This window comes from Bacteroides gallinarum DSM 18171 = JCM 13658 (genome assembly GCF_000374365.1).
Classification (GTDB): domain Bacteria; phylum Bacteroidota; class Bacteroidia; order Bacteroidales; family Bacteroidaceae; genus Bacteroides; species Bacteroides gallinarum.
In genome coordinates this window covers 1-114,930 of record NZ_KB894127.1, presented here as the reverse complement: position 1 = coordinate 114,930, position 114,930 = coordinate 1, and the positions used below count along the sequence as shown (strand labels likewise).

97 protein-coding genes, 5 tRNA genes and 4 pseudogenes are annotated in these 114,930 nt (G+C 46.8%); 71 read left to right on the top strand and 35 right to left on the bottom strand.

Going from position 1 to position 114,930, the window contains the following annotated elements:
* Positions 1-276 precede the first annotated feature (276 nt).
* A pseudogene (locus C233_RS22545) lies at positions 277-798 on the top strand (Crp/Fnr family transcriptional regulator); the annotation flags it as partial.
* Position 799: 1 nt separating this feature from the next.
* Here C233_RS22545 and C233_RS0109350 read toward each other — a convergent pair.
* The 5 genes from C233_RS0109350 to nrfH all read right to left on the bottom strand — a co-directional run bounded on the left by C233_RS0109350 (position 800) and on the right by nrfH (position 6,284).
* Positions 800-2,074 (bottom strand): alginate export family protein, encoded by a 1,275-nt coding sequence (locus C233_RS0109350; protein ID WP_018667340.1) that lies wholly within the window; start codon positions 2,072-2,074, stop codon positions 800-802.
* A gap of 6 nt (positions 2,075-2,080) precedes the next feature.
* Positions 2,081-2,872, bottom strand: coding sequence for a cytochrome c biogenesis protein (locus tag C233_RS0109345; RefSeq protein WP_018667339.1), 792 nt, complete (start codon positions 2,870-2,872; stop codon positions 2,081-2,083).
* Complete coding sequence (locus C233_RS0109340; RefSeq protein WP_018667338.1) at positions 2,869-4,128, bottom strand: cytochrome c biogenesis ResB family protein; 1,260 nt, start codon at positions 4,126-4,128, stop codon at positions 2,869-2,871. The genes C233_RS0109345 and C233_RS0109340 overlap by 4 nt, the downstream gene beginning before the upstream one ends.
* Positions 4,129-4,190: 62 nt before the next feature.
* The gene (nrfA, locus tag C233_RS0109335; protein WP_018667337.1) at positions 4,191-5,672 is read right to left on the bottom strand and encodes an ammonia-forming cytochrome c nitrite reductase; all 1,482 of its coding nucleotides are present in this window, start codon (positions 5,670-5,672) and stop codon (positions 4,191-4,193) included.
* A 21-nt stretch (positions 5,673-5,693) separates the two neighbouring features.
* Positions 5,694-6,284, bottom strand: coding sequence for a cytochrome c nitrite reductase small subunit (gene nrfH, locus C233_RS0109330; RefSeq protein ID WP_018667336.1), 591 nt, complete (start codon positions 6,282-6,284; stop codon positions 5,694-5,696).
* Positions 6,285-6,503: 219 nt separating this feature from the next.
* On the opposite strand from nrfH, the gene C233_RS0109325 reads away from it, so the two are divergent.
* Entirely contained in the window at positions 6,504-6,845 is a 342-nt protein-coding gene (locus tag C233_RS0109325) for a DUF6686 family protein (protein WP_018667335.1), read from the top strand.
* Between the two features lie 14 nt (positions 6,846-6,859).
* Complete coding sequence (gene eno / locus C233_RS0109320) at positions 6,860-8,167, top strand: phosphopyruvate hydratase (RefSeq protein ID WP_018667334.1); 1,308 nt, start codon at positions 6,860-6,862, stop codon at positions 8,165-8,167.
* 89 nt (positions 8,168-8,256) lie between these two features.
* Here the strand turns inward: eno and queF are convergent, their stop codons facing one another.
* The 3 genes from queF to C233_RS0109305 all read right to left on the bottom strand — a co-directional run bounded on the left by queF (position 8,257) and on the right by C233_RS0109305 (position 10,725).
* On the bottom strand, positions 8,257-8,712 hold the full coding sequence (gene queF, locus C233_RS0109315; RefSeq protein WP_018667333.1) for a preQ(1) synthase: 456 nt from the start codon (positions 8,710-8,712) through the stop codon (positions 8,257-8,259).
* A gap of 581 nt (positions 8,713-9,293) precedes the next feature.
* A complete protein-coding gene (queC, locus tag C233_RS0109310) occupies positions 9,294-9,977 on the bottom strand; it encodes a 7-cyano-7-deazaguanine synthase QueC (protein WP_018667332.1) in 684 nt (227 codons plus the stop codon).
* 67 nt (positions 9,978-10,044) lie between these two features.
* The gene (locus C233_RS0109305; protein WP_018667331.1) at positions 10,045-10,725 is read right to left on the bottom strand and encodes a queuosine precursor transporter; all 681 of its coding nucleotides are present in this window, start codon (positions 10,723-10,725) and stop codon (positions 10,045-10,047) included.
* A gap of 180 nt (positions 10,726-10,905) precedes the next feature.
* Between C233_RS0109305 and C233_RS0109300 the strand changes: the two genes are divergently transcribed.
* The gene (locus C233_RS0109300) at positions 10,906-12,189 is read left to right on the top strand and encodes a DcaP family trimeric outer membrane transporter (protein WP_026314806.1); all 1,284 of its coding nucleotides are present in this window, start codon (positions 10,906-10,908) and stop codon (positions 12,187-12,189) included.
* A gap of 89 nt (positions 12,190-12,278) precedes the next feature.
* Here C233_RS0109300 and C233_RS0109295 read toward each other — a convergent pair whose 3' ends face one another.
* Positions 12,279-13,613, bottom strand: a complete 1,335-nt coding sequence (locus C233_RS0109295) for an OmpP1/FadL family transporter (protein ID WP_025068823.1) — start codon at positions 13,611-13,613, stop codon at positions 12,279-12,281.
* A gap of 107 nt (positions 13,614-13,720) precedes the next feature.
* The gene (locus tag C233_RS24080) at positions 13,721-13,885 is read right to left on the bottom strand and encodes a hypothetical protein (RefSeq protein ID WP_154656065.1); all 165 of its coding nucleotides are present in this window, start codon (positions 13,883-13,885) and stop codon (positions 13,721-13,723) included.
* A gap of 181 nt (positions 13,886-14,066) precedes the next feature.
* Between C233_RS24080 and C233_RS0109290 the strand changes: the two genes are divergently transcribed.
* From C233_RS0109290 to C233_RS0109220, 15 genes are all read left to right on the top strand, one after another.
* Complete coding sequence (locus C233_RS0109290; protein ID WP_018667328.1) at positions 14,067-15,068, top strand: 2-hydroxyacid dehydrogenase; 1,002 nt, start codon at positions 14,067-14,069, stop codon at positions 15,066-15,068.
* 96 nt (positions 15,069-15,164) lie between these two features.
* The gene (locus C233_RS0109285) at positions 15,165-15,869 is read left to right on the top strand and encodes a pirin family protein (RefSeq protein ID WP_018667327.1); all 705 of its coding nucleotides are present in this window, start codon (positions 15,165-15,167) and stop codon (positions 15,867-15,869) included.
* 80 nt (positions 15,870-15,949) lie between these two features.
* Positions 15,950-16,681 carry an MBL fold metallo-hydrolase gene (locus tag C233_RS0109280; protein ID WP_018667326.1) on the top strand — a complete coding sequence of 244 codons (732 nt, stop codon included), beginning with the start codon at positions 15,950-15,952 and terminating at the stop codon, positions 16,679-16,681.
* 11 nt (positions 16,682-16,692) lie between these two features.
* Complete coding sequence (locus tag C233_RS0109275) at positions 16,693-17,793, top strand: DUF4468 domain-containing protein (protein WP_018667325.1); 1,101 nt, start codon at positions 16,693-16,695, stop codon at positions 17,791-17,793.
* A gap of 212 nt (positions 17,794-18,005) precedes the next feature.
* Complete coding sequence (locus C233_RS0109270) at positions 18,006-18,383, top strand: VOC family protein (protein WP_018667324.1); 378 nt, start codon at positions 18,006-18,008, stop codon at positions 18,381-18,383.
* Between the two features lie 81 nt (positions 18,384-18,464).
* Positions 18,465-18,653 (top strand): hypothetical protein, encoded by a 189-nt coding sequence (locus C233_RS0109265; protein ID WP_025068822.1) that lies wholly within the window; start codon positions 18,465-18,467, stop codon positions 18,651-18,653.
* Between the two features lie 241 nt (positions 18,654-18,894).
* The gene (locus tag C233_RS0109260) at positions 18,895-20,232 is read left to right on the top strand and encodes a DUF3575 domain-containing protein (RefSeq protein WP_026314805.1); all 1,338 of its coding nucleotides are present in this window, start codon (positions 18,895-18,897) and stop codon (positions 20,230-20,232) included.
* The gene (locus C233_RS0109255) at positions 20,229-21,341 is read left to right on the top strand and encodes a hypothetical protein (protein ID WP_026314804.1); all 1,113 of its coding nucleotides are present in this window, start codon (positions 20,229-20,231) and stop codon (positions 21,339-21,341) included. The genes C233_RS0109260 and C233_RS0109255 overlap by 4 nt, the downstream gene beginning before the upstream one ends.
* A 1-nt stretch (position 21,342) precedes the next feature.
* Positions 21,343-22,668, top strand: a complete 1,326-nt coding sequence (locus C233_RS0109250; protein WP_025068820.1) for a fimbrillin family protein — start codon at positions 21,343-21,345, stop codon at positions 22,666-22,668.
* Positions 22,669-22,719: 51 nt separating this feature from the next.
* Positions 22,720-24,108, top strand: coding sequence for a fimbrillin family protein (locus C233_RS0109245; RefSeq protein ID WP_018667319.1), 1,389 nt, complete (start codon positions 22,720-22,722; stop codon positions 24,106-24,108).
* Between the two features lie 243 nt (positions 24,109-24,351).
* Complete coding sequence (locus C233_RS0109240; protein WP_018667318.1) at positions 24,352-25,602, top strand: fimbrillin family protein; 1,251 nt, start codon at positions 24,352-24,354, stop codon at positions 25,600-25,602.
* Between the two features lie 28 nt (positions 25,603-25,630).
* The gene (locus C233_RS0109235) at positions 25,631-26,656 is read left to right on the top strand and encodes a fimbrillin family protein (RefSeq protein ID WP_026314802.1); all 1,026 of its coding nucleotides are present in this window, start codon (positions 25,631-25,633) and stop codon (positions 26,654-26,656) included.
* A 21-nt stretch (positions 26,657-26,677) separates the two neighbouring features.
* Entirely contained in the window at positions 26,678-27,253 is a 576-nt protein-coding gene (locus tag C233_RS0109230) for a DUF3575 domain-containing protein (RefSeq protein ID WP_018667316.1), read from the top strand.
* Positions 27,254-27,265: 12 nt separating this feature from the next.
* The gene (locus C233_RS0109225) at positions 27,266-29,548 is read left to right on the top strand and encodes a hypothetical protein (RefSeq protein WP_018667315.1); all 2,283 of its coding nucleotides are present in this window, start codon (positions 27,266-27,268) and stop codon (positions 29,546-29,548) included.
* 15 nt (positions 29,549-29,563) lie between these two features.
* Positions 29,564-31,414, top strand: a complete 1,851-nt coding sequence (locus C233_RS0109220) for a hypothetical protein (protein ID WP_018667314.1) — start codon at positions 29,564-29,566, stop codon at positions 31,412-31,414.
* A gap of 8 nt (positions 31,415-31,422) precedes the next feature.
* On the opposite strand, the gene C233_RS0109215 is transcribed toward C233_RS0109220, so the two are convergent.
* From C233_RS0109215 to rho, 6 genes are all read right to left on the bottom strand, one after another.
* The gene (locus C233_RS0109215) at positions 31,423-31,956 is read right to left on the bottom strand and encodes a TlpA family protein disulfide reductase (protein ID WP_018667313.1); all 534 of its coding nucleotides are present in this window, start codon (positions 31,954-31,956) and stop codon (positions 31,423-31,425) included.
* A gap of 241 nt (positions 31,957-32,197) precedes the next feature.
* Positions 32,198-32,274 (bottom strand) — tRNA-His (locus tag C233_RS0109210).
* A 90-nt stretch (positions 32,275-32,364) separates the two neighbouring features.
* Complete coding sequence (locus C233_RS0109205; protein WP_018667312.1) at positions 32,365-33,507, bottom strand: CapA family protein; 1,143 nt, start codon at positions 33,505-33,507, stop codon at positions 32,365-32,367.
* Between the two features lie 9 nt (positions 33,508-33,516).
* Positions 33,517-34,398, bottom strand: a complete 882-nt coding sequence (folD, locus tag C233_RS0109200; protein ID WP_018667311.1) for a bifunctional methylenetetrahydrofolate dehydrogenase/methenyltetrahydrofolate cyclohydrolase FolD — start codon at positions 34,396-34,398, stop codon at positions 33,517-33,519.
* 142 nt (positions 34,399-34,540) lie between these two features.
* A complete protein-coding gene (gene ffh, locus C233_RS0109195) occupies positions 34,541-35,863 on the bottom strand; it encodes a signal recognition particle protein (RefSeq protein ID WP_018667310.1) in 1,323 nt (440 codons plus the stop codon).
* 99 nt (positions 35,864-35,962) lie between these two features.
* Complete coding sequence (rho, locus tag C233_RS0109190) at positions 35,963-37,915, bottom strand: transcription termination factor Rho (RefSeq protein ID WP_018667309.1); 1,953 nt, start codon at positions 37,913-37,915, stop codon at positions 35,963-35,965.
* Positions 37,916-38,152: 237 nt separating this feature from the next.
* On the opposite strand from rho, the gene C233_RS0109185 reads away from it, so the two are divergent.
* Positions 38,153-38,986 (top strand): 4Fe-4S binding protein, encoded by an 834-nt coding sequence (locus tag C233_RS0109185; RefSeq protein ID WP_018667308.1) that lies wholly within the window; start codon positions 38,153-38,155, stop codon positions 38,984-38,986.
* Between the two features lie 148 nt (positions 38,987-39,134).
* On the opposite strand, the gene tilS is transcribed toward C233_RS0109185, so the two are convergent.
* Positions 39,135-40,406: a tRNA lysidine(34) synthetase TilS gene (gene tilS, locus C233_RS0109180; RefSeq protein WP_018667307.1), complete on the bottom strand. Its 1,272-nt coding sequence runs from the start codon at positions 40,404-40,406 to the stop codon at positions 39,135-39,137.
* A gap of 303 nt (positions 40,407-40,709) precedes the next feature.
* On the opposite strand from tilS, the gene C233_RS0109175 reads away from it, so the two are divergent.
* Together C233_RS0109175 and C233_RS23610 are read left to right on the top strand one after the other, a co-directional pair.
* Complete coding sequence (locus tag C233_RS0109175) at positions 40,710-43,031, top strand: TonB-dependent receptor domain-containing protein (RefSeq protein WP_025068819.1); 2,322 nt, start codon at positions 40,710-40,712, stop codon at positions 43,029-43,031.
* A 24-nt stretch (positions 43,032-43,055) separates the two neighbouring features.
* Complete coding sequence (locus C233_RS23610; RefSeq protein WP_081626110.1) at positions 43,056-43,406, top strand: hypothetical protein; 351 nt, start codon at positions 43,056-43,058, stop codon at positions 43,404-43,406.
* On the opposite strand, the gene C233_RS0109170 is transcribed toward C233_RS23610, so the two are convergent.
* On the bottom strand, positions 43,347-44,108 hold the full coding sequence (locus tag C233_RS0109170) for a response regulator transcription factor (RefSeq protein WP_018667305.1): 762 nt from the start codon (positions 44,106-44,108) through the stop codon (positions 43,347-43,349). The genes C233_RS23610 and C233_RS0109170 overlap by 60 nt on opposite strands.
* Positions 44,109-44,556: 448 nt before the next feature.
* On the opposite strand from C233_RS0109170, the gene feoB reads away from it, so the two are divergent.
* The 3 genes from feoB to C233_RS0109155 all read left to right on the top strand — a co-directional run bounded on the left by feoB (position 44,557) and on the right by C233_RS0109155 (position 47,363).
* Positions 44,557-47,028, top strand: a complete 2,472-nt coding sequence (gene feoB, locus C233_RS0109165) for a ferrous iron transport protein B (protein ID WP_018667304.1) — start codon at positions 44,557-44,559, stop codon at positions 47,026-47,028.
* Entirely contained in the window at positions 47,025-47,240 is a 216-nt protein-coding gene (locus C233_RS24810) for a hypothetical protein (protein ID WP_025068818.1), read from the top strand. Before feoB ends, C233_RS24810 begins: the two co-directional genes overlap by 4 nt.
* Positions 47,241-47,291: 51 nt before the next feature.
* Positions 47,292-47,363 (top strand) — tRNA-Cys (locus C233_RS0109155).
* A 131-nt stretch (positions 47,364-47,494) separates the two neighbouring features.
* Here C233_RS0109155 and C233_RS0109150 read toward each other — a convergent pair.
* Positions 47,495-47,719 carry a transposase gene (locus C233_RS0109150; protein WP_018667303.1) on the bottom strand — a complete coding sequence of 75 codons (225 nt, stop codon included), beginning with the start codon at positions 47,717-47,719 and terminating at the stop codon, positions 47,495-47,497.
* A 244-nt stretch (positions 47,720-47,963) separates the two neighbouring features.
* On the opposite strand from C233_RS0109150, the gene C233_RS0109145 reads away from it, so the two are divergent.
* Positions 47,964-49,010, top strand: coding sequence for a DUF2776 family protein (locus tag C233_RS0109145; protein ID WP_025068817.1), 1,047 nt, complete (start codon positions 47,964-47,966; stop codon positions 49,008-49,010).
* Between the two features lie 4 nt (positions 49,011-49,014).
* Here C233_RS0109145 and pgl read toward each other — a convergent pair whose 3' ends face one another.
* From pgl to gnd, 3 genes are read right to left on the bottom strand one after another with little or no spacing between them, the layout of a single operon-like run.
* On the bottom strand, positions 49,015-49,719 hold the full coding sequence (pgl, locus tag C233_RS0109140; RefSeq protein ID WP_018667301.1) for a 6-phosphogluconolactonase: 705 nt from the start codon (positions 49,717-49,719) through the stop codon (positions 49,015-49,017).
* Positions 49,716-51,212, bottom strand: coding sequence for a glucose-6-phosphate dehydrogenase (zwf, locus tag C233_RS0109135; protein ID WP_018667300.1), 1,497 nt, complete (start codon positions 51,210-51,212; stop codon positions 49,716-49,718). Before zwf ends, pgl begins: the two co-directional genes overlap by 4 nt.
* A 45-nt stretch (positions 51,213-51,257) precedes the next feature.
* Positions 51,258-52,733 carry a decarboxylating NADP(+)-dependent phosphogluconate dehydrogenase gene (gnd, locus tag C233_RS0109130; RefSeq protein WP_018667299.1) on the bottom strand — a complete coding sequence of 492 codons (1,476 nt, stop codon included), beginning with the start codon at positions 52,731-52,733 and terminating at the stop codon, positions 51,258-51,260.
* Positions 52,734-52,972: 239 nt separating this feature from the next.
* On the opposite strand from gnd, the gene gmd (C233_RS0109125) reads away from it, so the two are divergent.
* The 6 genes and pseudogenes from gmd (C233_RS0109125) (at position 52,973) to C233_RS0109100 (ending at position 62,594) form a co-directional block, all read left to right on the top strand.
* The gene (gene gmd / locus C233_RS0109125) at positions 52,973-54,049 is read left to right on the top strand and encodes a GDP-mannose 4,6-dehydratase (protein ID WP_018667298.1); all 1,077 of its coding nucleotides are present in this window, start codon (positions 52,973-52,975) and stop codon (positions 54,047-54,049) included.
* A gap of 263 nt (positions 54,050-54,312) precedes the next feature.
* Positions 54,313-55,395: a GDP-L-fucose synthase family protein gene (locus C233_RS0109120; RefSeq protein WP_018667297.1), complete on the top strand. Its 1,083-nt coding sequence runs from the start codon at positions 54,313-54,315 to the stop codon at positions 55,393-55,395.
* 2 nt (positions 55,396-55,397) lie between these two features.
* A pseudogene (locus tag C233_RS22540) lies at positions 55,398-57,813 on the top strand (TonB-dependent receptor).
* A gap of 94 nt (positions 57,814-57,907) precedes the next feature.
* A complete protein-coding gene (locus tag C233_RS0109110; protein ID WP_018667296.1) occupies positions 57,908-59,566 on the top strand; it encodes a long-chain fatty acid--CoA ligase in 1,659 nt (552 codons plus the stop codon).
* A 218-nt stretch (positions 59,567-59,784) separates the two neighbouring features.
* Positions 59,785-61,338: a sulfatase gene (locus C233_RS0109105; RefSeq protein ID WP_025068816.1), complete on the top strand. Its 1,554-nt coding sequence runs from the start codon at positions 59,785-59,787 to the stop codon at positions 61,336-61,338.
* A 32-nt stretch (positions 61,339-61,370) separates the two neighbouring features.
* A complete protein-coding gene (locus tag C233_RS0109100; RefSeq protein ID WP_018667294.1) occupies positions 61,371-62,594 on the top strand; it encodes an LA_2272 family surface repeat-containing protein in 1,224 nt (407 codons plus the stop codon).
* A 263-nt stretch (positions 62,595-62,857) separates the two neighbouring features.
* On the opposite strand, the gene C233_RS0109095 is transcribed toward C233_RS0109100, so the two are convergent.
* From C233_RS0109095 to C233_RS24970, 4 genes are all read right to left on the bottom strand, one after another.
* A complete protein-coding gene (locus tag C233_RS0109095; protein WP_018667293.1) occupies positions 62,858-64,852 on the bottom strand; it encodes a fructose-bisphosphatase class III in 1,995 nt (664 codons plus the stop codon).
* 87 nt (positions 64,853-64,939) lie between these two features.
* A complete protein-coding gene (locus C233_RS24485; RefSeq protein WP_018667292.1) occupies positions 64,940-65,134 on the bottom strand; it encodes a hypothetical protein in 195 nt (64 codons plus the stop codon).
* Between the two features lie 73 nt (positions 65,135-65,207).
* Positions 65,208-66,872: a putative transporter gene (locus tag C233_RS0109085; protein ID WP_025068814.1), complete on the bottom strand. Its 1,665-nt coding sequence runs from the start codon at positions 66,870-66,872 to the stop codon at positions 65,208-65,210.
* 168 nt (positions 66,873-67,040) lie between these two features.
* Positions 67,041-67,166, bottom strand: coding sequence for a hypothetical protein (locus C233_RS24970; RefSeq protein WP_262482827.1), 126 nt, complete (start codon positions 67,164-67,166; stop codon positions 67,041-67,043).
* Between the two features lie 41 nt (positions 67,167-67,207).
* Here C233_RS24970 and C233_RS0109080 point away from each other — a divergent pair, with 41 nt between their 5' ends.
* On the top strand, positions 67,208-67,912 hold the full coding sequence (locus tag C233_RS0109080; RefSeq protein ID WP_018667290.1) for a hypothetical protein: 705 nt from the start codon (positions 67,208-67,210) through the stop codon (positions 67,910-67,912).
* A 270-nt stretch (positions 67,913-68,182) separates the two neighbouring features.
* Here C233_RS0109080 and C233_RS0109075 read toward each other — a convergent pair.
* The 3 genes from C233_RS0109075 to C233_RS0109065 form a co-directional block, all read right to left on the bottom strand.
* A tRNA-Lys gene (locus C233_RS0109075) sits at positions 68,183-68,255 on the bottom strand.
* 14 nt (positions 68,256-68,269) lie between these two features.
* Positions 68,270-68,341 (bottom strand) — tRNA-Glu (locus C233_RS0109070).
* Positions 68,342-68,396: 55 nt separating this feature from the next.
* Positions 68,397-68,483, bottom strand: a tRNA-Ser gene (locus C233_RS0109065).
* 692 nt (positions 68,484-69,175) lie between these two features.
* Here C233_RS0109065 and C233_RS0109060 point away from each other — a divergent pair.
* The 3 genes from C233_RS0109060 to C233_RS0109050 are packed head-to-tail and all read left to right on the top strand — an operon-like array spanning position 69,176 to position 71,876.
* Complete coding sequence (locus tag C233_RS0109060) at positions 69,176-70,072, top strand: DUF6268 family outer membrane beta-barrel protein (RefSeq protein WP_018667289.1); 897 nt, start codon at positions 69,176-69,178, stop codon at positions 70,070-70,072.
* Between the two features lie 45 nt (positions 70,073-70,117).
* Positions 70,118-70,873, top strand: a complete 756-nt coding sequence (locus C233_RS0109055) for a LytR/AlgR family response regulator transcription factor (protein WP_018667288.1) — start codon at positions 70,118-70,120, stop codon at positions 70,871-70,873.
* Positions 70,842-71,876, top strand: coding sequence for a sensor histidine kinase (locus C233_RS0109050; RefSeq protein ID WP_244149063.1), 1,035 nt, complete (start codon positions 70,842-70,844; stop codon positions 71,874-71,876). The genes C233_RS0109055 and C233_RS0109050 overlap by 32 nt, the downstream gene beginning before the upstream one ends.
* Positions 71,877-71,903: 27 nt before the next feature.
* On the opposite strand, the pseudogene C233_RS23600 reads toward C233_RS0109050, so the two are convergent.
* Positions 71,904-72,179, bottom strand: a pseudogene (locus C233_RS23600) (primase-helicase family protein); the annotation flags it as partial.
* A gap of 222 nt (positions 72,180-72,401) precedes the next feature.
* Between C233_RS23600 and C233_RS0109045 the strand changes: the two are divergent.
* From C233_RS0109045 to C233_RS0109015, 7 genes and pseudogenes are all read left to right on the top strand, one after another.
* Complete coding sequence (locus tag C233_RS0109045) at positions 72,402-72,854, top strand: GNAT family N-acetyltransferase (RefSeq protein ID WP_025068812.1); 453 nt, start codon at positions 72,402-72,404, stop codon at positions 72,852-72,854.
* Positions 72,855-72,943: 89 nt separating this feature from the next.
* Positions 72,944-73,528 (top strand): Crp/Fnr family transcriptional regulator, encoded by a 585-nt coding sequence (locus C233_RS0109040; RefSeq protein WP_018667285.1) that lies wholly within the window; start codon positions 72,944-72,946, stop codon positions 73,526-73,528.
* A 144-nt stretch (positions 73,529-73,672) separates the two neighbouring features.
* Positions 73,673-74,608 carry a tyrosine-type recombinase/integrase gene (locus C233_RS0109035; protein ID WP_018667284.1) on the top strand — a complete coding sequence of 312 codons (936 nt, stop codon included), beginning with the start codon at positions 73,673-73,675 and terminating at the stop codon, positions 74,606-74,608.
* 529 nt (positions 74,609-75,137) lie between these two features.
* Positions 75,138-76,541, top strand: a complete 1,404-nt coding sequence (locus C233_RS0109030; protein ID WP_018667283.1) for an undecaprenyl-phosphate glucose phosphotransferase — start codon at positions 75,138-75,140, stop codon at positions 76,539-76,541.
* A gap of 122 nt (positions 76,542-76,663) precedes the next feature.
* Positions 76,664-77,473, top strand: a complete 810-nt coding sequence (locus tag C233_RS0109025; RefSeq protein ID WP_018667282.1) for a polysaccharide biosynthesis/export family protein — start codon at positions 76,664-76,666, stop codon at positions 77,471-77,473.
* A 60-nt stretch (positions 77,474-77,533) separates the two neighbouring features.
* Positions 77,534-79,951, top strand: a complete 2,418-nt coding sequence (locus tag C233_RS0109020; protein WP_018667281.1) for a GumC family protein — start codon at positions 77,534-77,536, stop codon at positions 79,949-79,951.
* Between the two features lie 143 nt (positions 79,952-80,094).
* Positions 80,095-80,637 (top strand): annotated as a pseudogene (locus tag C233_RS0109015) (UpxY family transcription antiterminator); the annotation flags it as partial.
* A 153-nt stretch (positions 80,638-80,790) separates the two neighbouring features.
* Here the strand turns inward: C233_RS0109015 and C233_RS0109010 are convergent.
* The 3 genes from C233_RS0109010 to C233_RS0109000 form a co-directional block, all read right to left on the bottom strand.
* Positions 80,791-81,234 (bottom strand): N-acetylmuramoyl-L-alanine amidase, encoded by a 444-nt coding sequence (locus C233_RS0109010; protein WP_018667279.1) that lies wholly within the window; start codon positions 81,232-81,234, stop codon positions 80,791-80,793.
* A 10-nt stretch (positions 81,235-81,244) separates the two neighbouring features.
* A complete protein-coding gene (locus C233_RS24075) occupies positions 81,245-81,346 on the bottom strand; it encodes a smalltalk protein (RefSeq protein WP_018667278.1) in 102 nt (33 codons plus the stop codon).
* 211 nt (positions 81,347-81,557) lie between these two features.
* The gene (locus C233_RS0109000; protein WP_018667277.1) at positions 81,558-82,052 is read right to left on the bottom strand and encodes an HU family DNA-binding protein; all 495 of its coding nucleotides are present in this window, start codon (positions 82,050-82,052) and stop codon (positions 81,558-81,560) included.
* 314 nt (positions 82,053-82,366) lie between these two features.
* Between C233_RS0109000 and C233_RS0108995 the strand changes: the two genes are divergently transcribed.
* Positions 82,367-82,591, top strand: a complete 225-nt coding sequence (locus tag C233_RS0108995; RefSeq protein WP_018667276.1) for a DUF4248 domain-containing protein — start codon at positions 82,367-82,369, stop codon at positions 82,589-82,591.
* Between the two features lie 205 nt (positions 82,592-82,796).
* Here the strand turns inward: C233_RS0108995 and C233_RS0108990 are convergent, their stop codons facing one another.
* The gene (locus tag C233_RS0108990) at positions 82,797-84,806 is read right to left on the bottom strand and encodes a DnaB-like helicase C-terminal domain-containing protein (RefSeq protein ID WP_018667275.1); all 2,010 of its coding nucleotides are present in this window, start codon (positions 84,804-84,806) and stop codon (positions 82,797-82,799) included.
* Between the two features lie 251 nt (positions 84,807-85,057).
* Positions 85,058-86,014: a hypothetical protein gene (locus C233_RS0108985; protein ID WP_018667274.1), complete on the bottom strand. Its 957-nt coding sequence runs from the start codon at positions 86,012-86,014 to the stop codon at positions 85,058-85,060.
* Positions 86,015-86,141: 127 nt separating this feature from the next.
* Here C233_RS0108985 and C233_RS23595 point away from each other — a divergent pair, with 127 nt between their 5' ends.
* The 27 genes from C233_RS23595 to C233_RS0108845 all read left to right on the top strand — a co-directional run bounded on the left by C233_RS23595 (position 86,142) and on the right by C233_RS0108845 (position 114,638).
* Positions 86,142-86,303, top strand: coding sequence for a hypothetical protein (locus C233_RS23595; RefSeq protein ID WP_025069135.1), 162 nt, complete (start codon positions 86,142-86,144; stop codon positions 86,301-86,303).
* 619 nt (positions 86,304-86,922) lie between these two features.
* Positions 86,923-87,960, top strand: a complete 1,038-nt coding sequence (locus C233_RS0108975; RefSeq protein ID WP_018667272.1) for a polysaccharide pyruvyl transferase family protein — start codon at positions 86,923-86,925, stop codon at positions 87,958-87,960.
* A gap of 1 nt (position 87,961) precedes the next feature.
* The gene (locus C233_RS0108970) at positions 87,962-88,891 is read left to right on the top strand and encodes a glycosyltransferase family 8 protein (RefSeq protein ID WP_025069134.1); all 930 of its coding nucleotides are present in this window, start codon (positions 87,962-87,964) and stop codon (positions 88,889-88,891) included.
* Positions 88,892-89,311: 420 nt separating this feature from the next.
* The gene (locus tag C233_RS23240; RefSeq protein WP_018667270.1) at positions 89,312-90,337 is read left to right on the top strand and encodes a DUF6625 family protein; all 1,026 of its coding nucleotides are present in this window, start codon (positions 89,312-89,314) and stop codon (positions 90,335-90,337) included.
* Between the two features lie 11 nt (positions 90,338-90,348).
* The gene (locus C233_RS22530; RefSeq protein WP_018667269.1) at positions 90,349-91,890 is read left to right on the top strand and encodes a lipopolysaccharide biosynthesis protein; all 1,542 of its coding nucleotides are present in this window, start codon (positions 90,349-90,351) and stop codon (positions 91,888-91,890) included.
* Between the two features lie 801 nt (positions 91,891-92,691).
* The gene (locus C233_RS0108950) at positions 92,692-93,609 is read left to right on the top strand and encodes a glycosyltransferase family 2 protein (RefSeq protein WP_025069132.1); all 918 of its coding nucleotides are present in this window, start codon (positions 92,692-92,694) and stop codon (positions 93,607-93,609) included.
* Between the two features lie 24 nt (positions 93,610-93,633).
* Positions 93,634-94,416 (top strand): glycosyltransferase family 32 protein, encoded by a 783-nt coding sequence (locus C233_RS0108945; RefSeq protein ID WP_018667266.1) that lies wholly within the window; start codon positions 93,634-93,636, stop codon positions 94,414-94,416.
* Positions 94,417-94,637: 221 nt separating this feature from the next.
* Complete coding sequence (locus tag C233_RS0108940; protein ID WP_128081974.1) at positions 94,638-95,675, top strand: hypothetical protein; 1,038 nt, start codon at positions 94,638-94,640, stop codon at positions 95,673-95,675.
* The gene (locus C233_RS22520) at positions 95,672-96,655 is read left to right on the top strand and encodes a DUF6625 family protein (RefSeq protein WP_025069131.1); all 984 of its coding nucleotides are present in this window, start codon (positions 95,672-95,674) and stop codon (positions 96,653-96,655) included. Before C233_RS0108940 ends, C233_RS22520 begins: the two co-directional genes overlap by 4 nt.
* The gene (locus C233_RS0108930) at positions 96,655-97,689 is read left to right on the top strand and encodes a glycosyltransferase (RefSeq protein ID WP_018667263.1); all 1,035 of its coding nucleotides are present in this window, start codon (positions 96,655-96,657) and stop codon (positions 97,687-97,689) included. Before C233_RS22520 ends, C233_RS0108930 begins: the two co-directional genes overlap by 1 nt.
* Before the next feature lie 75 nt (positions 97,690-97,764).
* On the top strand, positions 97,765-98,559 hold the full coding sequence (locus C233_RS0108925; protein WP_018667262.1) for a hypothetical protein: 795 nt from the start codon (positions 97,765-97,767) through the stop codon (positions 98,557-98,559).
* Positions 98,560-98,920: 361 nt separating this feature from the next.
* A complete protein-coding gene (locus C233_RS0108920; RefSeq protein ID WP_018667260.1) occupies positions 98,921-99,889 on the top strand; it encodes a hypothetical protein in 969 nt (322 codons plus the stop codon).
* 4 nt (positions 99,890-99,893) lie between these two features.
* Positions 99,894-100,931 (top strand): glycosyltransferase family 4 protein, encoded by a 1,038-nt coding sequence (locus tag C233_RS0108915; protein ID WP_018667259.1) that lies wholly within the window; start codon positions 99,894-99,896, stop codon positions 100,929-100,931.
* 27 nt (positions 100,932-100,958) lie between these two features.
* Positions 100,959-101,924: a glycosyltransferase gene (locus C233_RS23235; RefSeq protein ID WP_018667258.1), complete on the top strand. Its 966-nt coding sequence runs from the start codon at positions 100,959-100,961 to the stop codon at positions 101,922-101,924.
* 140 nt (positions 101,925-102,064) lie between these two features.
* Complete coding sequence (locus C233_RS0108905) at positions 102,065-103,063, top strand: acyltransferase family protein (protein WP_018667257.1); 999 nt, start codon at positions 102,065-102,067, stop codon at positions 103,061-103,063.
* A gap of 5 nt (positions 103,064-103,068) precedes the next feature.
* Positions 103,069-104,298: a glycosyltransferase family 4 protein gene (locus C233_RS0108900; RefSeq protein WP_018667256.1), complete on the top strand. Its 1,230-nt coding sequence runs from the start codon at positions 103,069-103,071 to the stop codon at positions 104,296-104,298.
* Positions 104,285-104,635, top strand: a complete 351-nt coding sequence (locus C233_RS0108895) for a cupin domain-containing protein (RefSeq protein WP_018667255.1) — start codon at positions 104,285-104,287, stop codon at positions 104,633-104,635. The genes C233_RS0108900 and C233_RS0108895 overlap by 14 nt, the downstream gene beginning before the upstream one ends.
* A gap of 74 nt (positions 104,636-104,709) precedes the next feature.
* Positions 104,710-105,810, top strand: a complete 1,101-nt coding sequence (locus C233_RS0108890; protein ID WP_018667254.1) for a GDP-L-fucose synthase family protein — start codon at positions 104,710-104,712, stop codon at positions 105,808-105,810.
* A 178-nt stretch (positions 105,811-105,988) separates the two neighbouring features.
* Positions 105,989-106,708: a WecB/TagA/CpsF family glycosyltransferase gene (locus C233_RS0108885; protein WP_018667253.1), complete on the top strand. Its 720-nt coding sequence runs from the start codon at positions 105,989-105,991 to the stop codon at positions 106,706-106,708.
* A 13-nt stretch (positions 106,709-106,721) separates the two neighbouring features.
* Positions 106,722-107,804 (top strand): GDP-mannose 4,6-dehydratase, encoded by a 1,083-nt coding sequence (gmd, locus tag C233_RS0108880; RefSeq protein ID WP_018667252.1) that lies wholly within the window; start codon positions 106,722-106,724, stop codon positions 107,802-107,804.
* Positions 107,805-107,943: 139 nt separating this feature from the next.
* Positions 107,944-108,645, top strand: coding sequence for a YjbH domain-containing protein (locus C233_RS0108875; RefSeq protein WP_025069129.1), 702 nt, complete (start codon positions 107,944-107,946; stop codon positions 108,643-108,645).
* A 17-nt stretch (positions 108,646-108,662) separates the two neighbouring features.
* Complete coding sequence (locus C233_RS0108870) at positions 108,663-109,889, top strand: YjbH domain-containing protein (protein ID WP_018667250.1); 1,227 nt, start codon at positions 108,663-108,665, stop codon at positions 109,887-109,889.
* Between the two features lie 36 nt (positions 109,890-109,925).
* A complete protein-coding gene (locus tag C233_RS0108865) occupies positions 109,926-111,221 on the top strand; it encodes a carboxypeptidase-like regulatory domain-containing protein (RefSeq protein WP_026314800.1) in 1,296 nt (431 codons plus the stop codon).
* A gap of 53 nt (positions 111,222-111,274) precedes the next feature.
* Positions 111,275-111,730: a type IX secretion system motor protein PorL/GldL gene (porL, locus tag C233_RS0108860; protein WP_018667248.1), complete on the top strand. Its 456-nt coding sequence runs from the start codon at positions 111,275-111,277 to the stop codon at positions 111,728-111,730.
* 10 nt (positions 111,731-111,740) lie between these two features.
* Positions 111,741-113,105 (top strand): type IX secretion system motor protein PorM/GldM, encoded by a 1,365-nt coding sequence (gene porM / locus C233_RS0108855; RefSeq protein ID WP_025069128.1) that lies wholly within the window; start codon positions 111,741-111,743, stop codon positions 113,103-113,105.
* An 11-nt stretch (positions 113,106-113,116) separates the two neighbouring features.
* Positions 113,117-114,196, top strand: a complete 1,080-nt coding sequence (locus tag C233_RS0108850; RefSeq protein ID WP_018667246.1) for an OmpA family protein — start codon at positions 113,117-113,119, stop codon at positions 114,194-114,196.
* Positions 114,197-114,215: 19 nt separating this feature from the next.
* A complete protein-coding gene (locus tag C233_RS0108845) occupies positions 114,216-114,638 on the top strand; it encodes a BT0820 family HAD-type phosphatase (RefSeq protein WP_018667245.1) in 423 nt (140 codons plus the stop codon).
* Positions 114,639-114,930: the final 292 nt, after the last annotated feature.

Here is a 114,930-nt window from a genome sequence, read left to right as displayed (position 1 = left end):
CAAACGGGAACACTGAGTGAAGCCTGCCAAGCTCACTCTCATTAAAACTTTTGCGGTATTTTTCCAGAACATCAAATTCTGTGAAGCCCAAAGTTGGGTGAATTTCGGAAATATTTTGTATCTTAGCCATATCTTAGTCGGGGAATTTCCCCCGTTTTGGCCTTCAAACCTTATTTGCGGGGGAATACCTAAAGATACAAAAAAGCCAGCTAATTCGCAATATTTTGTGTATGAATTAGTTGGCTGATTTTATATTATTTACTGAATGTCCCTAAAAAACTATATGTCCTTTTAAAGGGAAAGCTGCGGGTAGACATCATCGACGGGCTGGGCAATAGCGTAATGATAGAGTATATCATCGCCCCGCGCGCATTTGCCACGCCGCACCTTTTCGGCTCCAACAACACGCTGCCCGCCACCTTTACCGCCATAGAGGACAGTACGCTGTTCACAGCCACCAAGGAATCCACGTTCAAACTCATCAGCCAAGACCCGCAGATACTGCACAACTTCCTCTGCGTAAGCGGCAACTGCACAGCCTGTACGGTTTCGCGCCTAAAGACCCTCTCGCGGAAAACGGTGCGCGAGCGCTTCGTGGTCTATCTGCAAGAAAACAGAACTGCCAACTCGAACTGCGTCACCATTGCCCATACGCAGTCCGAACTGGCAGAATACCTGAATGTTACCCGCCCCGCCCTTTCCAAAGAAATCAACAAGATGACCAAGGAAGGTATTATCCTGATGACGGGAAAGAAAATCGAGATACTGAACGAGCCGGCTTTAAACGAATATATCTAAATCACCACTTCGCAAAGAAGATTTTTGGGTTGATATTCAGCGACAGCCAGCCCCAGTCCTGCCAGCGCTTGTGGTCGCCGCCCTTCACCACGTCCATGGACTTCGTGCCCAGCATAACGGAATAACCAGCGGACAACTTTACATCCTTCATCACGTTCCAATCTATCTGATAATCGAGTTCCGAGCCCAACCCCTTCTTCACATCCTGCAACTTGGCGGCAGTGGCAAAGTAATGGTAATTCAACTGCATGCCCACCTTCGGAGAAGCCTTATAGCTCACTCCCAACTGTGCATCCTGCAAGCCGGGCGCCAGGCTGTTGGCAAACAGCGAAGCGTAGAAATAATCCATTGCGCCGTAGAACTTATGGTGCGTGCCATACAGAGGGTCGAAGGCCTTGAACTTCGAGCCCTTGCCTTTATCCCCGCTCAGATAGTCATAACCCAGGCTCACACTCCATTGCCTGCCGGCAGCATAGGCAGCCTTTACGCTCGCCATATACGCCGATACGCTCTCCGATGCCTTATTCTTTCCCGTCTGGTAATAGAAAGCCGCCTGCATATCCCACGACCGGGGCTTATAAGTAATGTATGTCCCCATAGTCTGCATACAGCGGGTATCGGATATCTGCGTACCCGGGTCTCCCGTCTCCCACCCCAGGTTCATAAAGAGCAAAGAGGCATCCAGGGGCAATGCAGCGGCGGTGTAGTGATACCACAAAGTCTGCATGTTCTTGTAAGGCTGCCCGCCATTGCCATAATACGTGCCGCCTATCGTTTTTTCATCATTCTGGTTGAACGCCAGGATAAGATGCAGCTTGTGCGCCTTGTTTTCGTACCCCAGCTTCAACGCATCATGGTAGCGCCCGGCCACATTCCAGTCCAGACCGCCCAATATACGTTCGTCGTCGTAAGACAACGTCTGGCGTCCCAACTGCGCAAAAAAGCCTGCGCCGAAGCCCAGCTTCGCCCATGCCTCGTTCATGATGAAGCGGCCGTTCTTGTCAATCTGGGCATCCTGCCCCCATACGCCGACATGCTGTGCGGAGATTTTCATGCTCAGGTTGGTACGGTTGTACTCCATGGACAGGCGGGCGCGGTTGTTGATAAAGGCGGCCGCCTCGTCGCCTTCCGCACGCGGATAAAGGGCGCCGTTGCGGTACTCCGCACGAGGCCTGATTTGCATGGACATGGAAAATTCGTTCTCTTTCTCCTGCTTCTGCGCCCACGACATGCCGGGCAGCAGTAATAATCCTAATGCCAAATAAACAGCTTTCATAGCATTCTAATTTAAATTATACGTATGTACACTCACTCCTTGTGCCGAAGGCAGGTAATTGATACCGTACCAGCACATCTGTAATAATAAGAAAGATATAAGCAGCCCCGCCAATGCCCTGCGGCAGGCGCGCGGCCGCCCCAAACGGTAATGGATATATCCCAGGTAAGAGAACCATGTAGCCGCCGCCCAGGTTTCCTTCGGGTCCCATGCCCAGTAATGCCCCCATGCAGCCTTTGCCCAGACAGCGCCGGACAACATGCCCAGGGTCATAAAGGCAAGCCCCACATAAGTCAGGTTATCGCACAAATCCATTTCCTTGCGTTCTATCTCCTTTTTCTTGAACCACATCAGGTAGACCGCCATTACCGCAGCCGCCCCGAGCATGGCATAGGCAAACATATAGACTATGACATGCGGCGTAAACCAGGGACTCTGCAACGCAGGCATCAAAGTCTTATTATGGATTTCCGGCTTAAAGAGATTGATACATACGAATACCAGGGAGAGCACGAAGCTGAACCCCAGTATCCACTTGTACTTCCAGCGACTGTATGTGATAAGCCCCGCCAGCGGAAGGAAGAAGGAGTACCACAAACGCGTCTCCCCCATTGTGCGCATCGGCGGACGTTCCAAAGAAATCCACATAGCCACGATAAAGCCGAAGAAAACAGCCAGCCCCGCCAGCGTAAATGTATATACCGCCACCGGACGTTTCCCGCGCCATGCGGCGGATGCACCCGCACCCCACAAAAGCAAGGCGACGGCAGCAAAATATGCAAAGTAATCCCAACTCATGTCCTATCCTCCCCGTTTTCTTCGCCGGACAACCCGTCCCTCCTTTTCTGCGCATTGACAAACAGGCAGACGGCTCCCGACATCATCATAAAAATACCGATATAAACATACGGAAGCCAGGGGTCGCGCACCAGCTCGAACACACTGACGTCGCTCCAGCGTCCTTTCGTTTCGTCATAACTTAATTGGTAGATATTCCACCCCGCCACTTTCAGCGGATGATTTACCTCAATGGTATCGTTCCTTACCTCTCCCTGCTGCGTGTACACCGTAACTGCCGATACGAACCGCTGCGGCTCCCTCTCGGGCATGATAAGGCTTACTTCACCGTTCAGGCGCAACGCTTTGTAAGGGAACATAAAACTGCCGCAACTCACCCAGCCTTCCCTGGACTGCCCGTTTCCGGTATCCGTTGCTTTCAGGTAGACGGCATAGGTAGCACCCATCGAATGGAATTCCGTAAACTTCAAGGTATCTTCCGTGGTTACGGAAGCCGCCATAGGAATAGAGTTGAGCACCTCGATGTCCCAACCCGGCAACCGTCCCTCCGTTACCCCGTCTTCCAGAAGCAGATGCTCCGGCGTACCGGCAGGGAGCGCCCTCCCCGTTTCATTGTCAATCAGCATCAGTTTCGGAGGATATTCGTCGATAGTGAAGCCTTGCAGCTCGATAGCCAGCGGAAGTTCCGACAGCCTGCCGTTTTCGTCCGTGGCACGCCACTCGGTCTTGCCTATACGGGTAATCATCTTCAAACGCTGCAAATCGGCATTGCCCAATGTGGCAGTCAGCAGAGCGATGAACAGCCCCGCATGGTTCAGCAGGAAAGGTATCTTCCGCAGCCGGAAGGGGAAACCGGCGCGGAGAATAGTCAGTCCGAGCACCGTAACCAGCCAGACATAAAGCAATACGAACGGCCAAAACGAAAGCATCTTAGAAAGCCCTATCCAATCGGCAGACGGCTGTGTGGCGGGTACTTGACGCACCAATCCCATTACCACCGTAATAACCGCCACACAGACAAGGGAAGAAACCGCTGCGGTATAATGCGTGAGCCATTCGAAACAATAAACCCTCTTGCGCAATCCGTACAGCACCGCCAGCAAGAGCAGATATGCTACCAGTACGATTATGTTGACCGGCCAGGCAAACAAGCCCCACCGGACATCCCCCACAGTTCCCTGCAACAGCAGCCCTGTGGCAAACAGTCCGGCTCCGCATGCCAAGCCTTCCTTATATCCCCACGTTTTTTTCCACATCTTACGAACAATCATTCGGCTACAGCCCTTACCGCTGCCGCCATTCTTCCGTTACACCTCTTTTACTTCTGTGCCAGGCGGCCGTTAGCCTTCGCCTTTTCCAGCCAAGCCGGTACGGTAGTCTTTAAGAACTTCTCCTTCGCTGCCCTGTCGGCATCCATATCCAAACCGATGTACTGCTGCGCTTTCTCTTTTGTAGAAATATCCGGCATAGGCACATCGCCCGTGAAGCCGTTCTTAGCCAATACCTTGGAGATAGCCAAACGCGCCTGCAATGCCTTGTCCAGCCCATGCGACAGTACCCTCTGTATTTCCTGCGGGGCATGGAAAGCGCCTCCATGAGATGCGACACCATAGTCCCAGCGCCACTGTGCCTGGCGAATCAATGCCAGTACATCCTTCATCTGGGCGTCCGTAGCTCCCTTGTCCCATGCAAATTTCGCTTCGATATGCGCCTTAGCCAGTTCGGCTTCGAGGCGGTTGCGTATTTCGTTCGCCTTGTGCTGGCGCTCGTACACATTGTTGCGCAAAGTCTCCTCGCTCTCGCGGTGGCAGGTCTGGCAGGTACGGTCTATCATTGCCAACGGGCTCTGCACATGGTGGTCGCTGAACTTCACACCGCCCTCGCTCTTGTACGGCATATGGCAGTCCGCACACGACACGCCGCGTTGCCCGTGGATACCCATTTGCGCAATCTCGAAGTCGGGATGCTGCGCCTTCAGTATCGGGGTACGGCTCAACTTGTGAATATAATCGTAAAAGCCCGCCTCATCGTAGTAAGCCTCCATATCTTCCACCGTGAAACCCTTATCCCACGGAAAAGTAAGGTACTTGCCGTCGCCCTTGAAGTAATACTCCACATGGCACTGCGCACACACCAGTGAACGCATCTCCTGCGGAGTAGCCTGGGTAATATCCTTTCCCCGGCGCTGGAAAGCCTCTACCAATGCCGGACGGCTGATATGCAGGTTCATATTCTCCGGCTCATGGCAGTCGGCGCAACCGATAGGATTTACGATTTCGGAGCCCATAGCGCCCCACTTATTATTATAGAACGCATCTACCCCGACAGCCTGCATCATACGCGGCACATCCGGGCTCTTGCAAGTCCAGCAGGTAGAAGGTTGCGGGCCGTCGGTATCCGTAGCGGGAGCACCGGTACGCAGGCTCGCCGTTATATCCTCGATAGCATGCATATGCCCGCGGGGTGTAGAATAATCTTTCGAGAAAGCATATCCTGCCCACAGCACCACCATTTCCGGGCGCTGCTCCAGCACATCCACCGCTATATTTCCGTTGAACTCACTCTTGAAGTCGGTCTTGGCGGTTTCCGTCCAGGTTTGGTATTCGCGGGGGAAATCGCTCTTGAAAACCTCATTCCGCGCCTCTATACCTTCAATCACCGTCTTGCGGTTATTGAACACGCTTGCCAGTTCCGCCCTGCGTTCCATTAAAGCGGACACGCATAAGCCCAGGACAAACACAACGACCATCGAACCGCCGAACAACAGCCACCCTTGCCATGATTTCAATCTCTTTTCCATATCTATGAAGATTTATTGTTATTATTTCTTTATCAGTTCCCGAAGCCACTCCGGTACGGGAGAATCCGGATAAGGCACGAGCGCCCCCGGTGTGGCCGAAAGGCTGTTCTTTCCGCCGTGCGGCACATCCCGGTGGCAGTCCCAGCACGCCTTGCCGTTGCCCGTAAGAGTCATCATATAATCTATCTTGCCGGCATCCGCAAACTCACTCGTCAGTTGCGTATGGCAGCGGATACAGTTATTCATAATGACCTGCGAGCTGGCATTTTCAGCCCGGATTACCTGCGGCTCGCTTTTGGTGAGAAAAGCCCCCACATGCTTCATTCCGTCCATTCCCTTGAACGTCCACTTCTTAACCGCATTCTCGTGGGGAACATGGCAGTCATTACAGGTAGCATCCCTGCTATGGGAGCTATGGAACCAGGTAGCATAATACGGCGCCATGATATGACAGTTTACACAGGCGGCAGGGTCGTCGCCCAGGTAAGTGTGCGCCCGGAGAAGATACAGAAACAAACCTCCTCCGCCCACGAGGACACCGCATACCACGAGTGCCGCCACTTTCCGTTTGTAGGAAGGGAACAGTTTTCTTATGATAGATAACTTCGCCATAGGAACAAGTATTTTTCACAAAAATAAAGGGTTGGTACGAAAGAAAGTGTAATCTATATTACACTTAGGCATTTATCTTTAAAGAAATTCACATTATACATAGAAAAAGTAACGGCGGCCTACCCAATAATGATGTCCGCACCCGGTAAATACCACCATTTGTAGGTATTGATAAAAAGCCCGTTTTGCACGACATTTGCAGCAACCAAAAATAAAGCTATGGACAGTCTATTGAAACAAACGACAAACGGTTTTATTTCGTTCTGCACGGAGTGCAATACCTATCACCTGGAATTCGGAAATTTGTTCTTCAGGTTCACCGAGGACGAGTTCCGGCATTTCTGCCGGTACATCAACTCTATCGACGGACCCTATTACCAGGCACAAAACCGGCATATAAGGAACAGCCGGAAGATATTCCTCCGCATGCCCGTGCAGGGCTTTTACTGTGCGCTCCACCCGGAAGAGCTGACAGAACTGAAACGGCTGGTAGATTTCTCACTCATAGACGAAAATGAAATAAACAGACTGGAACATTTGGAAAAATTCTCTTTAAACTAAATGATTGATTAAGTATGAAAATTGAAAAAATCGTAGCCCGTGAAATCCTCGATTCACGCGGCAACCCCACAGTAGAAGTGGACGTAATTCTGGAAAGTGGTGTAATGGGACGTGCAGCAGTGCCCTCGGGCGCTTCCACCGGCGAAAACGAAGCCCTGGAACTGCGCGACGGCGACAAGAGCCGTTATTGCGGCAAAGGTACGCTGAAAGCCGTAGATAACGTGAACAAAATCATTGCGCCGGCACTCGTAGGCTGGCCGGCACTCGGACAACGCGCCATAGACCACAAAATGCTGGAACTGGACGGCACTCCGACCAAATCGAAGTTGGGAGCCAATGCCATTCTGGGCGTTTCGCTGGCTGTTGCCAAAGCAGCCGCCAACTACCTCGACATCCCCCTTTACAGATATATAGGCGGTGTGAACACCTATGCAATGCCCGTGCCGATGATGAACATCATCAACGGTGGTGCGCACAGCGATGCCCCTATCGCATTCCAGGAGTTCATGATACGCCCCGTAGGTGCGCCCTCCTACCGTGAAGGCCTGCGCATGGGTGCGGAAGTGTTCCATGCCCTGCAAAAAGTACTGAAAGCCCGCGGGCTGAGCACCGCTGTGGGCGACGAAGGCGGCTTCGCTCCCAAGCTGAACGGCGTAGAAGATGCGCTGGACTGCATCATCGAAGCCATTAAGAACGCAGGCTACAAGCCGGGCGACGACGTACGCATCGCTATGGACTGCGCCGCCTCCGAGTTCTGCGTAAAGGAAAACGGCAAGTTCTACTACGACTATACGCACCTTAAGAACGGCATGCCGAAAGACCCCAACGGCAAGAAACTGTCCGACGACGAGCAGATAGCCTACCTGGAAAGCCTCATCGACAAATATCCTATCGACTCCATTGAGGACGGCATGAGCGAGGACGACTGGGACGGCTGGAAGAAACTGACCGACCGCATCGGCAACCGCTGCCAACTGGTGGGCGACGACCTGTTCGTAACCAACGTGGAATTCCTGCAAAAAGGTATTGCACAAGGGTGCGCCAACTCTATCCTTATCAAAGTCAATCAAATCGGTTCGCTCAGCGAGACGCTGGATGCCATTGAAATGGCGCACCGCCACGGCTATACCACCGTTACCTCGCACCGTTCAGGCGAAACGGAAGATGCCACCATTGCGGACATTGCCGTTGCTACCAACAGCGGGCAAATCAAGACCGGTTCGTTGAGCCGCTCCGACCGCATGGCGAAGTACAACCAGTTGCTGCGCATCGAAGAAGAGCTGGGCGACCTTGCAGTGTACGGCTACAAAAAAATAAAATAAATCTTTGTAGTGAATAAGTCATAAAAAGAAAGGAATAGCGTCTTTGTGAAAAGGCGCTATTTTTTTTATCGTCCCCGTACCGGCACAGCCTATTCGCGGTTCATCAGCCGGTGTTCCGCCATACGCTCGTATTTCGTTCCGGGACGACCGTAGTTTGCATAAGGATAGATAGAGATACCGCCGCGCGGAGCAAAAATCCCCGTTACCTCGATATACTTGGGATTCATCAGGCTGATAAGGTCTTTCATTATGATGTTTACGCAGTCCTCATGAAACGCGCCGTGGTTACGGAAGCTGAAAAGATAAAGCTTCAAACTCTTGCTCTCCACCATTTTCACATCGGGAATGTAACAGATGCGGATTTCGGCAAAATCCGGTTGCCCCGTGATAGGGCAAAGACTAGTAAACTCCGGACAATTGAAGCGCACCCAGTAATCATTACCGGGATGCTTGTTGTCGAACGCCTCCAGTACTTCGGGAGCATAATCCTGCTTATACTCCGTCTTTCTTCCTAATAAGGAAAGTTGGTCTTTTAATTCAGTCATATCGGTATTGGTTTATATATTATTTGTTTTCACCATAGAGGATACGGAGTTTTTTCTTTCAACACAGAGGACACAGAGTTTTTTTCTTTTTTCTCAGAAACTCAAATCCTCTCCTATTCACAACCTCTGCAAAATCACCAAAGAAAAGAATCTCCGTAGAACTTCCGTAATGAACCCGTTTTTGTCTCCTAAAGAAAAAAAGCTCTGTGTCCTCTGTGTTGAACCAGTTTTTATCCTCCTAAAGAGAAAAACTCTGTGTTCTCCGTGTTGAACCAGTTTTTATCCTCCCAAAGAAAAAAAACTCTGTGTTCTCTGTGTTGAACCCGCCTTTCTCCTCCTAAAGAGAAAAACTCTGTGTCCTCTGTGTTGAACCTGCCTTTATCCCCCAAAGAGAAAAACTCTGTATCCTCCGTGTTAAACCCGCTTTTATCCTCCCAAAGAGAAAAACTCTGTGTTCTCCGTGTTGAACCCGCCTTTATCCTCCCAAAGAGAAAAACTCCGTGTCCTCCGTGTTGAACCCGCCTTTCTCCCCCAAAGAAAAAAAACTCTGTGTTCTCCGTGTTGAACCCGCTTTTATCCTCCTAAAGAGAAAACTCTGTGTTGAACCCGCCTTTCTCCCCCAAATACCTCTCCAGCCCCTCCCTGCGCAGCTTGCATGCCGGGCAATGCCCGCATCCGTCGCCGGGAATACCGTTATAACAAGTAAGCGTTTCGTTACGGATTAGGTCGAGCACCCCCAACTCATCCGCCAACGCCCAGGTTTCCGCCTTATCTATCCACATCAGCGGGGTGTGGAGCACGAACTGCTCGTCCATAGCGAGGTTCAGGGTTACGTTCAGCGATTTGATAAAAGCATCCCGACAGTCGGGGTAGCCGCTGAAATCCGTCTGCGACACGCCCGTTACGATGTGGCTGATACCCTTCTCGCGGGCATAGACGGCGGCGATACTGAGGAAGAACAAGTTACGCCCCGGCACAAAAGTATTTGGAAAACTATCCGCCGGCTTATCGCTATCCATTACGATACCGTCGTCCGTCAGCGCGTTACGCCCCAGCTTGCCGATGAAAGAAACATCCATTGCCTCGAACTCCACCTCCGCCTTACGCGCTATCTCCCGCGCCAGGTCTACCTCCTTCCGGTGCTTCTGCCCGTACAGAAAACTCAATGCATATACTTTCTCGAACTCACGCTTTGCCCAAAACAGGCAAGTTGTCGAATCCTGCCCACCGCTGAATACGACTAAGGCTGATTTTTTATTTGACATCAGTTATGATTTTAGAATTATGATTTCAGATGTGTATATATATAATGTATAGGGAGAGACGGAAACATTAAAGGTCGGTAATCTTCCATACCTTATAAGAGATACCCTCGTCGTAAACATCGCTGCCGTCTATCCGCTTGATAGCCTTCACTACACGGATTGTCACCGGGAGGATTATCACCTCGTACAAAGATTTCAGCACAATCTGGATACACATCATCGCCAGCAGCTCCCGCCATGCGATAACACCCCCGAAGGCAACCGGGAAAAATATCAGCGAATCGGCGGTTTCGCCCACCACCGTAGACCATATGGCACGCACGGAGAAATGACGCCCGCCACTCGCCACCTTCATGCGGCTCATGACATAAGCATTCAGGAACGAACCCACCAGAAAGGCAGACAAGCTTGCAACGACGATACGCGGCGCCATGCCGAAAACGAAATTGAAATGAGGCGCCCCCTCCCAGAAAGGAGCGGCAGGCAACGCCACGGCAACCAGCCCCAGCATCACAACGAAGAAATTCATGGCAAAGCCGCTCCATATAATCAGGCGCGCCTTGCGAAAGCCCCACACCTCGGCGATGCAGTCGTTGATAATATAAGATACGGGAAACACTAACAGCCCGGCAGTGACGGTTATGCCGAAAACCTGGATAACTTTCGTTTCGAGAAGATTGGCTGCTATCAGGCAGACATTGAACAAAATGCCCAGCAGCATAAAAGGTACGGATACTTTCTGCTTCATACTCCTGTTTTTTACGTGGTGTTCTAGAATACACGGCCGCTATTCACGGCATCATACATATTTTTAAGTTAACGGTTTCACCATAGTTAAACCGGGCGCAAAGATACGCTTTCTTTCGCTGAGAACAAAACCATTTCGGATTTTAGTTGTTGAAAGCACATTCACCAAAACCTAACTTAAATGAAAACAATCTTAAAAGCAATGATTCTGCTGTGCGGTGCAGGGCTGTCCACGCTTACAGCCCACGCGCAGAAAAAAGTGATTATCCAAGACGAGTCCTCCCAAAGCGTCGTGCTGGTTACCATAGACAAGGCGGGCGACGAGATTATCCGCATCATGAACGAGTCGCAACTGCCGCATATCCACGAGCCGCAGGCGCCCCGCTTCCTGCTGCTGGATAGGAAAGGCAAGTTCGCCCTGGGCATCGGCGGCTATGTACGCGCCACGGCGGAGTATGACTTCGGCGGCATCGTAGACAACATCGACTTTATCCCCGCCTACATCCCCAACGGAGGAAAAATCAAGAACCAATTCCAAATGGATGCCAGCACATCCACCATTTTCCTGAAACTGGTAGGCCGCACCAAGCTCCTGGGCGACTTCGTCGTTTACACCGCCGGCAACTTCCGCAACGGCTCCAACAAAGGTTTCCAGTTGCGCAACGCCTACATCGCCTTCCGCAACGTAACGGTGGGCTACACTTACGGCGGTTTCATGGACCTGGGCGCACTGCCTTCCACTATCGACTTCCAGGGACCCAACGGAGCCACCTTCTACCGTGCCACCCAACTGGCATACACCTATAAAGGGCTGAAGAATTTCCGCTTCAACGCCTCCGTAGAAATGCCCTCCGTAGACGGCACTACCAATGGCGGGCTCAGCATCGCACAGCAACGCATGCCGGACTTCACCGCCTACGCCCAGTACGGCTGGAACGATAAAAGCCATGTACGCGTGGGCGGACTCATCCGCAGCATGACGTACACAAGCACGCAGAGCGATAAGGCACATGCCGTTACCGGCTTCGGCGTACAGGCATCCACCACCTTCAACCTGGGCAAGCAATGGCAGGTATTCGGGCAGGCCACCTACGGAAAGGGCATAGGGCAATACCTGAACGACATCAGCAACCTGAACGTAGACATCGTTCCCAACCCCGAGAAAGACGGCAAGATGCAAGCGCTGCCCATGCTGGGCTGGTATGCCGGACTGCAATACAACGTCAGCCCGAAGGTGTTCCTGTCGAGCACTTACAGCATGTCGCGCCTTTACTCCGACAACGGCTACCCCGCCGGCGAACCGGACACCTACCGCTACGGGCAGTACTTCGTAGCCAACCTGTTCTGGAACGTCACCCCCAACATGCAGGTAGGTGCGGAATACCTGCGTGGCTGGCGCACGAACTTCGACAACTCCACCAACCATGCCAACCGCATGAACCTGCTGGTACAATACTCTTTCTAAAACCTGTATAAAAATGAGGAAGGCAGATTATAATCCGTCACGGATTACAACCTGCCTTCCTCTCTATATAAAGGTCGGATTATGAAATATCAGAAACGATAGTCTATGCTAAGACCGAAAACCTTGTTGGTACGGCTGTACACGTTCGTGCCCGGCAGCCCGGTTCCGTTGTAGTCCTGTGTCGTCTTGGTATAGTCGTCGTAGTTAGTCCACATATACCCCACATTCAGCGCCGCCCTTTCCGAGAGCTTCAACTTAGCGCCTATGCCCAGCGAGTAAGAGTCGCAGGAGAAGCTGGTATCACTCTGGTAATTGTCGGACAGGCCGTAATCCGTAAACTGCACGCCGCCGCTCAACGTCAGCCTGCTAAGCACATCCCACTCTATGCCGGCAAGGTACTCGTTCGTACCTTTCGTAAGGAACTTCTGCTTGTCGTCCGCCATACCTGCATGCTTGTCGTCGTAGAAGTGATACTCTACCGAGGCACGCAGCACCGGAAGGAACTCGTAGGCAGCCGCCACCGACAGCATGGAAGGAATGTCGTTCGGAGTATTCACGCCGTGCTTGTAAGCCTCCAACTCGCTTTCCGGAGCACCCAACATGCGGAAAGAGTTCAACTTGGTATTATTCTCAATGTTCAAGCTGGTCTTGAACTCATACTTCGCACCAATCGTCAGTTTACCGAACTTGGCATCCAAGCCGATAACCGGAGTAAATCCCCAACCGGTCTGGCTGCAATCCAGGTCGATGCCGATAAGTTCGGTTCCTACGGGCGCTGTTCCCCCCGTAGGCAAAGGCAAATTGACGGCGGCACTGGCATTCAGCGCACCCTTATAACCGCCGGTAAAGTAGTTCATGCGCCCGCCTGCAAAAGCAGAAAGCCAGTCCGTGATTTTGTAGCTCAGCCCCAACTGCACGGAATAGATGTACTGCTTGCCGTCCATATAACTGTTCAGCGAATAGGCATTGCCCGGAATACCCTGGCTGCCCAACCCGCCTATCACCATAGCGTCGAACATGGAAAGACCGTCATTAAACGAGGCTTTTCCACCGCCGCCGGTAATCGCGAAGAAGCCGGAAATAGTCCAGTCACCTTTCTTATAAGCGGCAAACACACTGGGAATAACCGGTGCGGCAGCCTTTCCCTCATAATATTTGTCCAGCCCCAAAGCATCGCACGAAGCGTCGATATTTCTTGTTTGGAAAGCGCTCTGAATGCTCAAGGACGTATAAAATCCGTCTTTCGGCAGGAAAGCCAACCCCGCAGGATTGGATAAAGCCGCATCCACCTCGGTAGTAACCGCGCCGCGGGACAGCATACGAAGAAAAGCAGGGTGTTGGTTGGTATTTGTCAGGAGGCCTCCTGCAAAAGTTGGAATTGAAACGATTAACATCGCAATGCTAATCAAGGAATTTTTTCTCATCTAAATCTTTTTTAATTGTTTTCGGGCGCAAAGGTACAATAATATTGCACATAGAAAACTATCTTATGCATTTTATTTAGGGCAAACAGCCCTATTAGTTGAAAAATTCAACCGTTTCTATTGAAACATTTGCGGCATGCGCCGCGGGTACGGGCGGTGTATCCCGCCTTACCGACCGCCACCCTATCCCGATATACGCCCCCTGCTTCCGGCAAGCAGAAAGACGGCATGCGCCAACCCGTTCCGTCACGGGAAAAGTTTTGTTCCGTCACGGTGGAACGAAACTTTCTCCGTGGCGGAACAAAATCTCCCCCACGGTGGAACGGATTAGCCTATGCAGCCGCAGGTTTTTACTGCTGTCCCCAAAGAGAATCGGGATAACCTGCCGGATATATCCCGAACCTTCCTATCTTTGCAAGTGTTATTTCCTTGAAACAAAAAACTTAAAATCTCATGGCATATACAATTGCATTTTTCGGCAGCAAGCCCTACGACGAGGCTTCATTCAATGAAAAGAACGGCGAATACGGCTTCGAGCTCCGCTATTACAAAGGTCACCTCAACAAGCACAACGTGATACTGACGCAAGGCGTAGACGCGGTGTGCATCTTCGTGAACGATACGGCCGATGCGGAAATCATCCGCGAGCTGGCGGCAAACGGCGTGAAGCTTATCGCCCTGCGCTGTGCCGGCTACAACAACGTAGACCTGAAAGCCGCAGCAGCAAACGGCATCACCGTGGTGCGCGTTCCCGCCTACTCACCCTACGCGGTGGCGGAATACACGGTAGCGCTCATGCTCTCGCTCAACCGGAAAATACCCCGCGCCACATGGCGCACGCGCGACGGCAACTTCTCCCTGCACGGGCTCCTGGGCTTCGACATGCACGGCAAAACGGCAGGCATCATCGGAACGGGCAAGATTGCCAAGAAGCTAATCGCTATCCTGCGGGGCTTCGGCATGAACATCCTTGCCTACGACCTCTACCCCGACCACAATTTCGCCCGCGAGCACCAGGTGGTGTACACCACGCTGGACGAGCTGTACCGCAGTTCGGACATCATCTCCCTGCACTGCCCCCTAACGGAGCAAACCAAATACCTCATTAACGACTACTCTATCTCCAAGATGAAGGACGGCGTAATGATTATCAACACCGGGCGGGGGCAGCTTATCCACACCGACGCCCTGATAGAAGGGCTGAAAAACAAGAAAATCGGCTCTGCCGGGCTGGATGTGTACGAAGAAGAGAGCGAATATTTCTACGAAGACCGGTCGGACAAGATTATCGACGACGACACGCTGGCGCGCCTGTTGTCTTTCAACAATGTCATCGTAACCTCCCACCAGGCATTCTTCACCCGCGAGGCGCTTGCCAACATTGCTGCCACCACGTTGCAGAACATAAAGGAATTCATGGAGTGCAAGCAACTGGAGAACGAGGTTAGGTTGTAAAATGCTATTTACGGAACATTAATCCCGCGCGGCTCAAACTTTACGGCACGTCTGCTTGTTACATAAAGACTAATCATTAAAAAAGAAAGAAAGATTATGAAAAAAGTAATAGACAAAGCCGGGAGCCGCGGACGTTCCCTATACGACTGGCTGGACAGCCGCCACACCTTCAGTTTCGACAGGTATTACAACCCGCACCGCATGAACTTCGGTGCCCTGCGCGTGCTGAACGACGACCGGGTAGCCCCGGGAGAGGGTTTCGGGATGCACCCGCACAAGAATATGGAGATAATCTCCATTCCCCTGAAAGGTAGTCTGAAACACGGCGACAGCGAGCAGAACAGCCGTACTATCGCCCCCGGCGACATCCAGACCATGAGCGCGGGCACGGGCATCTACCACAGCGAAATGAACGGAAGCGACACCGAGCCGGTGGAGTTTCTCCAAATCTGGATAATGCCCGAAAAGCTGAATACGCCACCCACCTACCGGGATTACGACATCCGCCCCTACCTGCACAAGAACGAGCTTGCGCTCATCGTGTCTCCGGACGGCAATGCCCCTGCCAGGATGCAGCAGCAGGCGTGGTTCTCCATAGGAGAGGTATCCGCCGGGAGGAAGCTGGGCTATCATCTGCACCAGTCGCACGCGGGGGTGTACGTATTCCTGATAGAAGGCGGAATTAGCATAGACGGCACGGTGCTGTCGCGGCGCGACGGCATGGGGATATACGAAACGGAGCATTTCGAATTGGAGACGCTGACGGACTCGCACATCCTCCTGATTGAAGTGCCGATGTAGGGCTTTTGCATAAAATAACAGCCAAACCGGAAGTTTGTGTAGTGTTTTTTGTAATATTGCGCTATATTTGAATCCGTACAATGAAACTTGATTATATCTACCACAGCGGCTTCGCGATTGAAGCGGACGGAGTGACGGTCGTCATCGATTACTACAAGGATTCCTCGCAAGAGGAGCCCGGACGCGGAATCGTACACGACTGCCTGTTAAAGAAACCGGGGAGGCTCTACGTGCTCTCCTCGCATTTTCACCCCGACCACTTCAACCGCGAAGTCCTTTTGTGGAAGGACGAACGCCCCGGTATCCGGTATATCTTCTCCAAGGACATACTGAAACACCGGCGCGCAGCGGCGGAGGATGCCACCTATATCGCTAAGGGCGATGTCTACGACGACGGGCACATCCGCATCGAGGCTTTCGGCTCTACCGACGTCGGCATCTCCTTCCTGATAGATTTGCAGGGTGTCCGCCTGTTCCATGCCGGCGACCTGAACAACTGGCATTGGAGCGAGGAATCTACTCCCCAGGAGATACGCAAGGCGGAGGGGGACTTTCTTGCAGAGATAAAAATCTTACAGCAAAAGGCTCCCCGGGTGGATGTAGCCATGTTTCCGGTAGACAGCCGTCTGGGAAAAGATTATATGCGCGGTGCGGAACAGTTCGTAGAACGGATAAAAACCGCTATATTTGCACCTATGCACTTCAGCGAGGACTACCGGGGCGGCAATGAATTCCGCGCCTTTGCCGAAAGCAAGGGCTGCCGTTTCCTGGCAATCTCCCGCCGGGGCGAGAGTTTCGACATTACTAAATAAAACATAGCATTATGAAAAATTTGACACAATTTCTTTTCGTGCTGTCCTGCCTGTGCATGCCTGCCTTGCTGCATGCCCAGAGGGATGACAGCAAATACCTGGCGGGAGCCGTACCCGAGGTGGACGGCAAGGTGGTTTTCACCAAGGAATTCAGTATTCCCGGCATGTCGCAAGATACTATCTACTCCCGCCTGGTGAGGTGGATGGAGGCACGGCTGGCGAAGAACGAGAACAACAGCCGCGTGGTTTACACCAACCGGGAGAAAGGGCAGATTGTAGGCATGGGTGACGAGTGGATTGTATTCAGCTCCACCGCCCTGTCGTTAGACCGGACGAAGATACTCTACCAGCTCGCCGTTACCTGCCAACCGGAGAAATGTACTTTCGAGGTGGAGAAAATCCGCTTCAACTACCGGGACGGGCAGGAGAAATATACCGCCGAGGAATGGATTACCGACAAATATGCGCTGAACAAGTCGCAGACCAAGCTGGTACGCGGCCTTGCCAAATGGCGCCGGAAAACGGTGGATTTCGTAGACGACCTCTGCCTCGGCGTAGCGGATGCCCTGAGCGCCACCGCAACCAAAGCTCCGGCAGCGGAGAAGAAAGAGGAAGTGAAGAAGGAAGAAAAAGCCCTTGTCAACTCCGGCACGACGGTCATTACTCCCAAGACGCCGGTTACGGTAGGAACTCCGAAGGCTGCTACGGAAACAGCCGTTGCCGCCACCCCGCAAGACGGTGCACAGGCTTCAGCGGGCGCTTATAGGGAGGTGGCTCCGGACGCCATTCCCGCCGACGTTATCCAGAGCGGAAACGGCAAGTTGGTGATTGTAATCGGCGAGGAGCCTTTCAACATGACTATGATGACTGCCAACGCCGGAGGTTCGCTGGGTAAGATAGCCGGGGACAAACCTGTAATATTCACGATTCTGTCGCCGGAACAGCCTTACGGACAAATGGAGGCTGCCCAGAATTATACCGTACGCTTCTACCCCAACGGGCAGAAGGAGCCTACCGTAATCCTGGAGTGCAGGAAGATTCCGTCGCAAGCTCCGGTAGAGGGTATGCCGCGTACGTACACGGGCGAAATCCTGAAAGCGAAAATCAAATGAGGCGATAAGAAGGGAACGGTTAGTCATCGGGAAAAAGCAATAGTTGATTATTGAAAAAGAGTAATGACTGATTATTGAAAAAAAGCAATAGTTGATTATTGAAAAAGAGCAATGGCTAATCATCAAGAAAAAGAGTAATATCTAAATTATCGGGAGAAAGAATAATACCCGATTATCGGAAAAAAAGAGTAATACTTAATTCATCGAGAACAATGGAAATAAAAAGTAAATTCGACCATTTCAATATAAACGTTACCGACCTGGAGCGCAGCATCGCCTTTTACGAAAAGGCGTTGGGCTTGAAAGAGCATCACCGGAAAGAGGCGTCGGACGGCTCTTTCACGCTGGTTTACCTCAGCGACGGCAGCACGGGGTTCCTGCTGGAGCTGACCTGCCTGAAGGAGCATCCACAGGCTTATGAGCTGGGCGAGAATGAGAGTCACCTCTGCTTCCGCGTAGCCGGAGACTACGATGCCGTGCGCCGGTATCATAAGGAGAACGGCTGGGTATGTTTCGAGAATACTGCTATGGGGCTGTATTTCATCAACGACCCCGACGATTACTGGATTGAGATACTGCCCGCCAGGTAAGCCGGGCGCTGCGGATATATACTGTATATCCGCAGCACAGCGATTAACAGCCACATAGTTTAATATTTAATATCCTACAACGTGAGTATAGAAGAAGCAATGATGGGCGGTATTGTTTTCAAAGGCAAGAAAGAGAAGCCTAAAGAAGAAAACAAAATCAAGACCAAAGCCAAAAAGAAAACCTATATCACCGGCCTGCATGGTTCCGGTGCAGCGAAGATGAAAGCCGAAATCCGTAAGAAACGCGCGAACAGGCATAAAGGAAAGTAAAAATTAATTTTAAGCAAGAAGGTGTAAGTTCTCTCAAATAGAATTTACACCTTTTTTGTTTCGTACCCTACCCGAGGCATCACGGAAAACCGTTACAGAGCCACCCGCCCGGTTTGTCTTTCTTAATATTATATCCAAAAAGCCGCCGATATTCAAAAAAAATTAATAAAAAACTTTGTTTTTACATCCGTAGTATATATTTTTGACGGCGCGAACAAACAAATAAATATTTATAAAGGACGTGATTTTATCACAAGAGCATAAAAAAAAGCACTACTTTTTTTTACTGAGGACAGTCGTAGTGTGTTTTCTTATGTCAGCATCCGTGAATAAAGCATATGCCCAGATACAACACAGCAGGAAAGAGAATGCGGAAGCAGAAAAAATTCCTTTCAAAGGCCGTTGGGGTATCAAGACAAATGCTGTGGATTGGTTGTTGACGGTTCCTAATATTGGCGTGGAGTTCGACCTGGGCAATACGATTCGAAACAAGCGCACAATCGGCGCCAATATAAAGTGGAACTGGAACACTTCGCAAAAGTACACTCCGTCTCTTATCTTCAATGTATTCGATGCACGGGTAGAGTGGCGCCAGTACTTCCGTACCAGGCGCCGGTACACCAGCACGACCTTGAAAGAGGGCGTATTCAAGTATCTCAACGACAATATTTTCACCACCAAGAGGAAAAACCCGCGCGACTGGCGCGCCTACTACTGGGGCATTTATGCAAACGCCTCCAGCTACAACCTGAAACTGGGCAAGCAAGGCATACAGGGCAATTCTTACGGCGCAGGCATATCGTTAGGATATACCGCCCCGCTCTACGGCTATCGCAAAAACCATATCGACCTGGAACTCGGAGGTTCTATCGGCCTGGCATATGCCGATTACGACGTTTTCGAGCATGATGCCGAAAGCGGGTGCTATCCCCGCATCGCCGACAAATGCAAAGGCGGGCATTTAGTGCCTTTCCCCCTGATTACCGACCTGCGGGTGGCGTTCGTATACCGCTTCATCTCCGTAAAGGACAAGTACAAGCAGTCCGTTACCCGCCGTGTAGACATACGCGAGGAGAAACGCAACCGCCTGAATGCCGCAATCAATAAGATGCGTGCTCGCATCGACTCCCTTAACAGCGTTTACAGCAAGCAAGGTGCTACCCTACCCGACAGCCTACTCAACAAGGAGGAGCAAAAAGAGTGGAAGAAGATGCAGAAGGAGGCGCAGTTGAAGGCACAGGAGGAGGCCGACAAGAAGCTGCAACAGCAGATAGCGGACTCATTGGGTATTCAGCTCAGCGATACTGTGCCCCTTACAAAAGACCAGCAAAAGGCTCTCCGCAAAGCGGAAAAGGCGATAAAGAAAGCCAATGAAGCCGCACGGAAAGATAAAATAAAGAAGGCGGAAGATAAGAAGAAAAAGGAGGGCGAGAAAGCGGAAAGCGCCTCCGTAAAGGAGAAGAAAAAGAAAGGCAGGAAGAACCGCAAGCAAGAGGCTGCGGAGACGGAAGCCGTAAAGCCCGAGGACACCGCCGCCCCTGCCGCAGAAGCGGATAAGAGGAAGGAGGACAGCCGATGAAAATGTGCAGGCCTACATATTTGCCTTTTATCCTTCTATTATTGTGCGGCATGACGTGCTGTACGCAGGTAGACCTTTGCCCGGAAACGGAGCATCCGCATGTAGCCACCATTCTCACGGAGTTCGACTGGGGAGACTGGAACGGAGCCGAGGAGGACAAGCCTACGCATATGAATATCGTGGCAAGCCGCATCCTGAATACATGGCGGGCGCACGGCATAGCCGATACCCGAACGGGTGTCGTGGAGAACGGGATGTCGGTTCCCTTGCAGGCCGAGGAAGCCGGCACATTCAAGCTGAAAGGCGGCGAATACAATATCTTCGCTATCAATACCCGCGAGGGGGTGGTTATCGACAGTTTGAACTGCTACCTCACCCACCCGGAGGCAAAGGTGGATACGATGTATCTCCACCTGAAAGAGATGCCGCGCGAGGCTCTGCCCGAGCTGCAAGGTATCAACCTGCCGGATTTCAACCCCGGATACAAGTATATACAAGATGCCGGGTGTATCTTCTATTCGGTACAGAAAGGCGTGAACATACAGACGGGGCAGTCCAAGACCCTGCGGTTCGATATGAGCCCCGTAAGCCAACAGGTGCAGGTGAAGTTCAAGGTACAGACGATAGGCGATGTGAAGGTAGACTATATCATAGCCGAGATGTCCGGACTGTGCGGACGTATCAATATTTCGGAGGCTTACCTGGATACGGCGAAGCTTTACCGCACCATTTTCATGTTCGATGCGGAAAATGGCGTGGAGCAGGTAGACAACGATGTCACTACTTACTCTGCAAGCTTCTATACAATGGGTATCGTGCCCAGCCCGAAGGAGAGTTACCTCACGGGAGCCGGCATACTCCAACTGGCTATTTTTACCTCGTCCGGCAACAAGCAGCATGTGTTTTATGCGGGCGCCAATCCGCGCCAAACGATTATCGACGCCCAGATGATGAAAAAGGAGAACGGAAGGACTTACCTCAACTACACCGATGAGGTGGTGGTAATCGAGTTGGAGAGTCCGCTGGTAATAGATTCCGGTAAGATAATCAATCAAGAAGAAGATAATACCTGGTTCAATCCTCAAGGAGATATTAATGTAGACATTTAAGATGAAAATGATAGTTCTGAGAGAAATATATAAACCGATATCCCTATTGCTGGTAGTGCTTACGGCACTATGCGGCTGCGGAAACCTGTACACGGGGGATGAAACGCCCGTAAATGCGGGAACGGACGACTCCGACGATAATCCATTTATATACGAGGAGGAATTGCCTATAATGGTTGCCTTCTCCGACCCAAGCTATACCGTGCTCACCCGCGGACAGGGGGCGCTCGACCCGAACGATACGGAGAACTATCCCACCAAGAAAGCTAATGCCACATTCCATATCTATGCATTCCGTTCGGACAACCCGAGCGGCATGACTTACGAAACGACACGCGCCCAAGATACCGACCGGGTTATCTGCCTGGTAGACGGCAGCACGGGCAAGCAGGGCAATGATGCCGAATGGAGCAAGCATGGCAGGCAGGCGTGTTACAATCCGGCATCGGGTTCTTTCATCAGTTGGAAAGACGAGGACGACCCGCTGTATTACAGCACGCTATCGCAAATCAGCCCTTTTAACTTCTTCGCTTATTACGTAGACGACTTGTGCGAAGGGCAAAACAACTACATCGGCGAAAAGGGTATATCCAACTTCGTCCGCGGTGTGGACGATATCCGTTTCAAGGTTTCGGTAGACGGCTCGCAAGACCTGATGTGTGCCGTAGCAAGCCTCACCCAAGACCAGAAGGATAACTACATCGCACGCCTCAGCGCGGAAGAACAGGAGAAGGTTTACAAATATTATTATAGTACTTATACGGCGCACCGCAACATCCACCCGGTGCTCCAACTGAAGCACCAACTGGCAAACGTGAAGTTTGCCATACTTCCTACCAAGCTTAAAAATGACATTACCATAGAGTCTATCTCGATAAAGACCGTAAACAAAGGTACTTTCATCGTTGCCGCACGGGATATAACGCAGGTAGGCACTCATTTCTCGGAAGACGACGAGCAGAAGGAACTGCCCTTGCGCGAAGCCGATAACACCGCATTCGTACCGCGCCTGGTAGTGGCGGGCGGCGAGAAGGTGGAACTGGATAACTCCTTGCTTGTACCGCCCACAAACAATGCATCGCTGATTATCAAAGCGTCGGTTGACAAGAACGGGCAGAAGTATTACTACACCACCGTGTATCCGCTCAAAGATATCGTTAAGAACACCAAAGACGGAGAAACGCTGGAACCCGGCTTCCTCGCCGGCTGGCGATATACAATCAGCATATCCGTTTACGGACCGGAGGAAATTCAGGTGCAGGTAGAAATCGACGGTTGGGAAGACGGCGGTAACATAGAACTGGACCCCGATGATTTTTTTGAATGATAACGAATATAGGAATATATAGATTTATTTATTAATTAAAATTTAGTGATTATGAAAAAGCAATTTATCTACGCAGCGTTATGCATTGCATTAATGAGTAGCTGTTCGAAAGACAATGACCCGGGAAGTATTTCGGAACCGACAACAAACACCCCGGATGTTATCGACGAAGGTAGTCCGGTAGCTATTGAATTGGGAGTAGGTGCTCCGCAAGTAAGTGTTTCTACAAGAGGTACAGGTGCTGCAGGTGTCAATGACGACGAGGTAGCATTATGGGACGAACAAGAGCTGAAAATATTAATGACTAAAAAGAACAGTCTTGTTTCAGCAAAAGAAGACCCGAACGATCCGGACTCCCCTTACATTTTCGATGGTTTAACATTTAATGCTCCGGCAAGCACTATAAATGACCCAGCCAATATGAAAATCACCAATACTACCGGAGCCGTTAAATACTATCCACTTCAGGGTGCTTATGATTTTTATGGTTTCAGCTTTGACGATGCTGTGGTAGAAGGCGGTTTTGAATATCCAGAAAAGAGTGAAGACGACAAGACCATAGAGTATAATTTGACCATTAACGGAACTCAAGATATTATGATAGCCAAAGCCGAACTGACGGATGCTCAAAAGGGAGCTGCATCTGGGGACGGTAAGTTAGCAGAAGAAGATTATGCTAAAGCATTTAGCTCATGGGCAGCCCGTAGAGGTGTACAACCTACTATGAACTTCAAACATTTATTATCCCGTCTAGATTTTGTTGCCAAAGTGGGTGCAAATGTCGATGGTGGAACTGAGATTACCATAAACGATAATGAATATTCCACAAAATGGCCTGCAACCCAAGGTTATCCTCAACCAGATGAAAGTAATAAAATTAAAAACGGTGTCTATATTAAAAGTATCAAAGTACTTGATCCCAAAAGTAAAATTACAGTAACAATAGCAAATTTGAACACCCCCGGACAAACAGGTATAACAGCTTCGACAGAAGATGAAGGTATCTCCTCCTTCACACTGATGAGAAAACCAACTTCAGACGAAATAGAAGAAAATCAGTCTAAAAATTTAGTGGAACTCACCCCGGTTACTCCAGGTAGTGCATTAGATGAAGAACTTCCGATTGGTAACGGTATCATGATTGTTCCTGGAGAAAACAGTTTCCAAATGGAGATTGAATTAATGCAATATGTTATGGAACATGACGGTTCAGCAGCTCCAGACTATCCCCAATCATATACATGGAAAGAATCAACACTGCAAACAACAGTAAAACTTAATGCACAGGAACCAAGCAAAGTATTCGAAGCCGGTAACTACTATACAATTACCACAACAATCTTCGGATTCCAAGATATTGAAGTTACTGCAACATTGTCTAAATGGGAGGACGGCGGAGATATTTCAACCAATCCTGAAGATGACGCATTCAATCAATAATTAAACTATAAAATAAAATCAATCTTTCATTCCCTTCACTTAACCGGTGGTTTACCCTGATTACAAGTACCACGGAAGTGAAGGGAGTGAATTTGAAGATTATTTTTAGCAGTTATCCTTATTTAGGATATAAAAGAAACTTTATCCTATAAACTCGTGTCAGCAAAACCTTTTTAAGAGGATGAGGTTTCGGTTTTATATCGAAACTGATAAATAATGTTTTACGAAACACTCATTATTATTATGAAAAAGAATATATGGTTATGGGCATTAGCCGGTCTATTTATGGTATCGTGTTCTTCCAACGACGATGAACCTAACATTGAAAGGCCGGTCACAGAAGATGATTGGGAAGGTCCTAACGGACAAGTAGTCATACAGTTGGGTGGTGGTGAATCCACTGCAACAGCTAACACAACGGTAACGCGTACACCTATCACTGAAAAGACCTTCATAGGTACCGAGGTCGGAGTTTTTGCTCTTGCAACTACTCCGAATAACGATACACCAGCTACCGACTGGAGCACAACAGAAGGTGCATTATTAAGTAATGTTCAAGGAATTATTTCAACACAAACCAATACAGAAGGTTCTGAAACCGGAGCAGAAAAAATCTCATTATACAGAAACGGAACATCCGGTGCTGTCTATTATTATCCAATGGATAACAAATACGACTATACATTTTACGGCTATGCCCCATTTCAAGAAGATGCAACAGTTACAGCCAGTCAGGCAACTGTACAATTCAACGACTTCAACGGTTCACAAGATATTATGTGGAACAAAGCAGCAGCACCTCAAATACCGGAAGGAAGCATTTATATCGATGAAGATACAAATGAAAAGAACTCTACTGTCATCACGGGATACAAAGCCAAATATATAAGGCAGTTGAAGTATAACCATGACATTATAACCAAGCAGAGTAAAGACGACGGAAAAGATTACACGTGGGTTCCTAATATCAAATTCAACCACCTGCTAACCCAGTTTACCTTCCAAGTTGTAGCTGCAAAAAAACAGTCGGAAGCAGATAAAAAGAAGGTGAAAGATATGAAAGTGAAAGATATAAAGATTAAGAATCATGGTCGTATAGCTACATTGGACATCATATCCGGGACTTTAACATGGACTGGAAGTGAAGATATTGCAATGTTAGAAAATGATATCGATGAAGCTGCTAATAAAAGTTTTACACCAAGTAATGAAACAAACGGCGGTGATAAAGTAGGTTATCTAATGGCAAAACCAACCGACGGCACTACTCCTTTAGAGTTAGAAGTAACAATCGAAGCCCCCACTGCAACAAGTGGTACTGCCATACCAACCGAGCAAACCGTTCCTGTATTCATAAATACGACAGGAGGATTTAAGCCAGGTGTTATCTATAACGTGCAAATCGGAATTTATGCTATGCAAGAAGTTCAAGCAGATGCAACTTTAACTGAATGGCAACAATTCGACGATAACATTGAAGCACCTGTTGAATAATTCTAAATCTGGGTTCTAAACACAAATAATGAGGAAACGAATAAACATATTATTCTATTCTGGTATCATACTCCTATTGCTGACAGGATGTAATAACGAATCCGCCATAGCTCCTCCCCTCGGGGAGGAGGCTGTGGAGGTTCGCCTAAGCGCTTCCGTCAGTTCTATCGAAGCCACTGTAACCCGAAGTATCATTACCGGAACAGAATTAGCAGAAAGCTCGGAAGTAGGAGTATTCGGTTTGACAGAAAAAGAAGGAAGTCTCAGTAACCCCTATATCTCCAATCAAAAATATCTTTGTGCCGGAACGAGTGGACAATTACTCATACAGCCGAACGACACCGTTATCAATTATCCGCCCGGCCAGGACAAGCTGTACCTATTCGGGTATTATCCGTATACAACCCACAGCACTACTGATGAGTATGGAAACGCTTTCATTCCCGTAACCGGCACAAAAGACGGTAAAGATGTAACGGACTATCTTTATACCGGATGCGTAACCGGCAGCAAGTCCCTTGCAGCAGCAGGCAACTACCAAGTATCTTTACCCTTAAAACATGCATTAGCCATACTGCGCCTCAAAATATACACGGACACTGAGGAATATACGGACGACTCCCACCCTACATTGAACAGCATCAGCTTTATCCCCCGTGAAGCACAAGAGGGAAGAATGGATTTACGAACCGGTATCATCACATCGGATAACAGCGATAACCGAACGGCCGTAACGCTCAATTACACTACGGAAAAGCCGGGTATAATTGCCGGAAACGCCCCGGTTCAGAAAGATTACTTATTGCTCCCTTATGAAAACGAGGAGAACAGTGCTATCCGCAAGCTGGTACTGAACGTATCTATGCCGGACGAAGCACAGCCCAAAGATATTGTAGTATTCGATGAAGCGGACAGTGATGCAGACCGCAACGATGTCATCGTCAAGCTGAAAGCAGGTTATATCACAACTATCAACATCAAATATACGCAAAGTATGGCCGCCAAAGCCAGCGTGAACGAATGGCAGAATGGCGAAGAACATACATTCGAATAAAAAGATATAAAACATAAGCATATGCCGAAACAACCCTGTACTCTCCTACTGCGTATCGCGTTTCTGCTGCTGTTAGTCGGCGGCAGCCATACCTTGCATGCCCAGCAGATAGCCGTAAAGACCAACGGATTAATGCTTGCCGCCATGACGCCTAATCTCGGTTGCGAGTTCGTAGTAGGCGAACGGAGCAGTATAGACCTTTCTGCTTTCGGCTCCGTCAACATATACGGAAACAAAGCAAAAATGATAGGCATTCAGCCGGAATACCGCTATTGGTTCAACGGCCGCCCCATGACCCGCGAGTTTGTAGGCATAGCAGCCCTCGGCGTATCCTACGACATTACCTGGGGACGCCACATCTATCAAGGCGATGCCGCCGGGGCAGGCATCACGTTCGGGTACTCCCTCAACCTCGGCAAACGCTTCAACATAGAATTTTACGGCGGTTTCGGAGCTGTCTACTTCCAGCAGAAGCAATACTACGTCAACGATAACTACGAAGACTACGAAACCAACGGTGCGGCACACGTCAATGCCACCGGTTACAAATTGTTACCCACCAAGCTGGGTGTATCCATATCATATATCCTCAAATAAAAGCATATCGCCATGAGAACCTTTATCAAGATAATAGCAGCCTGCATAGCTATACTTTATATCGGAGCCACTCCCATTATGGCGCAACAAATCAAGGTAGTATTCGGAAAAGTCCTCAATAAACCCGAAGGGAAAAACAAGGCGGAGCCTTTCCCCTCGAGTGAAAAGGTATATATATTCGCCTTCAACACGGTAGCTGCTGCAAGAGACGCCAAGAAACAACTGGAAAGCGGCAACGCCACCATAATGTCCGATGCCGATGTCGTGGCAGGTCCGGACGGCTATTATGAAATCCGCGTAGCGGAAAACGGGGCGCTGATTTTCCGCGTAGCCATGAAAACGGAACTGCGCGAGGTAAACTACAACTCAGAAATCAACCTGGCTATCGACGGCGGAATCATGCTGAACCAGATTACCGTTACGGCAGACCGCCCCACTCCCAAGCCCGATGCCGAAGCCGGTACAATCGAAGGGAATAATTTCTATGTGGAGAATTCAATCCCCGTACCCAAACAGTTCGGGCAACCCAACCGGCGCCTTATCCTGCAACCTTACGTCATTGACTGTACCACCGAAGATACGGTGGCGTACATGAGGCCGACTGTTATGGACGGAGTAGAATTTCATCTGACACAGGACAGGCGTATGGCTTTCAACATTGCCAACGACACATTATCCAGGTATATCGACAGGAAACGTCCGTTAAGTGAAAACCCGTTCAATATCCCCATTAAAGATACCGTGCATGTAGAAGACCCGAGAAGAATGTACAGTGCGCGGTGCAAAATGGTGTTTGCCGACTATACTCATATTACATTCAAGGAGGATTACCAACTGACAACCTGCAAGATACGCCGTCCGCTGCAATTCCTTGAATTCACCTTCCCCGAATTTTCGCTGGACCCCAACAAATACAAAGAAACGCCGCGACGGGAAAAAAGGAATACGGCAGGCAACATATCGCTTACATTCCTGGTAGGCAAAGCGCAGCTCGACCCGGACGTCCCCGCCAACGAGGAGCAGATGAACAAGCTAAAGAACGACTTGCTGGAAATCATCAACGGCGAAGGTACTACCCTGAAGGAGTTCAAGATTACGGGTGTGTCCTCACCGGACGGCCGCTACGCCAGCAACCTCGCCTTAGCCAAGCTGCGTACGAACTTTGCCTTGGGGCAGATAACGTCGGTAATCCCCGCTGCTCAATGGGCGCGTGTATACAAGCACCCTACCGAAACACGTGTAGCCACCTGGGAGGAGGTAGCCGAGTTATTGGAGCAAGACTCTCTTTTCACCGAAGCGGAGGATGTGAGGAAAATCATTGCCAAATTCCCCAAGAGCCAGGATGCGCAGTATGCTTCCGTTATGCGCCTGCCCTACTATTCCACAGTCATTAAAGAACGGCTGCCGCGCCTGCGCACCGTGCAATATGAATACAAGCATGAAATCTTCCGCGAGCTGAACCCGGACGAAATCCTGGACAGGTATAAAAACGACCCGGAATACCGGAGCGGCAAGAAACAGTTTACCCGGTACGAGTACTGGCATCTTTTCCAAATGGTGAAAGACCCCGTAGAGGCGGAAAAGATATACCTCCGCGCTTACAAGGAGACAATGGGCTACGACCCCGACCCGTCGAAACGGAAGCCCTGGATACTGGCTGCCAATAACCTCGCCGTATCTTACCTGAGACGCGACACATTCGACGTCAATATCCTGAAACCTTTGATAGACATCACCAGGAAAGCCAACCAGATAGACCGCTTCGACGACGGTATCAGCGTAACGGAAACAGAGGTCAACCCGGAAACAATCGTAGCCAACCAACTGGCTATGTACATCCGCGCCTACAATTTCAGCGAAGCGAGCATCCTTGCCAGAATTCTCCCCGATGACAAGAAGTTCGAAATGATAAAGGCTTTCGCCCGTTGCCTCGGCGGTTATTACAAAGGGGGAACCACAGTCCAGGAGGTGGAGGAAAGGAAAAAGATTTTCCAGCTTGTAAAGAATTCATCTCCCTTAAACAATGTTATCATGTGCATGGCGCTAAATACGGAGATGTACAACAAAGAAGCCAAACAAGCGCTCGAGGAGCTGCCGCAAAGCGCCTTAACGCTATACCTGAAAGCAATCCTGGCAAGCCGCATGGGAGGAGATGCGGGAGATATGGAAGCTTGTATGATACTTAACCAAGTATTTACCATGGATAGCAAATTTATCAAAATAGCGATTAATGACGGAGACATCAAGAAAGAGTTGCTCGAATTCTATGAAGATATGTTCGGCAAATTGGAATAAAGAAAGTTCGTTTATATGAAACATACACTCAAACAATATACCGTTTCTGTATTACTTGTATTGGCAGGTGCGGCAACCCACGTCCGCGGACAGCAGAAAGACAGCACGCAAACCTACTTCGACGCCACGAGGGAGGCGCTTTCCAAGCGTTACCGGCATCCGGACGCCGTACCCTTCGACAGTGCATGGAAAAAGAATATCTACATATCTTTATTCGGGGGAATGGATAAGATTCTTCCCCGGGGAAACGCCGACTTCAGCACCGGTCCTGTCGGCGGTATCGCAGCGGGTATCCTGTTATCTCCTTCCCACTCGCTGCGTATGTCCCTGCTGGGCGGAACCTTTTCGAGAAGAATAGACAATGAAAGGCTGGTTCGTTTCGGAGTACAAGCCGATTACCTGCTGAACATCACTTCCTATACCAGCGGATACAATCCGGGGCGTCTTTTCGAAGTTTCTACCGTTGCGGGTATCGGTTACCAATATTCCTCGCTGCTCGGCAAAGCGGAGCATGCGGGGGAGCTGCACTTAGGCCTGCAACTGAAACTCCACCCTACCCCTCACGTAGATTTCTACCTGGAACCCCGCGCCTCTATCCTGACCGACGGCATAGACCATTCATACCAAAAGAACTGGCACAAATACGATGTCACTTACGGGGCGACGCTCGGTATCAACTACCGTTTCAAAGCATGGGCTCCCTTCGGAAAAGTACGCATCCTCGAAGGAGACAGTTTCTGGGACAATACCTTTATCAGCTTCGCTGCCGGAGGACAGCTCCAGGCTTCCAGACTAACCGATGAAATAGGCGCGACAAATTCTATCGGTCCGCATTTCAGCCTGTCGGCAGGCAAATGGCTGCTGCCTGCATTCGGCCTGCGCCTATCCGCCTTTACCTCGGGCGACACGTGGCACAAAAAAGTAATTGCCGCCACGGAAACCGCTCCGCAAGAAGAATTCTATGAAATGTCCAGCTATGTGGGCGGACGCCTGGAGGGGATGCTGAATATGATGTATTTCTTTAACGGGCATAACCTCGATGCCCCTTTCAGCATCAACCTGCTTGCCGGTGGCGAGCTCGGGTATATCAGGAAAGAAAACGGATATTACCCTGCCAAAGGCGGTTATACCGGATTTACGGGCGGCGTGCAATTTAAATATGCCGTATCCGACAACATCGCATTCTTCATCGAGCCGCGTACCACTATGGCCTCGTACTCCATGAAAACCAGCGAAAAGTACGAAGACCGGTATGTAGCTAGAAAATATACCGACAATCTTTTCAACTTGAATATAGGTATTGAAGTGAGCCGTGCCAATCTCGAAAAACGGCTGGAACGTTCCTTGAACCGGGAATTATTCAAACCTTCCTTCTTCGTAAGCGGAGCGGTAGGCTTTGCCACACCTATCCAGGTAAAACGCTATGCCTTGAAACGTTACTTCGACTACCAGGCGATGATAGCGGTAGGACGTGTTTTCACCCCGTTGTCATCCCTTCGTTTAGGGGCTGACTTCGGACCTTTCTCCGCAGACCTGAAAGAAGGGGCGCAAAAATACGACATGGCAAGCGGAAGCCTCGACTACATGCTCAATCTTACCAATCTAATGGCGGGTTATGACCCGGAGCGCAAATACGACATACAGTTATTTGCCGGGGTAGTGGCATCCATGAGGCTGAAACAAGAGAACCGCTTCTTTATCGGCGGAGAAGCGGGGTTGCAGGCAGCCTACCGAGTGAGCAGCCGCTTCAACGTGTTCCTCGAACCTAAAATCCGCGTTTACGGCAAGGAATTGCTGATGCAGGATAATGTGCAGGGAAAAGACGTGATGATGTCGTTACATGCCGGAACGAGTTTTTCTTTCTGATAAGGAAATCACTCCAGAAGCCCGTCGATTTTCTTAACCAGCGAAGCAAATTCCTCCGGATTGTAAAGGCGGGTAAGCATCACGATGCGGCCTTCTTTATCAATCAGGACATTACGGGTAATACCCGCCTGGCGCAATGCATATTTGGCAAAAATATCGGCTCCCGGGTCTAACCCCAAAGGATAGGTGATATCGGTAGCCTTACCGAATGCAATAACCTTATCCAAAGGCTCGTCGCGGTCGATGCCTATCAGCACGAAATCCGGATTGGACTTATGCCTCTGCCAGATATCCTTTTCTATAAAAGGCATTTCTTTCCGGCACACACCACACCAGCTTGCGGTAAATTGCAGCATCACTACCTTACCGCGGAAATCGGAAAGTTTAACGGTTTTGCCGTCTGTCAGCGTCACGGTAAAATCGGGCGCTACCTGTCCTTCCTTTACAATATAACCGGTACTGTCCGCCACTGCTTCCTGTGCCATACCCGCTGTACTGCACAAAGCCAGCAGCCCGAGTATCCATAATCCGAATCGTTTCATCTTCTTCGCTTTTTCAATTATTTATAAATACGCTTCCCACCGCCAAAGAAACCGGCTTAAATCTCCCAAAAGCCCCAAACTAAACCTTTAACAACTCTATGAAAGAAACGGAAACTGTGCATTTCACTTTCGTGAAGCAAAAATAAGCATTTTAACTAAATATCCCAAGTTTTCAAACTGACCCCTAATCCACCTTTATGCAACAAAAAAGAGGAAAATCATTACTGATATTCCTCTTTCTTGGGGTGACTGAAGGGACTCGAACCCTCGACATTCAGAACCACAATCTGACGCTCTAACCAACTGAACTACAGTCACCATGTTATTGCATTTCTCAAATGCGGTGCAAAGATAGGGATAATCTTTGATATTGCAAATATTTCGATAATTATTTTCACGAAAAAACAGCTATTTATCACTCTCGAAAATTCCCTTATTATGCTGTTGCAGGAGTTTCCGCGAGTTTTCCATAAAGATATTCAAGCGTTTACGGGCAGGCTGCGGCAAACTGTCAACAGGTGAGTAAGAAGGATATAAAATATAATTTTTCTTTCCGGTAAGAGCAGGGCGGGCAGTCCACACTAAGGTATATCCGCACCGGACGACACGTGAGAACGGAAAAGAAAGAGTAAAAGGCTCGAGAGACGGCGAATAACTCAGATTACCCCGCAACGGGTGAACCGGTTGGGGAAGAGGATATTTCTCGAGCTCCAGGGTAAAGATAAGACCGCCGTCCGTATTTGTAGCGCTCATATTGGAAATGAAATTTCCTAAGGAATAAACGACGATATGCTGCCGGTTGCCGGCCTCACGCAACTCCATAGGCTGAATTACATGCGGATGCGCCCCGATGATATGGGTTACCCCCTGCTCCAACAACCAGTCGGCCAGCTCGCGCTGTCCGCGGTCGGGAAGCGAGTGATACTCCTCTCCCCAATGCATGCAGGCTATAATGGCATCCGGCTGTGCGGCACGGGCACTACGGATATCTTCGAGGATAGTTTCCTTGTCGATGTAATTGACGATATTGGGCGAAGCCGCCTTAAGTCCGTTAGTACCATAAGTATAGTTGAGTATGGCGATACAAAAGCCTTTTTTCCTGATAAAGAGAGGATAACGCTGCCTTCGCTCCTCCATGTTCCGGTAAGTGCCCGCATGGGGTATGGAAAGCGAATCCATTCGGGCGATAGTCCGTTCCAGCCCTTTCTTACCACGGTCCAGACAATGATTGTTCGCTGTGAGCAGCACATCGAATCCGGCATCCTTGATAGCTTGCAGATATTCGTCGGGAGCGCTGAAAGCGGGATACCCCCGATAAGGCTCTCCTCCGAGGGTCACCTCAAGATTGCCAACGGCAATATCGGCGCGGGATATTTGCTCTTTCACAAGAGAGAAACAAGGAGAATAATCGTAGTTTCCGTCAGGAGTACGGGCGGCATTTATCTGCGCCTGATGCTGCATCAGGTCTCCTGCAAATAATAGCGTAATCCTTTCCTGTGCGGAAAGGGTTACGCCATACAATAAAAGGATAAAGGCAACGAGCGCTTTCATCGCCCCTATTTACCGGTAAATAGCTTTCTTGCCTGCCAACAGCGTATTCTTCATTAAAGAAACGATTGTCATCGGACCTACACCGCCGGGTACAGGCGTGATGAACGAACACTTCGGGGCAACCTCGTCGAACTTGACATCGCCGGTCAACTTGAAACCGGATTTCTTGGTGGCATCCGGTACACGCGTAGTACCCACATCTATAACGACAGCCCCTTCCTTCACCATGTCCGCCTTAACGAAGTTGGGTTGTCCCAAAGCCGCGATGATGATGTCCGCTTCCCGGCACTCCTTTACCAAATCCTTACTGCGGCTGTGGCAAACGGTTACCGTGGCATCGCCGGGGTAAGCCTTCTGCATCATAAGGGCTGCCATAGGCTTGCCTACGATGTTGCTGCGTCCCAATACCACGCACTTCTTTCCGGAAGTCTCTATTCGGTATCTCTTCAACAGCTCGAGAATGCCGTTGGGAGTCGCGGAAACATAACAAGGCAACCCTATCGACATACGTCCCACATTAATCGGATGGAAACCGTCCACATCCTTCCGATAGTCGATTGTCTCGATAACCTTCTGTTCCGAGATATGCTTCGGCAGAGGCAACTGGACGATAAAACCGTTCACATCCGCATCTTCATTCAGTTCGCGTACCTTTGCCAAAAGTTCTTCTTCCGTAACATCGGACTCATAACGGATAAGTGAAGACTTGAAACCGCATACTTCACAAGCCTTTACCTTAGCCGCCACATAAGTCTCGCTGCCGCCGTCGTGTCCTACGAGGATAGCTGCCAGGTGCGGGCGTTTTCCGCCGCGTGCCGCTATCTCAGCTACTTCTGCCGCAATTTCCTGTTTTACCTGTTCGGAAATCGCTTTTCCGTCAATCAATGTCATATTCAAATTATATCGTATTAGTTATTATCCGTACAGCATTATCTGCAAAAGTAGAGTAAATAACCGAATAAAGCAAAAATCCCGCCGACTTCATTCATTATATGGAGTCAGCGGGATTTTCATGCAGGAAATTTCCTTTTCCTTATCTCTTCAGCTTCGGCATCATCTTGCCCATTTTGCTGCCTGTTACCATTTTCATCATTTTACGGGTCTGGTCGAACTGTTTCAGCAAGCGGTTCACCTCCTGGATGTTCGTACCGCTACCCTTGGCAATACGCTGGCGGCGCGAACCGTTCAGGATAGCCGGATTGCTGCGTTCCTCCGGAGTCATGGAGTAGATAATCGCCTCGATGCTCTTGAAAGCATTGTCGTCGATGTCGATATCCTTAATCGCCTTACCTACCCCCGGTATCATGGAGGCAAGTTCTTTCAGGTTACCCATTTTCTTGATTTGTGCAATCTGGCTCAGGAAGTCGTTGAAGTCGAACTGGTTCTTCGCAATCTTCTTTTGCAGGCGCTTGGCCTCCTCCTCGTCGTACTGCTCCTGCGCACGCTCCACCAACGACACGATATCGCCCATACCGAGAATACGGTCTGCCATACGGGCAGGGTGGAACTGGTCGATAGCATCCAGCTTTTCGCCCGTACCCACGAACTTGATAGGTTTGTTGACCACGGAACGGATAGAAAGCGCAGCACCGCCGCGGGTATCGCCGTCCAGCTTCGTCAATACTACACCGTCGAAGTCCAGGCGCTCATTGAATTCTTTCGCCGTATTCACCGCATCCTGTCCGGTCATGGAATCCACCACGAACAATATTTCATTCGGGTCGATAGCAGACTTGATTGCGGCAATCTCGTTCATCATCTCCTCGTCTACCGCCAGGCGGCCGGCAGTATCCACTATGACGAGGTCGTATCCTTTTGCCTTCGCCTCTTGTATGGCATTCTGCGCAATAGCCACCGGGTCTTTGCTGTCCGGTTCCGAGTACATGGGCACTTCAATCTGCTCCGCCAGTACGCGCAACTGCTCGATAGCGGCAGGACGGTACACATCGCATGCCACCAGCAAAGGTTTCCGGTTCTTCTTGGTTTTCAGCATACGTGCCAGCTTGCCGGAGAAAGTCGTCTTACCGGACCCCTGCAAACCGGACATCAAAATAACAGCCGGCTTGGAATCGATATTGATTTCCGCCGTTTTGCCGCCCATGAGCCGGGTCAGTTCATCGTGTACGATTTTTACCATTAACTGGCTGGGCTTCACCGCTGTCAGCACATTCTGTCCCAGCGCCTTTTCCTTAACGGTATCGGTAAAATTCTTGGCAACCTTATAGTTTACGTCGGCATCCAGAAGCGCTTTACGCACATCTTTCAGCGTTTCCGCCACATTAATCTCGGTGATTTTGCCCTCACCTTTCAGTATTTTAAACGACCTCTCGAGTCTTTCGCTTAAATTATCGAACATACTATCTTACAATCTTACAATTACTAAATTACAATTTGCTCTTATCGGGGGTACAGGCGCACCTCCCCACCATACGCTATCCGTAACTGCCGAACCGTTTTAGCTGTTCATGCTCATCAGGAACTCGTCGTTGTCCTTGGTTTTCTCCAGACGGTCCTTTACAAAATCCATTGCTTCTATCGGGTTCATGTCGGCAAGGTATTTGCGGAGAATCCACATACGGTCGAGCGTCTGCTTATCCTGCAACAAGTCGTCGCGGCGCGTACTGGAAGCAACGATATTGACAGCCGGGAACACACGCTTGTTGGACAGGTTGCGGTCGAGCTGCAACTCCATGTTACCCGTTCCCTTGAATTCCTCGAAGATAACTTCGTCCATTTTGGAACCGGTATCGATTAGCGCCGTTGCAAGAATAGTCAGCGAACCGCCACCCTCGATATTACGGGCTGCGCCGAAGAAACGTTTCGGCTTGTGCAGCGCATTAGCGTCCACACCGCCGGAAAGCACCTTGCCGGAAGCCGGGGAAACCGTATTATAAGCACGTGCCAGGCGGGTTATGGAGTCGAGGAAGATAACGACGTCATGTCCGCACTCTACCATTCTCTTGGCTTTTTCCAGGACAATGCCTGCAATCTTCACGTGGCGTTCCGCCGGTTCGTCGAAAGTAGAGGCGATAACCTCCGCATTCACGGTACGCGCCATGTCGGTAACTTCTTCCGGGCGCTCGTCAATCAGCAGCATTATCATATAAACTTCCGGGTGATTGGCGGCAATGGCATTGGCGATGTCCTTCATCAGAATAGTCTTACCGGTTTTGGGCTGTGCCACAATCAATGCACGCTGGCCTTTGCCGATAGGAGCGAAAAGGTCTACCACACGTGCCGACAAGGAATCGGAATAACCGCCCTTGCAAAGCTTGAACTTCTCCTCGGGAAAAAGCGGGGTAAGATGCTCGAACGGCACACGGTCGCGCACGAAAGCCGGGTCGCGTCCGTTAATCTTGGACACCTTCACCAGCGGGAAGTATTTTTCGCCTTCCTTGGGCGGACGGATGACGCCCTCCACCACATCGCCGGTTTTCAGGCCGAACAGCTTGATTTGGGATTGCGAAACGTAAATATCGTCGGGAGAAGAAAGGTAATTGTAGTCGGACGAACGCAGGAAACCGTAACCGTCCTGCATGATTTCCAGCACGCCGGTTCCGGTCAGTATATCGTCGAACTCATACACCTTCTCGCGTTCTGCCACCGGTTTGCGTTCGGGAGCGGCATAATTCTCGTTGCCGTTCTGCTGCTGCGCGGGGCGCTGCTGGGGCTGGGCAGGACGCTGGTTATTATTATTGTTGTTACGATTATTGTTGTAGGAAGAGTTGTTGTCGCGAGAGCGAAGGCGGGGACGTTGGGGCTGCTCCGCAGGAACGGGAACTTCCGCTTTGGTAGCTTCGAATTTACCGATAAGCTCCGACGGCAATTCCACTTTTTCGGTAGGAAGGTCTTCGATAGGGATAAAGTCATCTTCCATTTCCGGCAATACGGGACTCTCTTCGGGGATTTCCAGGGGAAGCGCAGCGACCTTTTCCGGTTCGGCAGGTTCCGCTTTCACCTCTTCCTGCACAGCCTTAGGAGCTTCCGCAGCAGGAGCCGCTTCTTGTTTTACTTTGCGGGGACGTCCCGGTTTGCGTTTGGGAGCGGCGGGTTCCGCTGCCGGAGCTGCGGCGGCCGTTTCCTTCTTGGTTGCCTCGGCTGCCGGGGCAGCAGGTGCTTCTTCCGTTTTCGCTTTCGTAAGGTCGCCGTTCTTATTGGCGGTGAACACCTTGTCGGCCGTTTCCTTCTTGACCGTTACGCGAGAACGTTTTTGTTTGTCCCCCTTGCGTTCTTCCTTTAATTTGTCGGCTGCCACTTTCTTGGTTGCTCCCGCAATGGCCTGCTCATCGAGTATCTTGTAAACAAGTTCTTCTTTTTTAAGAGAATCCGTTTTTTTGATACCCAATTCTTGGGCAATAGCTTGCAATTCCGACAAATTTTTGTCGTTTAATTGAATAATATTATACATACAGTATATGTGTGAATGGTTTTTACTTAATTCGGTAAGTCTACCTTGTAAATTATGATTTAATAGGGATATTTAGTATTGAACCGGAAATCTGGCTAACAATCCTCACCTCAGCAAGGAGTTACAGAATGTTTCAACGGCACAAAGGTAATAATTATTTTTGGTTTCATAAATAAATCGTCTTTTTTTTAATTTTAAAAGTTTATCTTTGCCTTATTATCACCGATAAATTGATTTATGAATATATACGCAGTTCGTTTGATTACTTTTTCGCCTACCCATACCTCTAAACAAGTGGGCGAGGCAATTGTTCGCGGCACAGGACTTTCCGAGATTACACAAACGGATTTGACCCTGCACCCGGCCGGCGAACCGGAAATCCCGGAAAACACCCTGACAGTGATTGCAGTTCCCGTGTACGGCGGCAGAGTGGCGCCCCTGGCACTGGAACGCATGAAAGACCTACGCACCTCTGGCGCCCCGGCAGTACTGGCCGTAGTTTACGGCAACCGCGCCTACGAAAAGGCACTGGCGGAGTTAGACGCCTTCGTTTCGGAAAGAGGGTTCAAGGTTATCGCAGGAGCTACGTTCGTGGGCGAGCACTCGTACAGCACGGAACGTAACCCCATAGCGGCAGGGCGGCCGGATACAGACGACCTGCAGTTTGCGGAAGCCTTCGGCACCAAGATACGGGCTAAAATCGAAGCAGCTACCGGTAAGGACACCTTATATGCAGTAGATGTCAGGCGCATCCAGCGCCCCCGCCAGCCCTTCCTTCCCCTATTCCGTTTCCTGCGGAAAGTAGTGAAGTTACGCAAAAGCGGCGTACCCATGCCCCGTGTTCCGGAAACGGACGCAACGCTCTGCAACCATTGCGGGTACTGCGTGCTCCATTGTCCGGCAGGAGCTATCGAAAAAGGCGACGAATGCAATACCGTTGCCGAAAAGTGCATCCGTTGCTGCGCCTGCGTAAAGGGATGCCCCCAGAAAGCGCGTATATTCGATACACCGTTCGCCGCCCTGCTCTCCGACTGCTTCAAGAGGCAGAAGGAAGACAAGATTATCCTATAATCCCGCCCGGCGGCATAAATGAAATCATTCCAAGCGCATAAGTACCGGGCGCGGACTGCACAGGTTATACACGGAAAACAAACTACAATTGCCCTGCAATCCGCGCCCGTTTTATCATTCGGTGCACGCACAAAGACCGCCCGCTATCCTATCCTTCCGTTTTCACCACCAATACTTTCCGGGTATTTCCGTCTACGCGGAACCTGTCGTCCGCCCTCTCTCCCACCAGCCAGATGATGTCCTCGCCGCAGCACAGCACCCACTGCCGCTCCTTGCGCAAAAGGGAGAACTTCCGGTCGGTCATATAATCGCTTACCTTTTTTCTGCCTTTCATGCCGAAAGGGACAAAGGAGTCGCCTTGCCGCCAAAGCCGTAACGAGAGCGGATGCAACAGCTTGTCCGCATCGAAGCAGGCTGTCGCTTTATCACGGGGAATGACAAAATCCGGGGTAAGGGCATGCTCCTCCATTGTCAGTACGGGTTGCACCGCCTTCCGGCGGGCTTCAACCAACAAATACCCGCGGTCTTTCACCACGCACCACTTTTCCGAAGAAAAGACTTTTCCCGGCTGCCCCTCCAAAGCCCGGTATATATCCTCTATCCGGGCGGCATTGAAACCGAGCGGATACAAAATTTCGAACAACAGAGTTTTAGGGGCAGGCTCCCGCATCAAAGCGTCGATACATATACCCTGAGCCGTCCGTACCCGTTTTATGCCTTCTTCTATACCTTTCTTATATATAGCGGAGGCATCTTCCAGGTGTGCAGCGGCGGCGAGAATGCTCTCTTTGACGGAAGGGTTGATTGCCTGCATCATCGGCAGCAAGTCCAGACGTATCTTATTGCGGGTATATTCGTCCTGCAAATTGGTGCTGTCCGTTACATAATCCTGCCCGATACGCTCCAGGTAACCGGTAATTTCCTTACGGTCGAGGCAGAGCAAAGGACGCACGATATACCCGTTCCTGGGACGTATCCCCCGTAGCCCGTTTATTCCCGCTCCGCGAATCAGATTCAGCAGAAATGTTTCCACACTATCGTCCCGGTGATGCGCCACGGCAACGACACCGGCGCCGCTCTCCTCCCGCACCTTCCCGAACCATTCGTAACGCAACTCACGCGCCGCCATTTCAATGGAGATGTGTTTTTCTCCGGCCACACGCCGGGTGTCAAAATGGACGATATGCAGCGGTACTTTCCGCTCCGCGCACAACCGGCGGACGAACGCCTCATCCCGGTCGGATTCTTCGCCCCGGAGGTGGAAATTACAGTGTGCAGCCTCGCAATCGTAGCCCAATGCTTGCAGCAGGCACAACAGCGCTACGGAATCCGCACCGCCGCTCAAGGCAACAAGCACTTTGTCTGCCGGCATAAAAAGCCGTTCCCGGTCAATGTATCGTGCTACTTTCTCTTTTTCCATAAGGGCAAATATACATGTTTCAATTCACACATTGACAGCCAAGTGTTTACATGCTTATTTCTTTATAATCCGTACTTATATACTTTAAGCTGAACGCAACAAAGGTAACAATTATTTTTTGTCCAAGGGCATTTTCCAATTTCAGAAAATGATTGGCGCACTAAATCGAAGACCGGGAATAGTCCGACGATTGAGGCAACCGGATTGAAAATTATAGCTTCCACATCAGAACTACCCTGTAGAGTAGTGGAAAAATCCCGCCAACTAAAGAATTTTGCAGCAGAAAACTAAAATAATCATATTATGAAAAGAAATAAAATATTTTTGCTTGTACTTCTTATAAGTAGTCTTTTGCCGATTGGACTATCGGCACAAACCGTGAACGGAAAATTAGTGGATGAAAACAATCAGCCGCTACCCTATGCCAATGTAGTGTTACTGTCACTACCGGACTCGGCTTATGTCTGCGGGACTATCAGTGCCGAAGACGGTACGTTCAGCCTTGCCGCTACTGCACAAAACCAAGTAGTCTGCATTTCTTACCTCGGTTATAATACAGTCTATAAGCCTATACAGCCTGCCGATATGGGAACTGTGCAACTGACATTAGACTCACAGATGATAGGCGAAGTAGTTGTAAAAGCCAATTTACCAGTTACCCGCATAAAGGGAGATGCCATGGTAACAAACGTGGAGAACAGTGTGTTGAGTAAGGCAGGAAGTGCCGAAGACGTCTTGGCGCGTATTCCCGGCATACAGAAAAAGACCGACGGCTTCGAAGTAATGGGCAAAGGAGCACCGCTTATCTATATCAACGGACGGAAAATGCGTGATGCTGCCGAGTTAGACCAGCTTTCATCCGAAGATATCAACAGTGTCGAGGTTATTCGTAACCCTGGTGCCGGGTATGACGCCACAGTAGGAGCAGTAGTACGTATCCGTACCATTAAGCGGCAGGGCGATGGATTCGGCTTAAACATACGCAGTTCGTACGACCAGTCGCAGAATGCCGATTTTGTGGAACAGGCTGACATGAACTACCGGCATAACGGCCTCGATATATTCGGTATGATTCGTTTTGACAAAACAACAAACAGACAGGAAGATTTGTTGGAACAGACCACCTTTACCGATACTCTATGGACGCAAAGCAACTATCAACGTTCAGACAATACCTCTCGCGAAATCGGCGGACGTATCGGATTCAATTACGACTTTAATGAACGCCATTCTATCGGTGCACGCTACGATTTGAGTAAAACCCTGTATAACGCTATGACCAGCACTTTTGACAGTGAAGTCCATGCTGACGGATTGCCCTATGACATTTTGCACAGCACCAGCGTTGCCGAAGCAAAGGCCTGCCCCGAACATCAGCTCAATGTCTATTATGCCGGACAGATTGGTAAAGGCGAACTGTCGTGGGATGCCGACTATTATAGCAATACCTATACGCAATATACCCGAAACACAGAGGATAGCCAAGACCACGACGACCGTACCGTGACCTCCGAGAACCCTGTGGACAACAAACTTGCCGCCACCAAAGCCTCGTATACGCATCCTTTGTGGGGTGGCAGTTTCTCTGTGGGAGGAGAGTACACCTACACAGACCGGCACGACGATTATATCAACCCGGAAGCTTATGTGCCCACGACATATACCCGCATCCGTGAACAGAACCTTGCAGGATTCGTACAATACAGCCGCCCTTTACCATTCGGCCAGGCAAGCGTCGGCGTACGATACGAACATGTGGACTTCGACTACTACGAGGACGAAACACTTATCTCCGGACAAAGCCGGGTATATGACAATTTCTTTCCGAACGCATCCATGAACGCACAATTCGGAAAAGTGCAACTCCAGCTAAGCTATGCAGCCAAGACACAACGCCCCAACTACAGCCAATTGAGAAACAACATTACCTACGCCAACCGATTCACATGGCAAACAGGAAATCCGCTCCTGAAACCAAGTATCACACACGACATTACCGCTATGGGTGTCTGGCGTTTTTTCCAGGCTATGGTCAGCTATAAAGTCACTCACGACTATATCCTCTATTGGGGAACACAGGTAGAAGGCCAATCGGCCACGACATTAATCAACTACACCAACCACGACCGTCTGCCAAATCTCACGGTATATCTTGCCGCTTCGCCTACCATTGGCCTGTGGAACCTCAATGCCAGTGCGGTACTTATGAAGCAATGGTTTTCGTTGGATGCCGCCGGCCAACGAAGAACGTATAACAATCCGCTTTTCATAGGTTCATTGAACAACAGTTTCACCCTGCCTGCCGGCTTCCTGCTCTCGGCCGATTTCAGCTTCCAAAGTTGCGGACAGGTGCAGAACATCAACCTTAAACGTCCGCAATACACGTTGAACATAGGCTTACGTAAGTCTTTCCTGAACGACGCCCTCAGTATCGAAGCACGCGCCAATGACTTGCTCCTGGGCGGTAAGCAGGAAGCGCTTCTCTATATGGAAAGCGCCCAGATGAAAGACCTTTCGTGGAGCGACACCCGCTCATTCAGCCTTACCGTACGTTATAAGTTCAATGCGGCAAAGAGCAAATATAAAGGTACGGGAGCCGGGCAAGATGCAAAGAACCGTATGTAACGAAGCACTTCAATCCAGTATGTTATGACAGCACCGATATCTTACATAAATCTCTCCTGGGCAGTTGTGGGCATCATCGATAAGGATGTCCACAACTCCCTTTCATCCATGAAAAAAGCACATGAGCCTATCTGCAAAACCGTGGAAAGATATGTGTTGGGCTATATGGGATTCTGGAATATCGCCTTTATCAGGAAAGAGACGCTGAATGAATGCCACGATGAACATATAATTCAAAAGGCAAAGAAAAACATAGAACAATATGCGATGTCGCATCCCCCGCTCGCCACGCTGCCCAAGTTTTATATCGTCTTTCTAAATCAGCCTCAGATTGGCTGCGATGCCGACGGCCTCAGTGATGTTTACTGCATGTAATTTTTCAAACAGTTTTTTCTTGTGAAATTTCACGGTATTGGCATCAATGAAAAGAGACGCCCCGATTTCCATGTTAGACAATCCTTTGACCGAAAGCTGAAGAATATCCCTTTCACGTTCCGTCAGTTCTATTTCCGGCAACTTATGCCAATGCCGGCTCTCAAAGGAATAAAAAAAGCGGTCGGAACAGGTCGTATCCGATATGAGTACATTGCCCGTCATTTTTTGAGGAGATAATGATACGGTGCAAAGAGCCAGCCATATATCCCCTTTCCCGTTCAGCAGCACAGGCGCCAGCTTATGGTGGATTAGATGCAAATGATTGTCCGATGTCTTGATATGGAAATCATATTCTATTACATAATTCTGCCGCTTCTCCAAAGGTTTGCTGTAATAAAATTGAAATCCGGCACTGTTTATCTCCAAAAGCCGTTGAAGTTCGTTTTCAGGAACCACCTCAAAATAAAATGCATATCCTTTTTCCTTTACCTCTTCAGGAGAAAAGCCGCACAGAAATAAAGGATTGGCAGATACATACAGAAAATTCTTCCGATGATAATCTATTATATACAAGCTATTATTCGTGCTTTTAGCAATCGCATCGGCCATTGCAATACACACATTTACCCGTTCATACTCCTCCTCACTGATTTGCAGGTCATTGGGTAACGGCGAAAAAAAAGGTTTCCATTCTTGCTGCATATCACTTTTTCATAAACACACTGCAAAAATAGGATATTCACTTGAATAGACAGCCGGTTTTTCCTTTAATTTGTTGAAGTTCCATAATCACAACTGCATGTGGACGGCAATGAAACATCGCTTCGGCCGAAGCCTGCGCTTTCCTCCCTTGCCAGCGCGGTATGTACGACATCCGGGTGTCAACACATCCAACACCCGGATGTCGGCATGTTCAACATCCGGGTGTCGTACAGCCTGACACCCGGGTGTCGCGCAATCCTCCCCCGCAACGGAGGGAATTTTTCCCTGCCATACCGCCACTAACGCTTTCCGGCAGCCGTTTATTTGTGCCGCAATGCAGGATTTGCTTTTCCCGGCAGTCTCTTATTTAAAAACATTCTAAATTATTTGTGCTGTATGAACTTATCTTTTATCTTTGCGCCAAAAAAATAAAGAAAGACAAAAGACTATGCGTTTATCCGAATTGAAAACCGGTGAGAAAGGTGTAATCGTTAAAGTGCTGGGACACGGAGGTTTCCGCAAGCGAATCGTAGAAATGGGATTTATCAAGGGGAAAACCGTAGAGGTGTTGCTGAACGCCCCTCTGAAAGACCCTATCAAGTATAGGATAATGGGGTATGAAATCTCCTTGCGGCGCCAGGAAGCCGAGATGATTGAAATCGTGAGCGAAGAAGAAATGCGGCGGGAAGCCGTACAACTCGATTACCACAAAGGCCTGAGCGAAGACCTGCGTACAAACGAGGAGGAACTGAAACGTATCGCCTTGGGGAAACGGCGTACTATCAACGTGGCTTTGGTGGGAAATCCCAACTGCGGCAAGACCTCCCTTTTCAATATCGCCTCGGGCTCGCACGAACACGTGGGTAATTACAGCGGCGTCACCGTAGACGCCAAAGAGGGCTATTTCGACTTTCAGGGATACCACTTCCGCATCGTGGACTTGCCGGGCACTTACTCGCTTTCGGCTTACTCTCCCGAAGAGATTTACGTCCGCCGCCATATCATCAACGAAACTCCGGACATCATTATCAATGTGGTGGATTCGTCCAACCTGGAACGCAACCTGTACCTTACCACCCAACTGATAGACATGAACGTACGCATGGTTATCGCGCTCAATATGTACGACGAGCTGGAGGCGAGCGGCAATACGCTGGATTACGTCAAACTCGGCCAACTGTTCGGCGTACCGATGCTGCCCACTATCAGTCGCACCGGGAAGGGTATCGAACAGTTGTTCCACGTCATCATCGACATATACGAGGGCGGCGACTTCCTGGACAAGAAAGGCAAGGTACGTGCTGAAATCCTGAACGACCTGCGCAACTGGCACAAGGAGTACGTACCCGACCACGACTTCGGTACTCACAAAGAGGAGGAAGAACGGCCGGCCGGCTACTACCGCCATATCCACATCAATCATGGTCCGGAGCTGGAACGGAGCATCGAGGAGGTGAAGCGCGTTATCAGCGTCAACGAGGATATACGCTACAAGTACTCCACACGTTTCCTGGCTATCAAGCTGTTGGAGAACGACAACGACCTGGAGAAGATTGTACGTGAGTTTCCGAACGGTAAGGACATCATCGAAGTCCGCAACCGCGAGGAGCAGCGCCTCCGCAATGCAGTGAACGAAGACAGCGAGCAGGCCATTACGGATGCCAAGTACGGTTTCATCTCCGGCGCGCTCCGCGAAACCTATGTGGACAACCACGAAGACACGGCACGGACGACGCGTGTGATAGACTCTATCGTGACGCACCGCATATGGGGTTATCCTATCTTTTTCCTGTTTCTGTACCTGATGTTCGAGGGCACGTTCATCTTAGGAGATTATCCCATGCAGGGAATCGAATGGCTGGTAGGGGCGCTGGGCGACCTGGTTCGCGACAATATGTCCGAAGGCCCGCTGAAAGACTTGCTGATTGACGGTATCATCGGCGGTGTAGGCGGGGTTATCGTCTTTCTTCCTAATATTCTTATCCTGTATTTCTTCATCTCCCTAATGGAGGATTCCGGATATATGGCGCGCGCCGCCTTCATCATGGATAAAATCATGCATAAAATGGGGTTGCACGGCAAGTCCTTCATCCCTCTGATTATGGGCTTCGGCTGTAACGTACCGGCCATTATGGCCTCGCGCACTATCGAAAACCGCAAGAGCAGGCTGGTAACCATGCTTATCAACCCGCTGATGTCGTGCAGTGCACGCCTGCCCATTTACCTGCTGTTGGTAGGGGCTTTCTTCCCGAACAATGCCAGCCTGATGTTGTTATTGATTTATGCTATCGGCATCATGCTGGCGGTAGTTATGGCACGGCTTTTCTGCCGCTTCCTGGTGAAGGGAGATGACACGCCGTTCGTAATGGAGCTGCCCCCCTATCGTATACCGACTTCCAAGGCTATTTTCCGCCACACATGGGAGAAGGGCGCGCAGTACCTGCGTAAAATGGGAGGTATCATCATGATAGCTTCCGTGGTTATATGGGCGTTAGGGTACTACCCCAACCACGACGCATACGAGGATGTGGCCGAACAGCAGGAAAATTCCTATATCGGCAGGATAGGCAAGGCTATGGAACCGGTTATAGAGCCGCTGGGCTTCGACTGGAAACTGGGTATCGGTATCCTTTCCGGCGTAGGGGCTAAAGAGCTGGTGGTAAGTACGCTCGGAGTGCTGTACGTAGACGATGCCGAGGCCGATGCAGTGAGCCTGGGCGAGCGTATCCCGATTACTCCCCTGGTGGCATTCTGCTACATGGTATTCGTACTGATATACTTCCCGTGCATTGCCACGCTGGCGGCTATCAAAGGCGAGTCGGGCAGTTGGAAATGGGCGTTGTTCACGGCAGTGTACACCACAGCGCTTGCATGGTTGGTGTCCTTTGCCATTTATCAAATAGGAGGATTGTTCGGATGAATAATTGGCAGAGTTGGATAGTAGCACTTATCTTATTGTTGTGTATTATCCGTATCGGTCAGGGTGTTTACGCATTTTTTCGCAAGGTGAAGGAAAAACGGAACCCTTGCGAAAATTGCGCAACCGGTTGTGAATTAAAGGAGTTGTATGAAAAAAAGCGCAACGAGTGCAGCGGTGGTAGAAAAGAAACGAAGAAAAAATGTTGCGGATAGTTGGTAGTTCCAAAAAATGTACTACCTTTGCATCCGCAAACGAGAAAGATTGGTTCCTTGGATGAGTGGCTTAGTCAGCGGTCTGCAAAACCGTGTACGGCGGTTCGAATCCGCCAGGAACCTCAAAGAGAGTGAAATGGGGTTGTGTCAAAACGTTGACACAACCTTTTTTTATGATTTATAGTCCTACTATCTTTTCTTTTGTTTATGCTGCTTTTTTCGGGTCAACGTAAAAATCTGAGGGATTCATAAGATTAAGCATAAATTTTTGTTAGTCTGAAGAGAAAGAAAGCCCTGTCCTTTACTCCTCTGAACTGCGTTCTGAACTCTTTGATTTTAGCATTGAACGATTCCGAAGCTGCATTGGTGGAACGCCTGTCGAAAAAGTTGACGATTTCCAGATAATGTGTCTGTATGGAACGTACCACCCTTCCGAACGCAAGAAAACCGGACTTTTCAACCTCGTCATACCGGGTCAACGTAAAAATCTGAGGGATTCATAGATTAAGCATAAATTTTTGTTAGTCTGAAGAGAAAGAAAGGAGTCAACGTAAAAAGCCCTACACTGTCGTCCCCGCATCCAGAACCCGGCAACAATTGGAAGATAACACGTCTTGCACCCTGACCGAACCTGCCGAAGCCTTATATCCTATGAATAAAGTTTAAAATGAAAAACAAAGTCAGAACGCTGCTGTTAAAGGGGAAAAGTCAAAAAAGATAGTTATGAATTACGGAATCAGTATTCTTTTTCGAGCCATCCCCTTGCTAATGGCTCTGTTTTGTTTCGGTTACGGAACCTTCGTGCTCGGTATGGGAACAGACCCGGCCAGGTATGTTGCCGGGCCGGTAGTATTGTCACTGGGAATGATTTGCATCGCATTGTTCGCAACGGCGGCAACCATTATCCGGCAGATTATCCACACATACAGTACAGTCGCCAAATACGCCCTGCCCATTCTGGGTTACCTGGCTGCACTGCTGACCTTTATCTACGGTTGGGAGTATATGGGAGAAGCCCCTACCGCCAGCCACTTCGTAGCCGGGCACGTAGTCTGCGGCGTCGCCTTCATCACCGCCTGCGTAGCAACGACAGCCACCTCCTCCACCCACTTCACCCTTATACCGGCCAATTCCGATACAACAGGGCACGATACACCCCCGCAAGCCTTTAACGCAGCACAAGGCAGACTCCTTATTGCCGTTGCCGCATTACTGGCGCTCGCTACCTGGATATGGACATGCTGGCTGCTTGCCAAGAGCGATGTGCACAGCGCCTACTACGTAGCCGGGCACGTCATGGCAGGAATATCCTGTATCTGCACCAGCCTCGTGGCATTGGTGGCAACTATCGTACGCCAGATACGCAACAGTTACTCCCATGCCGAACGCAAGTGGTGGCCTATAACGGTACTTGCAATGGGAACACTCAGCATCCTTTGGGGACTACTGATAATGACGAATCCTATCCCTGCAAAATCCTCCATAGGATATATAATGATAGGGCTGGGGCTGGTTTGTTACAGCATCTCAAGCAAGGTCATACTACTGGCAGCAATCTGGCGTAACACCTTCAAGCTGGCGAACCGCATCCCGCTGATACCGGTATTGACCGCATTAGCCTGCCTGTTCCTGTCCGCTTTTCTTTTCGAAATGGCGGGCATACACGAAGTCTATTTCGTCCCTGCCCGCGTACTGGCGGGTTTAGGCGGTATCTGTTTCACACTTTTCTCCATAGTAAGCATACTGGAAAGCGGAACCTCAAAAGGGTAACCGCTTACCCGGCAGGCTTTATATCCGTAAAAATGTCCACATCTTCGGCATGATGCGCCACATAAGCCGCCGGGCCGGTATCGCCCGATTCCAGGATATCGTGAACGACATTCGTCTTACTCTTACCGGTAATCAGGAAAATGATTTTCCTAGCACTGAAAAGCAGGCAGCCTGTCATGGCAATACGCGGCTGGCCGCTATAAGGGTTTATGCTCTCCTCGTACGGATGAAAGGAAGACAGCAGACGCTCCTGACCGGGAAAAATGGACGACGTATGCCCGTCGTCGCCTGCCCCCAGCAATACCACATCGAAAGCCGGAAAGTCCCGGCGTAAAGGCACGGTACTGTAAACCAAATCCGAGTAGCGTTTCGCCTCCTGCGCCGGATGACGGCAAGCGCCGTAGATAGGATAGACGAACTCGTCCGGCATACCCACCTCACGCAGCAACAACCGGAGCATAGTACCGTAATTGCTGTCCGAATCGTTTACAGGCACGCAGCGCTCATCCACCCAGAAGATACGCATACGCATCCAGGGAGTCTCCTCGCGAAACTCATGCGCCCAGATATCGAACATCAGAGAAGGAGTGGTTCCCCCACTGAAAGCAAGGTAGAAAATCCGTTCCGGCTCCCGGTTCATCATGTCTATTATATACCGGATAAGGGCACGCGACGTCGAAGTAGCAGTAGGATAGATATAACTTTTCATAATTCGCAATATTCATCGGTATTCGTCAGATTCTTACACGGATTAGTCCATTCGACTCCATGTCCGCGCATCATAGCCTCGCTCTCCAAAGGCCCCCAAGTACCCACGGGATAGCCGTAAAGCGGCGCATCGGGATGCTCCTGCCAATACTTCAATACCGGGTTAAAGAAACGCCATGATGCATCCACGGCATCGCTACGTGTAAAGAGCGTCTGGTCTCCCTGTATACAATCCTCTATCAGACGGGCATATGCATCACCGGCAGGCAAGCCGCCCAGCCCGGAATAACTGAAATCCATCATCACCTGCCTTACATCGAAGCCCGGACCCGGCACTTTCATGCCGAATTTCAGCACGATACCCTCATTGGGCTGCAAACGTAAAATCAGCCTATTGGCACGCGGACAACGGCCGTCCTCGCAACGGAACATCTGATGTGGCGTTTCGCGGAAATGCACCACAATTTCGGTCACCTTGGTCGGCATCTGCTTCCCGGTACGGATATAAAAAGGAACGCCGCTCCAACGCCAGTTGTCGATACCGATTTTCATGGCAATGTAAGTTTCGGTACGGGAGTCGGGAGCAACGTTCTTCTCTTCACGGTAACCGGGCTTGGTGGCAGATGCGGTATATTGCCCGCGAACGATGTGTTCGTTCAAGTCTTCCTCGGTAAGCGGCGAGAGCGATTCATACACTTTCACCACTTCGTTACGGAAGTTATCGGCATTGAATACTGCCGGAGGTTCCATTGCAGTAAGCGCTACCAACTGGATAAGATGATTCTGCACCATATCCCGCAAAGCCCCCGTCCCTTCGTAGAAACCGCCGCGCTGCTCGATACCCAGGTTCTCTACTGCGGTAATCTCCACGTAGTCGATGTAATTACGGTTCCAAAGCGGTTCGAAGATACCGTTCGCAAAACGGAAAGCAAGGATATTCTGCGCCGTCTCCTTCCCCAGGAAGTGGTCTATGCGATAAATCTGATGCTCCTCGAACACCGAAGCATATATACGGTTCAGCTCGCGTGCCGACTCCAAATCATAGCCGAAAGGTTTCTCCACAATGATACGCGTATGAGGACGGTTCAAGCGGGCAGCTTTGAGGTGGAGAGGAATCACACCGTACAGAGAAGGCGGCGTAGCCAGGTAATACAACATGCCGTCGGGTTCCTGCTGCCCCGTCAACTCCCGGAGACGGACATCCAACTTGCCGTAATCGGCAGCATCGGCGGGGTCGAGAGAGAGGTAGTGCAAGCGGTTGCAGAAGCCGGTCATATATTCGTCCCCATACTCCTCCGGGGCAACGAAACGCTCTAACTCTACCCGGATATAAGTACGGTAAGTATCGTCCCGGTATCCGGTACGCCCGACACCCAAAACAACAAAGTTGTCCGGCAGACGATTATCCTTATATAAGGTATATAGTGCCGGCATCAGTTTGCGCTTCGTCAAGTCGCCGGAAGCGCCGAAAATTATCATCACAAATTTATTCATAGCTTTATTTTTTGTTTGGGGCATTCGCCGTGCTGCCGGCAGAGATTATACGTTGTATGTTCCCGACTTCGTGCTGCCGCCATGTCCAGTCCAATTCTCGTGGAAAAACTGTCCGCGCAGTTCGTCTACACGTTCAAAGGTATGCGCGCCGAAATAATCGCGTTGCGCCTGAATCATGTTTGCCGGCAACTTGGCAGAGACAAGCGAATAGAAATAGTTCAATGCCGACGAAAAGGCGGGAACCGGAAGTTCCTCCTTCATGGCCTGCGCCACCAGATGTTTCCAGCCGGAAAGCAATTGCTTCATCTCATTGCTGAAATAAGGAGCGAGCAGAAGATGCTGCGGCTTTTCGTCCTGTTCGAAGGCTGCGGCAATATCGTTGAGGAAGATACTGCGGATAATACAGCCGCCACGCCACATACGGGCTATGGAAGCCAGGTCGAGGTTCCAGCCGAAGGCGTCCGAGGCACGTTGCAATACGGCAAATCCCTGTGCATAAGACACCAACTTGGACGCATACAATGCCGAATAAATATCCTTCACCATTTCAGTCCTGTTATATACCACCTCCGTACGCCGGCATACAAAATGCTTGGACGCCGCTTCCCGTAATCCTTTCTGTGCCGACAGGCTGCGCTCAAAGACCGCCGTGGCAATCAACCCCAGCGGCATGCCCAATTCCATTGCATTGATTACCGACCATTTGCCCGTACCCTTTTGTCCGGCCGTATCCAGAATCTTGTCTATCAGATAACCGCCCGTCTTATCCTTATGTTGCAGGATATTGGCGGTAATCTCAATAAGATAACTGCGCAGCTTGCCTTCATTCCAGTGGGAAAAGACGGAAGCCATCTCCTCGTTATCCAGTTTCAGCAAATTCTTCATCACCCAGTAAGCCTCAGAGATAAGCTGCATATCGCCGTATTCGATGCCGTTGTGAATCATCTTGACGAAATGTCCCGAGCCCGCCGGTCCCACCCACTGGCAACACGGCGTACCGTCGGATGCCTGGGCTGCGATGCTTTGCAAAACCGGCTTCACAGCTTCCCACGCACTTGCAGAACCGCCCGGCATGATAGAAGCGCCGTTCAGAGCACCCTCTTCGCCACCGGACACGCCAGCCCCCACAAAACGGAATCCCTTCGCTTCCGCCGCCGCCACACGGCGGTTGGTATCCTCGTAGTTGGAGTTACCGCCGTCTATCAGTATGTCTCCCGGCGCCAACAGCGGAAACAGTTGCTCCATAAGCTCATCTACGGCGCTGCCGGCACGTACCATCATCATTATCTTGCGCGGAGCGGCAACAGATTCTACAAAGAGAGCCATATCCGTATAGCCTTCGATGCTTTTACCACGTGCGCGCCCGTTTACAAAACGCTCCACCACGCCCTCCTCGACTCCCGGAACAGTACGGTTATAGACCGAAACCCGCCAGCCCTTATCCGCCATGTTCAACGCCAGATTCTCTCCCATTACCGCCAAACCTATCAGTCCGATGTCGGTTTTATTTAAATTCTCCATATACTTGTAAAAATTATCTTTGTAGTTGAAACAAAAAGCAGCGCCTATTTGTTCGTATCGGTTGCGAAATTACCGTTTATTTTTTGCAGGAGGTTCGCCTATTGAAAAAGCCATTACAGCCATTTATGCAAAATAATGGATAATCGCCTGAATCATTTGCTGCATTAGCTTTGCCGTCTCGCAATAAATCACGATTTTTGCATACTGAAAAAAGCTATGAACCAGAAAACAATATAACAATGAAAAAAGCTCTAATCTCCGGAATCACCGGACAGGACGGCTCGTTCCTCGCAGAATTCCTGCTGCAAAAAGGATATGAAGTACACGGCATCATGCGCCGCTCTTCTTCGTTCAATACCGGACGCATCGAGCATCTGTACTTTGACGAATGGGTGCGCGATATGAAACAGAAACGGACTATCAACCTGCATTATGGAGATATGACGGACAGCAGTTCGCTTATCCGCATTATCCAGCAGGTACAGCCCGACGAGATATACAACCTCGCTGCACAGAGCCATGTAAAGGTGTCCTTCGATGTGCCCGAATACACTGCCGAGACAGACGCCGTAGGTACGCTGCGCATGCTGGAAGCCGTGCGTATCCTCGGACTGGAAAAGAAAACGAAGATATACCAGGCATCCACCTCCGAGCTGTTCGGCAAGGTACAGGAAGTGCCGCAGAAGGAAACTACCCCCTTCTATCCGCGCAGCCCGTACGGAGTAGCCAAGCAATACGGTTTCTGGATTACGAAGAACTACCGCGAAAGCTACGGTATGTTTGCTGTAAACGGCATCCTTTTCAACCACGAGAGCGAACGCCGCGGCGAAACATTCGTAACCCGCAAGATTACGTTGGCTGCTGCACGCATAGCACAAGGTTTTCAGGACAAGCTATACCTGGGTAACCTCGATGCACGCCGCGACTGGGGCTATGCCCGCGACTACGTGGAATGTATGTGGCTCATCCTGCAACACGATACGCCGGAAGATTTCGTGATTGCCACCGGAGAGATGCACACCGTACGCGAGTTTGCTACGCTGGCTTTCAAGGAAGTAGGCATACAACTGCGCTGGGAAGGCGAAGGAGTGGACGAAAAGGGCATCGATGTGAAAACCGGTAAAGTGCTGGTAGAAGTAGACCCGAAATATTTCCGCCCCTCCGAAGTGGAACAATTGCTGGGCGACCCCACCAAAGCCAAGAGCCTGCTGGGGTGGAACCCGCAGCAGACAAGTTTTGAAAAGCTGGTACGCATTATGGCGGAGCATGACATGAGGTTCGTGAAGAAGCTGCATTTGAGAAGCAAAGAGATTTAGACAAATAACTAATCTTCAGATATTTTCAAACAGAAGAAAGTCTTCAGGCAAAAAGCATCTTCAGAGAGGAGAATATTTGCAGATAAAGAACATTTGCAAACAAAAAGCATCTTCAAACAGAAGAACATTCGCAGACAGAAAAATAAATTCAAACAAAAACATTTTCAGACATAAGAACAAAAGAACAAATATAGGAAAGTAGAAATGAACAAACCGAATATGTTCTTTTGTTCTTATGTCTGAAAACATTTCCATTTATCACAATGCTAAACAAGAACGCCAAAATATACATCGCAGGACATCGCGGGCTGGTAGGTTCCGCTATCTGGAAAAACCTGCAAGAAAAAGGTTATACCAATCTCGTAGGCAGAACCCACCGAGAACTCGACCTGTTGGACGGAGTTGCCGTACGCCGCTTCTTCGATGAAGAACAACCGGAGTACGTATTCCTTGCCGCCGCTTTCGTGGGCGGTATCATGGCAAACAGCATCTACCGTGCCGACTTCATCTACAAAAACCTCCAGATACAGCAGAACGTTATCGGCGAAAGCTTCCGCCACAACGTAAAGAAACTGCTTTTCCTGGGTAGCACCTGCATCTACCCGCGCGATGCGGAGCAGCCGATGAAAGAAAACGCGCTGCTAACCTCCCCGCTGGAATACACCAACGAGCCGTATGCCATTGCCAAGATTGCCGGGCTGAAAATGTGCGAAAGCTTCAACCTGCAATACGGAACGAACTACATCGCCGTGATGCCCACCAACCTCTACGGACCCAACGACAATTTCGACCTGGAACGCAGCCACGTACTGCCCGCCATGATTCGCAAGATACACCTGGCGCACTGTCTGCAACAAAACGACTGGGATGCCGTATGCCGCGACATGAACCTGCGCCCCGTAGAAGGCATCGACGGTAACAGCAGCCGTGAAGAAATACTGAACATACTCGGCAAGTACGGCATCAGCGGAGAAGAAGTAAAACTCTGGGGTACAGGTACCCCCCTGCGCGAATTCCTCTGGAGCGAAGAAATGGCAGACGCCAGCGTATTCGTCATGGAGCACGTAGACTTTAAAGACACCTACGCCCCCGGCAGCAAGGACATCCGCAACTGCCACATCAACATCGGTACAGGCAAGGAAATCACTATCCGCCGACTTGCCGAACTGATTGTAGACACTGTGGGCTATCGCGGGAAACTCACCTTCGACAGCACCAAACCCGACGGCACGATGCGCAAACTCACCGACCCCGGCAAGTTGCACGCACTGGGCTGGCATCATAAGATAGACATCGAAGAAGGTGTAGAGCGGATGTACCGCTGGTACTTGGGCAACGACAAATAACAATGGCGGCATATCTCCGGTACATCGGCAGTATCGTATGCCTGGTACTCCTCCTCGGCATCGTCCCGGTAACGGCCTCCGCCGTTACCGTAACCTACCCCGTCCGGGGAAAAGTAATCGACAAGCATTCCCGGCAACCTATTGCCTATGCCAACGTAACAGTAACAGGCATTCCGGGCAAAGGAGCCTCCTCCGACTCGCTCGGCATATTCCGCATCGAACAAGTCCCCCCGGGGATATACCGCTTGGAGGCCACCTGCATAGGGTACGTCACCGTATCCACACCGGAATACATCATCTCTGCCACCACCCCGTTCATCGAAATCGAAATGGAAGAAGATGCCAACCTGCTGAATGCGGTCGTCGTAACACCCTCCCCTTTCCGACGGAGCATAGAAAGCCCGGTGAGCATGCGCGTTATCGGCCTGCAAGAGATTGAGAAAAGCCCCGGAGCCAACCGCGACATATCCCGCATCGTACGCGCCTATCCGGGCGTATCATTCTCGCCTATCGGCTACCGCAACGATTTGATTGTGCGGGGAGGCGCACCCTCCGAAAACCGTTTCTATATGGACGGCATCGAGATACCGAACATCAACCACTTCGCCACACAAGGCGCATCGGGCGGTCCGGTAAGCATCGTCAATGCCGACCTCATACGGGAGATTACATTCTACACCGGCGCATTCCCCACCAACCGTTCCGGAGCATTAAGCTCGGTGCTCGACTTCCGCCTGCGCGACGGCAACCCCGACAAACAGACCTTCAAGGCAACCCTCGGCGCATCCGAAGTATCCCTGAGCGGCAGCGGGCACTTCAACGACCGTACCACCTACCTCTTCTCCGTACGCCAGTCGTACCTGCAACTCCTGTTCAAGGTACTGGGCTTGCCCTTCCTGCCCAACTTCATAGACGGACAGTTCAAAATCAAGACCCGCCTTACGGAACACGACGAACTTACCGTGCTCGCCCTGGCAGGTATCGACAAGATGAAGCTGAATACGGACGAGAAAGGAGAAGACGCCGAATACCTGCTCAGCTACCTGCCCACAATCCACCAGGAAACATTTACCGTGGGAGCAGTGTACAAGCATTATGCCGGCAGGCACACACAGTCCGTTACCCTCAGCCACAACTACCTGAACAACCGCAACCTGAAATACCGCAACAACGACGACTCCTCCGAGGACAACCTCACCCTGCGCCTCCGTTCGGTAGAGCAGAAAACCACCGCCTTGTTCGAGAACCAAACCCGCCTCGGGCAATGGACGCTGAAAGAAGGTGTGGAACTCACCAACTCTATCTACACCAATAACTCCCGGCAGCTACTATACAAAGGCAATACGGATACCGGCAACCCGTTCTCACTATACGAAACCTCGCTCGACATCATCGGCTGGGGCGCTTTCTTCTCGTCCGACTATTCCACCCCGGACAACCGTTTCACCCTCTCCGCCGGCATCCGCATGGACGGCAACAACTACAACCGCAGCATGAAACAACTGTGGAAACAGTTGTCTCCCCGCCTCTCCGCCTCCTACAAACTGTCGGAACAATGGATACTGAACGGAAGCGCCGGACTTTACCACCAGTTGCCACCCTACACGGCGCTGGGCTACAAAAGCAATGACGGGCTCTACCTCAACAAATCCTTGAAATACATGCAAGTACTGGAAAGCAGCATCGGCATAGACTGGCATCTGCACGACCGGATTATGGTCTCCGCCGAAGGCTTCTTCAAGCGTTACAGCCGCATCCCCCTCTCCCTGCAAGACAATATCCCCCTTGCCTGCAAAGGCAACGACTACGGAGTGGTGGGCAACGAACTACTCGCCTCCACCGCCAGCGGCAGGGCATACGGCCTGGAAACGATGTTTAGGTGGCAAGTATCCGGCAAGTTCAACCTGGTATCCTCCTTCACCCTCTACAAAAGCGAGTACCGCAACCGCCCGGCAGACGATTACATCCCCTCCGCCTGGGACAACCGTTTCATCCTCAACATGAGCGGCACGTACAACCTGCCCAAACGTTGGAGCATAGGCGGCAAGGTGAGCTACATAGGCGGCGCACCCTACCCCCCCCTACGACGAGGACAAATCATCGCTCGTCACAGCCTGGGATGCCAAAGGCCAGCCCTATTACGACTACTCGCTCTACAATACCGGATGCTTGCCCGACTTCGCCCAACTGGATGTACGCGTAGACAAATCCTTCTACTTCCGCCGCTGCATGGTAGGGCTTTACTTAGACCTGCAAAACGTTACCGGCAGCAAGCTGAAACAACCCGACGTCATTATGAGCACGGGCATCATCGAAAACCCTTCCGCCCCTGCGTCCGAGCAACGCTACAAGATGAAATACCTCAAACAGGAAAGCGGAACCCTGCTGCCCACCCTGGGCGTCACCATAGAATTCTAAGAAATCCGGCGGAGTACTATTTTCCCCTAAAAGTTTGCATTCTCTATATAAACCCTTATATTTGCACAGTTTTCAACTAAATGTGCAATATGTAATGGAACAAAGTTTTATCGCCTATATAGAGAATAGTATAAAGGAAAACTGGGATTTGGACGCCCTGACCGACTATAAAGGAGCCACCCTTCAATACAAGGATGTAGCCCGCAAGATAGAAAAGCTGCATATCATTTTTGAGGCGAGCGGCATCGAGAAAGGCGATAAAATCGCTGTCTGCGGGCGCAACAGCTCGCACTGGGGAGTGACTTTCCTCGCCACACTGACGTACGGCGCAGTCATCGTACCCATTCTGCACGAATTCAAGGCAGACAACGTACACAACATCGTGAACCACTCCGAAGCCAAGCTCCTGTTCGTGGGCGACCAGGTGTGGGAAAACCTCAACGAAAACGCCATGCCTCTGCTGGAAGGCATCTTCATGATGACGGACTTTACCCTGCTCGTATCGCGCAACGAACGGGTAACCTACGCCCGCGACCACCTCAACGAGATGTTCGGCAGGAAATTCCCCAAGAACTTCCGCAAGGAACACATCGACTACCACAAAGACCAACCCGAAGAGCTGGCGGTCATCAACTATACATCCGGAACCACCAGCTACTCGAAAGGCGTGATGCTGCCCTACCGCAGCCTATGGTCCAATACCAAGTTCGCCTTCGAAGTACTGCCGTTGAAAGCCGGCGACAAGCTGGTATGTATGCTGCCCATGGCGCATATGTACGGGCTTGCGTTCGAATTCCTGTACGAGTTCGCCGTAGGCTGCCACATCTACTACCTCACCCGCATGCCGAGCCCGAAGATTATCTTCCAGGCCTTTGCCGAGGTAAAACCCAACCTCATCGTGGCCGTGCCGCTCATCATCGAAAAGATTATCAAGAAAAGCGTGCTGCCCAAGCTGGAAACCCCAACCATGAAACTATTGCTGAAAGTGCCTATTATCAACGACAAGATAAAATCCACCGTACGCGAGCAAATGGTACAAGCCTTCGGCGGCAACTTCGCGGCAATCATCGTGGGCGGTGCAGCCTTCAACCAGGAGGTAGAACAATTCCTGCGCATGATAGACTTCCCCTACACCGTAGGCTACGGCATGACGGAATGCGGTCCTATCATCTGCTACGAAGACTGGGCACGCTTCAAACCCGGTTCCTGCGGTAAGGCCGCTCCGCGAATGGAAGTGAAAATCCTCTCGTCCGACCCGGAAAACATCCCCGGCGAAATCGTTTGCCGAGGTCCCAACGTCATGTTAGGTTACTACAAAAATCAGGAAGCCACCGAGCAGGTAATAGACAAGGAAGGCTGGCTCCACACCGGCGACCTCGCCCTAATGGATGCCGAAGGCAACGTTACCATTAAAGGACGCAGCAAAAACATGCTCCTCGGACCCAGCGGGCAGAACATCTACCCCGAAGAGATAGAAGACAAGCTGAACAACCTGCCGTATGTAGCCGAAAGCATCATCGTGCAGCAGAACGAAAAACTCGTAGGGCTGGTATACCCCGACTTCGACGATGCCTTCGCCCACGGGCTGAACAACGACGACATAGAGCGCGTCATGGAAGAAAACCGTGTAGCGCTGAATGCCGAGTTGCCCGCTTACAGCCAGATATCGAAAATGAAAATATACCCCGAAGAATTCGAAAAGACACCCAAGAAATCCATTAAACGTTTCCTATACCAGGAAGCGAAAGGATAAGACGAAACAACGGATAGCAGTGAGTGATTAGCGGGCAGCAGGTTATGCGGTCTGCGCTGATTGTTCACCGCTATTCTTCATTCAATACCAATCCCTAACCATTAATCATTAATTACTAACCGTTAATCATTAAGCATTAATCACTAACCCCTAATCACTAATTACTAACCGTTAATCATTAAGTATTAATCACTAACCTCTTATTCAATTTTTTCTCCATGAAAAACGAATTACTGTTATCTGCTGCGCTACTTCCGCTATGCGGAATGGCGGGAGAGGCGAAAGCGATGCCTCAAGGCGAGGCCGCGCCTGCAACGGACAAACGTCCCAACATCATTCTATTCTTAGTAGACGACATGGGGTGGCAAGACACCTCCCTACCCTTCTGGACTCGGCGTACCCATTACAACGACACGTATCATACGCCCAATATGGAACGGCTGGCAACCCAGGGCAAGATGTTTACACAAGCCTATGCCTGTAGCATCAGCTCACCCACACGCGTCAGCCTTTTTACGGGCATGAACGCCGCACGCCACCGGGTAACGAGCTGGACGCTGCGCAAGAACACCACCCACGAGGAGCCGGACTCCGTTATGATTTACCCCGAATGGAACGTCAACGGTATCTGCCAGGAACCCGGCGTGGAACGCACCACGCAAGTTACCTCGCTGGCACAAATACTCAAAGACAACGGTTACCACACCATACACTGCGGTAAAGCCCACTTCGGCGCCAACGACACCCCCGGAGCCGACCCGCTGAAAATGGGCTTCGACATAAACATCGCCGGCCATGCGGCAGGCTCGCCCGCCAGCTACTACGGCATGGAAAATTTCGGCAACAAACCCGGCGGCAAAAGCCCCCTGGCTGCCGTACCCGGACTGGAGAAATACCACGGAACGGACACCTTCCTGTCCGAAGCCCTCACCATAGAAGCCGAAAAAGCGCTGGACGACGCACAGCAGCTCACCAAGCCCTTCTTCCTCTACATGGCACACTACGCCATTCACACGCCGATACAGCCCGACATGCGTTTTTACCAAAAATACCTGGACAAAGGACTGCCACCGGTAGAAGCGGCATATGCCACGTTAATCGAAGGCATGGACAAGAGCCTCGGCGATATAATGGACTACCTGGACAAGAACAATCTTACCGATAACACCGTCCTGCTTTTCATGTCCGACAACGGCGGACTGGCAGCGCACACCCGCGCCGGACAGCTCCACGTACAGAACTACCCGCTCAACAGCGGCAAAGGCTCCGCCTACGAAGGCGGGGTGCGCGAACCGATGATTGTACGCTGGCCTGGCGTAGTACCCCCCGCAACCCGGTGCGACCATTACCTGATGATAGAGGACTTCTTCCCCACCATTCTCGAAATAGCGGGCGTGAAACATTACAACACGGTACAGCAGCGCGACGGCATCAGCTTCCTGCCCCTGCTCACCGGCAAAGGCGAAGTACCCGACCGTGATATCTACTGGCATTATCCGCACAGTTGGGGCCCCTCCGGACCGGGCATAGGCGCCACTTGCTCCATTCGCTCCGGAGAGTGGAAACTGGTGTACTACTTTGACAGCGGCAAGCACGAACTGTTCAACATCCCTGCCGACATCAGCGAAAAGCACGACGTAGCTGCCGATAACCCGGAACTCGTAAAGAAACTCTCCGGAAAGCTAAGCGACTATCTGCGCTCGGTAGATGCACAGCGCCCTACGTTACGCGCCACCGGACAGCCAGCGCCCTGGCCGGACGGGAAACTATAATAACGTACTAAAGAAACATTACAATAACAGTTATGAAACGCATCTTCTCACTCATCTGCCTGTCCCTGCTCACCGCAGGGACAGTTCATGCCGGGGCGGGCAAACAACCGTCCGCCCACAAGGAGAAAACTGGTATCAACCTCTCTCTTTGGAAAAACATTGCCACACAACGTACGGACACGGTTGGAAGTACATTTTTCAATCTCGGCGTCTTCTCTGCCATGAACCGCATGAACGGTGTGGGAGTGAATGTACTGGGAGCGGTTACAAACAGAAGCATGAACGGAGTACAGCTTTCCGGCATATCCAATATGGTGGGAGAAAGCATGCGGGGCATACAGATAGCGGGCATCACCAATATCAACGGCGATAACCTCAGCGGCGTATCGCTTTCCGGGCTTGTGGGCATCACCGGCAATTATGCGCAGGGAGTAGTCCTCTCCGGACTTGCCAACATTACAGGTAACAACAGCAGCGGCGTCCTCGTAGGCGGTCTGTTGAACATCACAGGCGAGGAAGCTGCCGGCGTACAGCTTGCCGGGCTTGCCAACATTGCAGGCGGCGACTTTGCAGGCATCACCGCCTCCGGACTACTGAATGTCGTAGGCGAAAACCTCGAAGGGGTACAGTTCTCCGGACTGTGCAACATCGCTGCCGACGATATGAAAGGGCTGCAAATTGCCGGCATCGGCAACATCGCAGGCGGCACTGCCACCGGTGTGCAGCTCGCACCCGTCAATGTAGCCATTCGTGCCAAAGGGCTCCAAATAGGTCTGGTGAACTATTATAAGGAAAAGCTGGACGGCTTCCAACTGGGACTGGTCAATGCCAACCCGGACACCAAAGTGCAGATGATGCTTTTCGGCGGCAACGCCACGAAACTGAACATCGCCGCCCGTTTCAAGAACAAGCTGTTCTACACCATTCTCGGCGGCGGCACGCATTTCCTGGATTTCAGCGACAAATTCTCCGGCGCACTGTTCTACCGTGCCGGGCTGGGTCTGCCCGTTTACAAAGGACTGTCCGTCAGCGGCGACTTAGGCTACCAGCATGTGGAAACCTTCAAGAACAAAAATTACGGCTTCCCCGCCCGCCTCTATTCCCTCCAAACCCGCATAAACCTCGAATACCGTCTCACAGACTGCCTGGGAATATTCGTTACGGGCGGTTACGGCTGGGACAGATATTACGACCGGAATGCCTGCTTCGACAAGGGCGCTATCGTGGAAGGCGGCGTGGTGCTGTTCAAGTATTAAACACCTGCCAGCAACAAGAAACCCCGTCCTACAAGACAAAAAATCTATTCTGCAAGATGAATAAATCCGCCTCATGAGACAAAAAAATCCGTCCCGCAAGATGAATAAATCCGTCTCACGGGACAAAAAAATCCGTTCCGCAAGATAAATAAATCCGCCTCACGGGACAAAAAAATTGTCCCACAGGGCTATTCACCCCGCGAGACAAAACCTATACAATCCCTGATAGCAATCCGGCTGCGCAAGAGCGCGGCCAACAGCTATCAGAAAATCTCCTTCTCCTTGATAAAGCCCGTCCGGTAGGCAACCAACAGCTTCTTCAAGTCCTGGATTTGCGTTACGAGCTGTTTGCCCTTATCCGTATCCTTCACCATCATACGCTGCGAGTTGAACTCGATAACGAATGTGGTGGACTTAATATCCTGCCCCTCCTCTATCGCCTTCTGACGGCTTTGGAAAGGGTCGTGCTGCACCAACTGCATGCCGTGTGAATGATACACCAGCGTATAACCCGCAATACCCGTCTCGGGCTGGTAAGCCTTGGAGAAACCGCCGTCAATTACCAACAGCTTGCCGTCCGCCTTTATGGGGCGTTCGCCCTTAATGGTCTTTACAGGCACATGCCCGTTGATGATATGCGAATGAGGCCCCGGCTCCACACCGAACTCCGCCAGGATACGGTCGCAGATATCCGCACGGTTGCGGAGCGTGTAGTAATACCCCTTGCTCTCTTTGTGCAGCGCTTTGTCGGCAACGAAGTAACGCTCGAAAGTAGCCATTTTATCCTTGTCGAAAGACGGCGCGTCCGGCCCGCACCACATATACCACATATAGTCCAGCGCGAAGTCCTTTTCCTTGGAACCGTCCTCGTCGAAGTAAGCGGTACGGATAAGCTGGTCGGTCTTTTGCAGCAGCTTGTGCCCCCAGTACTCTTTTTTGCCGATACGCACATGCTTGAAACTACCGTCCTCGTTCAAGGGCACGGATGCGTGGTACAGCAGGTTGCTGTTGCACACCAGGTACATGCCGCCGTAAGTGAACAGACAGCGCATATGCTTCTTCAGCTTCTCGCTGTTCATGAACGAGGCATGGATTTTATCCACAAGCTCCCGCTCCTCATCGGTCAGGCGGTATGGGTCGGCAGGGTCGATAGTCGGGAAGTTGGCATCGCGCAACGCATACTCTTTCCCCTCGTACACGAACACTCCCCGCTCGAAGTCTATCATATGCAGCAGCTTCCGGTTCTCCATGCCGAACTCCGGACGGCGGTCTATAATCTCCGCCTCCAGCTTAAGCTGGATAACCGTAATAGCCTTGTGCATCTGCGTAATCAGCCGCAGCGTCTTTTCGTTGTAATTGGCATCGGCGAAGTTCATCTTCGGGGCAAAAATAGCGCAAGGGTCGTCGGCATAAGTATCCATTGCGAATGTAGCCAGCGGCAGCAGGTTGATGCCGTACCCGTCCTCCAATGTCGCGAGGTTGGCGTAGCGCATGGACATGCGGATAACGTTCGCTATGCAGGCATCGTTGCCCGACGCAGCTCCCATCCACAAAATATCGTGGTTGCCCCACTGGATGTCGAAGTTATGATAGTCGCAGAGCGTATCCATGATGATGTGCGCACCCGGACCACGGTCGTAGATGTCTCCCACAATGTGCAGGGAGTCTATTGTAAGCCGCTGGATAAGGTTGCACATGGCTATGATAAAGTCGTCCGCACGCTTGGTAGAGATTATCGTACTGATAATGACGTTGATGTAGGCATGTTTGTTGGGCTCTACGCTGGACTCGTGCAGCAGCTCCTGAATAATGTACGAAAACTCTGCCGGCAACGCCTTGCGCACCTTCGAGCGCGTATATTTTGAAGAAACATTCTGGCAGACCTTCACCAACTGGTTCAGGGTGATAAGATACCAGTCGTCCAAGTCCGTTTCCTGCTCCTTTATCAGTTGCAGCTTCTCCTCCGGGTAATAAATCAGCGTACAGATTTCTTTCTTCTCGCTTTCGCGCAACGTATGCCCGAAGATTTCATTCACTTTCCGCTTCACCGCTCCCGAAGCGTTCTTCAATACATGCTGGAAAGCCTCGTACTCTCCATGAATATCCGTCAGGAAATGTTCCGTACCTTTAGGCAGGTTCAGAATAGCTTCCAGATTGATAATTTCCGTACTGGCATCGGCTATGGTAGGAAAACTGCGCGACAACAGTTGCAGGTAACGCAAGTCGCTGATAATACTTTCCGGAGTAATAGTTCCCATGATAATATTTTTAGATTTATGATTTCAACTTTATAATTTGCCGGTGAACGGTCTGCGGTTCAATCCTGGCTCTCAGGTTCCGGTTCTTTATTTCCGATTTCCCGGCTTCCAGCTTTTCATATCGTTTTCCCGCTTCCGATTCCTCATCCCGTTTCCGGTTTCCGATTCTTCATTCCTGTTTTCTCGTTTCCGGCTTTTCATCCCCTTTCTCCGCTTCCGGTTCCTCATCCCGTTTCCCGCTTCCGGTTCTTCATTCCCGTTTTCCCGTTTCCGGCTTTTCATCCCCTTTCTCCGCTTCCGGTTCCTCATCCCGTTTCTCCGTTTCCGGTTCTTAATTCCGCTTCTCGGTCGGCCATTAAGTTATCAGAAACATCAGCAGCACTTGGGCTATGATAACGCGCAAAAACATACACACCGGATATACCGTGGCATAGGCAACGGACGGATTATCTCCCGGAATGGTGTCATTGGCATAGTTCAGCGCCATGGGGTTCGCCATGCTTCCACATAACATGCCCGCCACAGACCCGAAATCCACCTTCATCCCTTTAAAGGCAATCACACCTACTATCAATACCGGTACGAGCGTCAGGACAAAACCGGCGGCAACCCACAACAAACCTTCCGGACGGAATACCGTGTCAAAGAAATGCGCACCGGCATCCAAGCCCAGGCAGGCAAGGTAAAGCGACAACCCCAAGGCGCGGAGCATCAGGTTGGCGCTACGGGTGGTATAGGTTATCATATGCATTCTCGGCCCGAAAGTACCTATCAGGATGCCCACGATAATAGGACCGCCAGCCAACCCCAACTTTACCGGAGCGCTGATGCCCGGCAGCGAGATAGGAACAGCGCCCAACGCCAGCCCCAGAATAATACCTATAAATACCGCTACCAGGTTCGGCTCCTTCAAGCTCTTGATAGCGTTGCCCAATACCTTCTCCACATTCTGTATGGCAGCCGCCTCACCTACCACCGTCAGGCGGTCGCCCAACTGCAAGGTAAGCTCCGCCGTAGCAAGCAACTGCACGCCACTGCGGTACACACGGCTGATGTTGATACCGTAATGATTGCGCAGGTGCAGCGAGCCCAGCTTCTTTCCGTTCAGCTCGGGACGCGTCACCACGATACGCTGCGAAATAAGCTGGCTGTCTATGGCATTCCAGTCTATATCTTCCTTATTCCAGTCGGTATGCTCCTGCTCGCCGAAGAGTACGGTCAGCGCCGGGGCATACTTCTCCGAAGTCACTACCAAAAGGCGGTCACCCTCCTTGATAACCTTCTCGGAGGTGGGGATACTTACACTGCCGTCCCGCCACAAACGCGAGATAACGAACTTCGGATAATGCAGCCCGCCTATCTCCTTGATACTTTTATCGAAAATAGCCGGATTATGAACCTGGAACGCTGCAATATACGTTTTGTTCGCATCATCTTTCTCTTTCTGTTCCAAGTCCTCCTTGCGCACCAACGCCTTACGTATCACCAGCACGGCAAGGATAACCCCTACCACACCCAACGGATAGGCCACCGCACACCCCAAAGCCGGCGTACTGGCTTCCAGCCCCATTTGCTTCAAAGTCTGCTGCGCCGCACCCAGCGCCGGCGTATTCGTCGTTGCACCACACAGGATACCCACCATGTCCGGCAGCGAGATACCCAGCCCGTAACTGCCCAGCACCGCCATTAACGTACCTATCAGCACCACGCCCAGCGCCAGCATGTTCAGTTGCACGCCACCCTTGCGGAAAGAACTGAAAAAGCCCGGTCCCACCTGTAAGCCCAGCGCATACACGAATATCACCAGTCCGAAACTTTCCGCGTAGTTCAGCATCTGCGGGTCGATAGACAGCCCGAAATGCCCGGCAAGAATACCGGCGAAGAAAACGAACGTCACCCCCAGGGAAATGCCGCAGATATGCACCTTCCCCAAGCCCAGTCCTATTGCGGAAATCAGCGAGAGCACCACCACCGCCTGCAGAGCGGAGTGTTCGACGAACAAACTATATAGCCATTCCAAAGTGTTACGGTTTTATCTACAATTCAGGAGTGCAAAGATAGGAAGTTCCGCGAAGCCTAAAAAGATAAATGCAGGAAATTCGCTCGAAGTCCGTTATTTCCCGCCTTTCACTTGTGCAAACAGTTTTTTATACCTACATTCACGATGTGAAACACCCCATTACACCGGTTATATACCTAACTCCCGTCGCCGACCGGATGTCACGACCGGAAGCCGCCCCACCTCCGTAGACAGCCTGCCGGCAAGTGCAGGCAGCAAGTAGGGAGCTTCGCACCTCTCTCTTCCGCAGAGCATTCCCATTCCCTTCATTATTAACCCGACCAGCAGATACCCGCATGACAACAAGTAAACACAACATATCCGGCTATATCCTGACATTCGTTTTCTTATGGATAGGAACGTCGATGCACGCACAGGAAAAAGAACCGGCAAAATACTGGAAAGTAGAACTGACGGGAGCAGTCAACACATACGACGGCTGGGAAGTGGAGCCCTCCATAACCTACCAGCCTATCCGGTATATCGGGCTGACAATGGGACTACTGTTCTGCAACCCCATAAACCAGAGCGGTTTCATCGGAGAGTCGCAAGACAAGCAATGGTACTGGAATGCGGTAGACGACGATAACGGAAGCTACCTCTTTGCCCTGCGTCCTTCCCTCCAGTTCACCTCGCCCGCCATATGGCTGGGTGCGGATAAAGAGTACGCCCTATCCTTCTCCATTTCTCCCGGGATAACCATGCCCTTACCTTCCAACCGCGAATTCAACATCGAATACTTCCCGCAGAAAGAGGGGGCATGGACCGCCTTTAAGACAGAACATGTCAAGAACAAGGACGCCACCCTCGTTTACTACCACCTTAAAAGCGCGTTATCGCTCGAAATCGACGACAGCATCATCCTTTCAATGGGATACACCCTCTCCAACTTCGACCTATACGGCGGAAGCCGCAACATCGTTATCGAAGGCAAAAAGCTGAACCCGGAAAGGTACCGCCTCATGCATTCCTTCTTCGTAGGCATCGGCTACCGCTTCTAAAGACGAACGACATAAATTGCGGTTCTTGCTGTTGGGAAAGCGGATACATAGGTTGACACGAATTTTAAATTTTCAGACAAAAGAACAAAAAGACAAAAGAGGAAAATAGGTTCTTTTGTCCTTATGTCTAAAATAAAACCTATGAAATCTATATCATCCGCCAAGAAATAAAAAATCCGTGTCAATCCGTGCAATCTGTGGTGAGTCTTACGTTGCCCTCTATACAAAAAAACAAAAGACCCGTTATCAATGATAACAAGCCTCTTTAAGTACACCCTCAGGGATTCGAACCCTGGACCCACTGATTAAGAGTCAGTTGCTCTACCAACTGAGCTAAGAGTGCATACCGTAAGTGTGTAGTGGATACGAGAATCGAACTCGTATTGCATGCGTGAGAGGCATGTGTCCTAACCGTTAGACGAATCCACCGAATTTCAAGGAAAGTGCCGGCGCTATAACCGATGCCTTTCGTTTCATCCTTTTGCGGAAGCTGGGGGATTCGAACCCCCGGTACGGTAACCCGTACGTCAGTTTAGCAAACTGGTGGTTTCAGCCACTCACCCAAACTTCCTTCGTAACCAGCATTCCTCTTAAATGCGGTGCAAATGTATGGTAAACTTTTGGACTATGCAAATCTTTCCCGCATATTTTTTTCCGTATCTCCCCAGGAAAAGAGATAACATGTTAACACTCAAAATCTAATAAGAGCAAAAAAAATAATAAAACCAGGAATTCATCCCCGGATATTATTTTGTGGAACTCATAGCTTACCCACAAAATAAATTGCGTAAAATAAGTTGCGTAAAATTGTACTGGAAATATAACCTGTAAAATCAAAAGAGTTAGAAAAACTATCTCATTATTAGGTAATGAATCGACAACCGTCCTGATTGCAGTGCCCTGTATCGCTTTGCTTGTTTAGGTAACTCTTGTGTATACATAAATACATAAAGACATAAAGACATAAATAAAAAAAGAATGAAGCAAACAACAGCATTTCTCATTTAAACAAAGGTGACTATATACTATCTTACAGCAAAACCCTCTATAAATGATTACACGATTTATAGAAGGTTTATATTTTCATATACCCTACTACTTAACAAGGATTCACACTGTAAGGCAATATATAGTTACCTAAACAAAACATATCAGAAAGAAATTCATCCACTCCATATTGAAGCCCATCCTTTCCATTTTACACCTTGTCAGCTATCGCTTTCCGCTATTACGGAGCGGCTTTACCTTTGCATAAAAAACAAAATGAGAAAAATACAGATTTTAATAGTTTTAGGATTTACAGCCATAAATGTTTATGGGCAAGGTTATGTGGAGGTTGTTCACACGCCCTCAAGGAATTTCATGGAAGATGAAGGCGGGGAAAAGTTAGGAGCTGGAAATATGTGGCAACTCAAAGGCAGGTACACATTCCCATTTTCTGTGAAACAAAACGAAAAAAAACAGCCGACGATATGGTCGGGCACACTCAACGGAATGTTTTCCCACATGAATAATGAAGGCATGGCTGCGGAAGTCAATCCGAATGACATATTGAACTTGAGTTTTAATGTGTCACATTTGCGCCCCATATCCTCAAAATGGTATATGATGACTTCATTTGGCATCGGGTTATATGCGATACCGAATGACATCTCTTTTAAGAGCATATTGGCAAACGGCGCGGTCATTTTCGCTTATAAGTTGAGAGATAATCTGGATATCGGAATAGGCGCGGGGCTGACAAACTCATACGGAGTTCCTCTTATTATACCCATGGGCTTTCTAAAATGGAACATGACAGGGCTGTATGAAGTGAATGTGGAAGTAGCAAGCAGTATAAAAGCCTCTGTGTCAAAGACATTCTCTCACAAATTCAGGCTTACACTTGTACCCATAGACATGGACGGAACGTCTGCCGTGGTCAAACGGAACGGGAAATATAAAATATATGGCGCTACAAGAATGCGAACCTACATCAGTCCGGAACTGAAAGTCGGTGGTAAGTCATGCCTATATGTGGCTGTGGGCGCAGAGCTGCTTCATTCGGTCAAAGTGTCCGACCGAAGTTACAAAGGGTTCACCAGCAGTTTCAAAGGTAACGGCGGCTGGAGATTTGGCTGTACGTTCCATGCCAAGGCAGGTTTCAAATACGGGTTCTAACCGGAAATAATTTCAGAAAAGACAGAATTGGCGTACATTTGCAATATGGTTGATTACATGATTATAGAAGACGAGCGTTTTGCATATGAAGAAATGAAACGCATGATGTCAGTCCTCCGTCCCAGTTATCACCTGCAAGCATGGGTCAGCAGCGTGAAGGATGCGGTTTTCGCATTGAGAAATGCTGTGCCGGACTTGCTGATTATCGATATACGTCTGTCGGACGGATTGTGCTTTGATGTGTTTGGACACATATCTGTAAATACCCCTGTCATTTTTACAACTGCCTATGACGAATATGCGTTGCGTGCTTTTCGCGTAAACAGTATCGACTATTTGTTGAAACCTATCGAGGAGAAAGATTTGGAAAGAGCCCTGGTGAAGTTTGAAACGAACAATCTGCCCAATCCTGCATCAGCAATATACCATTCTTTGGCGACAACATATCTTGGGAGTGTCAAGAAAAACCGTTTCCTTATCTCCATAGGTGACACGTTCCGATATGTGGATACGTCAAATATCGCATTCTTTTACAGCGAGGAAAAATACAACTACCTGCATACATTTGAAGGCAAACGTTACATCATAAACTATTCCTTAGAACAATTGGAAGCGATGCTCGGGCATAACGATTTCTTCCGTGTGTCCCGCAGTTGCATTGCCAACATAAAGTCAGTCAGGAAAGTCTCAAAGTTTTTCGGTGGCCGTTTGCTGGTAAACCTTTCACCGGATTGCCCGTTGGAAATCATCGTGAGCCGCAGCCGTGCAGATGGCTTTCTCAAATGGCTGGACGGTCTTTAACACATTTGCCGACATGAAGGGAAAACGAATGTTTTGGGGCGTTGCCTTGCTTGCCGTTCTGACGTTGATAGCTTGTATCGCCACATTTTCGGTTTTAGCAGGCTCTTTTCAGGGTAAAGTCATCTTGCTTAATTTCGCCTTGAACATTCCGTTTTGCATATTCATCGGATATGCAGACTATAAAATCGTGTCATTCCTGCATAAACGCCAAAAAAATACAGATGCACTATCCATAGTGACTAATGTCATTGTTTCCAATCTGACAATAGGCATCGTGTTCCTCACCTTCTATCTCATAAGCTGTTCCATTACACCTTACGGACTAAATGGTATATTGCAGCACCTGCTACCCGTGATGCTATTGAACAGCATGATAGTGCTTATCATCGAAGCATTCTTCTACAACAACCTGTTTCTTGCAAACAAAGTCCGGCTGGCAGTGGTTGAAAAAGAAAAAACGAAATATCAGCTCGAAAATCTCAAGAGGCAAGTCAATCCGCATTTCCTGTTCAACTGCCTGAACGTACTTTCTGCCTTGGCATACCAGGATGCCGACAAAGCGAACTTGTTTACCAAGAAACTTTCGTCCGTGTACCGCTATCTGCTTGCCACGCAGGAAGAAAACAAAGTACCTCTGCCAGACGAACTTGACTTTGTAAATGCATATATCTATCTTGAGCAAATCCGTTTCGGGGAAACCCTGTTTATCAACATGACGTGTAACAAAGAAGCTTTAACCAAGTATATTGTTCCGGCAAGCGTTCAAATGCTTGTTGAAAACGCTTTGAAGCATAATATAAATACAAGGGATTTTCCTTTAAGGATAGACATACACATCGACAAAGAGCACATAACAGTAACAAATAACCTGCAACTTAGAAGCACTGTAAGTAAGAACGGGGTAGGGCTGAAAAATTTGGAAGAACAATACCGCATTCATGGCAAGTGTATAAAAGTCAGGAAGTCCGATTCGGATTTTACAGTTACATTGCCTCTACTCTAAGCATTATCTCAGCCAACGGAATATATAACGGATGCAGGAGAAATCCCCTTGTACGGAAACGGCTTATAGGCTCGTACAAGTTAAGGGATTTGCCGATTACGGGCTTATAGTCCACATGGGCTGGCACGGTACAGAAACCGTCATACTTCGGTACGGTTGCCATGTGCCCTCGCCGTAGTCCTGCCGCAAAGTTTCGGCGTTCCGTGCGATACGTTTCTTTACACAACCACCGTCCATTCGGGGCTGGTTCACAATCTTGTAGAGGGCAGTCCCCACACGGATGAATTCTTCCTTTTCTGCTATAAGTTTTGCCGGGTTCTATGCCGCCGACAAACAATCCCGGCAACAGATTTGACATCGGGGCAAAGCTGCGGCATAAAAAATAAAACCTTGATACGCAAATCTATGCAGAACGAAGCAATCGGAACAGAGAGACAAGAAAATGCAGATTATATCGGCTTTTATGTTTCTGTTACCGAGAAGAATAAATACCTTTGCATCCATATAAAACAAAAAAAGTCATACATGGATAGCCATATCATAATTCGGGAATATTGCCCGACTGACAGGAATGCCGTAATGAATTTGATAAGATTAAACATTCCGAAGTATTTCGCCGTGAAAGAAGAAGCGGATTTGGGCAGGTATTTAGACGAAGAAGCGGAGCTTTACTATGTCCTGCTATTTGACGGAATGCTTGTAGGTTGTGGAGGAATAAATTTTGCGGACAACATGACGACAGGAAAAATAAGTTGGGATATTATTCATCCTGCTTATCAAGGAAAATCATTGGGAACAAAATTGCTCAACCATAGGATAGAAAAGCTTAAAAGTATCAGTAGCATAAAGAAAATAACAGTACGCACTTCGCAACTGGTTTATAAGTTCTACGAAAAACAAGGCTTTGTTCTGCTTGAGATTAAAAAAGATTATTGGGCGGACGGCTTGGATATGTATAAAATGGAATACTCAAATTAACCGCTGCAATCTGCCGATTTTATGCGGTTTTTCCAACGATATTCGCTATCTTTGCCCCGCTAAATGACACCCCAACCGGCATGACTGTTATGGATACATTACTCAAAGAAACAGTAGACGTTGCTGTTAACTCCCGCTATGCGGGCATGGCGCCCGAAGGCAGACGCCAAATCGAAGAAATCCTGGTACGTAAAGAAGTAGAGAAAGGCGAACTCCTGCTGAAAGAAGGACAAACCAGCCATAACATCGTATTCGTAGGCAAAGGCATGCTGCGCCAGTTCTATTATAAAAACGGCAAAGACGTCACCGAACATTTCTCCTATGAAGGCTGTATCGTTATCTGCATCGAAAGCACGCTGAAAAAGGAACCCACCCACCTCATGATTGAAGCCCTCGAGGACAGTATTGTCTACCTGCTGCCCTACGACAAGCTGATGCAGCTCACCGAAATATCCTGGGAAATCAATATGTTCTACCGTAAAATGCTCGAATACTCCCTTATCGTTTCACAAATCAAAGCCGATTCCTGGCGTTTCCAGACGGCACGCGAGCGCTACAACCTGCTGATGCACCACCAGCCGGAAGTCATCAAGCGCGCTCCCCTGTCCCACATCGCCTCCTATCTGCTGATGACCCCCGAAACACTGAGCAGAGTGCGTTCGGGCATACTCTAAGACAATCTGCGGGGTTGCCCGAACCGGTCATATCTGAATCCGTATAGAATATTCGCTTATTCTATATTCAAGTATGCGTTTATCCCAAATCTTTTTTTGAGATAACTTGTTATCATGCATATTATTCACCTTAAATTTCAGATTATGACAACGATATACACTTTTGCACAAAACGCAATCGAAGAAGCCAAGAGTGCCGGACGCTACGGCACAGCCAATTTGTACACCAGCGCTATCAACAGCTTCCGGAAGTTCACCGGAGATATCCCCCTAACCTTCAAAGACCTCACCACCGGGCTGATTAAAAACTATGAAGAAAGCCTGCTCCAAAAAGGCAGGCGCCACAACACCATATCCGCCTATATGCGCATGCTACGCTCCATTTTCAACCAGGCACATCAGCAAGGTATCCCCGATGCGATATCCGCCGACGAGCTGTTTCGTTTCGTGTTTACCGGATACGAGCCCACTATCAAGCGGGCTATCTCGCCCACCCTCATACGGCGCCTCTCGCAACTGAACCTGGAAGGGCAGCCCAACCTGTGCTTCAGCCGCGACCTGTTCCTGCTCAGCTTCTACCTCAGAGGCATTCCGTTCGTAGACCTCGTTCATCTCCGCAAAACGGACATGAAGCACAACACCATTTATTACTACCGCCGCAAAACCCGCCAGCAGCTATCGGTCTACATCGAGCCTTATGCCGCCGATATCCTGAACAAGTACACCGACAAACATTCCCAATCCCCCTATCTCCTGCCCATACTCTCATCTGCCGGAACCGAAGGATACCGGCAATACAAAAGCGCCTTGCGCCTTTACAACCAGCACCTGCACCAACTGTCCAAGATGCTGCGCCTGAATGTACCGCTTACCTCCTATGTGGCGCGCCATAGCTGGGCAACCACAGCCAAAGAAGAAGGGGTGGCTATCGCCATGATTAGCGAAGGCCTGGGGCACAGTTCCGAGAAGGTAACGCATGTATATCTCGCCTCTTTCAACAACAACGCGATGAGCAAGGCAAACAGAAAAGTAATATCCACGATTCACGACAAAGGGAAAAAAGGAAAGGGGAAGAAATAAAGTGTAAACTAATATTATCGGAGAATCAATGTGTATTATAAAAACTCCATTCTCTTACTTACAAGGTAATGGAAAGAAAAAGTCTCTTACTTACAAGGTAAGGGAATGTTTTCTCACGGGGGCAAAGGTATAAAAAATTTCACCAATACTAACAAAAAAATATGTATTTTTTATTTGATAATACTTATTGTAAATAGCTATAAAAAGGTATAAAACATCTTCTGCACATAAAAAATATTTATATATACCAACTATTTTATTTCTCATATTCCATAGGTAATTATCCAGTGTGATAACAAAACTACAAGCAGTTCAGCAAGATACCTACCCTGCGTCATTTCCCCTCTAACTGTCATTATAAAACGCTTCTTTCACCGTTTTATTCCATTCCCTTACCTTGTAAGTAAGAGACTTTTTCTTTCCATTACCTTGTAAGTAAGAGAAAAAACAGACAAATAGGAAAAAAGCAGTTCGAAGCATCCATTACATTGTTATACAACAAGCTGGATAAGAACACATTACGGAAGGTATGAGACAGGTTCTACGCTTTAACAAAGTTATCAAATGCATCATTATTGCAGGCGATTTATGTATACTCAATGCTATCTTCATAGCATTATATCATACATTGGACAGCAATACGCTCGGAGCTGCTTTCAGTAATTCCCTGCCCCAGTTGCTGGTGCTTCTGAACCTGGTCTATATCGTATGCAACTACTCTAAGGGCGTTATCCTGCACCAGCGCATCGTACGCCCCGACCGCATCATCATGCGCGCCATTCACAGCACCTTCCTCCACGCCTTCGTATTCATCAGCCTAATCAGCCTTGCGAACTTCGGAACGCTTTCAGCCCGTTTCTTCACCCTGTTCTACGTATCGTTCTTGCTATGCCTTATTGTTTACAGGCTGACATTTAGGCATATCCTGAAGCTATACCGGCGTTCGGGCGGAAACTCCCGCACCGCCATACTGGTAGGCGACGGCAGCAACATGGTGGAGCTTCACCACGAAATGACCGGCGACCCCACCTCCGGCTACCGGGTAATAGGCTATTTCGCCGAAAGCCCCTCCAGCCTCTACCCGTCGCACCTTCCCTACCTGGGTACTCCGGAGCAGGTAATCCCCTACATCAGTTCCAGCCATATCGAGCAGGTATATTGCGGGCTGACATCGGCATACAGCAAGGAAATACTGCCTATCATCAACTACTGCGAAAACCACTTCATGCACTTTTACAGCGTGCCCAACGTGCGCAAATATTTAAAGCGCCGCATGCACCTGGAAATGCTGGGAAACGTACCCGTACTCTATATCCGCCGGGAACCGCTGGCACAACCGGAGAACCGGATGCTCAAACGCCTGTTCGACATCATTTTCTCCCTGCTCTTCCTGTGCACCCTGTTTCCCGTCTTGTTCATAGTCATAGGAACCGCTATCAAGATAACGTCTCCCGGTCCCATATTCTTCAAGCAGAAGCGCAGCGGTGAAGAAGGCAGGGAATTCTGGTGCTATAAATTCCGCTCCATGCGCGTCAACAAAGACAGCGACAACCTCCAGGCCACGAAGAACGACCCGCGTAAAACATGCCTGGGCAACTTCCTGCGTAAAAGCAATATCGACGAGCTGCCGCAGTTCATTAACGTCCTGCTGGGCGATATGTCCGTAGTAGGGCCGCGCCCGCACATGCTGAAGCATACCGAAGAATACTCCAAGCTAATAGACAAATACATGGTACGCCACCTCATAAAGCCCGGTATTACCGGCTGGGCGCAAATCAACGGTTTCCGCGGCGAAACCAAAGAACTATGGCAAATGGAAGGGCGTGTAGAGCGTGACATCTGGTATCTGGAACACTGGACATTCATGCTCGACCTGTACATCATCTACAAAACCGTGAAAAATGCGGTAAAGGGAGAAAAAGAAGCCTATTGAGTTGAAAGTTGGAAGTTAAAAGTTAAGAGCTAAAAGTTAAGAATTAAGAATTAAGAATTGATAATTAAGAATTGAGAGTTAAGAGTTGAAAATTGAGAGTTGAGAGTTAAAATCATAAACACATGAAAAAAGGAAGTCTGATTATCTTATTGGTATTGCCGCTGCTGCTTGCCGGATGCCGAAGTTACAAAAAAGTACCCTATTTGCAGGATGCCCTCCGGCAAGCTGCAATAGCCGATACCAGCACCTGCGGCACGACCTTATACGACGCACGCATCATGCCGAAAGACCTGCTGACAATCGTGGTGAGCTGTCCCGAAGAACCGGAGCTGGCAGAGCCTTTCAACCTGACTGTGGCTACCCCCGTAAGCAATACCGGCGTCAAATCCCTCACTTCCCAACCCGTATTGCAACAATACCTGGTAGACAACGACGGCAATGTGGACTTTCCCGTATTGGGAACCATTCACCTGGGCGGGCTCACCAAAGGCGAAGCCGAGCAATACCTCAAGGACAAGCTCAGACCCCAGTTCCGCGAAACACCTATCGTCACCGTGCGCATGGTCAACTATAAAATCTCCGTTATCGGCGAAGTAGGCAGTCCGGGAACCTTTACCATATCCAACGAAAAAGTCAACATCTTCGAAGCCCTTGCCATGGCGGGCGATATGACTATCTACGGCATCCGCGACAACGTAAAGCTTATTCGCGAGGACAATGCCGGCAAGCGTGAAATCATCACACTCAACCTGAACGACCGGGACATCCTGCAATCTCCCTATTACTACCTGCAACAAAACGACATTCTGTATGTCACCCCCAACAAAACCAAGGCGAAAACCTCCAATATCAGCAGCAGCACCACTATCTGGTTCTCCGTAGTAGGCTCGCTGGTATCGCTGGCAAGCCTTATCATCGCAATCACGAAATAGAGGAGACAGAGAACGGACGGACAACAACAGCAAATATCTAATATTTAATACTTAGCAAACGTGAAAGAAGAAATATACGACGACCAGTTCGAAGAAAAAGAGGACAAAACAAACTGGCAGGCTATCCTATTCAAATACATCATCCGCTGGCCGTGGTTCATAGCCTCGGTCATCACCTGCCTGGTGTGTGCGTGGCTCTACCTAAAGACCACCACCCCCGTGTATAACATCAGCGCATCTATCATCATCAAAGACGATAAGAAAGGCGGCAATGCCGGCAGCGACCTCAGCGCGTTCGAAGACCTCGGCATCGTGTCCTCCTCCAAGAACATCGACAACGAAATAGAAATTCTCCGCAGCAAGTCGCTCATCAAGGACGTCGTTAGCGAACTGGGGCTGTACATCAACTATTCCGGCGAAGGCAGTTTCAGCAATACGGACTTATACGGAACATCACCCGTACTCGTACACTTCCCGCCGGAAGACGCCGAACGTCTCAGCGCCCCTATCATCCTGAATATCAACCTCCATTCCGACAAAGAAGCGGATGTAACGGCAACCATTAACGGCAATACCTTCAGCAAACACTTCAGCGAGCTGCCCGCCGTCCTGCCCGGCGAAACGGGTACGATTACCTTCATGCCCAACCCCGCAGCACCCGTCAAAGGCAGCGGCAGCATAGAAGTAAGCATCGTCAATCCCCTGTCCGTAGCTAAAGGCTACCGGAACGTACTGTCTATCGAGCCTACCAGCAAAACCACCTCCGTAGCCACCGTATCCATTAAAAACACGAACAAAAAACGGGGCGAGGATTTCATAAACAAGCTGATAGAGATATACAATAAGAATACCAACAACGACAAGAACGAAGTAGCCCAGAATACCGCCCGCTTCATCGACGAGCGCATCTCTGTCATCAATCAGGAATTAGGCACTACGGAGCAGGAACTCGAAAGTTTCAAGCGCGAGGCAGGACTTACCGACCTCAGTAGCGATGCCCAGCTTGCCGTCAGCGAACAATCCGCCTACGAAAAACTCTGCGTGGAGAACGGTACGCAACTCAACCTCATTCAATACCTCTCCGAATACATCCAGAAGCCGGAAAACGCAAACGCCACTCTCCCCGCCAATGTGGGACTGGATGACGCCACCCTCTCCGGGCTCATCACCCAATACAACGCCCTGATTTTGGAACGCAACCGCCTGCTGCGCACCTCCTCGGAGGCAAACCCCGTTGTGCGGCGGCTCGACAGCAACATACAAGACATGCGTGCCAGCATTGCCACCAGCATAGCCAGCGTACGCAAAGGGTTGCTCATCACCAAAGCCGACCTCGACCGCCAGGCAGGTAAATACGCCGGACGCATCAGCAACGCTCCCGCCCAGGAACGCCGCTTCGTCAGCATCCAGCGCCAGCAGGAAATCAAGGCAGGGCTTTACCTCATGCTGCTGCAAAAGCGCGAGGAAAACAACATCGCGCTTGCCGCTACCGCCAATAATGCCAAGATTATAGACGACGCGCTGGCAGACGACCTCCCCGTATCGCCCCAAAGCAAGAAAATCTACATGATTGCATTCGTGCTGGGCATCGGCATTCCGGTGGCGGTCATCTACATCATGAACCTGCTCAGCTTCCGTATCGAAGGCCGCGCCGATGTAGAGAGGCTTACCGATGTACCCATTATCGGCGACATCCCCCTTACAGAGCCCGAAACCGGGCATACCCATACCATTGCCGTCCGCGAGAACGACAACGACATCATGGCGGAAACATTCCGGAGCGTACGTACCAACCTGCTGTTCATCCTGGGCGACCCGGACAAGAAAGTAATCCTCGTTACCTCCACCATGAGCGGCGAGGGCAAGACATTCATCGCCTCCAACCTGGCGGTCAGCCTGGCGCTGCTGGGCAAGAAAGTCGTCATCGTGGGGCTGGATATCCGCAAACCGGGGCTGAACAAGGTGTTCCACATCCCCCACAAGGAGCGGGGCATCACCCAATACCTGTCGGCTCCCCAAAGCACCGACCTGCGCTCCATGATACTGCCCTCCGACCTGTCCGCCAACCTGGGCATACTGCCCGGAGGAGCCATTTCGCCCAACCCTACGGAACTGCTGGCGCGCCAGTCCCTGGCAGACGCTATCGAAATACTGAAAAAGGATTACGACTACATCGTGCTGGACACCGCCCCTATCGGCATGGTTACCGATACGCAGCTCATTGCCCGTGTGGCGGATGCCAGCATCTACGTATGCCGTGCCGACTATACGCATAAGAACGATTACCGGCTTATCAACGAACTGTACAACAGCAAACGCCTGCCCAACCTGTGCACCGTTATCAACGGGCTGGATATGAAAAAGAAGAAATACGGCTATTACTACGGTTACGGCAAGTACGGCAGGTATTACGGATACGGTAAAAAATACGGATATGGATACGGATACGGGTATGGAAACGATTCCGACACCCGATAAACTATATACCCCATAAGTCCGGGTAACTTCTACATGGAATACTGTCCTCGTTTCCGGGCTTATTTTTTGTTTGTTTGCTGGTATGCTGCGGCGGCAGAGCGCTGCCGCCGGGCATACCTTTTAACCAACCGAATACAAAAACTATGCAGAATACGAATCACATAGAAGCACATACTCACCCCGCACCGCGCCAATGGCTGGTAGCCTACGTACAGTCGTGTCTCGAAAAAAAGACCGCCCAACGGCTCTCCGCCATGGGTATCGAATGCTACCTGCCCGTCCAGAGCGAAATCCGCCAATGGAGCGACCGCCGCAAGCGGGTAGACCGGCTGGTGATTCCCATGATGATATTCGTACACGTCAGCCCGCAGGAACGCCCGCTTCCGCTGAGCCTGCAAGCCGTCAGCCGGTATATGGTGCTGCGCGGCGAAAGCACGCCCGCCGTCATTCCCGACGAGCAAATGGCACAGTTCCGCTTCATGCTCGACTACAGCCCCGAAGCGGTGGAGATGTGCAGCACCCCGCTGGCTCCCGGCGATGCCGTAAAAGTCATAAAAGGCCCGCTTGCAGGGCTGGAAGGCGAGCTGATTACAATAGACGGGAAAAGCAAAGTCGCTATCCGCCTGGACATGCTGGGATGTGCACACGTGGATATGCCTATTGGCTTTGTCGAGAAAAAGGACAAAGAGGGACAGGGAATGGAAAGACAGAAAGATAAAGAGGTGGAGAAGGTGGACAGAAAGACAAAAGAAACAAAAGAGGGGCAAAAGGTAAAGCAACAAAAAGAAAAGGCTGTACGATGATTTCACTTGTCATCTTACAGCCTTTTCAGCATCCTGCTACCAGCGTTCTTTCCCCACATCGAAGCAGGGACACTGTTTGGTCCATTCCATAGGTTCCACTTCCCCGTTTCCGTTCAGGTCGGGACTGAGGTCTCTATGCCCCACCACCCCGGAACCGGGATAATCCTGCAATAACGCTCTCACCAGCACCCTCAGCGAATGTCGCTGCCACTCTGTCCTCGTATCTTTCGGGTTTCCGTAACGGTCTAACCCGCCTTCATAACAGATGCCTATCGAGTGAGCATTGTAGCCCCGCACATGCGCCCCCTCCCTGCTTACCGGGCGGGTTGTCAGGATTCTTCCGTCACGCCGCACATAGAAGTGATACCCCGTGCCGTCGAATCCCCGTAACCGGTGGGAAGCCTCCAACGCCTGTTCGGTGAACGCCCTGTCCTCGCACGTGGCGCTACAATGAATTACTATCAGATTGATTGCACGCATCCCCGCTACCTCAGAGGGGCATCGCATTTGCTCCGAACACACCCAGCACCGCCGAAGCTACCGCAATCACCACCTTCAAAATCGTATCCCAAAAACCTTTGCTCTTACTCATACCTTTTCTTTTTTAAAGTTCGACAATTTAAAATTTATAACTCATAATTATTCATTAATGGCTTATCATTCGCCGGCACATTCCTTATTCTTGATAACCTTTCCGGCTCATCATTAATGACTTATCATTCATAACTCACCATTCGCCGGCATATTCCTTATTATTGATAACCTTTCCGGCTCACCATTCACAACCTATCATTCCCGATTCCTTATCCCAACGGATTTTCTTCATCGCCGCCAGAATTTCCGCCGCCGTTGCCGCCCGGTGTTTTATCATCATCGGACACCAGCTCGAAAGTGATGTTATTGGCAGCTCCCCTCGTGGTGGCAACCGAGTCGTTCACCAGCCTCAACGTAGTGGCAACCTTGAAGTTAATCCGCACCTTATCAATGTTTTTCACCGTACAATCCTTGGCGTTTTCCGTAGCCACGCAGTGGAACGAAGTGCGGAAAATACCGAAATCATCCAGGCGGACACTGTTTCCGTCGGTCAGTTTTTCGCGCATATTTCTCACAATAGCCCTACCCACATGCAGCACATCCTCTGCCGACATACTCCCCAAAGCCTCAATTTCTTCCGCGATGCGCTTCAAATCATACATCTTTGCGTCACGCGTTTTTCTTTTCAAGGTATAAACCAACGGAGAGGTCTTGTCTCCGATTTTTTTGTAGCGCTGTGTACGCACCACCAATGCATTTGCCATAATTCTCCTGTTTTTTAATTGTTAATACATAAATCATTAATCACTAATCGCTAATCATAAACCACTAATCGCTAACCACTAACGACTAATCATTAATCACTCAATCCCGAAGGGCCCTTTCTCCTGACTGACAATACAAAGATAGCACCTCCCCTACCCGTCCCCGCCCCTTTCGGCTCTTTCGCACATCATCGCGCGCCATAAAACGGCTTTCAGCTACTTTCGACACCTTACGACGCGATAAACCGCAGTCATTTCTTTCACAACCCGCTAATTATCACTAACTTTACATCATAAAACAAGCCGTAAAAACAATGGAAAAATCCTCTTTCACTCCCCGCAGTTACAGTAAAAGCGAACTGGCAATGCTTTACAGTCCCTATATCACGCCCAAAGCCGCCGTCCGCAAGCTCAACCGCTGGATAGCCTTCAAACCCGGACTCCGGGAACAACTCGCCGCCACCGGCATGCTTCCTAATGCCAAATGCTACACCCCGATTCAGGTACACGTTATCGTAGAAGCATTAGGAGAACCGTAAAAATAAAATACCCGGCGTTTCAAAGCCGAATGCCCGGTGTTTCGGAGGCAAACACCGGGCATTTCAGCCTAAAACCCAAGGCATTCCGGAAGCTGTCTCCCGACATTTCGGAAGTAAATTCCCTGCGTTTCGGAAGCCCCCCCTGCGCTTCAAAATCAAGCTCCCTGCATCTCGGAAACGCCCTCCCGACCTTTCAGAAGCAAGCTCACGGAGCTATCAGCCCCACCCACGGCAGCCTGTCCTTATCCAGCACTTTCCCCTGCATCTCGGTCATTATCTGCTCCTCGGACTCCCGCTCGTCGTACCGCCCGCACGGCTGCCTCACAAACAGCACACTCCCCGTATGGCACAAATCCTGGTCGCGCACCTTCAGCATATCCAGCCGGGTATAACTTCTGTCCGGCTGCTCGATGCGGCTTATGGAAAAGATGAAATCGGCAAGGTTCGCCCAATTGGCGCTGCCCGAAATGGTGTACATATCTATCTCCTCCAACTCGTTCTTTCCGTTCAGTTTTTTCAGGCTGCGGGGATGCGCCACGATAATCACCCAGATACCGTTGTTACGCCCCCACGCCTGCATCTGCGTCAGCATAGCTTTGATAGCCTGCGTCTCCGTGTTGTAACGCCCAGTTTCCACCTCCATGAAAAGGTACGGGTCGATGATGAGATACTTCAGCGGCACGGCACGTTTCACCCGCTCCGCACGCTCTATGATATTGGCGGGCGTGGGCGACACCTCGTGCAAGTCCAGGTGCACCATGTGCCCGTCCAGAAAAGAGACGATAGGCTGCAACTGCCCGCGGGTGTATGCCGCCGTGTTCACCTTGCCTAGCACCAGGCGGATAAGGTTCGCCATGTGCTTGTTCTTGTCGGGAACCTCGAAGGAGAGGTAGCACACGTAACGCCCCGTCTTGGCCATAAGACGGTAGGTCAGGTCGTTCAGGAAGTCCGTCTTGCCGCAGTTGGGTTTTCCGGTAACGATTATCAGCCCGCCCTGGTCGGTAGGATGAAACACATGGTCGGTAAGCGGACCGTAACCCACATCGTAACCGTGGTCGTAATTGCCATTCAGCACATTCATAATCTCGTCCGCACGCTCGCTTACGGTAATGATGTCCGACGTATGGTGCGGACACGCCGAGCCGATAATCTCGCGTACCACATCGGCGCCGTATATCACAAGCACATCGGATATATCCTTACAACCGCCGGGCAGCACGGTGAACAGGCAGCGCGTACCGAAATAGTCGGCAAGATGTTTCACAAGCGTTCTTCCGGGCAGGTCACAATCGCCGCAAATCACCAGCTCCTGCACCTGGTCTAACCAGGGACGGAAAGCCTCGAACCCTTTGGCAAGGTCGCTTGCCGCACCGTTGGGTACACTGATAACGTATGGATACCCCGCCTCGTTCAAGGTCAGCACGTCCCTTTCACCTTCGGTAACAATCAGGCGCGGAACGCTCTCCTCGGAAATCCGCAACGGATTGATGCAGTCGATATTATAAGGCGGGCAAGGCGTGGTGGGCGACTCCTGGCTCCAACATTTGGTATAACCGGAAGCGGAAACATCGCACGAACGGTATTTCACATTGACGGGCTGCCCGTTGATGTAATTCACATAAGCGATGCAGTGATACATCGTCCCCACGGCCTTCTTTTCATCCTTTTCGCCCTTGTCGCTCTTACCGTCTTTGCCGTCCTTACCTCCGAAACAGCGGTGCATCAGACAGCCCACACGTGCATCGACAGCCGTTTTCAACGAAATTCCCATATCGGCAAGGTAGCGGCGGGCGGCAAGCTGGTCGGGGTCGGACGTCTCCGGCTCATCGGTCAGCAGTTTGATTTTGGCAATTATCTCAGGCGACAGCCGTTTGTAGTCCTCGGGAATCATCGACACCTCGAACGCGGCATTTCCCCCGCCTGCCGATACCGATGTCATACCGCCCGGCTCTCCTTTCCCGAAGCTCCTCCTTGCCACCGGCGAAGCTCCTGCCGGATACGGACGCCCCTCATCCGGCCACCCTGTCCTCTTCCGTTCTGTCCAAAAATCCTTCAACTTCCCGTGAAAATCGCACCCCGCATAAAAGCAGTGATACAACCCCGTCTCACGTGAAATGGAAAGATGCTTTTTCCCGCACTTGGGGCACTCCGCCACAAAATTTTTCCCAACGTTTCTACGCTCAGGAAAATCGCTCAAATAATAAAATGGTTTCATAATGCTTTATTCGTAATTTCGTCATTTCTCAGTCATAATTCCTCATTTCTTCACTCGTAATTTCTTTATCTCTCATTCACAATTCCCCATTTCTTCACTCGTAATTTCTTCATACTCATTCATAATTCCCCACTTCTTCACTCGTAATTTCTTCACCCCTCATTCACAATTCCTCATTTCTTCACTCGTAATTTCTTCATCACTCATTCATAATTCCCCACTTCTTCACTCGTAATTTCTTCACCCCTCATTCATAATTCCCCATTTCTCTCCTCTCCCCAATTCCTGCTCAGCACGTTCCACTCCGCCTTCGCCCCCGGACGGGGCGGCGCATCATCCGGAATATTCACCACCCCTTCCAGCGGGTCGTCGTAAAAGCGCAGGCCGCTTTCCTTATCCGTCCATTCAAACTCGCCGAGCGGATGATTGTTGCGTTGTTCGCCCCGCATATCGGCAAGACTCTGCAAGCGCTTCTGCCTTCCGGCATTTGCGGCATCCTTCTGCATCCGTTGTCCGCCGGCAGATTTCAGCAGATTGTTCAGCCAGCACAAGCGTCCGGCGTAGGTAGATTTCATGAAGCGTTCCTGCCCGGCAAAGTAAGGAACCAGCAGTTCGTTCACCAAGTACACCAAATTAGCGCACGCATCTCCGCGTGTCACCCCCTCCTCCTGCTGAAAACGGTCGATAAGCGGCGTAAAGACCTGTGCCTTCTGTATCGGATTCCCATTGATAAGATGAAAGAAATTCCGTGCGGTTTCCAGGCTTTTTTCCGCGGAAGATATCTTTCCGAAGGATATATTATTCTTATTATCCTGTATAGTATATATATTATATATATCCCCCTGCGGTAATTTTACCGGCAAAGTTACCGGTAAAGTTTCCGCAGCATCATCCACTTTCTCCTTCTCTTTCCAAAGGCAGGAATAGAACGAGCTCATCCCGTACACATTATCGCCGGGTACAATACCGAACGCTCCGCTCTGCCGGACTGCCTCCACCAGAAACCGTGCATTCTTAAACTTCAGCGACTTGCTGATATCATAGAAATTCTCCACGGGGTACACCGCCTCCTCATTCATATAGGCAGTCATCCCCAACAGCAGTTCCAAGAGTTTCGCAACGGTAGAGTCCGTGATTTTCCGGCTTCTCCACTGCCCTATGGTCTTTTGCAGTTCCCGTACGGAAAGCGTAGTTTTATGTGCTTTCATAGCATTCTGTTTTAAATTATTTTAAAAACTGTTGCAAAGATATACCTTTGTACCCACATTGCCTGTACCCACATAGCGGGTACAGAAATCAAACATTTTTATTTAATTAACTAAAAACTGATTTATTATGAAATCGAACAGATTCATTTCCAATCATCCGGAATTCGGTGCATTCCTCAAAAAAGAGTTGAAACAGCTTGGTATCCCAAGAGAAGCATTCCGCTCCACCTGTCACATGAAGCAAAACTATCTTGAAAACATAAAAAAGGGCTCCATAACTATGAGATAGACAGCTACAAGCTCATTCTGAGCGCATTCGAAGAGTTCACCACACCGGAAAACGCCCAACGCATCTATCGGGAAGGAGTAACACTCTTGTTTCCCAAGCTGAAAGACTAAGTTTTTTACGGATTTATAAAGAAAAATGTCATTCAAATTTCTCCATAAACTTTGGCGCATTGCGAGTTAATTCGTAATTTTGCCACGCATTTATCAATTGCTACTGCTTTCGCCTGCTCAATGATTTGGGAGGGGCGAGGGCGTAGCGTACTAATTTGTACCGATAAAACGATGTAATTATACAAATATTACTAGTAGTATTCCTTTATCTTTCCTCCAATAACCTATAAAAGTTCTGTATTCTCCTAATAGGAAATTATGTACAATATAAACATCTGATACAAATCTAACTGAAAAGATATTATTTTGCTACCATAATATTCTATTGTCAACAACGGACAAATAAGACAATTATATAGAGCCACAAATATTTTATTTTTTTTAGTTCAGAATATTTAAATCAATATTTTCAAGAAAATCTTATTAAAACCTAATAAATAGAAGATCTACCACTAAATAAACAGATACTTCTAAAAAATAACATAATCAAAACTTATTCTATAAAATAAATGAAATATGGAATTTTAGCTGTCAGCACAGGAGTTGATGAGAAAATTAATATAGGAGATTATATACAAGCACTAGCTTCGCGCCAATTCCTTCCCAAAGTTGATGCATACATAGAAAGAGAAACGGAATTAAATTCTTATACAGATGAACCAATATCAATAATTATGAATGGTTGGTATATGAATCATCCAGAGAATTGGCCACCTGCAGTTAATATCCACCCACTTTTTGTGGCTCTTCATATCAATCGCTGCGGTTTACCTGAATTTCTAAACACTCAAAGTGTTAACTACTTCAAACAACACGAACCCATTGGATGTCGTGATACGAATAGCGTTAAATTACTAAAGTCCAAAGGGATAGATGCTTATTTTTCAGGATGTATGACCTTAACATTAGGTTATAAATATAAATCCCTAAAGCGGAATAACAAAGTTTATATTGTAGAACCTTACACATGTGAAGCTGGACTTATAGAACACCATAAATGGATATCTATCAAAACCTTTTTATATCTTTTCGCACATTATAAAGCGGTAAAAAAAATATCTACTAAAAAAAATGAGAAAGGAATAAAAGCTGATTTTTATAATGCTTATTTTCTCAAAGAATATAGTAAAATATTTGACTATGATATGCTAGTTAATGCAGAATATATCAATCAATATAATTACAATATTCAAAAAGAATATCCTAGCCAAGAAGAAAAAATGAAGTATGCCGAGCATTTGGTAAAATGCTATTCTGAAGCCTCTTGTGTCATCACTTCACGAATCCACTGTGCACTCCCATGTACAGGGCTTGAAACGCCTGTTATTTTTGTAGAAAATACTAATGACAGTAAATATAGCACAGACCGCTTCGGAGGTCTTATTAATCTATTTAATACTATAACATGGGATGGCCTTCACTTAACAAATACACTTACAAAACAAAAAATAGATAGAAACAATTTTCCCAAAGTAAAAACAGGTTGGGAAAATATTGCTAATAGATTAATAAATTCTTGCCTTTCATTTATAAAATCAAGTTCTTAATATGCATCTTTTATATGTTACCAATGACAGTTATGTTCCGCATGTAGCGGCAACTATTATTTCTGTATTCGAAAACAATTCAAACATGCAATTCTTTGTACATCTTTTGGCTACTGATATCTCTAAAACAAACGAAGAAAAGCTAATTTGGATAATAAAAAAATATAATCATCAACTTGACATCAAAATAATTAATTCTCAAGAATTAGAGATTGATTTGTCCATCTGTGGACATTGGGGTATTTTCCCTTCACTTAAACTATATGCAGCAGACCTCTTTCCTAATATCAAATTAATGCTTTATATGGATGCAGATATGATTTGCATAAATAGTATCCAAGATTTGGAAAAAATTAACATGAATAATTACTATGTAGCCGCAGCTCCGGATGAAGCAGCATGTGAACAACATAAAAAAAGACTTTCCCTCCCGCAAGATGGCTTTTATGGTAATGGTGGTCTAATGTACTTCAATTTGGAAAAATGGCGCAAAGATAAAATCCGAGAAAAATGTTTTTCTTATTTTAATGACCCTGCTAATCGAAATATTATCAAATTTGCAGAACAAGATGTTATCAATAAAATATGTCAGGGACATATTTACCAGTTATCTATCGAATGGAATATGATGCAACTATATTGGTTGCATCATCAACTTGCAATACCGATACAATATAAAAAAGACATAAAAAACTATCGTAACAAAACCATCATTATTCATTATATTGATGCTTGCAAGCCTTGGTTTCGAGATTGTAATTTTCCATTAAAAAAATATTATCATAAATACGCAAAAATGACGCCTTGGGGTATTGTAGATTATGGTTATTCCAAAAATTATGAAGGAAAATGGATTTCGTTAAAAAATAAAACAAAAAAGATATTACATAAGGTAGGTATTAAAAAATGGCCTTATTGTTTTGACACATAAATATAAAAATGCTAATAAAAAATATTTATTTTTATAACATCAAAAAGGAGTAAATGATCAGCCCGGACTTACAGTAGCAATTGAACAAAAGACACAAAACATATGTTTTCAGCAAAAAACTTTATTCACAATTGGAACTACACCACTATAAATATATTTCATATCAGCCAATCTATTATAGAACAACAGTTTTTAAGAACAGGATAGTTGACTAATTCCCTTACACAAAAATATTTTATACAAGAATATCATCTAATATTGGAAACGTTCTTCCATATCCAATCGATACACAAAACGAAAAAATAGGAATAATGAAAGAATTAATTAAAAAGTTATTGCTACGTCCTCCTGCTCTGTAACTACTTTAACTTCATCAGATAATAGAAAACTACAAATTATAAAGTTCAAGAGAAAATAATAATGAACACTATACTGATAATATTGCCATATTTCGGTAAGTTCCCTGAAATGTTTCCTTTTTGGCTAGAAAGTTGTCGCCAAAACAGCACTGTAAATTTTTTAATAATAACAGACCAAAAGTTAGAATCACCTTCTTCCAATATTTATATAGTACAAACAACCCTGCAAGAGATAAAACAACGTATCGAAAAATATATAGGGTTTGAAGTTTATCTTGAAAAAGCATATAAACTCTGTGATTTTAGACCCATATATCCTTATATTTTTTCTGAATACGTATCTCAATATGACTTTTGGGGGTATTGCGATTGTGACCTCATCTTTGGAAATATTCGATATTTTTTAACAGAAGAACTACTTAATCGTTATGACTATTTATTGGGAATGGGACATTTTCATATACAGCGCGTAAATGATCCTAAATATGAAAAGATATGGAAAACCGCAAGAGGACTTTGGCGTAAAATATATTGGCAAGATGTATTTCGAAGTTCCCAAAATGAATGGTTTGACGAACTCCCATACGGAGTAGCAGGCAGATATTACGAAATGTATCCGGAATGCTTTTGGAGTGGTTATATGCCCGAAAGAAGATGTTTTGAGAGTCCAAGTATATCTTATATAGATTTTACAGATGCATATAACCACATAGACATATATAAGAATAACATGGATTACCAAAGGCATATAAAACGATTACCTTTTTGGATTCGTAGACCCGCAGAAGAACTTTCTAACGTAATATATAAAAAGGAAGAAAAGGAATTATTTGCTGTCGGCATTAATCAAAATGGCTATATTATACATAGGCCTATTCTATATGCACACTTTTATAAACGAAAGATATCCACCAAAACTCATAATGTATCCAGTTATATAATACGGCCAAATGCTTTTGTAGATAACTTTCCAATATCTAAAATCACTCTTGTTTATCATTCTAACCATCCCTCTATTTATTACAAAAAATACCTGCAGAAAATCAAGAATCGTTTGAACAGGCATTTCCATTTGAAAATAAAATAGAAATTATAAATATGGAACAAAACAATAAACGAATTTTTAGAAATACAGTTTATCTGTATATACGACAATTCGTTATCATGGCACTTAGTTTTTTCACAACTCGTATTGTACTCGAAAAACTCGGTGCGTCCGATTATGGAGTGAACAACGTCGTAGGAGGATTTGTATCACTGTTTACTATACTAAATAGCATTCTACAGACAGGAACCAGACGTTTTTTAGCATTAAACCTTGGAAAAGGCAATGCAAAGCTCATGAAACGTACCTTTTCTACCGCCTTTATTATTCATTTAATTGCAGGCATTTTTATTGTTATTTTGCTAGAGACCATAGGTATTTGGTTTCTTAATACGAAACTTAATATCGATCCAACCCGAATGATTGCTGCTAATTGGGTTTTCCAGTTTTCTGTACTAAGCGTATTCCTCAATATAACTCAAACGCCCTATACAGCTGCAGTAACAGCACATGAGCAGTTTAACATCTATGCTATTATGAGCATTTCTGATGTAATTGCTAAAGTAATGATACTTTTCCTGTTAGTATTTATTCCGGGAGACAAACTCATCATTTATTCAGCATTATTATTAGTTCTATGTGTCACAAATGTTATTATTTATCATATTTACTGCCTACGACACTTTCAAGAATGTTCATTTTCATTCAAAATAGATAATGCGCTTTTCAAAGAAATGATTCACTTTTCCGGCTGGTCCACCATTTCCAGTATTTTACAAATAACCAATAGTCAAGGGCTATCTATTTTATTGAATATATTTTTCAACACAATAGTAAATGCTGCCCGCGGTTTAGCTGCAACAGTCACCACAACTATCAATATATTTGTAAATGGTTTCATTATTGCAGCAGAGCCACAACTTATAAAGTATTATGGTAGTAATGACCGGAAACACTTTGAACAACTCATTTTCAATATTACACAGTATACCCTCTTTCTTATATCAATCATAGCAGTTCCCATTTTTTTAGAAATAGACTATGTTCTTAAACTTTGGCTGAAAGAAGTTCCGCAATATACATCTGAGTTTATTAAAATTACAATGATTTCATCTATTATAGTCAACTCATATACCATGATTGATCGAGGTATCATGGCATCTGGACATATTAAACAGTTAGCTTTAATAGCCAATACAACTCCCATTATTGTCTTGCCGCTCGTTTACCTTGTTTTGAAATTGGGATTTAATCCAATAATGACCTATATAGTCAATGTAATGCCTCAGTTTTTAGGACTTTTCACTACATTATGGATTATAAGAAAATATGTCGGTTTTCCCTCATTTGCTTTTTTAAAAAGAGTTATCCTAAAAACATATTTTTTAATCGGATTATCATGTATCATTCCATATTGGATTCATTGCAACATGAAAGATGGAGCTATCCGTTTTCTAGCGGTTTGTAGCCTATCCGTAATTTGTACTATAACAATTATGTATATTTTTGCTCTCAATAAAGAAACACGCATATTAGTACAACAAAAAATTGTAGGGCGTTTTAGAAAAGTAAAATATCTCCCACGTAATGAATAATTAGTAACTCCTATATCTATATGTCATGAAACGTTATGTGGAATGTTTACACGAGTTCTTCAAAATGTTATACTAGGTTATACCAATTTGAGAATTTATTACCGATGACCATCTAAATCCCCCAAATAAACATTTAAATACATTCAACTTTTGACGGAGGCTATAAGAAAACTACTGAAATATACTTTCCTCTATAAGACACCCCAAAAGTAGATACTAACAACTTATGACAATGAAACAACGATTATTATATATTGATGTTCTACGAGAAATTGCGACTTTATTGTAATATATAGTCATATTCTTTTGTTTTGTGTAGGATATGGCGAAACATCAGCCTTAACAAACCTTCTGCATTTATATTTCCTTATTGGTAACCAGTATAACAGTGGTCTATCCGCCTATTTTATTGTAAAGGATATTTTTTTCAAAATCATTTACAATAAACAGATTTCAACGTTTACCCCATGCAAACACAAATACATGATTTTCACAATATTGCAAATTATTAAACAGAATACTATTGAAATATATTTCTTACACTATTTTCTCTTATTTAAAATGCTACAGAATGTAATCACTTTTACTCACAGTATGTACAAAGGGGATAGCATAACTAACCATTGCTCCGGCATTGTTGAATTCGGTATATATGGTTCTATTAACATTGCAATCGTTTTTGCATGTATTGGTATTCACAAAGTTATTACCCATGTACCAATCTGAGTAAGCTTATGCTTGGAAGATAAGATACCTAACAAAAATCAATAAGCATAAACAAATCAAGCATAAAAAAGATAAATGAAAATATCAGTAATTCTTCCTATTTACAATGCAGCCAATTCATTATCACGGATGATAGAAAGTATACTAGCTCAAACATTCTCTGATTTTGAATTATTACTTATCAACGATGGAAGTACCGACTGCTCAAACATTATTTGCGATGAATATGCAATAAAAGATAACCGCATCCATGTATTTCACAAACTAAATTCCGGTGTGAGTGCAACTAGGCAGATAGGATTAGATAACGCAAAAGGAGAATATATCATACATGCAGATGCTGATGATTGGGTAGAGCCTACTATGCTAGAAGAACTCTACAACAAAGCAATTGAAGAAAACGCAGATGTAGTTATATGTGATTTTTATACAAATAATGGAAACACTGAAAAATATGTTGAACAACAGCCTGATGCACTTGACCACATATCCATTTTACATGGCTTGTTCCAACAACTACATGGTAGTTGTTGGAACAAGCTCGTAAAACGAGCTTGTTACAACAAACACGGGATAAAATTCACCACAGGCATAGACCATTGTGAAGATTTACTCACATGGATACAATTGTACCAATATCCCATAAAAACAGCCTATTTATCCAAGGCTTTCTACCATTATGTAATGAATGAAAATTCAATTACTCATAATTTCACTCGTAGAACTTATGAAATGCGTTGTATTTTCTATGGAGAATTATGCAAAAGTCTAACAATTAAAGATTTTGAATCTGACAAAAGAAAAATGCGCTTAAGTATCTTATCCGAAGGTTACATGTATAAAGTGGTTTCAAATAAAGAGGTCTGGATAGAATTACTGAAATATAATAAAAGAGCTGCATTCTGTGAAACTCGCAGTCTACGTTGGTTAGGTGGCTATTTATGTTTAGCTTGTGGATTATTTACTCTATCTAAAAAACTACTCAAATATTGATTTAAAATATCAGCTTATACAAATATGATACCTAAAATTATTCATTATTGTTGGTTCGGTGGAAATCCTGAACCAGACGATGTCAAACAATGCATAGCATCATGGCATAAATATCTCCCTGACTATGAAATTAAACGCTGGGACGAAAGTAATTATAATGTACATAAAAATCAGTATATGAGTGATGCCTATAAAGAAAAAAAATGGGCATTCGTATCAGATTATTGTCGCATAGACGTAGTATATAAATATGGTGGAATTTACTTGGACACAGATGTAGAAGTTATAAAATCATTCAATCCATTGCTCTCTGAAGAAATGTTTTGCGGCTTTGAAAGCCGTGATCCATTAATGTTCAAAAAAAGTGCAGTAATAGAACAATCAGTAGCTTTTGGATTAGGTTTCGGTTCTGTTAGCGGACATAAAATATTAAAACAAATGCTTGAGCTTTATGAAAAACTCAGCTTTTATAATACTGATGGTTCATTAAATCTCATTGCGTGTCCACGTTATCAAACACAAATACTTAAGAAAAATGGACTGATTGACAATGGAAAAACACAACGTTTTAATGGTGGTATCGCTTATTCAGCTGAATATTTTTGTCCTCTATCTAATATAACAGATAGAATGCTATTCCTTACTGATAATACTTATAGCATACATCATTTCTCTGTAACATGGGCATCAAAAGAAGCTTTAGCTGAACGTAAACTACGTTTTAAATTAAGCCATTATATTGGTTATAGGCTGGCAAGTAAAACAGCTAAAGCTATTTACATAATGAAAAGAGCCGTTAATATGTAAGTATGATTAAAATTCTAGATAAAAATATTCAAGGACCGCGCCGGCTTATCTACTATGCTCTAATAACATTTTTTTCTTATGAGTTATTGGCTAAGAACTTTGGTTTAAATCGAAACCTTTGTTACATATCCGAACTCATCTCTATAATAATACTTGTATATTATCATCCCTATCAAATAAAGATTTGTAAATTAGAATTCCCTTTCATAATTATGATAACGATGTTTATAGCATCTGTCATAGGGGCTTTATTACAATCTGTCAGTCCTTTCAATTATGTATTTGGATTCCGAGGTGACTACTTATCAATGGTATTATTATTTGCCTCCGCTGCTTATCTTAAAATTAAAGATTATCATCATATATTTAAATTACTTTATAAATTTCAATTTTTAAATATTTTTTTCACTCTTGTACAATGGCTCGTCTTTGGCTATACAGAAGATTTTAATAATGGAGCATTTACAGCAGGTGTAACTCAAGATATATTTTGCGGTGTATTAATGACATATTATTTTTATGCTTACTACCAACGGTTAGTTTCTTTACAAAAACTGCTGTTCGTCCTTATATCTTGTTTTTTTATAGCAATAATACAAGATGAAAGATTTATTTTTATTGAAGCAGCAGTTATTCTATTTTATTTTTCTTTATCAAATGGCTTTACTCCTAAAAAATTACTCACAAGTATAATAATGCTTATTGCTATCATCATTGCCTTTAATAATCTTTCTGAAGGCCAAGCCGGAACATTAACCAATATAAATGATGCGCTAGAATACGCCCAACAATCCGGTGGTTGGAGTTATGGCCTCCCACGTATTGGAAGTGCTCCTATTATACAAGAAAAATTCTTCGGTTCTCCTATTGAGTACATTTTCGGCATAGGATTAGGAAATGCTATTGAAAACCAACTTCTGCTTCTTGATACTTCTTTTTTTGATAAATACAGATATCTTAATTATAATTGGTTCAGTTTTCAGAATCTGTTCCTACAAACAGGATGGCTGGGCATAATACTATATGTTTCTTTTTTTGGTAGCCTATTGATTTATAATTTGCATAATAAATATAAAGCACCCATACAATACCGATATTTATATGATATAACAATTACTATAACACTAATATGTGTTCTCACCATATGGTATAATGCAACATTACGTATTTTCTATGCCACAGTACCTTATTTTATATTAGGTTTAGGGCCTTGTGTAACTCGTGAACTTGTAATAAGAAAAAATAAGATAAAAAAGTGAAAGAACTATGTTTTATTATTCCTTATTTTGGATGTTTTTCAAATTATTTTCCCCTATTTCTAAAAACATGCTGTTTGAATAACAATTTTGATTGGTTAATATTCACAGATGATAATACTAATTATACGTACCCGCCAAATGTACATAAAATTAGTATGACATTCGAAGAATGTCAAAAATTAGTACAATCAAAATTTGAATGTAAGGTAAAATTAAAAAATCCATATAAATTATGTGATTTAAAGCCCATGTATGGTTATATTTTTGAAGAATACATTAAAGAATACAGATATTGGGGACACTGCGATACAGACGTGTTAATGGGTGATTTAAACGGCATTCTAACAAAAAGCTTTTTAGACCAATATGACAAATTGTTTTGCCTTGGACATATGACTATTTATCGTAATACAACAGAAAATAATAGGATTTTCATGTCCAAATATAACAATAAATATGTATATAAAGAAGTTTTAGAAAATCCTTCTATTTGTTGGTTTGACGAAGAATGGAATAATAACTATAACATCAATCGTATTTTTATATCTCAAAATAAATCTGTATTTAATAAAGATTTATCATTAAATATATCAATGTCTTATAATGATTTTCGCCGAACAAAATATGTAGGAATAGGAAATATAACTGCACCATATGGTTATGAAATAGAGAAAAGGAGAGAAGCTCTATACTTATGGGATAATGGACGATTATACCGCTTGTATATAGAAAACGGAATCTTAAAAAGGGAATTTTTTTTATATATGCATCTACAAAAACGTGTAATGAAACTAAATTTATCCATCTTACAAATGGATAAATTTAAAATCGTCCCAGACGAATTTTTACCTTTAGAAGTAGAAACTGTAACAATTGACAATTTCCAGAAAATAAAGAAAAAAGGCTATTGCTGGCATACACAACGTATATTAAAAGATAGAATTATTGACAAATTTTATAAAATTCTACACATTAAATAATGGACATCAATACCCCAAAAGTTTCAATAATAATTCCCGTTTATAATGTAGAACCATATTTGGAGCGCTGCATGCAGTCTTTGCTGAAACAGACATTAAAAGAGATTGAGATTATTATGGTGGACGATGAATCCCCTGATAACTGTTCTATCATGTGCGACAACTACGCAAAACAAGATTCTCGCATAAAAGTCATACATAAAAAGAATGAAGGATTAGGATTCGCCCGTAACTCTGGACTTGAAATAGCAACTGGAAAATATATTGCTTTTCTTGACAGTGATGATTTCGTAGATATTTCCATGTATGAAAAGTTATATAATACAGCCACTCAATATAATCTAGATACTGTTTTTTGTGGTTTTAACCAATATGATTCACATAATACCAAATCCAAGCAAGAAGTTACGACTTTCACAATATATGAAGGTAAAGATATTAAAGAAAAGGTTTTGCTAAATATGATAGCAGGAACTCCTGAACAAAAAGAAGATAGAACCTTGTTTATGTCGGTTTGGCATGCCATATATTCCAATGAACTCATACAAAAAAATAAAATTCGTTTCTGCTCGGAAAGAGAAATCATATCAGAGGACATTGTTTTCGATATTGACTACTTAACTCAAGCACAACGCATAGCGTATATCCCAGATTGCCTTTATTATTATTGCTTGAATGCTAATTCATTATCACGCATATTTAGAAAAGACAGAAATAACAAGATAATAACCATGTATAAAAAATTGGTAATGAAGGCAGAAGAATTCAATTGGCAAAATGAAGAGAAACTACGTATCATGCGTTTATTTATTGGTTATAGTAGAAACGCTATGATTGACTTATGCAATTCAAATCTAAAATTTACCGAAAAGATGAATTTACTCCACCAAATATGTTCAAACAATATTTGGGAAAATATATTAAATAAATATCCTTATCAGAAACTACCCGCAATATATGCTCTTTTTACTATTCTAATAAAACATAAATGTTACTTATCTATTTATGTACTTTCGCATTTGAAGAAAACATAATAGTACATAATTTATAGACTCTTACAACAAAGTTTAGTCCTGTAAGCATCATCATCGAACTTAAATTAAAAAAGCATGAAGTTAGCAATATTACTAACAGCAACTGTCAGAGTACAAGTTATTGGAGGAAATTTCAGTACAGAAGAAAGGGCAACAATGTATAAATCTGCCTTGAGATATTATACCATAAAAATAGGCAAGAAATATCCAATTGTGTTCTTGGAAAATTCGGACTATGATTTGTCTGAGTTGAAAAAAGAATTTAATGATAAACTAGATATAGAATGGATTCAATTACGACCTGACGAAGAATTGCCTTTTAATCCTCAAAAAGGCAAAAGTTTCAATGAATATCTGATGATTAAAGAAGGAGTACTGCGCTCAGAAAAACTAAAAGAATGTACGCATTTCCTTAAAATTACGGGGCGTTATGCCATGGTGAATATTCAGACAATGACACGAGAGATAGAAAAGCGGGCATACAATAAAGTTTTTATGGGCGATATTAAAGACACGAGATTGTATGAGATGATTGGTTCTAAGAATTATGGACATTGGGGAGATAGTCGCTTCTGGGTATTCCAAGTGGAATATTATAAAAATGAAATGCTAGACTGCTATTTGCAGATGGATGATTGTACTGAGGGTAAATGGGCAGAGCATTACCTGCTGAATATGGCAAGAAAGTATAAAGAAGACGAACGTTTCATCTTCCGTTTTCGTAATCAGGTATTATTCAATGGTATCACGGGTATGCGTACTTCAAAGGATTTAGCAACAGGTAAATTCCGTCAAGATTCTTTAAGTATCAAAATCAAATGTCAAATTCGTCATTTAATGAGAATTTTGTTTCCTAAATTTTGGTTCTGACAATTTATGGAAAAAGTTAATCTTACTGAAAGAAAAATCGGATATATTGACGCTATACGTGATTTTGCCATATTACTTGTAGTTTTCCATATAAATATTGGAACCGGAAACTATGAAGAAAATAAACTACTACACCGTATCATTTATTCTTTCCACATGCCGCTATTCTTTTTTTACCAGAGGAATGGTAGGTTATAAAAAATCCGAATCATGGACAAGTACATATTTTATGAGTTTTGTAAAACGCCTATTCCTGACTTTGATACTACCTATATTTGTCTTTTTTGTTCTTGCCATGGCTATCGGACATAAAAACATAGGTGAAACTTTTTAAAAGCGGGATAATCTATCAGAAACAAGTATGGAAAAAGATACAGAGGGATTAAATATGCCGAAATTCATGACGGCAGTTAGAAACATTTTACATTTTTTCCGTCCTAAATTTAGAAACTTTAAATACTATACAAAGTGTAGATTTGGACGAGCAAAGTATAGAAATGTACTTTATTTAGTCTTTGTTCCCAATAAGAAGCATCCAGGCCTAGCAGATAGAATTAAAGCAATTATGTCTTGTTATGACTTGGCAAAGTCGAATGGTTATCAATTCAAACTCTTTTTTGAGACTCCATTTCATTTGGAAAAATATCTGAGACCTAAATATGATTGGGTGGCAACATTAGAAGATTTGGAATACTCCTTACGGGATACAAGAATCATTGATGAGCATTATCGAACAAAGCCTTTAAGACTTATATCAAACAAGCAATATCATTGCTATAACTACGATGGGCATCACATACCAAGAATATTTCCTGATACGGGATATAAGTTTTCAGAGCTTTTCCATGAGTTGTTTGAACCATGCGAAGAACTAAAAAAAGCATATTCTGATTTTAACATAGAGGAAAAAGGGTATGTGTCATGTCATCTTCGTTTTGTAAATGCTTTGGAAAAGTTTGAAAACACTTTTTTTGAAAATCATTTAGAAACACAGGAAGAACGAGACGCCTTAATTGAAAGATGTAAAGATGGAATTAGGCAAGTGATAACAAAAAATCCGGGAAAGGATGTTTATATTTTCTCTGATAGTAAGTTGTTTCTTAATTCTTTGTTAGATATACCCGTTAAGGTATTGCCATCCGATAATATCGGTCACGTAAGTGAAGAGGCCAAAGCAAATATCGCTTTCAAGTCTTTCCTTGACTTGTATATAATGACAAAAGGAATTGCTGTCTATCGCTTCTGTGCTCCGGAACTTTACTCCATCTCTCATTATGCCCTGCTTGCTGCTACTATCGGAGACATTCCATTTGACGACATAAAGGTTTAGGATAATGAAGAACAAAAAAGTTTTAGTTGTAGCTACCTCGCGTAAAACACGAGGTGGTATTACATCCGTTATAAAAGCGCACGAAACGGGTGAGCAATGGAAGAAATTTCATTGCAAATGGATTGAAACGCATAAAGACGGAAACAATATAAGAAAGCTATGGTATTTAGGTAGTGCTCTAATAGAATATTATTGCTTATTACCATTTTATGATATAGTACATATACATATAGCGACCACTCAATCAGCCAAAAGGAAGCAGCTATTCTTCTATCCTGCCAAATGGATGAAAAAGAAAATTATTTTTCATTTTCATCCTTCAAATGAAAAGTTCTTATTTGAGCCTCATAATCAAACATTATATCGAAAACTTTTTTCGCAAGCAGATATAGTACTCGTACTTTCGGAACAATGGAAACGTTGGATAAAAGAAGCTTTAGGGCTAACAGAACACATAGAAGTACTGTATAATCCTTGCCCTACTGTAAATAGAAGAGATGACATGCGAGAAAAATCCATATTATTTGCTGGTACTATTATTCCTCGAAAAGGATATGGAACACTTCTTAGAGGTTTTGCTTTAATCGCATCTAAATATCCAGAATGGAGAGTCACATTTGCTGGTAACGGAGAAATAGAAAACGCAAAACGAATAGCAAAAGAATTAAACATAGAAAAGCAAGTTGAATTTTTAGGTTGGGTGTCAGGAAATAAAAAAGAAAAAGCTTTCCAAAAAGCTTCTATATATTGTTTAGCCAGTGACGGTGAAGGATTTCCAATGGGAGTATTGGATGCATGGGCCTATGGCATTCCAAGCGTAGTTACCCCTGTTGGTGGTATTCCTGACATTGTGATAAATGGAGAAAATGGATTAGTTTTTCAAGTAGGTAACGAAATAGAATTAGCAAAACAGTTAGAAAGAATAATAACAAATAATGATTTATACAAAAAATTAGTAAATGCATCTTTACATTTAGCACATACAGCTTTTAATATTTCAACCATTAATAGACAATTGGAAAAGATATATTCAAATCTATAAAAACAACAAATATAAATCTATTACATCATGTTAAGTATTATAATCCCTTGCTATAACGCTAGCAAATTTATAACAAACTGCTTAAAATCAATAGAAAATTCTGGCGAAGAATATCAAGGCTTATACGAAATTATAATTATCAATGATGGAAGTACAGATGGCACAAGTGATATCTTAACTTCTTACAATCTGCATAGTACTTACGGGAGGGGGGGGGTAAAAATTATAAACAATATAGAAAATCAGGGAGTATCCAATACTAGAAATATTGGAATAGAATATGCACAAGGAGAATATATTTGGTTTATTGATGCAGACGACGATATTACAACTGACAGTATATCTATCATTTTAAAGACATTAGAAACTGATATCCCAGATATTTTATTATTTAACTTCAACTTCATCAGAAATAACCAATTGGAACAACAAAAAAATTTCATATCAAAAAGGACTCTAAATAATGAAGATATCATAGAAGAAGTAATTCCTGCTTTGTTTGGTTACTCACAGAAAAATCTAGATAATTTGTTTAAAGGTCTTCCCTTAACAAATATAAAAGGATTTATGCATGGAGCTGTATGGCATTATATATTTAAACGTTCTATAATAATAAATAATAAACTTCTTTTCCCAAATATAGCACTAAATGAAGACACTATGTTCATTCTGAAATACTTGTGCTATGCACAAAAGATGAAAGTAATATCAGAACATCTATATAATTATTATCTACGGTCATCCGGCTCTATAAGTAGAATTTTAAATAACCCCATACTCTTATTCAATAATAAATTAAAATTAGCGGAAGAAAGGAATAATATAAATATTCTCTATATACAAAAGCATCAGATTGATTTATCTTGGTGTTATAATGGCTCGTTATTGCTATCAGCCATAGAATTATGCGTCAAATTATCAAAAGAGTCATATAAACTTATAAAGCTATTCAAGGAAGTATTCTTCTTTTCCTCCCGTCAGGCAAGCTATTGAAAATATAGATATCACCAATGCTCCACTAAAGTACAAAATACCTATTTTTCTTATAAAAAACAAGTATTATAGTTTACTATACACATTAATATTTTTTACCCAAAAAATAGGATATCAAATAAAAATCTAAAAAATGATATATGTCTACAAGATATTATAATTTAGACTTCCTAAAAGTTCTTGCCGCGATATTTATAACAAATTCCCATTTTATCCCTTTATATAAGGACGTGTCACCTTCATTAGCTACCTTAGGTGTACATGGAAATGCACTTTTTTTCTTTGTTTCCGGTTTCTTATTGATGATGGGATTTGAGAAAAGAAAAGAAATATTCCTTAGTTGGTACAAAAAGAAAATACAGCGGTTGTGGCCTTCTGTTTTTCTATGGAGTATAATCGCAGCTATTCTTTGGAATAGTCCCATTAGTTGGCAAAACCTAATAATAGCTAATCAATACTGGTTTCTACAATGTATTGCAATCTATTATATTTTATTCTTTATTTTTGGTAATATCAATATTAATGTTATGGGGGGGGGTAAAATTAAGCTACAAAAAACGGTCTTCATACTTTCTATCATAACATCTATATGTTATTTCTTATATATGCCTAAAGTGGCAAGTTCTATATTCCACACCAACTTTCATTTCATCTGTCATTTCAGCATAATGGTAATGGGAGGGCTGACGTATCTCAATAAAAATATAATAAAAATGAAATCATTATCCAAAGATTTTACATTGATGTCATTTTGGTTTATAGCATACTTCATTGTGCTATATATAAGTAAAGGCTATTTAAACTATAAGTATTATTTACAAATAATAGGATTATTACCTCTACATCTCTTTATTTTCTATATATATAAAGTTGCAAGTTATCCTTGGTGTACAACTCTTTTCCAAACACCCCAATTAAAATGGATATTCCTCACAATAGCAAATTTGACTCTTGAAATATATATAGTACAATTTCACATCATAACAGATAAATTTAACGCGCTCTTTCCTTTAAATACAATAATTGTATTTATATTAATAAGTATAAGTGCTTATGCGTTAAAGTTCGTAACATCACTGTTTTTACAATTTCTTTCTCCATCTCCTTTTAATCTAAAAGAAGCAATAAAAATCTATTAAGAAATATGCTATCAATACTCATCAATGCATACGCTTGCTCTCCCAATATGGGAAGCGAACCCGGTATGGCTTGGAATTGGTGTGTAAACCTCGCTAAGTATTGCGAATTACACATTATCACAGAAGGAGAATTCAAGGAAAATATAGAAACTGTACTCCCTACTATACCTCAAGGAAAGAACATGCACTTCTACTATAATCCGGTATCGGACAAAATAAGAAAGATGTGCTGGAACCAAGGAGATTGGCGCTTCTATAAATACTATAAAGAATGGCAATGGAAAACTTATGAAATGGCAAAAGAAATCATAGCTAAACAGCACATAGATGTTGTTCATCAATTGAACATGATAGGTTTTCGTGAACCCGGATATTTATGGAAGATAGAAAATAAACCATTTGTATGGGGGCCGGTAGATGCTAAAGAAAAATTCCCGACAGCTTATCTGCAAGGAGTTAATTTAAAAGCAAAGCTTTTTATACACTTGAAAAATTTCTTAACAACAATCCAATTGAAGTACAGTAAACGAGTACATCAAGCCGCAAAAAAAGCAGCCGTTATAATTTCAGCTTCTTCTGAATCGAAAAAGAGTTTTAATAAATTTTTCAATATAGAATCACCTCTTTTGAATGAAACCGGATGTTATCCGCAAAACAAAATACTACTTGACAAAAAAGACAAAGAAAAATTAGATTTATTGTGGGTAGGCAAACTAGACTTTAGAAAACAACTATCGTTAGCTATTCAAACAATAGCTCAAATCCACAATAAAAGCATTAAACTACATATTGTCGGCAGTGGAGATAACAAGATTTATAAAGAATTGGCAGAATCGCTTCATATTGCAGAGCAATGTATTTGGCATGGTGTTGTCAGTCATGACAAAGTACAGGAAATCATGCAGCAATCCGACATATTTTTCTTTACAAGTGTGGCAGAAGGTACTCCACACGTAGTACTGGAAGCCATAGGTAATAATCTTCCCGTAATCTGTTTTGATGCCTGCGGCCAAGGTGATTCCGTCAATGAACAAGTAGGTATGAAAATACCCCTAAGCACTCCCCAACAATCTATCAAAGAGTTTGCCAAAAAGATTGATCATTTATATCACCATAGGGATATTTTACGGAAATTATCCGAACAATGTAACCAAAGACAAGAAGAACTATCATGGGATAATAAAGCCAAACAAATGGTTGCTCTATATAATAATGTATTAAATGACTATAAATAAGAAAAGCATCAAAAAGTTATCGGTTATCACTACCACCCACAATATCGGTGAAAAGAGAGTCTTACTAAATGGGCGGGAAACATCCACTCCCCTCACCCAAATAGCCGTAACCCGGCTAAAAGCTGGCGAGGTGGTAGAGGAACACCTGCATCCCACGATGGAAGAATTCTTCCTATTTCAAAAAGGGGAAGCAACCATAACGGCCGGTAAGGAACGGACAACTTGCGGCAGTGGAGATTTTATCAGTATACCTACCAACACCCTACACTCTTTAAAAGCAATTACAGATATTGAAGTTATAACCATTAGTTGTGCAGTTTGCCATAACAACACATAAAAATATCAAACTGGCAAACTTATCTGTTAAATTTATTAAGAATAAATAATCCACACATATAATCGGTATCAGCCATGTTAGAGAAAAATGCTAAAATTTACATAGCCGGTCATCACGGGTTAGTGGGCTCGGCTATCTGGAACAACCTGTTACAAAGAGGATACACCAATCTGGTAGGCCGTTCGCACAAGGAGCTGGACTTGCTGGACGGGGTTGCCGTAAAGAAATTCTTCGATGAAGAGCAGCCGGATGCCGTGGTGCTCGCAGCCGCTCATGTGGGTGGAATCATGGCCAACCTGCAATACCGTGCGGACTTCATCTACCAAAACCTGCAAATACAACAGAATGTTATCGGTGAAAGTTTCCGACACGGTGTGAAAAAGCTGCTTTTCCTGGGGAGCACCTGCATCTATCCACGCGAAGCCCCGCAACCGATGAAAGAGGAAGTGTTGCTGACTTCCCCGTTGGAATACACCAATGAGCCGTATGCCATTGCCAAAATAGCCGGACTGAAGATGTGCGAAAGCTTCAACTTGCAGTATGGAACGAATTACATAGCGGTGATGCCTACTAACTTGTATGGTCCGAATGATAACTTCCACTTGGAAAACAGCCATGTGCTGCCTGCCATGATACGTAAGATTTATCTTGCCAAATGCCTGAACGAGGGCGACTGGGATGCAGTGAGGAAAGACATCGACTTACGCCCGGTAGAAGGGGTAGACGGAAGTTACAGTAATGAGGAAATACTGGCGGAGCTGGCAAGATTCGGAATTACACCGGAAGCTGTTGTTTTGTGGGGTACGGGAACTCCGCTGCGCGAATTCCTGTGGAGTGAGGAAATGGCGGATGCCAGCGTACACGTATTGCTGAACGTAGATTTCAAGGATACTTACACTCCCGGAACGAAAGACATACGCAACTGCCACATCAACGTAGGAACCGGAAAGGAAATCAGTATAAAGGAGGTAGCCGAAAAAATCATGGTAGAAGTAGGATTTAAGGGGGAGCTGAAATGGGATGCAAGCAAACCGGACGGCACTCTGCGCAAGCTGACGGATGTAACCAAACTGCACGACTTAGGCTGGCATCATAAAGTAGAAATAGACGAGGGTATCCACAGACTGTATGAATGGTATCTGAAAGGTATCTGCATCAACCATAAAACAAACTGAACGGATACTCCGGTCATTGATAAATAACTACATTCTTCGCATTTTTCTTGCTTATCATATACATTTGACTTATTTTTGTCGCATAAATCACACTTCATCATAAGTGCCCGTCCTATCAACTCTCTGTGTGACAGGCAATAGCGTAGCATATTCTACGGTAAATACATTTTCCAAATACATGTTGAAATTAAAAACGGTTTCGCTCCTGGGACATAGGAGTGAGCTCGACGCCTTGCCGGAAGGCAAGTTACTGATAAACACAATCAACGCCCACTCATACAATACAGCCCAAAAAGATGCGGCATTTGCCGAGGCGCTGCTGAAAGGAGATGTCTTGATTCCGGACGGCGCGAGTATTGTATTGGCTTTTAAGTTTTTGAGGCATAAAAAGATTGAACGGATTGCCGGTTGGGATTTGTTTCTGCACGAAATGAACAAGCTGAACCGGAAAGGCGGTATCTGTTTCTTCCTAGGCAGTAATGACGACACGCTGAGAAAAATAAAGGTAAAAGCTACCGGACTATATCCCAATATCCAGGTAGAGACCTATTCCCCACCCTACAAAGCTGAATTTTCAGAAGAAGACAACCGGCAGATGATAGAGGCAGTGAACAGCATAAAGCCTGATTTGTTATGGGTGGGCATGACTGCTCCCAAGCAGGAAAAGTGGGCTTATGCACATCTGAAGGAGCTGGATGTAAATGGTACGATAGGTACTATCGGTGCAGTGTTCGACTTTTTTGCCGAGAATATACAGCGTGCTCCGCTGTGGTGGCAGGAGCATAGTCTGGAATGGCTGTATCGCCTGATAAAGGAGCCTAAAAGGATGTGGAAAAGATATATCATAGGAAATACCTTATTTCTGGGGTATTTATTAAAAGAGAAAATATCAAATTAATATAATACACACAATGAAAAAAGTAGCATTGATTTCCGGTATCACCGGACAGGACGGCTCGTTCCTTGCCGAGTTCTTGATTGAAAAGGATTATGAGGTTCACGGCATACTGCGCCGTTCGTCTTCGTTCAATACCGGACGTATAGAGCATCTGTACTTGGATGAATGGGTGCGCGATATGAAGAAAGACCGTTTGGTAAACCTGCACTACGGGGATATGACGGACAGCAGTTCGCTTATCCGTATTATCCAGCAGGTACAGCCCGACGAGATATACAACCTCGCTGCACAGAGCCATGTAAAGGTGTCCTTCGACGTGCCCGAATACACGGCGGAAGCCGATGCAGTGGGTACGTTGCGCATGCTGGAAGCTGTCCGTATCCTGGGAATGGAGAAAAAGACGAGAATTTATCAGGCTTCTACCTCCGAGCTGTTCGGCAAGGTGCAGGAAGTGCCGCAGAAGGAAACTACACCCTTCTATCCACGCAGTCCGTACGGAGTAGCCAAGCAATACGGTTTCTGGATTACGAAGAATTACCGCGAGAGTTACGGTATGTTTGCCGTAAACGGTATTCTATTCAACCACGAGAGCGAACGCCGCGGCGAAACGTTCGTTACCCGCAAGATTACGCTGGCTGCCGCACGCATAGCACAAGGATTCCAGGATAAATTGTATTTAGGAAATCTGGATGCACGCCGCGACTGGGGTTACGCCAAAGATTACGTGGAATGTATGTGGCTCATCCTGCAACATGATACGCCGGAGGATTTCGTGATTGCTACCGGTGAGATGCATACAGTGCGCGAGTTCGCCACGCTGGCTTTCAAAGAGGTAGGTATAGAGCTGCGCTGGGAAGGCGAAGGGGTGAATGAGAAAGGTATCGATGTGAAAACCGGCAAGGCGCTGGTAGAGGTAGACCCGAAATATTTCCGTCCCTGCGAGGTGGAACAGTTGCTGGGAGACCCGACTAAAGCAAAAACGCTGCTGGGCTGGAATCCTACAAAGACGAGCTTCCAGGAACTTGTAAAGATTATGGTGGCTCATGACATGAGGTTCGCAAAGAAACTGTATCTGAAAGCGCAAATGGAAGAATAAATACATTTTTCCTTTTTTTCTTGCTTGATACAAACAGAATGTATACATTTGCACAGTTTTTCATACTCTTTAATTTGTCTGTCTGTGAAACGATTACCTATGTGACAGGCAAAAGCGTAGCATACTCTTCCGAGGTATAATGCCTGTAAAAAAATACTTATCATTATTCTGTCTGCTTTTTTGTTGTACGATAATGCGTGCGCAGTATTCCATGGGGAACACCGGACTGCTGAACATTCCGACAGCCGACATGCAGGAAACGGGTACTTTCATGGGGGGAGCCAACTACCTACCGGACGGAATGACGCCCTTTAACTTCAACACCGGTAATTACTTCGTTAATATTACTTTCCTTTCCATACTGGAACTGAGTTACCGGTGTACGCTATTGAAGACAACCCGATATGACGGGAAAAGGGGCTATTTTCAGCAAGACCGTTCCATGACGGCGCGTATCCGCCCGTTGAAGGAAGGACGGTATCATCCTTCTGTGGTTATAGGAACCAATGACCCGTTCAAAGATATGGGTACAAACTATTTCGCTACCGTCTACGGGGTGCTTACCAAAAGTTTCTCGATAGTGAAAGGCGACAGGCTGGCAGTGACTGCCGGATATTATTTCCCCCTGAATAAGCATAGCATACAGGACGGAGCATTCGGCGGAGTAAGCTACTCCCCCGCCCGATGCAGGGAAATCAGCTTCATAGCGGAATACGACTCCGACGGATTCAACGTGGGAGCCGCAGCAAGATTGTGGAAACATTTGTCCGTACACATCTTTACCAGGGAATTCGGCTGCATAGCAGGCGGAATAAGGTATGAATGTACACTGATACATTAACGACATAGCCCACCGGGATGAAGGGAATATACATTACCACATTTCTTATGTTTCTGTGCACCGTAGCGCATGCCCAGATTACGGAAAAGCTGAAAGATATCGGAATGGAGAATATACAGTGTGTACAAACACCGGGAAGTACCACGGTGGCTTTCGAGAATAATGTATACAGGGGAACATACACCGGTATAGGAAAAGCCGTAACGACCTGCCTGGAAAGTGTATCCGGAGGCGATTTGCAACTGGTGGTGCTGGAGAACAGGATACCGAGGCTATGCATCGTTGTACCGGACTCGCTGGTAAGCGCCTACAAAGAAGGCGGCATCGGCCTGGTACAAGTATATGAATGTATGCAGATATCCGTCGATACGGACAATGCCATGAGGGTGCTGAAACAAAGCGGAAAACCGGAAAACACATCGGCATGGAAAGTGGATGTGGTAGTCTATCCCGACCTTTTCCTCGAGAACAATACATTCGACGAGCTATACACTTATGCGATAAACCTGAACCCCGCCGTAGAAATGGCTTTATGGAAAGGAGCCAAAGCGACGGCGCAGGTCATACTTCCCGTAGCGACCAACCTTACCGGAGAGATGAAACGGGTACGGCCGGGGATAATCGCCCTATCGCAAGATGTACGGCTGAAGCATAACCTGTTCGGACGCCTGACGGTGGGCAACTTCACCAATAATCGCATAGGTGCGCAAATGGAAATGAGATACCGCACCGACAACGGGCGCATAGAACTGGGAGCTAAGGCGGGTGTCACCGGTTTCTCTGCCGTAACTGCCGATGAAGGTTGGTATATCGGAACCAGGCTGCGTATGAATGCATCGGTTACGGCATCTTATTACGAACCGCACACCAACTTGCAGTTCGACTTAAGCGCCAACCGGTATATATTCGGCGACTATGGTGTGAGAGGCGACTGTACGAGGCATTTCGGAGAGTATGCAATCGGGCTGTTCGGAATATATACGGACGGGGAGATAAACGGAGGATTCCATTTCGCAATTCCCCTGCCCGGCAAGAAGTGGAAACGGAAAGGTTTCTTCAGGATAAAGCCTGCCGACTATTTTGCATGGACTTACAGTATGGTGGCACATGGAAAATATATCGACGAGCAAATGGGGAAAAGTTACTATACGCGTCCCGGTGAGAACAGGAGTAGCGGATTTTATCAACCCGACTATATCCGGTATTTCCTGGTTAAGGATGCTGAGAAGATACAATCAAAGTGAGTAAAATTAAATAAATCAGTTTTTAAAGACAAAGTTATGAAACAAAAAAGCTTTTTATTCGGAAGCCTCTTGTTATGTGTAATGGCTTTCAGTACAACCGGTTGCAGTATCGGCGGGGACGACAAGGAAAATGAAATCGTAGACGACCCGTTAAAAGATAAAACCGAATACTACATCGTAGGACAAGTGAGTGACAGCAAAGGAGTCGTGGCAAACACCAAAGTAGAAACAGGCAGCATCAGTACTACAACCGATAGTAAGGGTGTTTATAAACTGACGGTAAATGATGCCACTACATATAAAGTTAAGTTTACAGCCAGCGGTTTACAGACTTTCGAAGCTGAAGCGGTAATCGCATCTACTGCCAAAAACCGTAGCCAGGTAACGCTGAATGTAAGACTGGCAAAAGAAATAGTATATGATGAAAGTGAAGCCAAAACCGTGAATCCGACAGACGGGGTGGAAGTTACCGCTCCTAACATTGCAGATACCAGTGCCGACCCTGCTACCGTCATTATTCCGGCAAATACTGTGGAAGAGACGACAGAGGTTGCAGCCGTAGTGTATGAGGAAGCCCAAGCCACTACAAACGAAACCAAAGCACCGGTAAGCAATATAGCCGTAAGGACAGAACCGGCGGACGCCACTGCAAAAGAGGATGTGACTATCGCCGTCAAGAATCTGGCGGATAATGCAACCGACGGCTATTTCGACACACAATATATGTCGGCACTCAGAAAAGATGAAGCAGCTACGAGGGCTGAGCAAAATCTGTCCCAACCGGTTTTCAACTCTGAGACTAACAAGTATGAGATAACCATTCCTGCCGGACAGAAAATAGCTGGAAAATACGAAATGAACATCGAATTCGAAAGAAGCAGTAAAACATCGGGAACTGTAGAATACAACGCCGTAAACGGTAAAAGCGAAGTGCTGAAACTGGAAAATAGAGAATTCAATGCCTTGACCGGCGTAAAACTGAATGTTACGGTGAAAAACGGTTGGAGCTACGTTACCTCTCCTGCCAATGCACTGGCAGCCAAAGGTGCATCCTCAAAGCTGGCCGCTGTAATAGAGAAGTACATCGAACTGCTGGAAGGCAAAGAGGGTGTATACGAAACGGTAACCGAGCTTACTACCAACATAAGCGGCAATCATGTGCTGTATTATGGAAACAAAGCCAATATCCTGGAAAAGACCTATACGTTCCACGTAATGGTCGGTGGACAGAGTACTCCGATAGAAGTTAAGCTGAACAGTTACAACGGATATACCGAAGAATATACCAACGGAGCAATCAGCCAGCATTCCGGCGGCAGCACAGGCAATTAAGTACGCGAGTAGGATAAAATTTCAATCAAGAACCATTATTCAAATAACATATTATGAGTTTACGCAATTTTTTATCAAGCAGAGCCGGAAAGCGTTTTTATAATTTCTGCTATTGCTGGGGCGCCTGTTTAGTTATTTTGGGTGCTATCTCTAAAATCGGCGATTTCCCGTATGGCAATATTCTCCTGGCCATAGGCCTGTACACCGAGGTGTTTATATTCTTCATCTCGGGATTCGATGAACCTGCCAGGGAATACAAATGGGAAAGGGTATTCCCCATACTGAATGACAAACAGGCAAATACCGACCCGAAGGTTGCTCCGGTAAATTTCAGGCTGTCGGGAAACAGCGACAACTATAAACAAGAAATGGCAAGGCTGGAAGACAATGTGAAAGCATTGAACGAAGCCCATGAAGCACAGTTGAAGCAAGTGAAGCAACAAATGGAACTGCTGAACAAGCAATACAAACAGATGCAGGATGCAATGAATGTAAAAACAACCAAGTAAAACAACAGCTATGTCAAAATACATAATGCCTCCGAGGCAAAAAATGATAAACCTGATATATATCATATTGATTGCTATACTGGCAATCCATATATCGAAAGATGCCATAGAAGGATATGATATTATCAGCAATGATTACCGGCCGCAAATAGTGCAGCTCCAGACATACAACGAGGAATTGAGAGTGCGTCTGGAACAGGAAAGGCCGGAAGTCCAGACACAGGTACAGTCCGTAAAGGACAAGACCAATGCCATTCGGCAAGAGTTGAACGACCTGAAAGAAAGTATTACCCAGAAAGCCGACAAGGATGATTACCAAAGCGGAACCCTTAAGAACCGCGATGACGAGCGGGCAACTCCTGCCGTCCTCGGCAACGGACGGGGAGCCGGTCTTAGAAACAGTATCGTAACTTTCAAGGAGGAAATGGGAGGTATGATTGCCGATAATGCACAGAAGAAACTCGCAGACAGTTACCTGAATATTACTCCCCAGGCCAACGGTGCGACATGGGAAGAAGAAACCTTCTCGCATCTTACCGCCAATGCGGGCATCGCAATCCTGGATAAAATGGAAGTGGAGCTGCTGAACTACGAAAAGGAAGTTCTGCTTGCCATGACAAACGGTGAAGGAGTGCAGCCCGCTCCGGCCACTCCGGAGGAAAAAGCGGAAACGGTTGCCCCGCAAACGGAAACCTCTCCCCGACAGGCGGAAGCCTCGGACGAGCAGGTTCTGGTAAACGGAGTGCCCACCGGTATCCTGACAGACGGAACGTTAGAAGCTCCTTTCGTGCAAATGGCTCCCGAGGAGGTGGGTACTTTGTACAAAGGGTATGAAAATAAATTACGGCTGACAAGTATCGGCATCGCCCCGGAACAACTGAGAGTTTCCATGCAAAACGGTAAGGTGTTGAAACGGAATAACCGCTACATCGCCATACCCGACAACGATAGCCGTACTGCCGGTATCACCGTAAGCAATGGAGAAAAAGTCCTGGCGCAATACAAGTACGAGGTAAAGAGCCTGCCCGTTCCGCAACCTTATATCGTTTATTCCGGCAATGGCAAGGAGTTATTGTACAAAGGCAATGTACCTATCAGCAAGAAGCACCTGCTCGGCATGAGCGGATTGGCTGCACAAGCCAATGAGGGGCCTCGGGTAAGCTATGAGGTCGTATCCTTTGAAACAGTCTTTATCGGGGCTGGAAGCGACAAGGTAATCACCCTCCAGAACAAGGGAAATAAATTCTCCGATGAGCAGAAGAAAGTTATCGGACAATTGCAGGCCGGTGACAAGTTCTACATCACATCCATAACCGTATCCGGCGGACAAAAGACAAACGAGCAAATCGGCTCTATCAACGTAATACTCTATTAAAAAATAAAGTTATGAAATTCGGATTTAAACACATCATATTAGCTGCTGCACTGATAAGCGCCGGCAGCCTTGCCGCACAGGAACAGAATGACGAAACATCGTTCCAAAAGTACAACTGGTTCGTAACGGGAGCCGTCAATGGAGAATGGTTGTCCAATACTACCGGAAACATGATTGTAGGTGGAAAAATAGGAGCCGGTATTCATCTGAGCCGCTACTCGGCATTCCGTATCAACGCATTCGCAGGAAAGAACCGTGTAAAGACCCTGAAAGCCCAACAATACGGAGCCGAACTGGACTATATGCTGACATTGGTAGGAAACAAAGGTTACCGTCCCTTTAACCTTGCCGCCATTATCGGAGCGAGCTACAACTATTTCAATACGGACAAGCTCGACATCGACAATAAGAATGTCAGCTCTATCGGCGGAAAGATTGCATTACAAGCCTCGTACAACCTGAACAGAAAAATCAGCCTGTTCCTTGAACCTTCTTTCACTATCCTGCCTAAATATTACAAAGGAAAAGATGCCGACGATGTGTTCGTACAGTCTGCCTTGAACATCGGTGTTACTTACTGCTTCAAGGACAAATATAAGACATCTAAAAAGACTATGTACGGAACTCCCGCCGATAAAGCCGATGTACAGGAAATCAAAGACAAAATGAACCGGATGCTGGAAGAGATAGAGCAACTGAAGCAGGAGTCGCAAAACACGCAGAAAATCGAAGCCGGTAAAAATGTCGTTATCGAACCTTCACAGCAGAGAGGAATGATTTCCGTCGATATCAACTTCGATGAATTCAGCGCATTCATCAGCGAAGAACAAGCCGGCAAACTGAACAATATCGGCGAATGGATGAATGAAAACCCGGCTATCATCAAAATCGTGGCATTCAGCAACGATGTAAAAGACAAGAAAACCGAAACGACGTTACGCAACAGCCGTACGGAAGCTATCAAGAAAATGCTGATAGAAAAATACAGTATCGCACCCGAAAGAATCGCATCGGCCTCGCCCGAATCCATGGGTTATGCGAACAAAACCGGAAACAATGCGATGATTATTTTCATTCCGGACAATTTATAAACAGCTCGTTTTCAACTCTATGACCATAGCCATTGATTTCGACGGCACAATCGTAGAACACCGATACCCTAAAATAGGAAACGAAATACCTTTCGCCACCGATACGCTGAAAATGCTGATTAAAGACCGCCACCGGCTGATATTATGGACTGTACGCGAAGGAAAGCTGCTGGAAGAAGCCGTGGAATGGTGCAGGGAACGGGGAGTGGAGTTTTATGCCATTAACCGCGATTATCCCGAAGAGGATACGGCGCATCACGGTTTCTCGCGCAAGGTGAAGGCGGACATCTTTATAGACGACCGTAACCTGGGCGGCCTACCCGACTGGGGAGACATCTACCGCATGATTCAGGAGAAACTGACGTATGAGGAGTTGTATCGCGACAATGCCTCGGTTCCCCGGTCGAGAAAAGGCGGATTATGGGGTTGGTTAAAAAAATAATCGTTTTTTTGACTTATGTCAAATCGTAGCCCCGGAGAACTCTTTAAATTTGCAGTGTCATTTAGAAAGCGATAGAGTAAATTAGTTTTTATAAGAGAGAGATTAGTTTTTAGGGTGTATTAAAAGAATTAGGCAATATCTGTTAACGGATATTGCCTTTTTTGTTATATTTGTACTTAGGGATATTCAGTAAATGTCCCTAAAAATCAAGATGGCATATGAAGATGATAGAGCATACTCACTTCATATGCCATTTTTATAGTCCTATTCCTGTAATTTCTCACACAATCTT

Coding starts and splice junctions, on each gene's coding strand:
- gnd (WP_018667299.1), bottom strand. CDS start 52,733: ATGGAGAATTTAAATAAAACCGACATCGGACTGATAGGTTTGGCGGTA.
- C233_RS0109275 (WP_018667325.1), top strand. CDS start 16,693: ATGAAAAATTTGACACAATTTCTTTTCGTGCTGTCCTGCCTGTGCATG.
- C233_RS0109215 (WP_018667313.1), bottom strand. CDS start 31,956: ATGAAACGATTCGGATTATGGATACTCGGGCTGCTGGCTTTGTGCAGT.
- C233_RS0109250 (WP_025068820.1), top strand. CDS start 21,343: ATGAAAATGATAGTTCTGAGAGAAATATATAAACCGATATCCCTATTG.
- C233_RS0108885 (WP_018667253.1), top strand. CDS start 105,989: ATGTTGAAATTAAAAACGGTTTCGCTCCTGGGACATAGGAGTGAGCTC.
- C233_RS24485 (WP_018667292.1), bottom strand. CDS start 65,134: ATGAAAAGCCGGAAACGGGAAAACGGGAATGAAGAACCGGAAGCGGGA.
- nrfH (WP_018667336.1), bottom strand. CDS start 6,284: ATGGCGAAGTTATCTATCATAAGAAAACTGTTCCCTTCCTACAAACGG.
- porL (WP_018667248.1), top strand. CDS start 111,275: ATGAGTTTACGCAATTTTTTATCAAGCAGAGCCGGAAAGCGTTTTTAT.
- eno (WP_018667334.1), top strand. CDS start 6,860: ATGAAAATTGAAAAAATCGTAGCCCGTGAAATCCTCGATTCACGCGGC.
- C233_RS0109185 (WP_018667308.1), top strand. CDS start 38,153: ATGAATATATACGCAGTTCGTTTGATTACTTTTTCGCCTACCCATACC.
- queC (WP_018667332.1), bottom strand. CDS start 9,977: ATGTCAAATAAAAAATCAGCCTTAGTCGTATTCAGCGGTGGGCAGGAT.
- C233_RS0108850 (WP_018667246.1), top strand. CDS start 113,117: ATGAAATTCGGATTTAAACACATCATATTAGCTGCTGCACTGATAAGC.
- C233_RS0108870 (WP_018667250.1), top strand. CDS start 108,663: ATGAAGGGAATATACATTACCACATTTCTTATGTTTCTGTGCACCGTA.
- C233_RS23610 (WP_081626110.1), top strand. CDS start 43,056: ATGACAGCACCGATATCTTACATAAATCTCTCCTGGGCAGTTGTGGGC.
- C233_RS0109000 (WP_018667277.1), bottom strand. CDS start 82,052: ATGGCAAATGCATTGGTGGTGCGTACACAGCGCTACAAAAAAATCGGA.
- folD (WP_018667311.1), bottom strand. CDS start 34,398: ATGACATTGATTGACGGAAAAGCGATTTCCGAACAGGTAAAACAGGAA.
- C233_RS0109145 (WP_025068817.1), top strand. CDS start 47,964: ATGAATTACGGAATCAGTATTCTTTTTCGAGCCATCCCCTTGCTAATG.
- zwf (WP_018667300.1), bottom strand. CDS start 51,212: ATGAATAAATTTGTGATGATAATTTTCGGCGCTTCCGGCGACTTGACG.
- C233_RS0109040 (WP_018667285.1), top strand. CDS start 72,944: ATGGATACATTACTCAAAGAAACAGTAGACGTTGCTGTTAACTCCCGC.
- C233_RS0109340 (WP_018667338.1), bottom strand. CDS start 4,128: ATGTGGAAAAAAACGTGGGGATATAAGGAAGGCTTGGCATGCGGAGCC.
- C233_RS0108890 (WP_018667254.1), top strand. CDS start 104,710: ATGTTAGAGAAAAATGCTAAAATTTACATAGCCGGTCATCACGGGTTA.
- C233_RS0109350 (WP_018667340.1), bottom strand. CDS start 2,074: ATGAAAGCTGTTTATTTGGCATTAGGATTATTACTGCTGCCCGGCATG.
- C233_RS23240 (WP_018667270.1), top strand. CDS start 89,312: ATGAACACTATACTGATAATATTGCCATATTTCGGTAAGTTCCCTGAA.
- C233_RS0109080 (WP_018667290.1), top strand. CDS start 67,208: ATGACAACAAGTAAACACAACATATCCGGCTATATCCTGACATTCGTT.
- C233_RS0108995 (WP_018667276.1), top strand. CDS start 82,367: ATGGAAAAATCCTCTTTCACTCCCCGCAGTTACAGTAAAAGCGAACTG.
- nrfA (WP_018667337.1), bottom strand. CDS start 5,672: ATGGAAAAGAGATTGAAATCATGGCAAGGGTGGCTGTTGTTCGGCGGT.
- C233_RS24810 (WP_025068818.1), top strand. CDS start 47,025: ATGAATAATTGGCAGAGTTGGATAGTAGCACTTATCTTATTGTTGTGT.
- C233_RS0108940 (WP_128081974.1), top strand. CDS start 94,638: ATGTTTATAGCATCTGTCATAGGGGCTTTATTACAATCTGTCAGTCCT.
- C233_RS0108915 (WP_018667259.1), top strand. CDS start 99,894: ATGAAGAACAAAAAAGTTTTAGTTGTAGCTACCTCGCGTAAAACACGA.
- C233_RS0109120 (WP_018667297.1), top strand. CDS start 54,313: ATGCTAAACAAGAACGCCAAAATATACATCGCAGGACATCGCGGGCTG.
- C233_RS0108985 (WP_018667274.1), bottom strand. CDS start 86,014: ATGAAAGCACATAAAACTACGCTTTCCGTACGGGAACTGCAAAAGACC.
- C233_RS0109345 (WP_018667339.1), bottom strand. CDS start 2,872: ATGAGTTGGGATTACTTTGCATATTTTGCTGCCGTCGCCTTGCTTTTG.
- C233_RS0109295 (WP_025068823.1), bottom strand. CDS start 13,613: ATGAGAAAAAATTCCTTGATTAGCATTGCGATGTTAATCGTTTCAATT.
- C233_RS0109025 (WP_018667282.1), top strand. CDS start 76,664: ATGAAAAAAGGAAGTCTGATTATCTTATTGGTATTGCCGCTGCTGCTT.
- C233_RS0109270 (WP_018667324.1), top strand. CDS start 18,006: ATGGAAATAAAAAGTAAATTCGACCATTTCAATATAAACGTTACCGAC.
- C233_RS0109045 (WP_025068812.1), top strand. CDS start 72,402: ATGGATAGCCATATCATAATTCGGGAATATTGCCCGACTGACAGGAAT.
- ffh (WP_018667310.1), bottom strand. CDS start 35,863: ATGTTCGATAATTTAAGCGAAAGACTCGAGAGGTCGTTTAAAATACTG.
- C233_RS0108930 (WP_018667263.1), top strand. CDS start 96,655: ATGGACATCAATACCCCAAAAGTTTCAATAATAATTCCCGTTTATAAT.
- C233_RS22530 (WP_018667269.1), top strand. CDS start 90,349: ATGGAACAAAACAATAAACGAATTTTTAGAAATACAGTTTATCTGTAT.
- gmd (WP_018667298.1), top strand. CDS start 52,973: ATGAAAAAAGCTCTAATCTCCGGAATCACCGGACAGGACGGCTCGTTC.
- C233_RS0108970 (WP_025069134.1), top strand. CDS start 87,962: ATGCATCTTTTATATGTTACCAATGACAGTTATGTTCCGCATGTAGCG.
- C233_RS0109095 (WP_018667293.1), bottom strand. CDS start 64,852: ATGGGAACTATTACTCCGGAAAGTATTATCAGCGACTTGCGTTACCTG.
- gmd (WP_018667252.1), top strand. CDS start 106,722: ATGAAAAAAGTAGCATTGATTTCCGGTATCACCGGACAGGACGGCTCG.
- rho (WP_018667309.1), bottom strand. CDS start 37,915: ATGTATAATATTATTCAATTAAACGACAAAAATTTGTCGGAATTGCAA.
- C233_RS24970 (WP_262482827.1), bottom strand. CDS start 67,166: ATGCTCTGCGGAAGAGAGAGGTGCGAAGCTCCCTACTTGCTGCCTGCA.
- pgl (WP_018667301.1), bottom strand. CDS start 49,719: ATGAAAAGTTATATCTATCCTACTGCTACTTCGACGTCGCGTGCCCTT.
- C233_RS0109220 (WP_018667314.1), top strand. CDS start 29,564: ATGAAACATACACTCAAACAATATACCGTTTCTGTATTACTTGTATTG.
- C233_RS0109235 (WP_026314802.1), top strand. CDS start 25,631: ATGAGGAAACGAATAAACATATTATTCTATTCTGGTATCATACTCCTA.
- C233_RS0109305 (WP_018667331.1), bottom strand. CDS start 10,725: ATGAAGCAGAAAGTATCCGTACCTTTTATGCTGCTGGGCATTTTGTTC.
- C233_RS23235 (WP_018667258.1), top strand. CDS start 100,959: ATGTTAAGTATTATAATCCCTTGCTATAACGCTAGCAAATTTATAACA.
- C233_RS0109030 (WP_018667283.1), top strand. CDS start 75,138: ATGAGACAGGTTCTACGCTTTAACAAAGTTATCAAATGCATCATTATT.
- C233_RS0109205 (WP_018667312.1), bottom strand. CDS start 33,507: ATGAAAGCGCTCGTTGCCTTTATCCTTTTATTGTATGGCGTAACCCTT.
- C233_RS0109290 (WP_018667328.1), top strand. CDS start 14,067: ATGGCATATACAATTGCATTTTTCGGCAGCAAGCCCTACGACGAGGCT.
- C233_RS0109060 (WP_018667289.1), top strand. CDS start 69,176: ATGAGAAAAATACAGATTTTAATAGTTTTAGGATTTACAGCCATAAAT.
- C233_RS0109300 (WP_026314806.1), top strand. CDS start 10,906: ATGAAAACAATCTTAAAAGCAATGATTCTGCTGTGCGGTGCAGGGCTG.
- C233_RS0109280 (WP_018667326.1), top strand. CDS start 15,950: ATGAAACTTGATTATATCTACCACAGCGGCTTCGCGATTGAAGCGGAC.
- C233_RS23595 (WP_025069135.1), top strand. CDS start 86,142: ATGAAATCGAACAGATTCATTTCCAATCATCCGGAATTCGGTGCATTC.
- C233_RS0109110 (WP_018667296.1), top strand. CDS start 57,908: ATGGAACAAAGTTTTATCGCCTATATAGAGAATAGTATAAAGGAAAAC.
- C233_RS0109035 (WP_018667284.1), top strand. CDS start 73,673: ATGACAACGATATACACTTTTGCACAAAACGCAATCGAAGAAGCCAAG.
- C233_RS0108990 (WP_018667275.1), bottom strand. CDS start 84,806: ATGAAACCATTTTATTATTTGAGCGATTTTCCTGAGCGTAGAAACGTT.
- C233_RS0108865 (WP_026314800.1), top strand. CDS start 109,926: ATGAAACAAAAAAGCTTTTTATTCGGAAGCCTCTTGTTATGTGTAATG.
- C233_RS0109170 (WP_018667305.1), bottom strand. CDS start 44,108: ATGCAGCAAGAATGGAAACCTTTTTTTTCGCCGTTACCCAATGACCTG.
- C233_RS0109100 (WP_018667294.1), top strand. CDS start 61,371: ATGAAACGCATCTTCTCACTCATCTGCCTGTCCCTGCTCACCGCAGGG.
- C233_RS0109255 (WP_026314804.1), top strand. CDS start 20,229: ATGAAAATGTGCAGGCCTACATATTTGCCTTTTATCCTTCTATTATTG.
- C233_RS0108900 (WP_018667256.1), top strand. CDS start 103,069: ATGCTATCAATACTCATCAATGCATACGCTTGCTCTCCCAATATGGGA.
- C233_RS0109245 (WP_018667319.1), top strand. CDS start 22,720: ATGAAAAAGCAATTTATCTACGCAGCGTTATGCATTGCATTAATGAGT.
- feoB (WP_018667304.1), top strand. CDS start 44,557: ATGCGTTTATCCGAATTGAAAACCGGTGAGAAAGGTGTAATCGTTAAA.
- C233_RS0108845 (WP_018667245.1), top strand. CDS start 114,216: ATGACCATAGCCATTGATTTCGACGGCACAATCGTAGAACACCGATAC.
- C233_RS0108975 (WP_018667272.1), top strand. CDS start 86,923: ATGAAATATGGAATTTTAGCTGTCAGCACAGGAGTTGATGAGAAAATT.
- C233_RS0109175 (WP_025068819.1), top strand. CDS start 40,710: ATGAAAAGAAATAAAATATTTTTGCTTGTACTTCTTATAAGTAGTCTT.
- tilS (WP_018667307.1), bottom strand. CDS start 40,406: ATGGAAAAAGAGAAAGTAGCACGATACATTGACCGGGAACGGCTTTTT.
- C233_RS0108895 (WP_018667255.1), top strand. CDS start 104,285: ATGACTATAAATAAGAAAAGCATCAAAAAGTTATCGGTTATCACTACC.
- C233_RS0109055 (WP_018667288.1), top strand. CDS start 70,118: ATGGTTGATTACATGATTATAGAAGACGAGCGTTTTGCATATGAAGAA.
- C233_RS0108945 (WP_018667266.1), top strand. CDS start 93,634: ATGATACCTAAAATTATTCATTATTGTTGGTTCGGTGGAAATCCTGAA.
- queF (WP_018667333.1), bottom strand. CDS start 8,712: ATGACTGAATTAAAAGACCAACTTTCCTTATTAGGAAGAAAGACGGAG.
- C233_RS0109240 (WP_018667318.1), top strand. CDS start 24,352: ATGAAAAAGAATATATGGTTATGGGCATTAGCCGGTCTATTTATGGTA.
- porM (WP_025069128.1), top strand. CDS start 111,741: ATGTCAAAATACATAATGCCTCCGAGGCAAAAAATGATAAACCTGATA.
- C233_RS0108875 (WP_025069129.1), top strand. CDS start 107,944: ATGCCTGTAAAAAAATACTTATCATTATTCTGTCTGCTTTTTTGTTGT.
- C233_RS24075 (WP_018667278.1), bottom strand. CDS start 81,346: ATGAGTAAGAGCAAAGGTTTTTGGGATACGATTTTGAAGGTGGTGATT.
- C233_RS0109105 (WP_025068816.1), top strand. CDS start 59,785: ATGAAAAACGAATTACTGTTATCTGCTGCGCTACTTCCGCTATGCGGA.
- C233_RS0109285 (WP_018667327.1), top strand. CDS start 15,165: ATGAAAAAAGTAATAGACAAAGCCGGGAGCCGCGGACGTTCCCTATAC.
- C233_RS0108950 (WP_025069132.1), top strand. CDS start 92,692: ATGAAAATATCAGTAATTCTTCCTATTTACAATGCAGCCAATTCATTA.
- C233_RS0108920 (WP_018667260.1), top strand. CDS start 98,921: ATGGAAAAAGATACAGAGGGATTAAATATGCCGAAATTCATGACGGCA.
- C233_RS0109010 (WP_018667279.1), bottom strand. CDS start 81,234: ATGCGTGCAATCAATCTGATAGTAATTCATTGTAGCGCCACGTGCGAG.
- C233_RS0108925 (WP_018667262.1), top strand. CDS start 97,765: ATGAAGTTAGCAATATTACTAACAGCAACTGTCAGAGTACAAGTTATT.
- C233_RS0108905 (WP_018667257.1), top strand. CDS start 102,065: ATGTCTACAAGATATTATAATTTAGACTTCCTAAAAGTTCTTGCCGCG.
- C233_RS0109225 (WP_018667315.1), top strand. CDS start 27,266: ATGAGAACCTTTATCAAGATAATAGCAGCCTGCATAGCTATACTTTAT.
- C233_RS0109230 (WP_018667316.1), top strand. CDS start 26,678: ATGCCGAAACAACCCTGTACTCTCCTACTGCGTATCGCGTTTCTGCTG.
- C233_RS0109050 (WP_244149063.1), top strand. CDS start 70,842: ATGGCTTTCTCAAATGGCTGGACGGTCTTTAACACATTTGCCGACATG.
- C233_RS0109325 (WP_018667335.1), top strand. CDS start 6,504: ATGGACAGTCTATTGAAACAAACGACAAACGGTTTTATTTCGTTCTGC.